The organism is Bradyrhizobium sp. WSM4874 (genome assembly GCF_055811835.1).
In genome coordinates this window covers 113,376-225,961 of the sequence record NZ_JBVVPR010000003.1, presented here as the reverse complement: position 1 = coordinate 225,961, position 112,586 = coordinate 113,376, and the positions used below count along the sequence as shown (strand labels likewise).

Sequence of the window (112,586 nt, the reverse complement as noted above, 5' to 3'; positions counted from 1 at the left end):
AGATGCCGAGGGAGAAGAAATGCGCCGTAAACAGCGCAGCGACGAACACCATGTTGACGACGAAACGCAGTGGCCATGGGCGTTCCGCGAGCGTCAGATAGATGGCGATGCCGCAGAGAGCGAGGCCCAGTCCGAACTCGAAATTCACAAAGCCCCAGCTGAACGGCAGACAGTAAAGGAAAGCGAGCGCCGCAAAGCCGGCGAGATGGACCCGTCCCTTCCGGGCCCATTCGAGCAAAAGCGCGCCCCCGACGATTAGCAATTGGCTCAGGAGCAGAAACAGCCGTGTGGCGCTCTCGACGCTGATCAGCCGTGCCATCTGCGGGACCAGCAGATCCATTCCAAGGTTGGGATAGAATGCCCAGGCCACTTCGTAATGCGGATTGGCGTTGGGGGTGCCGTTCTCGCTCAGAATATACATCCGGGCGAGGTGATTGGGATAGTCGACCATCGCGGGGATAGGCGTCAGCAGCACCGGAAGAAACGACACGGCCGCCAGCACGGCAAGAACGGTGATCGCCACCGACCGGTCCGAGCCAAGACGAGCCCGGATTGTCGAGGTCGGCTTGTCGGAAGGAATCATGTCATCGGGCCGCTGCAGTTTGAGCTTACGCTCTACGATGGCGCAGCCGCACGACACAACGCCATAATGCGAACTTCGCGAGAATCAAACAGGGGTCGCCGCCGCATCGGAAAGAGGAGCCCGTCACCCGGCGCGTTGCACGCGGACTCGTGCTGACGAGATTGCGGCCTGCCTATGCCGGCTACTTCACCGCCGCGCTGATCGAGTTGAATTTGCCGCTCAGGAGTGCGCTGCCCGTATTGTTCACGGCCGCGATGATCGCAAACGCGATCCCGGTGGCAATCAGACAATACTCGATGGCAGTGGCACCATTTTCATCGGCAAGAAATGACTTGAGCAAAGTCATCGTCAACTCCTGTTCATCCGTCCAACTTAGGCTGGTGCCGTTTTCGGAATGGTAAATTGATTCACTAATTTTCGTGGGCGCGTCAAAACGCAGGTGGATGGTCCTCACCTGCCGTTTGATATGGTGTCATCGATTGACTTAAGGTTTCGTCACCCAATTCGGACGCATTTGGCGATGTCGTCATCGCGTCTCAGGACGAGATCTGGCGTTCCGGCGCGGCCTTGCCGGGGCGTTTCAGCACTGCTGCCAGGCGTCCGACCAGATAGCTCATCGCCCACGGCTGCGCCCGCGCGGAGCGGCCGGCGGGGCTTTCTTCCTCGGCCGCGTCGTTGACGATGCCGATGTAGTTTTTTCTGGCGTCCTGCTGCTGCACGAGGCTGTGAATCCCGAGTCTAATCAGGGGCGAGCATGCTGCGCTGAGCGGGTACCGGCGGTTAATTTTGTCTTCCGTAGGATTACGTGCCGCCGCCGGCCGCAGGTGGACGCTGAAAGCGCGGGCTTGGCTTAACGGATTGTTGAGCCTGTTCTCGAGCGGGGCGCCGGGCTCACTTGCGCCGACCGTCCGCATTCAGCGCCCGTAACACCGCGATGCGGGCGAACATCATCCAGCCGCCGCCGGTCTCGGCTGCGTTGATCAGGGTTTCGATCGCGATCTGCCAGTGGCTCGCGTGCTGCGTATCCTCGGGCAGTCGCATGATGTGATCGGCAGCTTCTTGCAGCGTCCGCAGCTTGCGCCCGCCACTTAACGAAATGGGTTCGTCGAACGCGGTCGACCAGGGCATGTCAGGTCGGCCGATCGGCGAGGGGAGGCATCACGGCGTAGCCGCTGGTGCGATGCTGCTAGCCGGCCTTCTTCGCCCGCGCCTGCGCGCGCACCGGCTTGTCGGCCTTTTTGGGAGCGGCTTTCGCAGCAACGTCCTTGCCGCCCTTGCCGGCAATCGGCAGCAGCATCTCGCGCTGGCCTTCGACGCGCTTCTTCGCCTTCTTGCCCTTGACCGTGTCCTTGGTCGCATCCCTGGCCACCTTCGCCGCGGGGCCTGCGTCCTTCTCGTTCGCGATGCTCTTCTTCAGCGCGTCCATGAGGTTGATGACGTTGCCGCCGGTCTTGGGCGCGGCTTTCGCGGTGATGGGCGCGCCGCTGCGCTTCTTGTTGATGAGGTCGATCAGCGCGGTCTCGTAATGGTCCTCGAACAGCTCGGGCTCGAACGCGCCGGACTTCTTCTCGACGATGTGCTTTGCAAGGTCGAGCATGTCCTTGGTCAGCTTCACGTCCTGGATGTCGTCGAAATAGTCCTTCTCGCCGCGCACCTCATAGGGGTAGCGCAGCAGCGTCCCCATCAGGCCGCTCCCGAGCGACTCCAGCGCGATGATGTGCTCGCGGTTGGTCAGCACCACGCGGCCGATCGCGACCTTGTCCATGCTCCGGATCGTCTCGCGGATCACCGCAAAGGCGTCGTGGCCGACCTTGCCATCGGGCACGAGATAATAGGGGCGGATCAGATAGCGACTGTCGATGTCGGTCTTCGGTACGAACTCGTCGATCTCGATCGTGTGGGTGGACTCCAGCGCGATGTCGTCGAGCTCGTCCTTGGTGACCTCGATATAGGTGTCTGTGTCGACCTTGTAGCCCTTGACGATGTCCTCCGAGGTCACCTCGTCACCGGTCTCGGCGTCGACCTTGAGGTACTTGATCCGGTGCCCGGTCTTGCGGTTGATCTGGTTGAACGAGACCTTCTCGGTATCCGAAGTGGCCGGATAGAGCGCGACCGGGCAGGTCACGAGCGACAAACGCAGAAAACCCTTCCAATTGGCGCGGGGGGCCATGGGCTACTCCAAACGCAACGGGGACAGAACACGAAGATACCATCGGGGAACAACGAATCATAGCAAGGCGGTTCGCTGAATCTTGCAACTGCGTTAACCGGCCGCCCGGCGCGCGGTTGCAGCCTGATCCGGCCGCAAAGGCCGGAACATCATATCCCATCATGCGTTGCCACGGGACATTCCGCCGCGAGGAGTCGCGGCCATCCGACGCGACGCCCAGAAATTGAGGTCACCATGGCAACCACGCGAGACCAACGTCAGATCGTGGAAACTCCAACCGAGGCGCGCCAGGGCGAGCCCGGGCCGTCGGTGGCGGCGCTGCTCGCCATATCCACCGGGCTCGCGATCCTGATCCTCGCCGTCATCTGGTTCGTGTTCTTCCGGACCTGATCGGCAGATCGACCGGACGGTTCGCACCTTCCGACTCGCCGCGTAACGCGGCACATTGCGCCCGCCATGCCGCCGGTTCGTCCGATGGCCTGGCGGGCGCAGTGCGTTGACCGCGAACAGGTCGGATATGACCAAAAAGTAACGCGGCCGGTTCCCCGTGTTCATATTCAGTTCACGCCGGAATTGCTCATCTGTGCGGGTGTTCATGCGGCCTAATCCTGGAGAGAAGCGTGCGCCTGCTCGTCGTTGAGGACGACCCCGATCTCAATCGCCAGCTTACCAAGGCGCTGACCGACGCCGGATATGTCGTCGATCGCGCCTTCGACGGGGAGGAGGGGCATTATCTCGGTGACAACGAGCCCTACGACGCCGTGGTGCTCGACATCGGCCTGCCGAAGAAGGACGGCATCTCGGTGCTGGAAGCCTGGCGGCGCAACGGCCGCACCATGCCGGTGCTGATCCTCACCGCGCGCGACCGCTGGAGCGACAAGGTCCAGGGCTTCGATGCCGGCGCCGACGATTATGTCGCAAAGCCGTTCCACCTGGAGGAGGTGCTGGCGCGCATCCGCGCGCTGCTGCGCCGCTCCACCGGCCATGCCCAGAGCGAGCTGAGCTGCGGCCCCGTCACGCTCGACACCAGGACCGGACGGGTCAGCGTATCAGGCAATCCCATCAAGATGACCTCGCACGAATATCGGCTTCTCGCCTACCTGATGCACCATTCGGGCCGCGTCGTGTCCCGCACCGAGCTGGTCGAGCATCTCTACGACCAGGACTTCGATCGCGACTCCAACACCATCGAGGTCTTCGTCGGCCGCATCCGCAAGAAGCTCGACGTCGACATCATCCAGACCGTCCGTGGCCTCGGCTATCTCCTGACCCCGCCGGCCCCTGGCGCTTGAAGCGCGGTGTCTCGAACTATCTTGTCTGGACGTATCTTGGCTTGACGGGCGGCCCGGCAGAGGCCTTGTTCGGGTCATGAGTTCCGACGCCATGCCACCCCGCGCCTCCGGGATCATTCCGATGCCCGCCAGCTCGCTCGCGAACCGCCTGTTCCTGTCGGCGACCGCGTGGCTCGTGGTGATCCTGGCCATCACCGGCGTGGTGCTGTCGTCGGTCTACAAGAACGCCACCGAGCGCGCCTTCGACCGCCGGCTCAATCTCTATCTCCGCACGTTGATAGCGGAGGTCGCCACCCCCGACGAGCCGCCGGACCGCCAGTTCCAGTCGCTCGGCGAGCCTCTGTTCGAGCTGCCGTTGTCCGGCTGGTATTGGCAGATCACGCGGACCGACACCGAAAAGCCGGAGGTGCGGTCCTCGCGCTCGCTTTGGGACAAGAAGCTGCCGAAGCTGGAAGAGCAGGGCACCGAGCTCACCGCCGCCGGCATCCGGATCGCTTATGTCGACGGTCCCGAGGGACAGAACCTGCGGATGGTGGAGCGGCCGGTCGATCTTGGCGCGGACGGCAAATTTCTCGTCAGTGTCGCCGGCGACGATACCGAGATTTTCGACGAGACGCGCAGTTTCGATTACTACCTCGGCGGCACCTTCACCGCACTCGGCATCGTGCTGCTGCTGACCACCGTGTTCCAGGTCCGCTTCGGCCTCGCGCCGCTCAAGCGCATCTCCGAATCCATCGCCGACATCCGGTCCGGGCGGGCGGAGCGGCTCGAGGGCGAGTTCCCGGTCGAGATCGCGCCGCTGGCGCGCGAGACCAACGCGCTGATCGACGCCAATCGCGAGATCGTCGAGCGCGCCCGCACCCATGTCGGAAATCTCGCCCACGCCATCAAGACGCCGCTCTCGGTCATCGTGAACGAGGCCGGCGCGCATGCCACCGATCCGTTCGCGGCAAAGGTGATGGAGCAGGCCGACGTGATGCGCGACCAGGTCGCCCATCATCTCGAGCGCGCGCGCATCGCGGCGCGGGTCTCGGTCGTCGCGACGGTGACGGAGGTTGCACCGGCCATCGAGGCACTGCGGCGGACCATGGAGAAGATCCACCGCGGCCGCGGCATCGTGGTCGAGGCCGAGGCCGATCCGTCGGCGAAATTTCGCGGCGAGCGGCAGGATCTGGAGGAGATGGTCGGCAATCTCGTCGACAACGCCTGCAAATGGGCGGCCTCGCGGGTCTTCATCGAAGTTCTAGTGGAAGCGCCCCATCAGACGAGCGCCGGTCCGCGGCTGCATATCGTCGTCGACGACGACGGCCGCGGCCTGTCGGAGGCCGAGCGCGCGCAGGTCTCACGGCGCGGCCAGCGGCTCGACGAGTCCAAGCCGGGATCTGGGCTTGGGCTGTCGATCGTGACCGAGCTCGCTGCGCTCTACGGCGGCAGCCTCTCACTTGGCCGCGCGCCGACCGGGGGGCTGCGGGCGGAGCTGGTCCTCCCCGGAATATAATGCCTTGTTCCGACATGACTATTTGGCCTGCGGCACGTCGATCCGGACGAAACCCGGGGTATTCGGAGCGACTTCCTAAACGGCTTCTTAAGTGGGCCCACCTATGATCGGGCAGGACGGATCCCACGTCCGCCATTTTACCGTTCATTACCCGGGCGCATGAGCCAGACATCGATCGAGCGGCTGAGGGAATATCTCGCGCAGCTCCCGCCGCAGGCGCAGGCGCTGCTGATGCGGGAGTTCGAGCGCGCGCTCGAGCGTGGCCAGGACACGGCCGTGGCAACGCTCGTGCTCGACCAACTGCGCAAGATCGTCCGCAAGACGGAAGCCGACGCGGCCCCACCGCCGCGTACGGACGATCTGTCGCGGCTACTGTTCCAGGTGCTGGAACCATTCCTGGTCGAAGCGGGCGCCCCGATCCGGGCCGGGCAGATCCGCCGCTCTTCGCTGGCTCCGATCTGGCAATGGCTCGGCCGCGACGGTGCTCCGGCCAAGCTGAGCGAATTCGAGGTGGCGCTAGCGCGCATGCCGGCCGACAGTGCAGGGCAGGTCGAAGCGCTGGCCTCGAAGCTCCAGGCGGTCGCCGCGGATGCCATCTTCGAGCTAACGGGGCCGGGCGGGGGTGACAAATCGCGTGCGCTCGCCCGCGTCGGTCCGCCCAACGTGATCGAGGATCTCTATTCGACCGGGGCGGTGCTCGCGGTCCGCGACGCCATCGCCGCCTTGAACGAGAAGCTGCCGCGCTCTTTGCGCGCCTTCAGCGATGCCCAGATCGCCTCAGTGACTGCCGCGCTCAACATTCCCGTCCTCCAGACGCCGCAGATGCTGCCCTTCGCGCTCTCCATCGTCACGCAGCGGATGACCGCGCCATGGCAGATCATCCGCCTCGCCATCAAGATTGCCGCGTCCGACGACGAGATCCGTGTCGCGGCAACGCCCTATGGCGTCGCCGTCACGATGGCGCTGCATGATCTGTCCTGCGTGGCCGCCATCCTGCGCATGGACATCAAGCGCGGCCATTTCGACAATGTCGCCGGCAATCTCAAGACGCTGCACGACGGCGTCCGAGGCCTGCGTACCGAGCTCGACCTGCGCAACGATTCCGCCTGGGGCAAGCAGTTGACCTCGATCCGGGCCGACATCTCCAACGCGCTGCAATCCGAGATCGACAGTGTGCCCGGCCGCGTCCGCCGCATCCTGCGCCAGCGCGCCGAGAAGGACATTCCGCCGGGCGCGCGGATCGACAGCACCGAGGTCGAGGAAGCCGTGGCACTGATCGATTTCGTCGCGACCTGTCGCAATTATGCGAGCGAGCTTGCGATCAACGAGGTGACGCTGCGCACCTATTCCGACCTCCAGCAATATGTCGAGCGTTCGACCGAGCAGCTGGTGCAGTCGCTGCGTGGCGCCGATCACAAGGTCCGCACCTATCGGCAGCAGCAGGTGCAGGCCGCGATCCGCTTCTGCCAGGTGCTGTTCGGCGATGATTATGCCTCGCTGATGAGCCGCGCCGCGGAGAACGCGGCCACGGGCGAGCGCAAATCGTCGCGCGCGAGCTGATCCAGGCACATATTTTGTGATCACAATTTCAGGTTGACGGTGTCGGTGGCCGGCCCTACGGTCGCCGTGCAAATTCTTGATATTTCTATCTGTGGGCGCATGAAATCCGTTATCAGTTCCATCGAAATCGAGAATCGCGTCGTCGTTGCCAAATATCAAAGGCTGATGGTCGGCGCGAAGGTGGTGCTGGTCGAGAAGGCAAGCGGTCGCCAGTTTCCTGAGACCGTCACCAGGGTAGCATCGCCCGTTCCCGTCGGGGCGTTGCGCATCAGATTGCCCGATGCAATCGAGCCGGGAACATACTTCCTGAAGGCCTTCAACGGGCATGGCGAGGACGCCGCTCAAAGTGCGGACTTCGAGATCGGCTAAGTCGTTGGATTTTCACCATTTCGGGACTGTGCGCGGTCGCGCCGAATTGACAATTGTCAATTGCCGCATCATCCGGCCGTGGTGTAAAGCCACCTGTGGGCGCGGCTTGCGCGCCGCCGGAAGCTTGCCAGATGACGCTATGGTTCGTGTTCGCGCTGATGACGGTCGCGGCGATCTTCGCCGTGCTTTTGCCGCTCGGCCGTAGCGGACGCGCGCAAAATCAGGGCAGCGAGGTCGCGGTCTACAAGGACCAACTCGCCGAGATCGAGCGTGATCTTGCCGCAGGGCTGATCGCAGCGCCCGAAGCCGAGGCCGCGCGCGTCGAGGTCAGCCGCAGGTTGCTCGCCGCGGCCGGCAGCGAGCAAGCAACGGCGCCGAAATCCAGCGTCAAATGGCGCCGAGCGGCGGCCGTGCTGGCGCTCGCCGGCCTGCCGCTGGTTGCGATTGGTGTCTATGTGCCGCTCGGCTCGCCCAGGCTTCAGGACTTTCCGCTGGCGCAGCGGGAGCGCGGATCCGGGTCCGGCATGGCGCAGTCGCTCGAGAATCTGGTCGTGCAGGTCGAGCAACATCTGGAAAAGAATCCGACCGACGGCCGCGGCTGGAACGTGATCGCGCCCGTGCTGGAACGGCTTGGTCGCTTCGACGACGCGGTGCGCGCCTATCGCAACTCGCTCACCTATAATGGCGAGAGCGCGGAGCGCCGGTCCGATCTCGGCGAAGCGATGTCGGCCGCCGCCGGCGGCGTCGTGACCGCCGAAGCCAAGGCCGAGTTCGAGCGCGCGCACGCGCTCAGCGCCGACGACCCCAAGGCGAATTATTTTCTCGGTCTCGCCGCCGAGCAGGACGGCCGCAAGGACGATGCCGCCAATATCTGGCGCGCGCTGCTGGCGAAAGCGCCGGCGGATGCGCCCTGGCGCCCTCTGGTGCAGACCTCGCTCGCGCGGGTCGGCGGCGGTGGCGCTACGATGCCGGCGCTGTCGGATGAGACGCTCGCAGCTTCCAAGGACATGAAAGAGGGCGATCGCAACGCGATGGTTCGCGGCATGGTCGAACGGCTCGCCACGCGCCTCAAGCAGAACGGCGACGACGTCGAGGGTTGGCTGCGCCTGGTGCGCGCCTATCTCGTGATGGGTGATCGCGACAAGGCGGTGGGGGCATCGACCGATGCCCGCCAGGCGGTTGCCAATGATGCAGCGCGGTTGCGCCAGCTCGATGAAGGCCTCAAGACACTCGGGCTCGACGGATGACGACGTCAGGACGAGACGGGCAGGGAATGGATACGCCATGACGCGCAAGCAGCGACGTATGACCATCATCGGCGGCTCGCTTGCCGTGCTCGCGCTCGCGGCCGCGCTGGTGCTCAACGCCCTGCGCGACTCCATCGTGTTTTTCTCGACGCCGACCATGGTCGCCGAGAAGCACGTCGCGCCCGGCAAGCGGTTTCGCCTCGGCGGCCTGGTGCAGCCCGGCTCGCTCCAGCGCGGCGCCAATCTCGTAGTGACCTTCGAAGTCGCCGACGGCGGCGCAAAGCTTCCAGTCGCCTTCAAGGGCATTTTGCCTGATCTGTTCCGGGAAGGGCAGGGCGTCGTCGCCGAGGGCGCGCTCGACGCCGATGGCGTGTTCAAGGCCGACACCGTGCTCGCCAAGCACGACGAAACCTACATGCCCAAGGACGTCGCGGATGCCCTGAAGAAGCAGGGGCACTGGAAGGATGACTACGGCGCCAAGGCTTCAGATGGCGTCAAGCCCGCGGCTACGACCGCACAGGGCAATCCGCAGGGAGCAGTTCGGTGATCGCGGAATCGGGACATTATGCGCTGGTGCTGGCGCTCGGACTGGCATTGATTCAGTCCATCGTGCCCCTGATCGGGGCGCGGCTGCGCGATGACGCGCTGATGAATGTGGCGCGCTCCACTGCGCTGGCGCAGCTCCTGTTCGTCGGTGCGTCGTTCATCGCGCTAGTGATGCTGCACGTAGCTTCGGATTTCTCGGTTGCCAACGTCTACGAGAATTCCCATTCCACGAAGCCGCTGCTCTACAAGATCACCGGCGTGTGGGGAAACCATGAAGGCTCGATGCTCTTGTGGGTGTCGATCCTCGCGCTGTTCGGCGGATTGGTCGCGGCCTTCGGCAACAATCTGCCGCTGTCGCTGCGCGCGCATGTGCTGGCCGTACAGGCGTGGATCGCCAGCGCCTTCTATCTCTTCATCCTGGTGACCTCCAACCCGTTCCTGCGCATCGCAAACCCGCCGATCGAGGGACGCGATCTCAATCCGGTGCTTCAGGACATCGGTCTCGCCGTGCATCCGCCAATGCTTTATCTCGGCTATGTCGGCTTCTCGATCTCGTTCTCCTTCGCGATCGCGGCGCTGCTGGAGGGGCGGATCGACGCCGCCTGGGCGCGCTGGGTGCGGCCGTGGACGCTGGTCGCCTGGATCTTCCTGACCCTCGGTATCGCCATGGGCTCGTACTGGGCCTATTACGAACTGGGTTGGGGTGGCTGGTGGTTCTGGGACCCGGTCGAGAACGCCTCGCTGATGCCGTGGCTTGCCGGCACCGCGCTGCTGCATTCGGCTCTGGTGATGGAGAAGCGCAACGCGCTGAAGGTCTGGACCATCCTCTTGTCGATCCTGACCTTCTCGCTATCGCTGCTCGGCACCTTCCTGGTGCGCTCGGGGGTCATCACCTCGGTGCATGCCTTCGCGACCGATCCAACCCGCGGCGTGTTCATTCTCCTGATTCTTTGCCTGTTCATCGGGGGCAGCCTGTCACTGTTCGCGGGCCGCGCGACGTCGTTGAAGCAGGGCGGCCTGTTTGCGCCGATCTCGCGCGAGGGTGCGCTGGTGCTGAACAATTTGCTGCTCACGGTCGCCTGCGCGGTGGTGCTGTTCGGCACGCTCTATCCGCTGGCGATGGAGATGCTCGCCGATTTCAAGATGTCGGTCGGCGCGCCGTTCTACAACCTCACCTTCGCTCCGCTGTTCACGCTGTTGCTGCTCGCCGTACCGTTCGGGCCGATGCTGGCATGGAAACGCGGCGATCTGCTCGGCGTCACCCAGCGTCTGCTCGCGGCAGGCGTTGCCGGGCTTGTCGCCGCCGCCATGGTCTGGGGCTGGGTGCTCGGTGGGAGCGCGCTGGCGCCGCTCGCGATCGGGCTTGGCGTCTTCGTCATCGCCGGTGCCGTCACTGATATCGTCGAGCGGACCGGCCTCGTGCGGTTACCTTTCGCAACGGCACTGCACCGCGCCCGCGGCCTGCCGCGCTCGGCCTGGGGCTCCGCTTTTGCGCATGCCGGCCTCGGCGTCGCGCTGATCGGAATCGTCTGCGAGACCACCTGGAACAGCGAATATATCGCGACCATGAAACAAAACGACGTCGCCCATGTCGCCGGTTACGACGTGAAGCTCGAGGGCTTGTTCCAGCGTCAAGGGCCGAACTTCCACGAAATGATCGCCGAATTCAACGTCAGCAGTGACGGCGAGAAGCTCAGCGTGATGACGCCGTCAAAGCGTAGCTTCACCACCCGGGGCTCCTCGACCACGGAGGCCGCGCTGCTGACGCGCGGCGCCAGCCAGCTCTACATCTCACTCGGCGACGCCACTGCCGAGGGCGCCATTGCCGTGCGCATCTATCACAAGCCGCTGGTGCTGCTGATCTGGTGGGGACCTGTGCTGATGGCGTTCGGCGGCGTGCTGTCGCTGTCGGATCGGCGCCTGCGGGTGGGTGCGCCGAAGCCGGCGCGGGCCAAGCAGCGCCTGCAGCCGGCGGAGTGAACCGATGCGCCGGATGATGGCCGCGTTCGTCGCGCTGATGCTGCTGGCCTTGCCTGCGGCGCATGCCGTGCAGCCTGACGAGATCATGTCGGACCCTGCGAAGGAGTCGCGTGCACGCGACTTGTCGCGCGAGCTGCGCTGCATGGTCTGCCAGAACCAGTCGATCGACGATTCCGATGCGCCGCTCGCGCGCGATTTGCGGCTCCTGGTGCGCGAGCGTATCGCGGCCGGCGACAGCAATTCGCAAGTGCTCGATTTCCTGGTCGCGCGCTACGGCGAGTTCGTGCTGCTCAAGCCGCGCTTCGAGCGCCAGAACGTGCTGCTGTGGCTGCTCGCGCCGCTGCTGCTGATTGGCGGTGGCTTGGCGCTGTGGCTGCAAATCCGCCGGCGCTCGCGAAATGGTGCAGATGTCCCAGCTCCGCCGCTCACGCCCGAGGAAGAGGCGCGTCTCGCCGCATTGATGTCGGACGAGGCCACATCGCGTTAGCTACGTCGCTGCATCAAAGCTGGCGCTGCGCGGGCATCCCTGGAACTTCGTTAAGTTCCTGCAGGTTCGCGATTTTCGGCCGCGATAAACTGCCGCAGCCGCACACGCGTTCATTACAAAAGTTTAACCCCGCCGCCAGCGCACGGTAAGGCGGCAGCCCCCATCTTCAGGTCCGTAAGGTGCCGCCGTCAGGTACCAAATGGATTTCAAGGCCCTGGAGATCTCTGCATGACCGACCGTTCCGACCTCTCGAACCTTCCGTCCTACCGGCAGCCCCGCCGGTCCGTTTTCTCGGCCCGCAAGATCGCGCTGATGGCCTCGGTCGTCGCCGGCCTCGGCGCCGCCGTCTACGGCTTCGGCACGTCGACCTCGCCGGCCGACCTGTTCTCGAGCCCGGCGCATGCACAGGTCAACAACGAGGTCCGCAAGGTCGAACGTCCCGTCGGTTTCGCCGATGTGGTCGAGCGCGTGAAGCCCTCGGTGATTTCGGTGAAGGTCAACATGAAGGAGAAGACCGCGAGCAACGATGACGGCGATGACGCGCAGTCGCCGTTCCAGCCGGGCTCGCCGATGGAGCGGTTCTTCCGCCGTTTCGGCGGTCCGGATGGCATGCCGGGCCTGAAGGGTGGTGGCGGTCGTGGCCGCGTCGTGCAGGGCCAGGGCTCCGGCTTCTTCATCTCGGCTGATGGCTTTGCCGTGACCAACAACCACGTGGTCGACGGCGCCGACAAGGTCGAAGTCACCACCGACGACGGCAAGACCTACACCGCCAAGGTGATCGGCACCGACCAGCGCACCGACCTCGCCCTGATCAAGGTCGAGGGCAGCTCGAACTTCCCGTTCGCGAAGCTTGCCGACGGCAAGCCGCGGATCGGCGACTGGGTGCTCGCGGTCGGCAACCCGTTCGGCCTCGGCGGCACCGTGACTGCCGGCATCGTTTCGGCCAGCGGCCGCGACATCGGCAACGGCCCCTATGACGATTTCATCCAGATCGACGCGCCCGTGAACAAGGGCAATTCCGGCGGTCCCGCTTTCGACACCAACGGTGAGGTGATGGGCGTCAACACCGCGATCTACTCGCCTTCCGGCGGCAGCGTCGGCATCGCGTTCTCGATTCCCGCGAGCACCGTGAAGAGCGTGGTGGCGCAGCTCAAGGACAAGGGCTCGGTCAGCCGCGGCTGGATCGGCGTGCAGATTCAGCCGGTGACATCCGACATCGCCGACAGCCTCGGCATGAAGAAGGCCGAAGGTGCGCTGGTTGCAGAGCCGCAGGCGAATGGTCCGGCGGCCAAGGCCGGCATCGAGTCCGGTGACGTGATCACGTCGGTCAACGGCGAACCGGTCAAGGACGCACGCGAGCTCGCCCGTACCATTGGCGGCCTGGCGCCCGGCGCGACCGTGAAGCTCAACGTGCTGCACAAGGGCCAGGACAAGGTCGTGAACCTTACTCTCGGCCAGCTGCCGAACACGATCGAGGCCAAGGCCGACATCGACAAGGACAGCGGCAAGGGTGCGAGCCGCGGCACCGACGTGCCCAAGCTCGGCATGACCGTCGCGCCCGCCGATTCCGTGGCCGGCGCCGGCAAGGAAGGCGTCGTGATCACCGAAGTCGATCCGAAGAGCGCGGCTGCCGAACGCGGCTTCAAGGAAGGTGACGTGATTCTCGAAGTCGGCGGCAAGAGCGTAAGCACCGCCGGCGAAGTCCGCGACGCCATCAACACGGCGCGGACCGACAACAAGAACAGCGTCCTGATGCGGGTGAAGAGCGGCGGCCAGTCGCGCTTCGTCGCCGTGCCCATCGCAAAGGGTTAACCAAGGGCTGACCCAAGGGCTCGGCCTCAGGAGGCCTCCGAGATGAAGGGTGTCGCCGGCATCAGTCGCCCCCGCCGACGGCGCCCTTCGGGGGAGCAGCGCAACGTTTGCTTCCCCTGTCTACCTTCCGGTGGAATACGCCCCCCTCCGTCGGAAGGCCTAGGGCGGTGAAGTCCCCCCAGCTTCACCGCCCGCCTTTTTCTCGATGCCAGAGTCTCTCACTCGGCTTGCATGCGATTGCCGCTCGCGCCATGTTTAGAGAAGGTTCACTCCCTTGACCGTTGCCGAACGCACGATGCGCCTCCTCATCATCGAAGACGACCGCGAATCCGCCGACTACCTCGTGAAGGCGTTTCGCGAGGTCGGGCACATTGCCGACCACGCCGCGGACGGTGAGGAAGGCCTCGCCATGGCCGAGAACGGCGATTACGACGTGCTGGTGGTCGACCGCATGCTGCCCAAGCGCGACGGCCTGTCGGTGATCGGCGCGCTCCGCGACAAGGACGATTCGACGCCGGTGCTAATTCTCTCCGCGCTCGGCCAGGTCGACGACCGCATCAAGGGCCTGCGCGCCGGCGGCGACGACTATCTGCCAAAACCCTATTCCTTCGCCGAGCTGTTGGCCCGGGTCGAAGTGCTGTCGCGCCGTCGCGGCGGTCCGGCCGAGGACACGCTGTACCGCGTCGGCGATCTCGAACTCGACCGGCTCTCCCACCGCGTTGCGCGCGGCAAGGACGAGTTGACGCTGCAGCCGCGCGAATTCCGCCTGCTCGAATATTTGATGAAGCATGCGGGCCAGGTGGTGACCCGGACCATGCTGCTGGAGAACGTCTGGGACTATCATTTCGATCCGCAGACCAACGTGATCGACGTGCACATTTCGCGGCTGCGCTCCAAGATCGACAAGGGTTTTGAGCGGCCGCTGCTGCACACCATTCGCGGCGCGGGATATATGATCCGTGACGGCATTCGGTAAACTCGTCCGCACCACGGCATTCCGGCTGACGCTGGTCTATCTGCTGTTGTTCGCGATGTTCGCGGCCTCGCTGCTGGCCTATTTCGCCTGGAATACGCGGCGGCTGATCACCGAGGAAATCACGCAGACGGTCAATGCCGAGACGTCGGAGATCAACGAGATCTACGGCCGCCGCGGCTTGCGTGCTCTCGTGCTCGCGATCGAGTACCGGGCGTTGCGGCCGGGCGCCAACCTCTATCTGGTGACGACGCCGACGGGCCAGTCGATCGCCGGCAATGTCGGCTCGCTGGCGCCCGGCGTGATGGCGACGCGCGGCTGGTCCGAGACCGCCTACCGGCGGATCGAGGATGCCGATGATCGAGACCATCTTGCGCTCGTTCGCGTCACCGAATTGGAAAACGGCTTCCGGCTTCTGATCGGACGCGATCTGGCCGAGCGGCGACGGCTGTTCGGCATCGTGGCGAAGGCCGCGCAATGGTCGATCCTGATCGTCGTGGTGCTCGGCCTGGGCGGCGGCATCTTCGTGGCGCGCAGGGTGCTCAGGCGCATCGATGCGATGAGTGGCACGGCCCATCGCATCATGACCGGCGATCTCAGCGAACGCCTGCCGGTGGGGCGTAGCGGCGACGAGCTCGACCGCCTCGCCGAAAATCTCAACGCCATGCTGGAGCGTATCGAAGCGTTGATGGCGGGATTGAAGGAGGTCTCCGACAATATCGCCCATGACCTCAAGACGCCGCTGACGCGCTTGCGTAACCGCGCCGAGGAGGCGCTGGCGAAATCGGGCGGCGAGGGAGATTACCGCGCCGCGCTGGAACGGACCATCGAGGAATCCGACGGGCTGATCCGCACCTTCAACGCGCTTCTGATGATCGCGCGCGCCGAGTCAGGGCAGGCGCGCGGCAACATGGATGATTTCGACGCCGCCGACGTCGCCAACGGTATTCACGAGCTCTACGAGCCGCTGGCTGAAGACGACGGCATGACCTTGAAGGTCAGGTGCGAGCCGACGCCGGTTCACGCCAACCGCGAATTGATCAGCCAGGCTCTCGCCAATCTTGTCGAGAATGCGATCAAATACGGCAAGCCGGCCGCGCAGCCGGCGGGAACTGTGGTCAGCATGGAGGGCAGGCAGATCACGATCGAATCGAGGCGCGAGGGCGAGCAGGTGCTTCTCAGCGTCACCGATCGCGGTCCCGGCATCCCCGAAGCCGACCGCAAGCATGTGGTGGAACGATTTGTGCGGCTGGAAGCCAGCCGCACGCTGCCTGGATCCGGCCTCGGCCTCAGTCTCGCCTCCGCGGTCGCGACATTGCACGGCGGCGAGTTGAGGCTGGGTGACGCCCAGCCCGGGCTTGTCGCCACGCTGGTGCTGCCGGCGCGCGCGGGGGCCGGCGACAGGGTTGCTCCGCCAATGCAGGATGTGCCACAGAAGGTGGCATGAACCATTCCGCGCCGGGAAACGCGGACAAGCATGGTGAGAGACTTGCCGCACGGTTCGCGGAGGCTCCCCATATTGCCGCTTCCGTCACCGACCAAGGACGTTTTGAAAGCTGGCTGGCCGAGCTCGAGCCCGCGCAATTCACCCGTCTTGAAGCGCTGTTGGCTCATCCCTTCGCGCGGGACATCCTGGCCGGCATCGCGGAATTCTCGCCTTATCTGTTCGAACTGGTGCGCGCTGATCCACAGCGCCTGATCCGGCTGCTGGAATCCGATCCGGATGCGCATCTCGCCGCGCTGGTCGCGGAGGCGAACGGCGCCGTGCTCGCGGCATCCGATGAAGCCGAGGTGATGCGGCTGCTTCGCCGCATGAAGGCGGAGGCCGCGCTCCTGATCGCACTGTGCGACATCGGCGGGGTCTGGCCGGTGATGCGGGTGACCGCAGCGCTCACCGATGTCGCGGTGTCCTCGGTGCGGGCGGCGCTTCAATACCTCCTGCGGCAGGAAGCCGCACGTGGCAAGCTCTTGCCGTCCAATCCCGAGGCGCCGGAGGAGGGCTGCGGGCTGATCGTGCTTGCGATGGGCAAGATGGGCGCAGGCGAGCTGAACTATTCCAGCGACATCGATCTCATCGTGTTCTTCGATCCCGACCATACGACGCTGGCCGCGGATATCGAACCCCAGCCATTCTTCGTGAGGGTGACGCAGGGGATGGCACGCATTCTCCAGCAGCGCACCTATGACGGCTACGTCTTCCGCGTCGATCTGCGCCTGCGTCCCGATCCGTCCTCGACGCAGGTGGCGATTTCGCGCGACGCCGCGCTGAACTATTATGAGCGGGAAGGGCGTACCTGGGAGCGCGCCGCGATGATCAAGGCGCGAGCCTGCGCCGGCGATCCCAAGGCGGGTAAAGCGCTGCTCGCGGAGATCGCGCCCTTCGTCTGGCGCAAGCATCTCGACTTCGCCGCGCTTGCCGACGTTCACGACATGAAGCGACAGATGCAGACCTATCGCGGCCAGAGCGAGGTTGCGGTCGAAGGGCATAACGTGAAGGTCGGGCGCGGCGGAATCCGCGAGATCGAGTTCTTCGCCCAGACCCAGCAATTGATCGCCGGGGGGCGACATCCCGAGTTGCGCGTGCGGCCGACGCTCGCCGCGCTTGGCGTGCTCGCTTCCAGCAACTGGATCACATTTGCGGCGCGTGACGAACTGACCACGGCGTACCAATTCCTGCGCCGGGTCGAGCATCGCCTCCAGATGATCGCCGACGAGCAGACCCACACGCTGCCCGAGGATAAGGAGGCGGTCGAGCGTTTCGCCTGGTTCTTCGGCTATCCGGATCGCGAGGCCTTTGCCCGCGACCTTTTACGCCAGCTCGAGATCGTCCAGGGCCACTACGAAAAACTTTTCGAGGGCGACGATCCGACCGGCACGGCCAAGCTTCCGGCGCTCGACTACAGTGCGGGTCCCGACGATCCGCGGCTGCTTCAGCATCTGGCGACGCTAGGCTTCAAGAAGCCTGCCGCCGTCGCGCAGACCGTGCGCGACTGGATCACTGGCGAGTACCGCGTCTTCCGCGTCGAGGCGACGCGCAACGCATTCGTCGAGTTCGTGCCGGCCCTGATCGACGGTCTCGCTCATGCCGAGGAGCCGGATCGGGCCGTCGTGGCGTTCGACCATTTCCTTGGGGCGCTCCAGCGCGGCGGCCGGCTGATCACGCTGCTCGGTCAGAACCGCGATCTCGTCGCGCTCGTGGCCCTGGTGCTGGGCGCGGCGCCCCGGCTCGGCGAGATGCTGGCGCGGCAGCCGCAGCTCATGGACGGCCTGATCGATCCGCGCTTCTTCGGCGCCATGCCCGACCGGCAGGAATTGTCGGGGCGGCTCGCGAGTACAGTGCAGGACGCCGGCTCTTACGAAGAGTTTCTCGACCGCCTGCGCCTCTTCGGGCAGGAGAGCCTGTTCCTGATCGGTACGCGAATTCTCTCGGGCACGGTCTCGGCGCAGCAGGCGAGCACCGCATTTGCCGACGTCGCCGAGGGCATCGTGCATACCGTGCATGGTCTCGTCGCCGACCGCTTCGCCGCCCAGCACGGCCGGATCAGGGGCCAGGAGACCGCGATCATCGCGATGGGCCGGCTCGGTAGCCGCGAGATGACCGCGTCGTCCGATCTCGACCTGATCCTGCTTTACGATTTCGACAGCGACAATCCGGACTCCGACGGTGCGAAGTCATTGCAAGGTGCTCACTATTTCGCGCGCTTCACCCAGCGCCTGATCAGCGCGTTCACGACGCGCACCAATTACGGGGTGCTCTACGAGATCGACATGCGGCTGCGCCCCTCGGGACGTGCCGGCCCCGTGGCCTCGAGCCTCGTCTCGTTCGCGGACTACCAGGCAAACGAGGCCTGGACCTGGGAGCACATGGCGCTGACGCGCGCGCGCGTCGTGTCGGGTTCGCCCGAATTCCGGCAACGGATCGAGCGCGTCATCCGCGATGTCCTGACCCGCCGCCGCGACGCCGGAATCACCGCCAACGATGTTGCCGATATGCGGCGTGCGATCGCCCAGGAGAAGGGCGAAGCTGATTGCTGGGACCTCAAATATGCGGCCGGCGGCATGGTCGACATCGACTTCATCGCGCAATATCTCCAGCTCGTGCATGCTCACGAGAAACCGGAGATTCTCGACGTCGCCACGACGCAGGTGCTGGAAAATGCATGCAGGCTCGGCGTGCTCGCACAATCGGAGACCGAGATATTGCGTGCCGCAGCGCGGCTCTATCACGATTTGACGCAGATCCTGCGGCTCTGCGTCAACGATCGGTTCAAGCCGGAAACCGCGGGCACCGACCTCCTGCGCGTGATGGCACGCGCGGGCGATGCGCCGCATTTCTCCTCGCTGGAGGCGCGCGTGAAGGAGACGCAGAGCGAGGTGCGCCGCGTCTTCAGGGCGCTGCTGGAAGGGACGTCGTCGGCTTCAGCGAAGTGAGTGCCTCAAGCACGTTCGGCTCGAGGCCCGCGCCGCCGGCGTCGAGATGGGCGAAGATCGCGCGCTTCATCCGCGGATCCCAGAACTTCTTGATGTGGTCGGCGATCCCCGGCACGGCCTTGTCGTGACCCTGACTCCGGAAGAACGTGCCGATCTGGTTGGCCATGTAGATCAGGCGGTCAGGCGACATCGGCAACCTCCGTGGCATGACGGGCGACAACCCGGCCGCCATGCGAAAATACTTCGAACCCGTCCTGGCGGGCAATGGCAATCAGCGTGATGCCGGCGGCCTCCGCGGTGCGCACCGCAAGTGCGGTCGGCGCGGAGACGGCGACCATCACCGGCGCGCCGATGGCGGCGGTCTTCTGCACCATCTCGACCGAGACACGACTTGTCAGCAGGACCATGCCGGCGCTTGCGTCCGTCCGGCTCCGCGCCAGAGAGCCGGCAAGCTTATCGAGCGCGTTGTGGCGGCCGACGTCCTCGCGGAGCGCCACAATGCCATGCGATGGCGACCAGAACGCCGCGGCGTGAACCGCGCGCGTCTGCATGTTGATCGATTGCAGCGGGGCGATGGCCTGCATCGCAGTCATGATCTGTTGCGGCGTGAAGCTGTGCCCGTGCGGCACGACAGCGGCAGGGCGCACGGCCTCCGCGATCGAGTCGATGCCGCAAATGCCGCAGCCGGTCGGGCCGGCGATGTGGCGGCGACGCTCGCTGATGCGCGCGGCATCTTCCGACGCAAGCCACATGCGCAGCTCGATGCCCTCGTCTAGGCGGACCACCTCGAGTGACTTGATGTCATCGACCGATTTGATGATGCCTTCATCCAGGCTGAAGCCAACCGCAAAATCCTCGAGGTTCTGCGGCGTTCCCATCATGACGGCGTAGGTGCCGCCATTGTAGGTCAGCGCCAGCGGCGTCTCCTCCGGGATCAGCCGCGCTCCTTCGGACGCGACACCGTCGCGCCAGATCTCACGGTCGATAGCCTGGACCGGCACGTGCATGCCGCTACTCCGCGGCCTCGGCCGGCGCGATGCGGCGGGAATGCCGCGCCTGCGCGTCGTAGGCCTTCTGCCAGTCAGACGGGCCGTTCGACGGCGAAATCTGCACCGCCGTGACCTTGTATTCGGGGCAGTTGGTCGCCCAGTCCGAATAGTCCGTCGTGATGACGTTGGCCTGCGTGTCCGGATGATGGAACGTGGTGTAGACGACGCCTGGGGCGACGCGATCGGTGATCTCCGCACGCAGCGTGGTCTCGCCGGCGCGGCTCTTCAGCCGCACCCAGTCCCCGTCGCGCACGCCACGCTGTTCGGCATCGTGCGGATGGATCTCCACCCGATCCTCGGCATGCCTGACCACGTTTTCGGTGCGCCGGGTCTGCGCGCCGACATTGTACTGGCTGAGAATGCGGCCCGTGGTGAGCAGCAGCGGATAGCGCGGGCCGGTGCGTTCGTCGGTCGCGACATATTCGGTGACGACGAACTTACCCTTGCCACGGACGAAGCCGTCGATATGCATCACCGGCGTGCCCTCAGGCGCCTTTTCGTTGCAGGGCCACTGCACCGAGCCGAGCTCGTCGAGCTTGGCATAGGAGACGCCGGCGAAGGTCGGGGTCAGCGCCGCGATCTCGTCCATGATCTCGGAAGGATGGCTGTAGGTCATCTCGAAGCCCATGGCCTTGGCAAGGCCGATGGTGACCTCCCAGTCGGCGAGGCCGTTCTTCGGCGTCATCACCTTGCGGACGCGCTGGATGCGGCGCTCGGCGTTGGTAAAGGTGCCGTCCTTCTCGAGGAAGCTGGAGCCCGGCAGGAACACATGGGCGTAGTTCGCGGTCTCGTTCAGGAAGAGGTCGTGGACGATAACGCATTCCATCGCCGACAGTGCCGCCACCACATGCTTGGTGTTGGGATCAGATTGCAGGATGTCCTCGCCCTGCACGTAGATCCCCATGAACGTGCCTTCGACCGCGGCGTCGAACATGTTGGGAATGCGCAGGCCGGGCTCGGGGTTAAGCTTGACGTTCCACAGCGCCTCAAACTGGTCACGCACGGCATCGCCCGAGATGTGGCGATAGCCGGGGAGCTCGTGCGGGAACGAGCCCATGTCGCAGGAGCCCTGCACGTTGTTCTGGCCGCGCAGCGGGTTCACGCCGACGCCGGGACGACCGATATTGCCTGTGGCCATCGCGAGGTTCGCGATCGCGATCACGGTGGTCGAGCCCTGGCTGTGCTCGGTGACACCAAGACCGTAATAGATCGCGCCATTGCCGCCGGTGGCGTAGACGCGCGCTGCTTGGCGCAGATCGTTCGGATCGACGCCGGTGAGGATGGCGGTGGCTTCCGGGCTGTTGTTCGGCTGGCCGACGAACGCCGCCCATTCCTCGAACTCGTTCCAGTCGCAGCGCTCGCGCACGAAGGCTTCGTTGGCGAGGCCTTCGGTGACGATCACATGCGCCAGCGCCGTCATCACCGCGACGTTGGTGCCGGGCATCAGCGGCAGGTGCAGCGCCTTCACATGCGGCGATTCGACCATCTCGGTGCGGCGCGGATCGATCACGATCAGCTTGGCGCCCTGGCGCAGTCGCTTCTTCAGGCGGGAGGCGAACACCGGATGGGCCGAAGCGGGGTTGGCACCAATGACGACGACAACGTCGGTGTCCTCGACCGAGTCAAAATCCTGCGTGCCGGCGGAGGTACCGAACGTGGTCGAGAGGCCATAGCCGGTCGGGGAGTGGCAGACGCGAGCGCAGGTGTCGACATTGTTGTTGCCGAAGCCGGCGCGGATCAGCTTCTGCACCAGATAGGTTTCTTCATTGGTGCAGCGGGACGAGGTGATGCCGCCGATGGCGTCGCGGCCGTATCTCTTCTGGATGCCGCGCATTCTGTCGGCGGCAAACGAGAATGCCTCGTCCCACGACACTTCGCGCCAGGGATCCTCGATCCGCTCGCGGATCATCGGGTTGAGGATGCGCTCCTTGTGGTTGGTGTAGCCCCAGGCGAAGCGGCCCTTGACGCAGGAATGGCCGCGATTGGCCTTGCCGTCCTTGTACGGCACCATGCGGACGACTTCCTCGCCGCGCATCTCGGCCTTGAAGGCGCAGCCGACGCCGCAATAGGCGCAGGTGGTGACGACCGAGTGTTCGGGCTGGCCGATCTCGATCACGGATTTCTCGGTCAGCGTCGCGGTCGGGCAGGCCTGCACGCAGGCGCCGCAGGAGACGCATTCGGAGCCGAGGAAGCTCTCGCTCATGCCGGGCGAGACGCGGCTGTCGAAGCCGCGGCCGGAGATCGTGAGCGCGAAGGTGCCTTGCACCTCCTCGCAGGCGCGGACGCAGCGCGAGCAGACGATGCACTTGGAGGGATCGTAGGTGAAGTACGGGTTGGATTCGTCCTTCGGCATCCAGGCGGCGTTGATCTCGCCATTGGACTTGCCAGGTGTCTTGGCGAAGACGTGGTTCTCGCCCTCATAGCCGTAACGCACGTCGCGCAGGCCCACGGCGCCGGCCATGTCCTGCAACTCGCAATCACCGTTGGCACCGCAGGTGAGGCAGTCGAGCGGATGGTCGGAGATGTAGAGCTCCATCACGCCCTTGCGCAGCTTCTTGAGCCGCTCGCTCTGGGTGTGCACGATCAGGCCGGACATGACAGGCGTGGTACACGAGGCCGGCGTTCCGGCGCGGCCCTCGATCTCGACGACGCAAAGGCGACACGAGCCGAACGCATCGACCATGTCGGTCGCGCAGAGTTTCGGGATCTGATGGCCAGCGTCCATCGCCGCTCGCATGATCGAGGTGCCCTCGGGCACCGTGACCTGGTTGCCGTCGATTGTGAGCGTGACCATTGTTTCTGATTTCGAGCGCGGCGTACCGAAGTCGATTTCTTCGATCAGAGACATTGTCGTTCTCCTATTCCGCGGCCTGAAGCGTGGTCGGGGCCGGGACGAAATCCTCCCGGAAGTGCTTCAATGCGCTGAGCACGGGGTAGGGCGTAAAGCCGCCGAGCGCGCAGAGCGAGCCGAATTTCATGGTGTTGCAGAGATCTTCGACGAGTGCGAGGTTTTCGCTCACGCGTTCGCCGTTGATGATCTTCTCGATGGTCTCAAAGCCGCGGGTCGAGCCGATCCGGCACGGCGTGCACTTGCCGCAGGATTCGATGGCGCAGAACTCCATGGCAAAACGCGCCTGCTTGCGCATGTCGACACGATCGTCGAACACGACGACACCGCCATGGCCGATCAGGCCGTCGCGTGCGGCGAAGGCCTCGTAGTCAAACGGTGTGTCGAACAGCGCGCGCGGGAAGTAGGCGCCCAAGGGACCGCCGACCTGCACCGCGCGGACAGGGCGGCCCGTGAACGTGCCGCCGCCGATGTCGTCGACGAGCTCGCCGAGCGTCACGCCGAACGCCGTCTCGAACAGCCCGCCGTGGCGGATGTTGCCGGCGAGCTGGATCGGCATCGTGCCGCGCGAGCGGCCCATACCGAAATCAGCATAGGCCTTGGCGCCTTCGGCCAGGATGAAGGGGATGGCGGCGAACGACAGCACGTTGTTGATGACGGTCGGCTTGCCGAACAGGCCGTGATGCGCGGGCAGCGGCGGCTTTGCGCGTACGAGGCCGCGGCGGCCTTCGAGGCTTTCCAGCAGCGAGGTCTCTTCGCCGCAAACGTAAGCACCGGCACCGACCCGCACTTCGAGATCGAAGCTGTGCTTGGAGCCACCGATGTTCACGCCGAGATAGCCGCCGCGCTTCGCAGCCTGGATGGCCGCATTCATCGCCTCGACGGCGTGCGGATATTCGCTGCGGATGTAGATGTAGCCCTTGGTCGCGCCGACCGTGATCCCTGCGGTCGTCATGCCCTCGATGACGAGAAAGGGATCGCCTTCCATGATCATGCGGTCGGCGAAGGTGCCGCTGTCGCCTTCGTCGGCGTTGCACACGATGAACTTGCGATCCGCTTTCGTCTGCGCGACCGTCTTCCACTTGATGCCGGTCGGGAAGCCTGCGCCGCCGCGGCCGCGCAGGCCGGACGCGGTCACTTCATTGAGGATCGCATCCGAGCCGAGCGAGAGCGCACGCTCCAGGCCCTTGTAGCCGCCATGGGCGCGGTAGTCGTCGAGCGATCGCGGGTCGATCACCCCGCAGCGCGCGAAGGTCAGGCGGGTCTGGCGCTTGAGCCAGGGAATCTCGTCGGTAGCCCCAAGCCGGAGCAGATGCGGCGTATTGCTCGCGAGCGCGTCGAGCAGGGAGGGCACATCGGTCTCGGTCACAGGGCCGAAGGCGATCCGGCCCTGCGGCGTCGCGACCTCGACCAGCGGTTCGAGCCAGTACAGGCCGCGCGAGCCGGTCCTGACGATCTCGATGGCAATGCCACGCTTGGCTGCAGCCTGCTCCAGCGCCAGCGTGACTTCGTCGGCGCCGACCGCAACCGCACCCGCATCGCGTGAGACATATAGACAGATGCTCATCGCTGCGCCTCCGCAACGAGAGAATCGATACGCTTTTCATCGAGTCGGCCGATGAGCCGGCCGTCGAGCATCGCGGACGGCGCGGTCGCACACAGTCCGAGGCAGTAGATCGGCTCCAGCGTGACGCGGTCATCGGCCGTGGTGTGGCCGAGCGAGACGCCAAGCTTCGCCTCCGCACGCGCAGCCAGCGCGTCACCGCCCGCCGCCTGACAGGCCTCCGCGCGGCAAAGTTTCAGCACATGGCGACCGGCCGGCTTGTGGCGGAAATCATGATAGAACGTGAACACGCCATGCACTTCGGCGCGGGACAGGTTGAGCGCCTGCGCCACCATGGGAATGGCTGCCGCCGGCACGTAGCCGAACGCCTCCTGGAGCGCGTGCAGGATCACCAGCGTCGCGCCTTCCTGCTTGCTGTGTTCGGCGATGATCTCGGCGCCGCGCGTTTCGTCCCAAGGCTCAAAAACCGCTGTCATTCTTCGTTCTCAACCGGAGCGTCTGCTCAGGGCAAACTATTTGGAATCGTTCGAAGATCAATAAAGCTGTCTCATGCTGCGATTGCGGATTCCGATCGATTTGCGATGGCAATCATTCGATTTGGAATTGCGATTGGAGCCGTCCGCCGGGCGGTTTTTGCGTGTTGGGAGGGGGAGGGCATGCTAGCTTGCATGCCGCCACACGATCCGGGGGACGAACGGTTGCTCGACAAGCTTGAACTGCTGCTGGCGCTGGCGAAGGAACGGCATTTCGGCCGGGCCGCCGAAATGTGCGGCGTGACGCAACCGACGATGTCGACCGGGCTGAAGCAGCTCGAGGAGATCCTCGGCGTGATGCTGGTCCAGCGCGGCTCCCGTTTCCAGGGTTTTACGCCGGAAGGCGAGCGGGCGCTGGATTGGGCGCGGCGGATCGTCGGCGATGCCCGCGCGATGCGTGATGAGATCAACGGGCTGAAGCATCAGCTCTCCGGCGAGATCCGTATTGCCGCAATCCCTACCGTGCTGGGCATGGTCGCCGCGCTGACGACGCCGTTCCGTGCCAGGCATCCCGAGGTGCGTTTCCGCATCCAGTCCACCACCTCATCCGAGGTGCTGGGGTTGCTCGAGAATCTCGAGGTGGATGCGGGGCTGACCTACATCGAGAACGAGCCGATCGGCAAGGTGCGCACCATCCCGCTCTACAGCGAGAGCTATCGTCTGCTCACCGCGCCGGATGGAATGTTCGGCGATCGCGAGACGGTGACGTGGAAGGAGGTCGGGCAGGTGCCGCTGTGCCTGCTGACACCCGACATGCAGAACCGCCGCATCATCGACCGCGCGTTACGTTCGGTCGGCGCCGAGGCGACGCCGACCTTGACCTCGAATTCGCTGCTGGTGCTGTTCACGCATGTGAAGACGGGGCGCTGGGCCAGCGTGATGCCGGCCAAGCTCGCCGAGACGCTCGGCCTTTCCGATACGGTGCGCTCGATCCCGATCACCGATCCCGATGTCAATTACAGCATCGGCATGGTGATCCCACAGCGTGATCCGATGACGCCGCTGATCGCGGCGCTAGTCAACGTCGCGCGGGAAGTCGCGCCGTCGCTGCAATCGTAGCAATCAGGCCGCGGCCGATATTCCGGACGCCGACTTGATCGCGTCGCGGGGCAGGGTGACGCGCACGACCGTGCCGACCTCGAGTTTGGAGCGCAGCCGCATCGAGCCGCCATGGAGCTGCGCCAGCGAGCGAGCAATCGCCAGCCCCAGTCCCGAGCCGTGATAGGTCTTGGTGAGCTGGCTCTCGACCTGCTCGAACGGGCGGCCGAGCCGCGCCAGTGAATGCGGCGCGATGCCGATGCCGGTGTCGGCGATCATCAGTACGATCCTGTCTTCGAGCTGTCGGCTGCGCACCACGATGCGTCCGCCGTCGGGCGTGAACTTCACGGCGTTGGAGAGCAAATTGACGATGATCTGCTTGGTGGCGCGGCGGTCGGCGACGACCGAGATGGACTTTGCGATGTCGGCGTCGAGCGTCAGGTGCTTGTCCTGCGCGCGGCCAGTGACGACTCGCAGGGATTCCGCCAGCGTCTGCGCCAGGTCGAGCTCTTCCATGTCGAGCTTCATGCGGCCGGCTTCGATCTTGGACATGTCGAGGATGTCGTTGATGACTTCGAGCAGATAATGCCCGCTGGTCAGGATGTCGTGGCAGTATTCCTGGTACTTCTCCGAGCCGAGCTCGCCGAACATGCCCGAGCCCATGATCTCGGAGAAGCCGATGATCGCGTTCAGCGGCGTGCGCAACTCGTGGCTCATATTGGCGAGGAATTTCGACTTGGTCTGGTTGGCTTCCTCGGCGCGGGTCTTCTCACGCTGGTATTTCTCGGCGAGATCTGCGAGTTCGCCGGCCTGGCGTTCCAGGGCTGCCTGCGAGCGCTTGAGGTCGATGACGGTGGCGCGCAGGCGCAGATCGTTGTCGACCAGCTTCTGCTCGTGCTCCTTGATGCGGGTGATGTCGGTGCCGACCGAGACGTAGCCGCCGTCCTTGGTGCGGCGCTCGCTGATGTGCAGCCAGCTGCCGTCGTCGAGCTGCGCCTCGAAGGTGCGCGCGCCGGGACCTTGGCTCGCGGTCTCGTTGTGCCGGGTGCGGACCTCGGGCATGCGGCCGACCTCGAGCACGGTCTCGTAGGAGGTGCCTGGGATGACGGCGCTGTCGGGCAGCTTGTGCAGGCGCTGGAAGTGCGAATTGCAGAGCACCAGGCGGTCGCTCGCGTCCCACAGCACGAAGGCTTCGGGAATGGTCTCGATCGCGTCGCGCAGGCGCAAATCGGCTTCCACGGTCCGCTCGGCGAGGCTCTTCTGCTCGGTGATGTCGACGGCGATTCCGATCAGGTGAACGCTGGAGTCGGTCGCGCCGCTGGTCTTTTCGCAGCGGACGCGCAGCCAGATCCAGTGGCCGTCGACATGCTGCATGCGGAAGGTCTGGTCGATGTGGTCGATCTTCTCGGAGATGAGCTGGTCGGCGATCTCGAACAGGTCGATGTCGTCGGACTTCACCAGCGCGTTGACCTCGCCGAAGGTGAGGAGCTCGTTGCGGCCGTCGAGACCGAGCATGGAAAACATCGACTGCGACCAGAAGATGCGGCCGCGTGACAGGTCCCAGTCCCACAGTCCGCAGCGGCCGCGGTTGAGCGCGGTGTCGATCCGGCCGCGCACGGCGTCGTTGATCAGGTCGCCCTCGCGGGCACGGGTGGACTGCCAGTGGAAGGCGAAGCCGAGGATCAGGACCACGAAGCCGGTGGTGGCCGACAGCGTCACCGACAGCGCGGCGTCGGAGCCCCAGATCGGCTCGTTGCGCTCCTGGATCACGGTCACGAAGCCGGGCAGCGACTTGATCTGCCGCGAAGTCGCCATCGCGGCGTTGCCGTTCGGCAGCGTCATGTCGGAGATGTTGCCGTCGCGCGGCGGCGTCGCCAGCAGTTGCGCCGTTGTGATCGCGTCGAGCAGGCGGTCGTTGCCCGAGGGATCGCTGTCGACCGGGATGCGGGCGAGGATGCGGCGATCGAGTCCGGCCGAGGTGACGATGACGTGGCGGCCCGAGGCGGTGCCCCAGGACGGAATGAGATCGGGCAGCAGCGCCGGCAGGCTCTCGATGTTCTTCAGCCGCTCCTGTCGCGCGGAGGTGAGGCGGTCGATCCGCTCGGCGAGCAGGTCGGCGAGCGCCGAGATGTCGTGGCGGATCACCAGTCGCTTCTGGCGCGTCTGGTCGACGACCTGCACGAACGCGCCGAGGCAGATCGTGATCAGGAACGCGATGATGAGCGTCGGCACGGCACGGCGCAGCGCTGGCTCCGCGATCAGGAGCCGATGATAGGCAGGTTTCGCGATCGATTGCGCCAATCCTTTGATCGAATCGGATTGGACGCACGCGTTCGCGGCGTCTGCACGCGACATGCCTAAAGCCCCCTGGAAACCTGCTTGCAACTGGACTTCGGAAGCAGCCCCACATCGCTTCCGAATCATGGTCGATTTGAATCCAGATTTCGCGGGCTGTCGAGAGTCAACGAATCGTTAACGCGAATTTATTCTTATCCAACGCGCAGTTTGCGCGTTGCGCGTCCGCAAACTTACGTGCGCGGCGAGTCCGAAACGAGAACGTGTGACTCCTCGCACATTCTCCGTCACGCGCGCGGCGGTTCGGCGTGACTGATGACGCGCTTCACGCTGGGGAACGCGCGCCGCAACGCGCGCTCGATCGCGTCGACATGCTCGTGCACCCTGATCACGCTCATCGACGGCTCGGCGCGGCAGTGGAAGTTGACGATCTCGCCGGCATCGGTGTTGCGGACGCGGACATTGTGGATGTCGTGGATCTCGCCGCCGGCGGCATATTCCGTCAGGGCGGCGGCGATGGCCCGCACGCGTTCCGGTTCGGCGTCGACCCCAAACGGCAGTTCCGGTTCCAGCGGCTCGATATGGACGTCGACTTCGACGTCCGCGCCGAACTCTTCCTGGATGTTGCGTTCCAGCGTGTTGGCGACGTCATGGGCGGCGTCGAGCTGCATCCCGGCGTCGACCTCGAGGTCGATGCTGACGATCAGCTTGGCGCCGAGGTCGTGCACGGTGACGTGGTGGATGGCGAGGCCCGAATTGTGTGCGATGACCGTGATGCGGTCGCGCACGGTCTCGTTGTCGCGCGCCACGGGGACTGCGGTGAAGGTGAGGTCGGTATCGCCGAAGGCCTTCTCGACGGCTGCTTGCGCGTTGCGCTTGATGTCCTCGACCCGGTCGATGGGATAAGTCCGCGGCACCTTTGCGATCGTGTCGATAAACGTGGTTGCGCCGACCATGCGCACGCGGAGCCGCTCGACGTCGATCACGCCCGGCACGCTGCGGATCGCGGCCGTGGCCGTCTCATGCGCGCCTTCCGGAGCGCGGTCGACCAGCGTCTGCACGGTCGAGCCGGCCATGCGCAGGCCGAGCAGGGCGATCATCACGGCCACCGCGGCGGCGGCAGCCGCGTCGCCCCACCAGAACCCGAGGCCGGCGAGGATCAGGCCCACGATCACGGCGAACGAGCCCATCACGTCGGAGGCGAAATGCAGCGCATCGGCGGCGAGCGCCTGGCTCCTGGTCTCCCGCGCAGCGCGGTGCAGGGCACGGGCGCGCCAGAGATTGACGACGATGTCGATCACCAGCACCACGAACGGCACGGCCGAAATGGTCGGCGGCGCGGTTCCCTCGCGCAGCCGGCTGTAGGACTCCACCAGGATGCCGCCGGCGAGCACATAGAGCAGGGCGGTGACGCCCAGCGCCGAGACGCTTTCGAGCTTGCCGTGGCCGTAATGATGCTCCTCGTCCGCCGGCTTGTCGGACACCCGCACCACGGCCCAGGTGATGATGGTCGCGACCAGGTCGATCGAGGAATGCAGCGCCTCAGAAATCAGCGCCAGCGAGCCGATCGCGATGCCGACCGCGAACTTGGCCGCCGCCATGCCGCCACTGGCGAAGATCGAGATCGCTGCGACCGAGGTCTTGTCGTGTTGGGAGCTCATGGCGGGGATTTAGCAGCCCAGGGGCGAACATCAAGCGACGATCCACAGGCGTACACGCTAGTGAGTTGCAGGAGCGGGCGCCTCCACCTCCGTCATGCCCGGGCTTGTCCCGGGCATCCACGATCTTTCTAAATCGCGGGAAAGACGTGGATGGCCGGGACAAGCCCGGCCACGACGAGCTGAGAGAGCGCGCCATATGGCCTCTCGCCGCTGCCCGCGGTCACTAGAGCGTCACCACGATCTTCCCCAGGTGCTTGTTGGCCTCCATATGCTCGAACGCCTTGTCGATGTCGTCGAAGGCAAACACCTTGTCGATCGGCAGCTGGAGCTTGCGCGACTCGACCGCGCCCCAGATGTCCTTCTTGACCTCGTCGAAGATCTCACGGACTTCCGCGATGGTGCGGGTGCGGAAGGTAACGCCGACATAGTCGATGCGGCGCGCCGCATGCAGGTCGAAGTTGAAATCGGCATGGGTGCCGCCGAGCCGGCCGACATTGACGATGCGACCCTTGACCCTGGTCGCCGCAAGGTTCTGGTTGGCGACTTGGCCCGAGACCTGGTCCACGATGAGGTCGACACCTTCGCCGTTCGTCGCCTTCAGCACCTCGTCGACCCATGTGGGGTCGGAGGAATCGACCGCGAGGTCGGCGCCATACTCCTTCAGCCGGCCGCGACGAGTGGCATCGGTCGAGGAGCCGATCACGAGCCGGGCGCCCTTGAGCTTCGCAATCTGCATTGCCATCAGGCCGACGCCGGAGCTTGCGCCCTGGATCAGCACGGCCTGCCCGGGCTGCACGCCGCCGATGGTGACGACGGCGTTGTGCATGGTCGCGAGTGCGACGGGCAGGGTGGCGGCTTCCTCGAAGTTCATGTTCGAGGGCGCGCGGAACAGCCGGCCGTGATCGGCGAGCGTGTATTCGGCAAACGCTGCGCCGCCCGAGCCCATGATGCGGTCGCCGACATTGACGCCCTTGGCATCCGGTCCGAGCGCGGCGACCTCGCCGGCCCATTCCATGCCGAGCACGGTGCCGGCGCCGCCGGCGGCGCCATGGGCGTGGCCCTTGCGCATGCCGGTGTCGGCGCGATTGAGGCCACAGGCGCGGACCCGGACCAGCACCTGCGTGCCTTCAGGCTTTGGTTGAGCGACGTCGGAAATTGTAGCGCCACCAGGGCCGTAGACATAAGCCTTCATGTATTGCTCTCGCTTCTTGCAGTGATTATTCCGCAGCCTGCGCTGTCGGATGAACGATCATGCCTTCGAGCCGGCTGCGGATGATGGCCTCCGCTTCGCGCACGATGCGGGAGATCAGTTCGGCGCAGGTCGGGATGTCCTGGATCAGACCCTGGACCTGGCCCGCCGACCAGATGCCTTCGTCCGAGTTACCGGTCGCGTAGACCATCTTGCCGCGGGCGCCCGCGACGAGCTCGCGGATGTCCTCGAACTTGGCGCCTTCCTTCTCCATTGCGACGACCTTGGTCGAGATCTCGTTCCTGGCGACGCGGGAAGTGTTGCGCATGGTGCGGAAGATCAGCTCGGTCTCGCGCTCGTCATTGGCGACGATCTTCTCCTTGATGAGCTGATGAATGGGGCTCTCTTTGGTCGCCATGAAGCGGGTGCCCATGTTGATGCCTTCGGCGCCGAGCGCCAGCGCGGCGACGAGGCCGCGGGCGTCGGCAAACCCGCCGGAGGCGATCATCGGGATCTTGATCTTGTTGGCGGCGGCCGGGATCAAAATCAGGCCGGGGGTGTCGTCCTCGCCGGGGTGGCCTGCGCATTCGAACCCGTCGATCGAGATGGCGTCGACGCCCATGCGCTCGGCCGAGAGCCCGTGGCGGACGCTGGTGCATTTGTGCACGACCTTGACGCCGTGCTTCCTGAACTCGTCGACATGCTCCTGCGGCTTGTTGCCGGCGGTTTCGACCACCTTGATGCCGCTCTCGATGATGGCGGCGCGATATTCGGCATAAGGCGGCGGCTTGATCGCGGGCAGGATGGTGAGGTTGACGCCAAACGGCTTGTCGGTGAGATCGCGACAGCGGGCGATCTCCTTCCGGAGGTCCTCCGGCGTCGGCTGGGTCAGCGCCGTGATGAAGCCAAGCGCGCCGGCATTGGCGACGGCGGCGACCAGCTCGGCGCGCCCGACCCATTGCATGCCGCCCTGGACGATCGGGTGCTCGACACCGACGAGCTTGGTGAACCGTGTCTGCAGCATGATCTGTTTCCTCCGCCTGTGTGGCGCTCTGTTATCGTTTGATGGCGGCAGGATGCCGCCCAGGTGGCGAAAAGTCTATTGGGAGGGCGTGCGGTGGAGGCGGGTCGATCATGCCGGGAGTGGGGGGATTCCGTGGGGCGGATAATTGAGGTGGGTAGCACCGGTGGCGCGAGGGTTTTGTGCGCCGCTGCTTCAACATCGTCATTGCGAGCGCAGCGAAGCAATCCCGGCTGTCCCCGTGGAGGGATTCTGGATTGCTTCGCTGCGCTCGCAATTGACGGAGGATGAGGAGCTTTCGGAGACCATCAACTTGCATTTCCGTCGCAAGACACGCCTTCGCATCCTCGCGGCGTATCCGCCCGAGCTTTGCCTGGTCGCATCACCCTCGCGGTAACAAGGGCGCAGGGAAGGCCGGGCGCCGGCTGGCACCCGCAAGTCCGTGCGCCAAAGGAATGCACACGGGGTGGACCACAGGTCAGCCAATCAACCGGCCTTCCCTGCGCGATGGTTTACGGCGTACTTCGTGCTCTCCCCGGGGAGCGATGCACTATTGCCCCCGTCGCCCCGCAGATCGCTGATGCGCGCGCCCGGTCGGGCAGCACGCATCACCACAGGACTTGACGCACAGACCCCGGGCGTCAGGACCACACGACTTGACCGTCCGCGCACGTCCTCGCTGGGCCTTCGGGAGCTGGCGTGTGCTCGCACCCGAAGCCATGCGAAGACGCTGTCGGCGCCGTGTCGTAGGCACGAAAGCCTGTGCTCACGGTTTCCCGCCCTGCAAGGCTCGCCGCGCCCGACGCCGTCGCGTCCATCGCTGCCCAACCCGCGGTTCGTGACGATCGCGATCCGCCCCTTGTCCCGGGTCAGGGTATCGCGTACGTACGACAAATCCGAATTTCGGTAAAGTGGAATATTTTCGCGGGCAGGGATTGACAGGCGGGGTGGGAAATTTGCGCGGGTGTTTTGCCCGACGGGCAAGAAGGCTTCAGCTACTCCGTCGACAGCCGCACCATCTGGCGGCCGCCGTTCATTTCCTTGAGGCTGTTGACGAAGTTTTCCGGGCGCTGCCAGCGGTTGGGGACCTTCAATCCCATGTACTCGGCGATGTCGCCGATGAACCCGGTGCAATTGGTGGTCTCGGCGTTCCAGACCGGCGAGTTCGCTTGCAATTTCTTGATATAGGCAAACACGCGCTTGGCGTCGGCTTCGTTGAGATAGACGCGGTAGTTCGCGGTCAGATAGTCTGGGTCGAGATCGCCGTAACTCGCGCCGGTCTCCGCCGGCACCCAGGTGAGGTGACCGAGCACATAGGCCCAGGTGTCGCCGGCGGGCGTGAGCCCTGCCACCTCGACGGCGCGCTCGCTGGTCTTGCCGTACCAGACGAAGGCGTGGCCCCAGCTCGCGGCCGTGCGGGCGCGGAAATCGACGTAGTACGGACCTTTCTCCGCGCGCGCGACCGCGCGCCGCGTCGTTTGCGGCGCCGGCCGTGATACGGTGTCGGTCGTGGCAAGCGCGTTTGCATCGGCAACGCGCTTGTTCGCTTCGTGGGCCGAGGCCGAGGGTGTCGTACACGCGAGCATGGCAGCGAGCGCGAATCCCGCAAGGATGCAGGGTCCCGATCGATCAGGTTTGTTCGTCACGCTATGCCCCTCGACTGTCGGCCACTCACGCAGAGTGCCTCTTCTGCGCGTATTCGCTAAGGCGTCAGTAGCGCGCCGCGACCGGGCCGGGCGCCTTGCCGATCGGGGCCTTTCCAACCGGGCTCTTGCCAATCGGCATCTTGCCGATCGGCGCCTGCTCTGAATAGACGGGAACGGGCTGGCGGCGCGGCAGATCCGCAGCGTTCGCAGCCGTCACCAGAGCAAACGTAGCACCCACGACAAATACAATCTTCTTCACAGTCATACCCCTAGAAGGTTTGGTCCAAACACGGCACCGCCGTGCCCCCAGACACGCTCACAGAAGGGCGGCCGAATGCGTCCACAGTGCGGCGCGCCGGCGACATGTTGGCGGCATATGCCGGGCGCGCGGAGATGTGATGTGTCTGAAAGTTTCGGAGCCCGCGGCTGCTAGCAACCATTAAGAACGGTTGCTACGAGGCTCACCCGATCCGGTTCAGGCTGTTCCGGATCGTCGAGAAGATGCCGCCGATGTCTTTTCGCAAGCCGTCGAGCGCGTTGAAATTGTCGAAGATGCGGGCGAGGCGGTCTTCGACCTCGCGCTTGCTCCTGGTCAGTGCGTCGACGCGCGAGGCGAGGGTGACGTCGCCGCTCGCCTCGATCTCGCCGACGGTTTTGGCGAGGAGATCGCGCGTGGTGCCGACGTCCGCGATCAGGGCCTCGATGCCGAACACGGGGGCCTTCAGCGGGACGAGGTCGGCCTGCGACTTCGACAGCTCCGTCTTGAAGGCGTTCAGCGTCGCCAGCGTCTCCTGTAACGCGCCGAGGCGCTGGCGCGACTGGAGAACAAAATCGTTCAGCGCATTCTGGCGGTCGGCAAGCGTCTTGCCGTCGGCGTCGGTCTCGACACCGGCGAGCGAGCGTTCGAGCTGGGCCTGGCGCTGGCCGAGCTCTTCGAAGTCGAGTCCGATGCCTTTCAGGATGTGGAAGCTGTCGTCGATGCGGGCCAGGCGCTGCTCGATCTCGATCTTGTTCTTCGACAGGGTCTCGACGCGGGCGCCGAGAGGGGCTTCGCCGCCGGACTCGAGCTCGTCGATGCTCTTGGCGAGGCGCTCATGACCGAGGCTCAGCTCGCCGATCAAGGCATTGAGGCCGGCGTCCGACGCGCGCAGCGGCACCAGCTCGGCGTGGGACTTCGCCAGATCTTCCTTGTACCGGTTCAGGGTCGCAAAGGTGTCCTGGACCGTACCGACCCGCGACAGCAGCGTCGATACGTCGCGCGCGATGTCCTTGAGCCGGTCGGCGAGGTTGTTCTTGCGGTCGTCGGTCTCGAGGTCGTGCAGCGAGCGTTCGAGCTGGTTCTGGCGGTCGCGGATCTCGGTGAAAACCGGCTCCACCGCGCGGCGCTGCTCGGCGGCCTTGCCGACCATGTCGCGCAGTTCCTGCTGGCGGCGGCGGATTTCGGCGAGCTGGTCGTGCATGTCGGTGGATTCGTTGCGGCCGCGCTGGAGCAGTGCCCGCTGCTCGGTCTCGCCCAGCTTGTCGTGCAGGGCGGAGACGGCCTCCCGGGGATCGCTCTCGATCAGGTGCTGGACGGTGGCGTCGATGTGGTTCTGCAGGGCGTGGGCGACGACGACGTCCTCGCGGGTCTTCTTGAGGCGGTCGCGCAATGTGTCGAGGCGCCGGTCCTGGCGCGAGAGCCGCCAGGCGGAGGCGGCGATCAGTGCCAGCGCCAGGGCCAGGATTGCGCCGGTGGCAATACGCTGCGGGACGGGCAGGCCTCCGAACCAGGCAGGCAGGTGGCCGACATCGTAACCGAGCGCCTGCTGGGCGAAGATCGCGATGGCGGCGAGCAGAACAAACCACGCAACCAGGAAAAACAGCCACATCGTGACTTCCTCACGCCGGCACATTATCGCCATAGTTGCTATTGGAGAGCGGAACCGAGATCAAGGGCCGCGGGGCTTGCCGGAGGTTTCCGGTAGCGCGATCCACGGCCTGCCGCGTCAGCCGATCGATGGAGGGGCGGCGCGGGTTGCCGGGGTTTCCCGACGCGGGGTGGGGCGCTGGCGTCCTCCGCCGTCATTCCGGGGCGCGCGCGGCGCGAGCTCGGAATCCATTGATCTGCAGTCTCTGCCGCCCGATGGATTCCGGGCTCGGCGCTGCGCGCCGCCCCGGAATGACAGAGTGCGCTACAGCCGAAACTCGTTGGTCAACTCGCCGATGCCGTCGATCGCGACGGTTACCGTGTTCACGGGCTCTTTCATCACGCCGACGCCGACCGAGGTGCCGACGGCAATGAGGTCGCCGGGAAGCAGGGTCATGTCGTGGGAGATCCGGCTGACCAGCTCCTGCGCGGTGAAGATCATGTCCGATATCGGATAGTTCTGCCGCTCCGCGCCGTTGAGGATGGTACGGACCACCAGCTTGGCCGGATCGAGACCGGTGGCGATGACCGGGCCGAACGGGCCGTAATCGTCGATGCCCTTGGCCCGCGCCCATTGCGGGAAGGTCGGGTCGCTGGTCAGGATGTCGTTGGCGGTGATGTCGTTGACGCAGGTGTAGCCGAAGATGAAGCTGTCCGCTTCCGCCGGCGACACCCGGGCACAGGTCTTGCCGATGACGATGCCGAGCTCGCCTTCATAGGTGGTCTTGCCGTCGTAATGAGAGGGGCGGCGGATCACGGCGCCGGGTGTCGTGATGCTGGTGGTGGCCTTCAGGAGGTAGAGCGGCTCCGGCGGCTCGGGCTGGTTGAGCTTGGCCGCGAGCGCGTGAAAATTATTCCAGAGCGCGACGATCTTGCTGGGCGCGCAGGGCGCGAGCAGTTCGACCTCCGACAGCGCCAGCGTCCTGCCGGTGGCTGCATGGCGGCCGAACATCTCGCCCTCATGCACGCTGATGCCCGACGAATTCAGCGTGCCGAAGCCGGTCGCACCGCTCTTGCGGAAGCGGAGCCATTGTTTGACCTCGCCAGCCATCACGCCACCGCCAATGCGCGCGGATCTGATGGCGTCGAGATGCCATCGTAGAGACCGGCGATGCGGGCGCGCTGGGTCACCATCGCCAGCACTGAATCGAGGGCGGGGGTAGCGACGCCGGTGAGGCGGCCCATCTCCTGAACGACGGTGACGAGCGGGTCGATCTCCATCGGGCGGCCGCGCTCGAGATCCTGGAGCATCGAGGTCTTGTGCGCGCCGACCTTGCGGGCACCTTCGATGCGGCGCTCGACGTCGACGCGGAATTTGACGCCGAACGTTTCGGCGATGCCTTGCGTCTCCATCATGATCGCGCGCGACAGTGCGCGGGTGGCCGGATCGGTGCAGATCACGTCGAGCGTTGCATGGGTGAGTGCGCTGATCGGGTTGAAGCAGACATTGCCCCACAGCTTGAGCCAGATCTCGTCGCGGATGCGGTCGAGCACCGGCGCTTTCAGCCCGGCTGCGACGAAGAGATCGGCGAGGCGCTGCACGTCTGGGGTGATCTCGCCGGAGGGCTCGCCGAGCGGAAAGTTGTTGCCGTAGACGTGACGGATCACGCCGGGCGCCTCGATCTCGGTGGCGGGATAGACGATGCAGCCGATGGCGCGCGCGGCGCCGATTTCGCGCCACTGCCGTCCGCCGGGGTCGATGCTCTCCAGCGTCGCGTTCTCGTATTGGCCGCCATGCTTGTAGAAGTACCAGTAGGGGATGCCGTTGACGGCGGTGACGATGCGGGTGTGGGGCCCGAGCAGTGGCTGCATCGTCTCGATCACGCCGGTGATCGAGTGCGCCTTCAACGTGATGATGATGTAGTCCTGCACGCCGAGCTCGGCGGGATCGTCGGTGCAGCGCGGATGCACGGTGTGCTTCTCCTCGCCCGCGAGCAGCGTCAGGCCGCGCTGGCGCATCGCGGCAAGGTGCGCGCCGCGTGCGACCAGGCTGACGTCGGCGCCCGCGCGCGCGAGCTGAACCCCGAGATATCCGCCGATTGCGCCGGCGCCGTAGATGCAGATCTTCATGGAATCCTCGCGAAGCAGCGGAAGCCGGATTTCGGGACGAAAGATCCGGTCCGGCTCGGAAGGGTCCGAGCCGGGTCCGGTAGTCGCAGGGGAAGTGAGGCGCTTTAAGCTGCTTGCGGCGTGCCGTTGATCGCTTCGTCGATGAAGGATGCGATGTCGCGCATGCTGATGACGGAGACGAGGCTGTAATCGTCGATGACGGGGAGGTGCCGGATGTGATTCCGGTTCATCAGATGGCGGACGTGCTCGATCGTGTCGCTCGACGTGCAGGACACGAGCTGTTGCACCGAGACGAGCTGCGAGACCTTGACGTTGACGGCATTGGCACCGTGCTCGGCAACGGCGCGCACGACGTCGCGCTCGGTGAACATGCCGACCGCGGTGTTACCCTCGGAGCGGACCACGTCCTTCACGACTAGTGCGCTGATATTGTTGGCGCGCATCAGCTTGGCGGCGATACCCACCGTTTCGTTCATTCGCACCGTGACAACGCGCGGTGTCTTCTTGCGCAGAATGTCTCCGACCAGCATTGCAACCTCCTGGGTGAATGATGAGCCGAGTGTGGTATACATAATGCCAATCGTCAAGCTTTCGATTTGGCTATCCGAAAAATCTTGCGGCAGTCATGCTGACGTTTGCCGTGAGCCAAAAAGAGAGGGGCGCATCGCTGCGCCCCTCTCTCACCCGTGCAAGGTGCGTGTTCGTTATGCCGTCTCGGTCTTGGCGTTCCCGGTCGCGGCGTTGGCGCTCTCGGCTTCCTTGCCGAGGATGAAGGAGCGGCGCATCGGCTTGATCACGAACAGCGCCGTCAGCGCCGCCGTCGCGTTCAGCGCCACCGCGACCACGAATACGGCCTTCCAGCCATAGGTGGCCGAGATCACGCTTGCGAGCGGAACGAGCAGGGATGCCGTCCCCTTCGCGGTGTAGAGCATACCGTTGTTGGTGGTTGCGAACTTCGAGCCGAAGGTGTCGCCGCAGGTCGCCGGGAACAGCGAGTAGATCTCGCCGAACACGCCGAAATAGACCGCGGTGGCGAGCACGAAGACGACGGGCACGTGGCCATAGGCCGACAGCGTCAGCAGCATCAGCGCGGCGGTGCCGAAGGCGATGAACATGGTGTGCTCACGGCCGATCGTGTCGGAGACGAAGCCGAAGAAGGGACGTCCGAAACCGTCGAAGATGCGGTCGAGCGAGATCGCGAACGTCAGTGCCGCCATTTGGAAGCCGGCGAGCGTGACCGGCGTGTCGGCGATCTTGAAGTCGTGCGCGATCGGGGCGATCTGCGCCGCAGTCATCAGGCCTCCGGAGGCGACCATGACGAAAACGAGATACATCACCCAGAAAATAGGGGTGCGCAGCACCTGCGGCGGGGTGAAGTCGATCTTGGTCTGCGGCAGATTGAGCTGCTTCTTCTTCGGCGGGATCGAGATCCGCGGCGGCTGGATGAAGAAGGCGAGCACGAAAACGATTACACCCTGGCCGATGCCGAAGGTGAGGAACGCGTGCTGATAGCCGCTCGTTGCGATCATGGTCGCGATCGGCACGACGGTGAGCGCAGCGCCTGCGCCGAAGCCGGCGGCAGTCGCACCGGCGGCAAGGCCCCGACGATCGGGAAACCATTTCAGCGCGTTGCCGACGCAGGTGCCGTACACCGCGCCCGCGCCCATGCCGCCGATGATCGCGGCCGCGTAGAGCAAAGTGAGGCTATCGGCATAGGAGTTGAGAATCCACGACAGCGCGATCATGACGCCGCCGAACATGATGACGATGCGCGGGCCGTACTTGTCGACGAACCAGGCCTCGATCGGCACCAGCCAGGTTTCGGTGACGACGAAGATGGTGAAAGCGAGCTGGATCGCGGCGCGTCCCCAATGGTGCGCGTGGTCGATCGGATCGACGAACAGCGTCCAGCCGTATTGCAGGTTGGCGATCATCGCCATGCAGACGATGCCCATGACCAGCTGGAGCCAACGGAAACCTGTGCGGAGAGGCGCGGCCGTGACAGCGCCATCGGTGCTGGAAATCATCAAGAACCTCCCAAGCGCCTGTCTGGTTCGACACCGATCGCAAGATGACCTGATGTCGCAATATTGTGGCTTATCGTCGCAAGCGCGGTGGCGACCTTGGTATACCATATTCCAGATTGCAAGCCCTATGTTGGCAAGCCGCTGACAAAATACGCGGAGTTCCGTCGGGGAATGGCGGGTTCATGAAAACGTCGCGCACACGAAAACGCCCGGCCGCGAGGCCGGGCGTTTTGCGCGAGAAGGCGCTTTTGCAGCGCGTCAGACGGCCGATTGCGCGACCACGACCTTGCGCCAGGGCTTGAGCACCGCGATCGCCAGCGCCGAAGCCAGGATGTTGGCGCCGGCCGCGATGATGAACACGTTGTCCCAACTGCCCGACGACTGCTGCATGTAGTTGCCGATCGGGACCAGCAGCGCGGCGGTACCCTTGGCGGTGTAGAGCAGACCGGCATTGGTGGTCGCGAACTTGGCGCCGAACGTGTCGGTGCAGGTCGAGGGGAACAGCGAGTAGATCTCACCCCAGGCGAAGAACACGAAGCCCGAGAGCAGCACGAACCACAGCGGATCGTGGCCCCAGAGGTAGAGCATCCAGATGCCGATACCTTCCATGCCGAAGGCGATGAACATCGTGTTCTCGCGGCCGATCATGTCGGAGATCCAGCCGAAGAACGGACGCGTCAGGCCGTTGAGCACGCGGTCGATCGTTGCCGCGAAGGTCACCGCGGTCATCGTCACCGCCATCAGCGTGACGGGCACGTTGTCGATCTTCCAGTCGGCCGCGATCGGCTTCAAATTGGCCGTCACCATCAGGCCGCCGGCGCCGACGATCACGAACATGAAGTACATCAGCCAGAAGATCGGCTGACGCAGCACCTCCGTCGGCTGATAGTTGCGGCGGGTCTGCTGCAGATTGGCGTTCGCCACCACGCTGGGCACCTGACCTGCCTTCGGCGCCAACAGGAAGAAGGCGAGAATGCAGATAATGATGCCTTGTCCGAGGCCGAAATAGAGGAAGGTGGTCTGGAAACCGCTGTCCTTGATCATGGCCTGGATCGGCGCGACGGTCAGCGCAGAGCCTGCACCGAAGCCCGCGGCCGTGATGCCTGCGGCAAGACCGCGCTTGTCCGGAAACCACTTCAGCGCGTTACCGACGCAGGTGCCGTAGACGCCGCCGGCGCCGATGCCCGCGACGATCATGCCGAGATAGTAGCCGTTGAGCGTGGTCGCCTGCGCGTTGATGGCCCAGCCGATGGCGCAGAGCACGCCGCCGACCAGCACGACGAGGCGCGGACCGTATTTGTCGACGAACCATCCTTCAATCGGCACGAGCCAGGTCTCGAACAGCACGAACAGCGTAAAGGCCCATTGGATCGACGCGCGATCCCAGCCGAACTTCTTCTGGATGTCGGGGACGAAGAACGTCCAGCCGTATTGATAGTTGGCGATCATCACCATCGCCGCGACACCGACCGCCAATTGCGCCCAGCGATACGTATCGCTAACGCGCGCGGCGGTTGGGGCCGTTGCCTGCACCATGTCCGTCATAAAGCCTCCCGTGGCGCCTCTAATTTTTCTGCGAGCGCTGGAGGGGCATTCTTGTATGCATTATGCCAAGCTTCAAGCGCTGGTCCGGCCACCGTGCGCAAATGTCGCAGGACATCACCCGGCTGCGGCTGTGACTCAGGACAGCACAAGTAGAAATGGCCCCGTCATCCGGGGCCATTCATCAAAAGTCGTATGCAAACCGATATAAAACCGTCCCGCAGCGCGGCGGCGGTGGAGGCTGCTTGGCTTACAGGCCGAAGCGCGGCAGGTCGCCGTTGTGATTCGAGATCTTGGCGCTCGCCATCAGGAGGCGGTCGATCGTAGCCATCAGGCGGGCGAACAGCGAGGAGGAGGGGGCGAGAGCGACGGAAGCGGTCTTGGACATCGGAAATCCCTTTCTTGAGACGGTCAGCAGTGCTGTCTCATTTCGAAGGGCAATCTATGTATACCAGATGCCAAAGTCTATGCATGCCATTGCATAGCAGCATTTAGCTCTTCGCATTGCAGCATAACGATCCGTTAAATCGGCCGATTTGAGCGCGGTATGCCCAAATCCCGCCAAAACTGAACCATTTGACCGCCGATGTCCAAAAACGGAGCCTTGGCAGCGGCGCACGAAGCCGCTAGTGGTCTCCCCCTTCCAATCATCTGTCAGAGTGGTTCATGTCGAGCGCCTCGTCCGCCGTCTCGATCGGCATCGATTTTGGGACCAGCAACACGGTCGTGGCCCTTGCGGCGGACGACCGCCGGGTGGAGGCCATCCGCTTCGATCATGGCGGACAGCGCCACAGTGTCTTCGTATCGGCGCTGTGCTTCTGGGAGGACCGGCCGGGAGCCGGCGCCCAAGCCGAAGGCGGTCCGTGGGCGATCGAGACGTTCCTCGAGGGACGGCATGTCTACCGCTTCCTCCAGTCGTTCAAGACCTTCGCCGCGAGCTCCAGCTTCAACACTACCCAGGTGTTCCGGCAGCGCTACAAGTTCGAGGATATTCTGGCGGCGTTCCTGCGGACCCTGGCGCGCCATGGCGGCGATAAATTCGGCTTCGAGACGTCCACCATCACGGTCGGCCGCCCCGTCCGCTTCGCCGGCGGCAATCCCGACGAGGCGCTGGCGATGCAACGCTACCGGGCCGCGTTCGAGCGCCTCGGCGCCGGCCACGCGCGCTATGTCTACGAACCCGTGGGCGCAGCGTTCTCCTTCGCCCGCCGGCTGGAGCGCGATGCGACCGTGCTGGTCGCGGATTTCGGCGGCGGTACCAGCGATTTCTCGGTGATGCGGTTCTCGCGTGCCGGCGGCGCATTGCGCGCCGAACCGCTCGGCCATGCCGGCATCGGGATTGCGGGCGACACCTTCGATTACCGCATCGTCGATCACGTCGTCTCGCCGCGGCTGGGCAAGGGCTCGAGCTTCCGCTCGTTCGACAAGGTGCTGCCGATTCCCACCGGCCACTACACCAACCTCGCGCGCTGGCATCAACTCGCGATGATGAAGAGCAACGGCGACCTGCGCGAACTCCGGGAGCTTGCGCGCACCGCGGTGAAGCCGGCTCTGCTCGAGGATTTCATCACCATCGTCGATCTCGACCTCGGCTTTTCGCTGTACCGCGCGGTGTCCGACGCCAAGGTCGCGCTGTCGGCGCAGGATCAGGTGGAGTTCCGTTTCAAAGGCGGCGGGGTCGACATCGGTTCGACCATCACGCGGAAGAATTTCGAAGCCTGGGTTGCCGACGATATTGCAAGGCTCGGGGCCACCGTCGACAAGGTGCTTGGCGAAGCCGGCATCACCGCGCGCGAGATCGAAAAGGTGTTTCTGACCGGTGGCACGTCCTTCGTGCCAGCCGTTCGAAAACTGTTCGCCGAGCGGTTCGGCAACGAACGACTGATGTCGGGCGACCAGTTCGAGTCGATCGCCTACGGCCTTGCTTTGATCGGACACAGCCCGGACCCCGACCGCTGGACCGCAAGCGGCGGGATTGCGCCGCGGGCAGGGGCGTAGTGCATTTCGCGATTGTGTGCGCGCCTCGTCCTTCCAGACGCTATTACTTGATCTCAGGCTCGACGAGCCTCGCCAGATTGCGCAGCGATTCCTGCCATCCGAGATAGCACGCCTCCGGCGGGATGGCGTCGGGGATGCCGGCCTGCGTGATATCCACCTCGGTGCCGACGGATACTTTCTTCAGGATCACGGTGACCTGGATCTCGCCCGGCAGATTGGGGTCGTCGAACCTGTCGGTGTAGCGCAGACGTTCGGCGGGGACGAGTTCGAGATATTCGCCGCCGAAAGCGTGGCTGTTGCCCGTCGTGAAGTTGCGGAACGACATCTTGAACGTGCCCCCGACCTTCGGCTCGAAATGATGGACGGTGCAGGTGAAGCCGTTCGGCGGAAGCCATTTCGCCAGCGCATCAGCCTCCAGGAAGGCGCGATAGACTTTCTCCGGGCTGGTCGTGAGAACGCGGTGCAGGCGGACAGTGCTGGGCATGATCATCTTCCTCATGAATCGCCGGGCTCGACGTCAGCGTCTATTGCCCTTTCATGTCTAGATGACGGACGAGATACCCCCGATCCGACAGGGCGTTTCGATTTTTTGATGGATGGCCGGCAAACTGCCGCCACGTCCTGCGGCGTCATGGTGAATGCGAGATTGTAGCCGGGGATCGTCGGAATGTTCCGCCCGCCTGCTGCGTGAGGCGCCGACGGCGGAAGCTGGCCGGCGATCACGCGCTCGAGTGCATCGGTTGCAGTTATTGATCGAGTCGAATCTGCGCGGTTTTGACAATGTCCTGCCAGCGCGCGATCTCTTCGGTCATCCGCCGCTTGAGCGGTTCGGGGCCTCGCTGGTCCGGCGGTGGCAGGATCAAGCCTACCAGTTCGAGCCGTTTCCGCACGCCGTCATCGTCGAGCGCTGAGCGAAGCGCATCCGAGAACCGGTCGCGAATGGCGTCGGGAGCGCCTTTCGGCAGGTAGAACGCGAACCAGCTCGATGCGACAAACTGTGGAAGCCCTGCTTCCCGGGACGTCGGTGTGTCCGGCAATTGCGGAACACGTGCGGCGGCCGAAACGGTCAGAAAGCGCAGATTGTTGTCACCCAGGAAGGGAAGAACGTCGCCCAACAGTCCACAACTGAAGTCGCTGCGGCCCGCGACCAGGTCAGTCATCGCCAGCGCTGATCCGCGATATGGCACCTCCACCGGCTTGAATCCGATCACGGAGGTGAACAGCAGACAGCTGATGTGGCTGATCGAACCGACACCCGCATGGCCCAAGGTGAGGTCCGGGCCACGCGCCTTGGCGATCGCAATGAACGACGCCATGCTATCTGCGGCGAGGTCGCGGCGAACGACGACGAGGATCGGCGTTTCCGCAACCAGGCCAATCGGCGTGAAATCAACCAGCGGGTCATAACGGAGGTTTGGATACAGCGCGACTGATGCCGCATGCGTCCCGACGTGACCGCTGACGAGGGTATAACCGTCGGGCGCGCTTTTCGCGACGCGCGTTGAGCCGGTCGTGCCGCCCGCCCCGGCGACGTTCTCGACAATGATCGGCTGCCCGAGTTTTCGCGCCATGTGTTCGGACACGATCCGGCTCATCACGTCATTCGGGCCGCCAGCCGCGAACGGGACGACCAACGTGATCGGCCGTGACGGGAACGGCGACTCGGCCTGTGCCGCATTCAATAGTGTCAGCACCGCAACTGCGACGAGGGCCGTGTGCTCGCGTTTCAGAATCATATGGCCTCACTCCGCATCAATGGCATCGCCTTGCACCGCATTGGCCGGTCGATCGGCACAGGCGGCGAGGACACGATCGACCTCACGGCCGGACAGGCCGATGTATCGGGCCGGGTCCGCGGCCGCCTCGATCTCATGCACGGCGATGTGGGCCGTCACGGCCGGATCTCGCGAAAGGCTCTGGGCTAGTGTCAGGCCTGAAGCGATGGCGTGCGTGCATGCCGCACCCACCATCTCGTGCGCATGATGGCGCCCGACGTGCGGAGCCAGCACCATCATGACGGCCTCGGCGGCGATGAGCCCCTGTGTCCGCCCAAGATTGGCCTGCATCGCATCGGGTCTGACGACCAGTCCGCTGCAGAGGCGAACAGCGTTGTCCATGGCCCGAGAGACCAGCACGAACGCTTCCGGCAGCAACAACCATTCGGCTTGCCACGGTCCCGTCGCCCGTTCGTGGTCGTGGACCGAAGCGTCGAGCATGGCGCTTGCCAGCCGGCGCAGCGATGGTCCGGTACTGAGAATTTGCTCGCAGATGATCGGGTTTCGTTTGTGCGGCATGGTGCTGGAGGCGCCATGGCCCTGGCCGCCTGGCTCCAGCAGTTCGCCGACCTCGGTCTGCGCCATCAACACGACATCGGTCGCGATCTTGCTCAGGGTCGCCGAGATCAGGCCAAGCAGGCAAACCGTCTCGGCCAACCCATCGCGCGCGGCGTGCCATGCCACCAGGGGCTCGCCGAGTCCGAGTTCGCTGGCCAGTGCAGCGCGGACGCTGTCGCCATCATCCCCGAGCGATGCGAACGTGCCGACCGCACCGCCGAACTGGACCTGCAGGACCCTTGGTTTGAGTTCGGCGAGCCGTTGCCTGTGGCGCAGCAGGCCCGACAGCCAGACGGAAACCTTGAACCCGAAGGTGATCGGGATCGCGTGTTGAAGCTTGGTCCTGCCGACCATGGGCGTATCGCGATGGGTACGCGCCAGATCCGCAAGCGTCGATATCAGGCGCTCCAGATCGCGGTGGATGAGCTCGAGCGCGTCGCGTATCTGCATCACGAGCGCGGTGTCCATGATGTCCTGGCTCGTGGCGCCCCAATGGACGAATTCGCCATGGGGTTCGCCGGTGAGCCGGATCAACTGCTCGACCAGGTTCACGACCGGCAAGCCGGCGCGCAAAGTGCCCGCGGCCAATTCATTGAGATCGAGTAGTTCAGTACGTGCAGCGGAGGCGATCGCAGCAGCAGCATCGGCAGGAATCACGCCGAGCTGCCCTTGAACCTTCGCCAGCGCGACCTCGACCAGAAGCATGGACTCAAGTGAATTGCGCTCACTGAAAATAGCGCGCATCGGGGCGGTGCTGAAGATATCGGCGAGGTGACGGCTGCTGAAGACCGTTCCGGGCTCGAAACTCAGCATGGCCGTGTCGCGATCATGGACGACCGAACGCGCGCGCGTTCAAACCAGCCGGCAAGCCTTGGTCTCTCGGAACGCCATGACAGATGCCCCGCGCGAAAATCGATATAGTCAAGTGCACAGGCGAGCCCGATGTCGCCGAGGTCGAAGCGCCGGTCATCGAGGTCGAATCGAGCTTCAATCGATGACAGCGTCCGCGCAATCGCTCGCTCCTGACGCGCAACCCAATCCGCCCAGCGCATCTCCGATGGCCTGCGCCCTTCGATAGCGCAGATGAAGGTTGCATCGATCAGGCCCTGATACAGCGCAGCGCGTCCAAGACAGAGGTGTCGTGCAGGCTGCTCGTTCGGGATCAGTCGCGAGTCGATGGTCAGACCGTGCAGGGCCTGTCCGATCGTGTCGCTCTCGGTCACAAGCGTTCCGTCGGCGAGAACGAGTGCCGGCACTTTGGAAAGCGGGTTGATGTCGGTGAAGTGATGTAGCTCGAGCCAGGGGTCGACTTCGATAAACTGAATCGCGTCGTTCAATCCGAGCTCATGAATGGCGACTCTTACCTTGCGGGTGTAGGGCGACGTCTGATTCAAAAATAGCCGCATCGATCGGTATCGATCCCTCCGTCGTCGCGCCTCATTGCGCAGCCGTACGGCTTGACTTCGATCAAGCCTAGGTCACCCCCTCGTTTTGTAAAAATGCATTATTGCGATGCATGCGTTCTGAATTGGAGAACGCCGTCGAGCGCATGTGGCGCTCGGCAGCCCTCCCAGAGCAGCTGGCGGCGAATGATGAGTGTGCTCGGTGGCGGCGTCCTGGACCTACCGCCGGGCTCCCGAGGCGTTAAATTCGGTCAAGCCTTGCAAATGGCGAGGATGAGGTATACGTTGAGGCTGTTCGTTCAGCCGCTGTGCCTTGTTGAATGCGCCCGCGGGCTCCTTTTCCATAGACATCGACGAATAGAATTTGTTCTGCGTGACGATCACGCGGAACCTGCGCGTATGCGCTTTGGAGAAGAAAATGACGACAGGTACTGTGAAGTGGTTTAACGGCCAGAAGGGCTTTGGATTCATTCAGCCGAACGACGGCGGCAACGATGTGTTCGTTCACATCAGCGCGGTCGAGCGGGCTGGTCTTGCAGGTCTCGCTGAAGGCCAAAAGGTCAACTTCGAGCTCAAGACCGACAAGATGCGGGGCAAGGTCAGCGCTGAGAATCTCTCGCTGGCCTAAAGCCTTGGTGCCGTTTCACGGATGTACTGAAACGGCCATGCCACCCGCTCGATCCCAGGATTGAGCGGGTTTTTGTCCGTTGCAAAGCAGGGTGAATAATGAGCGCCAAGAGACCGGCCGAACCGTCACCCGAAAGCATCGCGCGTTCTAACCGTCAGCGTTTGGCCGCTGAGGAAGGCGCCCGGGCGATGGTTGATGTTGGCAAGCAAGCCGTCGATGTTCGCAAGAACATGGCGCGGCTTCGAGAGCTGCGCGAAGCCAAGGAAGCGGCAGACGCCGCCCTTCAGGCATCGTTGCCAGCGGTCACGCCAACGAAGCGCAAGAAGAAGGTGACGCCATAGCTGCCTTCCATTGCGCCGACGACAACTCGGAGAGGACCGACCACATGCCCAAGAGTGCGGGTCGTGCCTAGAATCAAGTCGGATGGCGGTGGTACCATCACCTTCTTTCTCGCGCTTGGCGCGGGCCGACAGATGTGCCGTCTTGCGACGACGTTCCTGACGCAGAAACAGGCTTTCAGCTATCTTCGCAAGAACCGGACGGAGCTCGAGCGGGTGGCGCGGGCGCAGCTCGCTTCTGGTGCCGTCGAAGACGGAATCGTCGTGCTATCGATGCTGTAGATCAGGCGGATTTCGGCGCCCCGCCTTCAGCGGAATCCGCGGTCGGAGCCTGGGACCGACGCTCTTATTCAGAGCCGCTTCCCGGCTTCGCCTCCCGGGCCAATCGCTCCGCTTTCAGCCGTTCGCGATTCTCGTTGAAGGAATTCTGGTCCTTCGCATAGTCGTTCATCGGCTTCTGCGTTGTCGCCGGCTTGAACGCCTTGTTGGCTTCACGCTTGGCGCGATCAGAGGATTGATCTTTCGACATTTAAGCCCTCAATTTAATCAACGAGCGTGGTCCTGGCGAGTGCCGGACGCGCCGCCGCCGTGCCTGAACTGAAAGGCCGACTTGCCACCCTCGCAAACGAAGGAGACCAGTTCTTCAGCGTGAGGCAGATCTTTGCGAGGCGTGCTGCACTCGCTGTGGAGATGACATGCTGGCATTTCCGGGCGTGCTCGCATTCCCGGGAGCACGGCGGACGAGGGAGTAACGGCCGGCCACCGCATCAGTTCCTCGCGGACCAATCTTTAATCCAGCCTTCGCGGCGCGGCAAGCGTGCCGATCGTGCGATGCAGCTCTTCCGCATCAACAAAAAGGCCGCCGAAGCCGGCGGCCTTTCGCGTCGTGAGATAAGCCCGCTTACTCCGCGGCCTGCTTCTGCGGCGGATCAAGCGCGCCGGACTTGTGGATATCGGCGACCTGATGGTCCGAGAAGCCGAGCACGGTGCGCAGGATCTCGTCGGTGTGCTCGCCGAGCAGCGGGGAGCGCTCCACATCGCTCGGGGAGTCCGACAGCTTGATCGGGTTGCCGACCGAGATGTACTTGCCTCGGGTGGGGTGGTCGACCTCGACCACGGTGCCGGTCGCGCGCAGCGACTGGTCCTCGGCGATCTCCTTCATCGACAGGATCGGTCCGCAGGGGATGTCGTCCTTGTTGAGGATTTCCATCGCCTCGAACTTCGTCTTCGTCATCGTCCACTGTTCGATGCGGCCGAAGATCTCGTTGAGGCGCGGCAGGCGGACGGCCGGCTTGGCGTAGTTCGGATCGGTCTTCCAGGAGGGCTCACCGATCACGTCGCAGATCTTCTCCCAGACCGGGGCCTGGGTGATGAAGTAGATGTAGGCGTTCGGATCGGTCTCCCAACCCTTGCACTTCAGGATGCGGCCGGGCTGGCCGCCGCCGGAATCGTTGCCGGCACGCGGCACGGCATCGCCGAACGGAATGCCTTCGCCGAACTGGCTGTATTCCTTGAGTGGACCATGGGCGAGGCGCTGCTGGTCGCGCAGCTTGACGCGCGCGAGGTTGAGCACGCCGTCCTGCATCGCAGCCGTCACCTTCTGGCCCTTGCCGGAATGGGTGCGCTGATAGAGTGCGGTGACGATGCCGAGCGCCAGATGCAGGCCGGTGCCGCTGTCGCCGATCTGCGCGCCGGTCACCAGCGGCAGGCCGTCGCGGAAGCCGGTGGTGGAGGCGGCGCCGCCGGTGCACTGCGCGACGTTCTCATAGACCTTGCAGTCTTCGTACGGTCCGGGACCAAAGCCCTTGATCGAGGCGACGATCATCTTCGGGTTGATGGCCTGGATCTTCTCCCAAGGGAAGCCCATGCGGTCGAGCACGCCGGGGCCGAAGTTCTCGACCAGCACGTCGCACTTCTTGATGAGCTCGGTGAGAACTTCCTTGCCCTTGGGGTTCTTGGTGTCGAGCGTGATCGAGCGCTTGTTGTGGTTGAGCATGGTGAAATACAGGCTGTCTACGTTCGGGATGTCCTGCAGCTGGCCGCGGGTGATGTCACCCACACCCGGACGTTCCACCTTGATCACGTCGGCGCCGAACCATGCGAGCAACTGCGTGCAGGTCGGCCCGGACTGGACGTGGGTGAAGTCGAGAATGCGAACGCCCTCGAGCGCTTTTGTCATCGTGTTGCTCCTGTTACTCTTCTGTTTCCGTCATGCCCGCGAAGGCGGGCATCCAGTATTCGCTGAAGGTTCAGTTGGGCCTCAGTGCTCGCCTCAGGGATGATCTGGCGATCACTGGATCCCCGCTTGCGCGGGGAATGACCCGGCGGCTGGTTACTTCTTCTTCTGCAGAACGCTCTGCGGATTGAGGTTGCCGATGCGGCCGCTCTCGGAACCGGCGGCCGGATCGATCACGGCGTTGATGAGCGTCGGCTTGCCCGAAGCCATCGCTTCGTTGACCGCGCGCTTGAGCTCGTCCGGCGAGGTCGCGTTCACGCCGACGCCGCCGAAGGCTTCCATCATCTTGTCGTAGCGGGCGCCCTTGACGAACACCGTCGTCGCCGGATCGGCATTGGCGCCGTTGACGTCGGTGCCGCGATAGATGCCGTCATTGTTGAAGATGACGACGCAGATCGGCAAATTGTAGCGGCAGATGGTCTCGACCTCCATGCCGGAGAAGCCGAAGGCCGAGTCGCCTTCGACCGCGAGCACGGGGTGGCCGGTCTCGAGAGTCGCCGCGATCGCCTGGCCCATGCCGATGCCCATCACGCCCCAGGTGCCGACGTCGAGACGCTTGCGCGGCTTGTACATGTCGATGACGCCGCGGGCGAGGTCGAGCGTGTTGGCGCCCTCGTTGACGAGGATCGCCTCGGGATGATCCTTGATGACGTTCTTCAGCACGCCGAGCGCGCCGTGATAGTCCATCGGCGATTTGTTGTTCATGAGCTTCGGCGCCATCTTGGCGACGTTCTCTTCACGCTTGGTCGAAATCGCCTTGGTCCATTCGGCCGGCGGGGCGGTCCAGCCCGAAGCCATCGCCTGGTTGAAGGCGGAGACGACCGAGCCGATGTCGCCGACGACCGGCGCGACGATCTCGACATTGGAGTCCATTTCCCTGGGCTCGATGTCCACCTGGATGAATTTCTTGGGCGCTTCGCCCCAGTTCTTGCCCTTGCCGTGCGAGAGCAGCCAGTTCAGCCGGGCGCCGATCAGCAGCACGACATCGGATTCCTTCAGCACCGTCGAGCGGGCCGCGCCTGCGCACTGCGGATGCGTGTCGGAGAGGAGGCCCTTGGCCATGCTCATCGGCAGGAAGGGGACGCCGCTTTTCTCGACGAAGGTTTTGATCTCTTCGTCGGCCTGCGCATAGGCTGCGCCCTTGCCGAGGATGATGAGCGGACGCTTTGAGCTCTTCAAAACATCGAGCGCGCGCTTGATCGAAGCGGGCGAGGGGATCTGCGCGGGAGCCGCGTCGATCACCTTGACCAGCGACTTCCGGCCGGCATCGGCGTTCATCACCTGGCCGAACAGTTTTGCCGGCAGGTCGAGATAGACGCCGCCCGGACGGCCGGAGACGGCGGCACGGATGGCGCGGGCAAGACCGATGCCGATGTCCTGGGCGTGCAGCACGCGATAGGCTGCCTTGCACAGCGGCTTGGCGATCGCGAGCTGGTCCATCTCTTCGTAGTCGCCCTGCTGGAGGTCGACGATCTCGCGCTCGGAAGAGCCCGAGATCAGGATCATCGGGTAGCAGTTGGTGGTGGCGTGCGCGAGCGCGGTGAGACCGTTGAGGAAGCCGGGCGCGGAAACGGTGAGGCAGATGCCGGGCTTCTTGGTGAGGTAGCCGGCGATGCCCGCCGCATAACCGGCGTTCTGCTCGTGGCGGAAAGAAATCATGCGAATACCGGCCGCCTGCGCCATGCGGCCCAAATCCGTGATCGGGATGCCCGGCACATTATAGATGGTGTTGATGCCGTTCAGCTTGAGCGCGTCGATGACGAGATGAAAACCATCCGTCAATTCCTGCTCGGTGCCCGGTGCTTCGGACTTGGTCGCGGTATTCAGCATGGGCCTTGTCTCCCTGGTCTCAAGATGCCGTTTCAGGCTTTTGGGGGCGATGCCTCGCCCTTCTGGTGAACGTTGCTTGCTAGAAGAGTTCCTGACCATGCGCTTCGACGTAAGCGGCAAGGCCAAGGGTGTGATCGCGGGCGCGCTTCTCGGCCAGCTCGGTATCGCGCGCCTCCAGGGCTTCGATCATGCCGAGATGCTCGGGTAGCGACGTCGCGGTGCGGTCCTTGCGTCCGATCGTCAGCTGCCGATAGCCACGCACGTGCAGCAGCAGGTCGTTGGTGAGATCGACCAGCACCGGCGATTCCGACAGCGAGATCAGCGCCTGGTGGAAGGCGATGTTGGCGCGCGAATATTCCTCGACGTGATCCTGAGGGAGGCGGTCCTTGCCAAAATCCTTGAAGTAGTCGCGCAGCGCCGTGATGTCTTTCTTGCGCGCCGTGGCGGTGATGAGGCGCGCGGCCATGCTCTCCAGCGCCGCCCAGGCGCGGATCATGTCCACGATCTCGCTCTTGGTCCTTCGCACCACCATGATGCCGCGGCGCGGAACCGTCTTCACGAAACCGTCTTGCTCGAGCATGGCGATGGCTTCGCGGATCGGCGTGCGGCTCACACCCAGGCGCTCGGACAACGCGCGCTCGTCGAGCATCACCGGCTCGGGCGTCGAGTAGATGTCCATCTTGAGGATGGCTTCTTTCAAGGCGTCATACGCCTTGTTCTTGAAGCTCGACTCCGGGGCAATACGAACGATTGCGATATCTGCCTCGGCCATGTTCGGCAACGCCTTGGTTGGTTTCCGCAGTGACACGACGAATCTCCTCCAGTGGGAGTCGTCTTTTACAGGATTATTAACGGGAAAGTTTTTGGCATACCAAATACCAAGATGTCAAGCTGCCTATTTTTTGCAGCGTTCTAAGGTGCGCGGCAGCTTGACAAGTTGGCTTCTGGCATACCAAATGCCATCGCCAGCCATTTTTGATCCAAGCCGGCGGAGTAACCTCGGCTTTATGCCACTCCGTTCCGCGACATGGAACAGAGCGCGGCGAATGGAAAGCATCACGGGCAGCCGCAACACGCGCGCGCTTTGAGAACGCAAGAACCAAGGTCAAGGGAGAGCCACATGTCCAATTCCAAAGATGCCGTCCGCAAGGTGCTTGACCAAGTCAAAGCGGACAAGCGCACCAGCCTGACCGCGCCGGAAGGCAAGCTGGTCTGCGACGCCTACGGCATTGCGGTGCCGAAGGAGGGTGTGGCGAAGTCGGCCGGCGAGGCCGGCAAAATGGCCGCCTCGATGGGCTTTCCGGTGGTGATGAAGATCGTCTCGCCGGACATTCTCCACAAGACCGAAGCCGGCGGCGTCATCGTCGGCCTCAAGACGGCCGAGGACGCCGAGAAGGCCTACGAGACGATCCTCTCGAACGCCAGGAAGTACAAGTCCGATGCCAAGATCGAGGGTGTCCAGGTGCAGCAGATGCTGGCCGGCGGCACCGAAGTGATCGTCGGGTCGATCACCGACGCCTCGTTCGGCAAGCTGGTTGCCTTCGGCCTCGGCGGTGTGCTGGTCGAAGTCCTGAAGGACATTACCTTCCGCCTCGCGCCCGCCACCAAGCAAGACGCGCTGTCGATGCTCGACGGCATCCAGGCGCATGAGATTCTGAAGGGCGTTCGCGGCGGCGAGCCGGTGAACCGCACCGCGCTTGCGGATGTCATCGTCAAGGTCTCCCAGCTCGTCACGGATTTCCCCGAGATCGTCGAGCTCGATCTCAACCCGGTGTTCGCGACGGCCAAGGACGCGATCGCGGCCGACGTGCGCATCGTCGTCGACTTCGCTTACGTGCCCAAGCCGAAGCCGCGCCCGACCGAAGAGATCGTCGCAGCCATGAGCCGCATCATGCAGCCGAAGGCGGTTGCCGTGGTCGGCGCTTCGGCCGAAGACGGCAAGATCGGCAATTCCGTGATGAAGAACCTCATCAACGGCGGCTACAAGGGCGACATCTACCCGATCCATCCCAAGGCCGCCGAGATCCTCGGCTACAAGGCGTATAAGAGCGTCAAGGACGTGCCCGGCGTAATCGACACCGCGGTGTTCGCAATTCCTGCGAAGTTCGTGGCCGCGGCGCTCACCGAATGCGGCGAGAAGAAAATTCCCGGCGCGGTTCTGATCCCGTCGGGCTTCGCGGAAGCCGGCGCGCCTGAGCTTCAGGCCGAGATCGTCGAAGTCGGCAAGAAGTACGACATCCGCCTGATGGGACCGAACATCTACGGCTTCTATTATACGCCTGCCAATCTCTGCGCGACCTTCTGCACCGCCTACGACGTCAAGGGTCACGCGGCGCTGTCCTCGCAGTCGGGCGGCATCGGTATGGCCATCATCGGCTTCTCCCGTTCGGCCAAGATGGGCGTGTCGGCGATCGTTGGTCTCGGCAACAAGTCCGATATCGACGAGGACGATCTGCTCGCCTTCTTCGAGCAGGATCCGAACACGAATCTGATCGCGCAGCACTGCGAAGACCTCAAGGACGGCCGCGCCTTTGCGGAAGCGGCAAAGCGCGTCTCCAAGAAAAAGCCGGTCATCGTGCTCAAGGCCGGCCGCACCTCGGCCGGTGCGAAGGCGGCCTCGTCGCACACCGGCGCGCTCGCCGGCAACGACAAGATCTACGAGGACGTCCTGGCGCAGTCCGGCGTGATCCGCGCCCGTTCGCTGCGGCAGTTGCTCGAGTTCGCGCGCGGCGTTCCGGTGCTGCCGACGCCAAAGGGCGAGAACGTGCTGATCATCACCGGTGCCGGCGGCTCGGGCGTGCTGCTGTCGGACTCCTGCGTCGACAACGGCCTCTCGCTGATGGCGATGCCGGCGGATCTGGATGCGGCCTTCCGCAAGTTCATCCCCCCGTTTGGCGCGGCCGGAAATCCCGTGGACATCACCGGCGGTGAGCCGCCGATCACCTACGTCAACACCGTGAAGCTCGGCCTGACGGACGAGCGCATCCATTCGCTGATCCTCGGCTACTGGCACACCATCGTCACGCCGCCGATGGTGTTCGCCCGCAACATGGTCGAGGTGAAGAAGGAGATGGAGGCCAAGGGCTTCGTGAAGCCGATCGTCGCCTCGCTCGCCGGCGACGTCGAGGTCGAGGAAGCCGCCGAATATCTCTACCAGAACGGCATCCCGGCCTATGCCTATTCGACCGAATTGCCGGTCGAGGTTCTCGGCGCCAAGTACAAATGGGCGCGCGGGGCAGGGCTGCTCTGAGCTACTACTTCACCTCTCCCCGCGCTTGCCCGCCGAACGCTTGGCGAAGGCGGATGCGGGGAGAGGTGAGAACAGTCAGGTCGCGATGGGCAGGAACGTGATCCGGCGCAAATCGATCGAGCCTCGATCGTCATCGGAGGCCGACCACGACGCGCGAGACGGCGGCGTGCAATCCGTCGACCGCGCGCTGTCGATCCTCGAAACATTGTCCGAGGATGACGAGGGCTATCGCCTCAGCGATCTCGCTGTCCGCACCGGGCTCTCCGCCTCGACCGTGCACCGCCTGCTGGCGACGCTGGAAAGCCGCCGCTTCGTGCAATTCGACCGCGCCGAATCCAAATGGCATGTCGGCGTGCGCAGCTTCACCGTCGGCGCGAGCTTTGCCCGGCGGCGCAATTTCAGCGCCCAGGCTATTCCCTATTTGCGCAAGCTGCGTGATCTCACCCGCGAGACGGCCAATCTTGCCATGGTCGACGACGAGTTCATCATCGTGCTGACCCGCATGGAGAGCCGCGAAATCATGCGCTCGCTGACCCAGGTCGGCGGCCGCGTTCCCATGGTGACGTCGGGCGTCGGCAAGGCGGTGCTCGCAACCTATTCCGACGAGGACGTCGGCGCCGTCATCCGCCATCACGGCATGCCACGCCTGACCGAGAAGTCGATCGTGCGGCCGAGCGACCTGTTCAAGGAACTCGAAAAGATCCGCAAGCAAGGCTACGCGCTGGATGATGAAGAGGCCTGCATGGGCCTGCGCTGCGTTGCCGCGGTGGTCTACAACGACTGCGCCGAGCCGCTCGCGGCGATTTCGGTCTCCGGCATGACCAGCCGGCTGACCGATCAGAGGTTACCGGACATCGGGCAAGTCGTCCGGGATGTTGCAGCCGAACTGACGGCCGCGCTCGGCGGGGTAGTTCCGACGCCCCGCTAATCAGAAACCAGAGGTATGTCACTGGACAGTGTCGGCCGTTTTGGCTGATATGCGACCAAACGACACGATGCGGCAAATGTCCGCATGAGCCCGGAGACGTCCCATGTTTCAACTTCCCGCGCGCCTCGTCGGCGCAGCCGTCGCGCTGACCCTTGCGGCAGCCACGCCGGCCCTTGCCCAGCAGCTCGAGCTCAAGCTGATGGCACCGGCGGCGCCGGGCGGTGGCTGGGACCAGACCGCGCGCTCGATGCAGCAGGCGCTGGTCGCCGCCGGCGTCGCACGCAGCGTGCAGGTCACGAACGTTCCCGGCGCCGGCGGTAGCGTCGGCATCGCGCAGTTCGTCAACGGCGCCAAGGGTGACGGCAACCAGCTGATGGTCAACGGCTTCGTCATGGTGGGCGCGCTCGCCATGAACAAATCACCCGTCACGCTCGAACAGGTGACGCCGATCGCGCGCCTCACCGAGGAAATCCAGGTGATCGTGGTGCCGGCGAATTCGCCGATCAAGAACGCGCAGGATCTGGCCGCAGCGGTGAAGGCCGACATCGCCAAGGTGACCTTCGCCGGCGGCTCGGCCGGCGGCGTCGATCATGTGATGGCGGCATTGTTCGCCGGCGCCGTTGGCGCCGACGCGAAGAAGATCAATTACATCCCGTTCTCGGGTGGCGGCGAGTCGCTCGCCGCCATTCTCGGCGCGAAGGTCACCGCCGGCATTTCGGGCCTCAGCGAATATGATGGGCAGATCAAGTCCGGCAAGCTGCGCGCGATCGGCGTGACCTCGGAGAAGCGCATCCTAGGGAGCGACATCCCGACGTTCAAGGAGCAGGGCATCGACCTCGTGATCGCCAACTGGCGCTCGGTGGTCGCGCCTCCCGGAATCACGCCGGAGCAGCGCAAGACGCTGAGCGACGCGGTCGAGAAGATGGTGAAGTCGGACGCCTGGAAGGACATCCTCAAGCAGAAGGGCTGGGAAGATGCCTATCTCGGCGGCGACGCCTTCGCCGAGTTCCTGAAGAAGGAAACGGTACGTGTGACGGACGTGCTGAGATCAGTCGGCCTGATCAAGTCATGACCACAGGCGATCCCGTCCAGCCGCCGCGGCGCGTCGATCGCGCCGGCATCGTGATTGCGGCGTTGCTCGCAGGTCTTGCCGGGGTGCTGGTCTGGGACGCGCGCGGGCTGCAATCGACCGCGATGTACGGGATGGGGCCGGAAGCCATGCCGATCGTGATCGCCTCCGGCCTCGCGCTGCTTGCGATCGGCAATCTCGTTGACGCGTTGCGCGGCAGTCTGCCGGCACGCGAGAGCGCCGATCCCGTGCCTGTGGTCTTGATCCTCGCCGGCCTTGCGCTGCTGATCGGCATCATCGGCTTCGGCGGCGGGTTCATCCTGGCGACATCGGCGCTGTTCGTCACGACCTCGGCAGCATTTGGGCGCCGCGCCGTGCTCGTCGATTCCGCCATCGCCCTCGTGATGTCGACCCTCATTTACCTCGCGTTCGACCGGCTGTTGACGTTGAGCCTTCCGGCCGGCCCCCTGGAGCGACTGCTGTGATGGACACCTTTGCCGCGCTGGCCCACGGCATGGCGGTCGCCGTCCAGCCGATGAATCTCCTCTACGCCCTGATCGGCGTGTTCCTCGGCACCGCCGTGGGCGTGCTGCCCGGCATCGGCCCAGCGTTGACGGTCGCGCTGCTGCTGCCGGTGACGTACAAGCTCGATCCCGGCGGTTCGCTGATCATGTTTGCCGGCATTTATTACGGCGGCATGTATGGCGGATCGACCACGGCCATCTTGATCAACACGCCCGGCGAGAGCGCCTCAATGGCGACGGCGCTCGAAGGCAACAAGATGGCCAAGGCCGGCCGCGGCGGGCCGGCGCTCGCGACCTCCGCGATCGGCTCCTTCGTCGCCGGCACCATCGCCACCATCGGGCTTGCATTTCTCGCGCCGTGGTTGGTCGATTTCGCGGTGCGCTTTGGCCCGGAGGACTATTTCGCGCTGATGTGCGTCGCTTTCGTCACGGTGTCGGCGACCTTCGGCGATTCCCCGATCCGCGGCCTGACCAGCCTGTTCATTGGTCTGACGTTGGGCCTCGTCGGCATCGACAAGCTGACCGGCCAGGCGCGGCTTGCGTTCGGCGTGCCCGAGCTGCTCGACGGCGTCGAGGTGACGACGCTCGCGGTCGGCCTGTTCGCGGTGGGCGAGGCGCTCTACGTCGCATCGCGCCGCCACCACACCGAGGAGAAGCTCGAGCCGGTGCGCGGCTCGCTGTGGATGACCAAGGAAGACTGGAAGCGATCGTGGAAGCCGTGGCTGCGCGGCACCATGTTCGGCTTCCCGATCGGTGCGCTGCCTGCCGGCGGAGCGGAGATCCCGACCTTCCTGTCCTATTCTTGCGAGAAGCGGCTGACCAAATACCCCGAAGAATTCGGCAAGGGCGCGATCGAAGGTGTCGCAGGACCGGAGGCCGCCAACAACGCTTCGGCTGCGGGCACGCTGGTCCCACTCCTGACGCTGGGATTGCCGACCTCGGCGACCGCCGCGATGATGCTGGCGGGCTTCCAGCAATACGGCCTCAACCCGGGGCCGCTGCTGTTCGCCGAGCGGCCCGACCTCGTGTGGGGCCTGATCGCGAGCCTGTTCATCGCCAATTGCATGCTGCTGGTACTCAATCTGCCGCTGGTAGGCCTGTGGGTGCGGCTGCTGGCGATCCCGCAGCCGTGGCTCTATGCCGGCATCCTCGTGTTCGCGACCATGGGCACCATCGCCGCAAAGCCGTCGGTGGTTGAACTGTCGATGCTGGCCGGCTTCGGCGTGCTCGGCTTTCTGATGCGGCGGTTCGACTTTCCGATCGCGCCCGTCGTGGTCGGCCTGATCCTCGGCCCGATCGCCGAGAGCCAGCTGCGTCGCGCGCTCGCGATCAGTCTGGGCGATCCCATGACGCTGCTCCAGAGCCCGATCTCGGCGACGCTGCTTGCGCTGGCGTTGATCGCGCTGCTGGCACCCTTCGTGCTGAAAGGGATGGGACGCTTCAAGGCGAACGAGGACTAGCCATCCCGACGCGAGCGTCTTCTCGTGCTAAGTCCATCTCGTGAGGGAAAGTCATGCCGTCAGAGCTCCGTTCGCCCCGTCTCGCCGTCCTGATCGATGCCGACAATGCTTCGGCGAAGATCGCGGATGGACTGTTCGAGGAGATTGCCAAGATCGGGGAGGCCAGCGTCCGGCGCATCTACGGCGACTTCTCCAATGCCAGGTCGAGGGGCTGGGCCGACATCCTGTCGAAGCACGCCATCATCCCGCAGCAGCAGTTCGCCTACACGACGGGAAAGAACGCCTCGGACATCACCCTGGTCATCGACGCGATGGACCTGCTTCACAGCGGCCGGTTCGACGGCTTTTGCCTGGTTTCGTCGGACAGCGATTTCACCCGTCTCGCCGCCCGGATCCGGGAGCAGGGCATCGATGTCTTTGGGTTCGGCGAACAGAAGACGCCGGAGAGCTTCCGGCAGGCCTGCCGAAGGTTCGTCTACACGGAGAACCTGCTTCCCGCCCCGGCGAACACCCAGGACGCCGCCTCGCGATCGACCTCGCTTCAGCCACCTGATGCCGCAACGCCCATCATCAAGAAGGTCATCACCCAGATGGAGAGCGAGGACGGCTGGGTGACGCTTGGGGAAGTCGGCCGTCAGCTCGCCAATCTCGCGTCCGATTTCGATCCGAGAACGTTCGGCTTCCGCAAACTGAGTGACCTCGTGCGCAAGACGAATGCGTTCGAGATCGACGAGCAGAACGGGAGGTCGATGCGGATTCGGGTCAAGCCCGCTGCCGCAGCGGCCCCGAGACGACGGAACTCGCGCAGACCCGCGAGGTCAGGGACGGCAGGCACTTCGCCGCCTAAGGCGTAAGCAGGGCGTGCCGTTATATTTGCGCTTGCCCGGTCCGGCGCAGGGCGTAACCATCCCAGGGTCATAACGCCACGCGAGGGTCCTGATGACCAGACTTACCCGCTTCGCCGTCGCACCGCTGCATTCGATGACCCGCCGTCTTGCCGATGTGGCCTCGGCGCGTGTCGCGCCGGATCTCGTCGTCACCGGCGCGCGGGTGCTCTCGACCTATTCGGAGCGCATCCACGCGAGCCGCGAAATCTGGATCACCGGCGGCCGCGTTGCTGCGGTGAAGCCGACGGGTGCCGCGAAGAAAGTCTTCGGCAACGTGCCGGTTTACGACGCGGCCGGCGGCATCGTCGCGCCGGGGCTGGTCGACCCGCACATCCACATCGAATCCTCGATGGTGACGGCCTGCGCCTATGCCGAAGCGGCTCTGCTCAACGGCACCACCACGATCTTCTGCGACAGCCACGAGATCGGCAACGTGATGGACGTCGCCGGCGTCGAAGCGATGCTGGAGGACGCGCGCGAGGCGCCGCTGTCGATCTTCCTGACGGTGCCCTCCACGGTTCCTGCGACTTCGGCCGCACTGGAGACTGCGGGCGGCGACCTCACGCCGGACAAGATCGCCGGCCTGTTCGACCGCTGGCCGGAAGCCGTCGGGCTCGGCGAGAAGATGGATTTTGTGCCCGTGACCATGGGAGACGAGCGCAGCCATGCGATCCTCGCCGCTGCCTTGAAACGCGGACGGCCGGTGTCCGGTCACGTCTACGGCCGCGAATTCGTTGCGGCCTATGCGGCGAGCGGCGTCACCGACACCCATGAGGCGATCGACCGCGACATCGCCGACGATTTGCTCGATGCCGGCGTCTGGGTGTTCCTGCGCGGGGGACCGCCGACCACGCCCTGGCACTCGCTGCCGCAGGCGATCCGGACCATCACCGAGCTCGGGGCCTCGCACAAGCGCACCGCCGTGTGCACCGACGATCGCGATGCCGACGATCTCCTGCTGTTTGGGCTCGATTGGGTGGTGCGCGAAGCCGTGAAGGCAGGGATGTCGCCGGAGCAGGCCTGGTCGATGGGCTCGCTGCATGGCGCGACGCGCTTCGGCATGGACAGCGATATCGGCGGGCTCGGCGGCGGCCGCCGCGCCGATCTCGTGCTGATGGACGATAATCTGAAGCCGCAATGCACCTGGTATGGCGGCGAGCTCGTGGTCGAGAACCGCAAGATCACGCCGAAGCTCGATCAGGCGCTGTCGCAGCGCTATCAATACCCGAAGGCGGCCTATGCGACCGTGAAACTGCCCGAGAAGGTCAAGCTGACGCCGGAGCTTCCGGCGAAAGCCTGTACCGTCAACGCGATCAAGACGGCGTTGCCCGGCATCACGCTGATTCATGAGAAGATCGCGACCGAGCCCGCAAAGGACTGGCCCTCACTGTTCGCCCGCTACGGCCTGTGCTTCGTCACGGTGGTCGAGCGTCACGGCAAATCGGCCGGCAATGTCGCTTATGGCCTGTTGAAGGACTTCGGCCTGAAGCGCGGCGCGGTCGCCTCCAGCGTCGGGCACGACAGCCACAACATCATCGTTGCCGGCACCAACGAGGCCGACATGCAGGTCGCGGTCGCCGCCATCAAGGAGCAACAGGGCGCCGTCTGCCTCGTCGCTGAGGGCAAGGTGAGGGCGCTAGTGCCGCTGCCGATCGCCGGCCTCCTGTCCGACAAGCGCGTCACAGAGGTGGCCGAAGAGGTCAAGGTGCTGAAGAAGGAATGGGCGGAAGCCGGCTGCACCATTCCCTACATGGGCTTCAATCTGATTCCGCTATCGGTCATTCCGGAAATTCGTATCACCGACAAGGGACTCGTGCTGGTGCCGCAGATGCAGCTGGCGCCGCTGTTCGAGTGACCGCTTTCACGCGTGTCTCGACTTAACTGACTGAAGCTGCCGCGATTTTTCCGCGGTTGCCGCATCGTGGAAAATAAAATCGATCTCGTTGAGTGCAGCACCCGCGCGCCCGATGATCTCGCTCGAGCCAACATAACCGAGCGAGGTCCGATATGGCGAAGATGCGAGCCATCGATGCTGCCGTGCGAATTCTGGAGAAGGAAGGCATCTCGACCGCCTTCGGCGTTCCCGGGGCCGCGATCAATCCGCTCTACTCGGCGCTGAAGAAGCGCGGCTCAATCCGCCACATCCTGGCGCGCCATGTCGAGGGCGCCTCGCACATGGCCGAGGGCTACACGCGGGCCAAGGCGGGCAATATCGGCGTCTGCATCGGAACTTCGGGGCCGGCGGGCACCGACATGATCACCGGGCTTTATTCGGCGATCGCCGACTCGATCCCGATCCTGTGCATCACCGGCCAGGCGCCGCGGGCGCGGCTCTACAAGGAAGATTTCCAAGCCGTCGACATCGAATCGATCGCAAAGCCCGTGACCAAATGGGCGGTGACGGTGCGCGAGCCGGCGCTTGTGCCACGCGTGTTCAGCCAGGCTTTTCACGTGATGCGCTCGGGAAGGCCCGGCCCCGTGCTGATCGATATGCCGCTCGACGTGCAGCTCGCCGAGATCGAGTTCGACGACGAGACCTATGAGCCGCTGCCGGTCTACAAGCCAACCGCGACCCGCAAGCAGGTCGAGAAGGCGCTGGAGATGCTCAATGCGGCCGAACGGCCGCTGATCGTCGCGGGCGGCGGCGTGATCAATGCTGACGCCTCGGAATTGCTGGTGGAGTTCGCCGAGATCGCCAACGTGCCGGTCGTGCCGACGCTGATGGGGTGGGGAGCCATCCCGGACGACCACGTGCTGATGGCCGGCATGGTCGGTCTTCAAACCAGCCATCGTTACGGCAATGCCACCATGCTCGAATCCGATTTCGTGCTCGGCATCGGCAATCGCTGGGCAAACCGCCACACCGGCTCGGTCGAGACCTACACCAAGGGTCGCACCTTCGTGCATGTCGACATCGAGCCGACCCAGATCGGGCGCGTGTTCAATCCCGATCTCGGCATCGTCTCGGACGCGAAGGCGGCACTCGAACTGTTCGTCGTCGTCTCCAGGGAGTGGCGCCGGTCAGGCAGGCTGCGCGAGCGCCAGGCGTGGCCTGCTTCCTGCCGCGACCGGAAGAAGACGATGCTGCGCAAGAGCCATTTCGACAACGTCCCGATCAAGCCGCAGCGCGTCTACGAGGAGATGACCAAGGCCTTTGGCCGTGACACCTGCTACGTCTCCGTGATCGGCCTGTCGCAGATCGCCGGCGCGCAGTTTCTGGGTGTTTACAAGCCGCGCAACTGGATCAATGCCGGGCAGGCGGGACCGCTCGGCTGGACGCTACCCGCGGCGCTCGGCGTGCGCGCGGCGTGTCCGGATCGGGACATCGTCGCGCTCTCCGGTGACTACGACTTCCAGTTCCTGATTGAAGAGCTCGCGGTCGGGGCGCAATTCAATCTGCCCTACATCCACGTCGTCGTGAACAATTCCTATCTCGGCTTGATCCGCCAGGCCCAGCGCGGCTTCGACATGGACTATCACGTCCAGCTCTCGTTCGAGAACATCAACGCGCCCGAACTCGGCGGCTACGGCGTCGATCACGTCGCCGTCGCCGAAGGGCTCGGCTGCAAGGCGATCCGCGTCACCGATCCCAAGGACGCGCAGGCCGCGTTCGCCACTGCGCGCGAATGGATGGCGAAGCACCGCGTGCCCGTGATGGTCGAGTTCATTCTCGAACGCGTCACCAACATCGCGATGGGCACGGAAATCGACAACATCGTCGAATTCGAGGAGGTGCTGGATTTGCCGCTCGACGAGGTCACGACCGCGCAGTCCGGCGTGCTGCAGCCGGCCGAATAGGGACCAGCATCATGCCGAAATTCGCTGCCAATCTCACCATGCTCTTCAACGAAATGCCGTTCGTGGACCGCTTCGCCGCGGCCAAAGCGGCGGGCTTTTCCGGGGTCGAGTACCTCTTCCCGTATGATTTCGACAAAGCGCAGCTGCGCGAGCAACTCGACAGTCATGGGCTGACGCAGGTGCTGCACAATCTGCCGGCCGGCAATTGGGCGGCAGGCGAGCGCGGCATAGCGATCCTGCCGGATCGTGTCAGCGAGTTCAGGGACGGCGTGTTTCGCGCCATCGACTATGCCAAGGCGCTCGATTGCGAGCAGCTCAACTGTCTCGTCGGCATCGCGCCTGTCGATGCCGATCCGCGCGAACTCAACGAAACCCTGGTCGCAAATCTGCGCTTCGCAGCTTCGACGCTGGCGCGGGAGAACATCAAGCTTCTGGTCGAGCCGATCAACACGCTCGACATTCCTGGCTTCTTCCTCAACGGCACCGAGCAGGCGGTGCAGCTGATCTCCGAAGTCCGCTCGAACAATCTGTTTATCCAGTACGATATCTATCACATGCAGATCATGGAGGGCGATCTCGCCCGTACCATGCAAGAATATCTCCCGCAGATCGCGCACATCCAGCTCGCCGACAATCCCGGCCGTCACGAGCCCGGCACCGGCGAGATCAACTATCCCTTCCTGTTCCGCCATCTCGACGCGATCGGCTATCGCGGCTGGATCGGTTGCGAATACAAGCCGCGCACCACGACGCTGGAAGGCCTGTCCTGGCACGCCGCGCAAACGTTTGAGACCTGAGGAAACTTTGACATGATCGACATCGGCTTTATCGGACTTGGCACCATGGGACGGCCGATGGCCGGCCATCTTCTGGCCGCAGGCCATCGCGTTCTCCTGCACGATGTCGGGCCGGTCGCACCCGAGTTGATTGCTGCCGGCGGCGTTGCCTGCAAGTCAAGCAAGGAGGTCGCGGAGGACGCGGATGCGATCATCATCATGGTGCCGGATACGCCGCATGTGGAGGCCGTGCTGTTCGGCAAGGACGGTGTCGCGGGCGGCATTTCCAAGGGCAAGATCGTGGTCGACATGAGCTCGATCTCGCCGCTGGCGACCAAGGAGTTTGCGAAGAAGATCGAGGCGCTCGGCGCGGATTATCTCGACGCACCGGTGTCAGGCGGGGAGGTCGGTGCCAAGGCGGCAAGCCTCACCATCATGGTCGGTGGCCCCGAGCGCGCCTTCAACACCATGAAGCCGATCTTCGACCGGATGGGAAGGAATGTCACCCGGGTCGGCGCCAATGGCGACGGCCAGACGACGAAGGTCGCCAACCAGATCATCGTCGCGTTGACGATCGAGGCGGTCAGCGAAGCGCTGCTGTTCGCGTCGAAAGCCGGTGCGGATCCGGCGCTGGTGCGGCAGGCCCTGATGGGCGGCTTTGCGTCGTCGCGGATTCTCGAAGTGCATGGCGAGCGCATGGTGAAGCGCAATTTCGATCCCGGCTTCCGCATCGAGCTGCACCAGAAGGATCTCAACCTCGCGCTTGAAGGCGCCCGCGTCCTCGGCCTGTCGCTGCCGAGCACGGCAGTGGCGCAGCAATTGTTCTCGTCTTGCGCCGCGCATGGCGGCAAGGGTTGGGATCACTCGGCAATGGTGCGCGCGCTGGAACTGATGGCGGGGCACGAGATCGCCGCGACCTGAACTGTTACCGGGTAACAGTCTCCACTTGTAGTTCTGCCTAGATCGGGCGGGGAACCGGAACAATGATCCGGCCCCGCGGTTGAAGGCGCACAACAATCACTGGAGACATAAGCACATGAAAACCCGTCTTGCGATTTCGTTGGCTGCCGCGTCGCTGCTGGCGTCGAGTGCGGCCTTTGCTCAGTCGACGACCGAAGAAGGCGCCAGGAACGGCGCACGCGCGGGCGGCGACATTGGCGGCCCGGTCGGAGCGATGGTCGGTGGTACCGTCGGCGCCGCTGTCGGCGCCGGTCTGGAAATTCCGAATGCCATTCTGGGCGGCATCCCGCGTAGTGAATCCGTAGTCGTCGAGGATCGCGTCGTGGTCGGCGAGCCACTGCCGCCGACCGTGGTGCTGCGACCCGTGCCGAACTACACCGAATACCGCTATGCGGTCGTGAACGATCGCCGCGTGATCGTGGAGCCGCGCACGCGCCGCGTCGTCAAGATCATCGACTGATCGATCGAGCGTGAGCTTTGAAGAGACGGGCCCTGCGGAGCATCACTCCGCGGGGCCTTGGCTCGTCAGGGCCGAATTCGCGCGAAACCGCGTCATGCCCCAATCGGCGATGGCCGCGAGCGCGAAGCCGATGCAGGTGGTGCCGGCATCGACCAGAAAGTCCTCCAGCCGCGCATGCCGTCCCGGTGCCCAGAATTGCATCAGTTCGAGCAGGCCGATCAGCACCACGGCGATGGCTGTGGCCGACAGGCGGCGGCGCGGATAGGCGAGACCGAAGGCTAGTCCCACCAGCACGAAGGCGAGGGCATGTTCGCCGTCCTGGCCAAGGTCGGAATGGGGCCGCAGGCCGGGCGGGCCGAGGGTGGCAAAGGCGACGGCGGCGGCAAGCAGCCAGGCAGAGGAGCGAACCAAAAAGGACATCCGCACCGCTTAGCACGGATTGCAGCAGCCTGCCGAGGCGCTAGGATCAGATCGCCGTGTAGTTAATGACGAAATGTTAAAGCGGCTCCCGCACGCTAAGGCCGTGCATGAAGCGCTCCCGGATCTGTACGGGATCGCGTCGGGTGGCGCCGACGCCCGGCTTGTCATCGATACGAACGGCGATCAGGCTGGGCTCGCCGGCCGACATGGCTTCCTCGACCAGACGCTCGAAATCCTCCTCGTCCGCGGCCCAGGCGCTGTTGGCAAGCCCGGAGCCGGTCGCGATGGCGACGATGTCAGCCACGTTCGCGGCCGGCGTCGGCTGCGCGCCGGTGATCTGATAGATGCCGTTGTCCATCACGATCATGATGAGGTTCTTCGGCTTCAACGCTGCGATCGTCGAGAGCGCGCCGAGCTGCATCAGGAGCGAGCCGTCGCCTTCGAGCGCAAAGACGCGCCGGTCCGGCTGCGCCAGTGCCACGCCCAGCGCGATCGGGAAGGCGAGCCCCATGCTGCCGAGCATGTAGAAATTCTGCGGACGGTGGCCGGCGGCCCAGAGGTCGAAATTGGTGTTGCCGATGCCGCCAATCACGGCTTCCTCGTGCTGGAGTTTCGCGACCAAGCGCGAGGTGACGTCGAAGCGGTTCATCACTTTGGTGTTGCGCGCGTCTGTATTCATTTGGGCCGGCTTCACTTGTTGAACACCTTGCCGCCGGTGAGCAGCGGGTTGAGGATCAGTGCCACCGGCGCCTGCGTCGTCACGGCCTGCTTGATCGAACGGTCGGCAATGAATTCGAGTTCGTCGAGCCGGGTGATGGTGTGATGCTCCAGTGCCAACGAATCCAGCACCGGACGCATGGTGCGGCAGACCAGTGACTGGCCGTAGTTGAACTCGCCGAGGGTGCCGCGCTCGGACACGAACATGATGAGCGGAATCTGGTAGGGCACCGCGAGCGAGGCCAGCACGTTGGCGAGCGTCGCAAAGCCCGAGGTCTGCATCAACACCGCGCCTCGTCGTCCGCCCATCCAGGCGCCCGAGACGATCCCGACGGCCTCCTCCTCGCGGGCGGTGGCAAGGTGGTGAAGAACGGATCGGCGTGCAGGTTCTTGATCAGCGGCGTCAGCACGCGGTCAGGCACGTAAGGGACGAGGCTGATCTCGTTCCGCTTCAGGGTTTGCAGGACGATGCCGTGCCAGCTCGTGTCACTGGAGGTCTGCGCCGCCTCGGACGAGGTTTGTTGCTCCGCAATCGGCATTGCGTTCTCCCTTCGGCCGCGCATGCTTCTTGGTCTTTGCCATTGCCTTAGGCTCGTGTCGGCCGTCGCGGCGGTCTGCCGAACTTGACGCAGGCAGCGGGATTGTCAACATGTCCGGGCTGCACCGTGATCTGCGCCAGACGGCCTGCCGCGGCCGCTGGCGCCGTGTCATAAGCGGCAATAACAAGAGAACGGAGGAACGCATGAAAGGAGCGCGCGCCGCGCTGGCCCTGCGGATCTCCAGGAGAGAGCCGGAAAGGTCCTTATGTCCGTCAACAGCAAGCGCGTCTTCTACGTCAAATATCTGGCCAATCCGATCTATATCGACATTCTGAAGGCGCGGCCCGACGTCCGGCTCGATCGCATCGAGAACGAGAGTCCCGAAGACTTCTACGCGCCGATCATCGGTGCCGCTCATGTCTACCAGATCGGCGCCGCCCGGGACGAACTCGCCCCGCATTTCCACGTCGATGCCGCCTTCCTGAAACGCACGCCGAACCTGTTGCTGGTCTCGAGCAATGGTGCAGGCTTCGATCCCGTCGACGTCGAGGCGTGCACCGATGCGGGCGTGCTGGTCGTCAACCAGTCCGGCGGCAATGCCCATTCCGTCGCCGAGCATGCGCTGGCGATGATGCTGACGCTGTCCAAGCGCATCATCCAGTCCGACCGCAAGCTTCGCAGGGAGGCCAACGTCAACCGCAACGAACTCGTCGGCAACGAGATCGAGCACAAGACCGTCGGCATCATCGGCCTCGGCAATGTCGGCCGCCGCATCGCCGCGCTGTGCAAGGGCCTGTTCGGCATGAAGGTGCTGGCCTATGATCCCTACCTCACGGCCGAGGTGATGGCCGAACGGGGCGGGGAGAAGGTGGAGCTCGACGAGCTGCTGCGCCGCGCCGATTTTATCTCGATCTCCTGCCCGCTCAACAAGGGCAGCCGCAACATGATCAGCGTGCGCGAGTTCGCGCTGATGCAGCCGCATGCGTACTTTATCACCACTGCGCGCGGCTTCATCCACGATGAGGATGCGCTGCTCCAGGCGTTGCGCGACAAGCGCATTGCAGGCGCCGGTCTCGACGTCTGGTCCAAGGAGCCGCCGCCGCCGGAGCATCCGCTGCTCCAGCTCGACAACGTGCTGGCGAGCCCGCATACGGCCGGCGTCACGATCGAAGCGCGGCAGAACATGGGCCGCATCGCCGCCGAGCAGGTGCTGGATACGCTCGACGGCAAGCGCCCGCCGCGCATCATCAATCCGGAGGTCTGGCCACGCTATGCCGAGCGATTCAAGCAGGCGTTTGGTGTGACGCCGGCGTAGTCGGCAGTCGCTTTGTCGTTCCGGGGTGCGACGCTCCTGCTGCCCATTTCCGGGTTAGCGCTACGCGCCACGGAATGATTGGCGGGCGGAACCGCGCCCGACTTTGATCCGCGTCAAAATCTCCCTCCCGCAATCCGGCTAAATGGGATTAAAGTGAGCGCCGCCGGGGCAGGCAGGAGGTCCCATGTCAACTTATGTGGTCAGGTTCATGAAGGACGTGCTCGGCCAGTACGGCCGGCAGATCGAGGTGTGCCAGGGCACGCTTGAGATCGACGCCTCCGACGAGGACGAAGCCAGAGAGCGGGCGAAGGCGAGGTTTTGCGAGGATCAGGCGCTGCACCACTGGTCGTTGCATGCCGACCGCATCCAGGTCAGACCGGCTGACTTTCCGTCGTGAGGCCTGGCGGCCGGGCCCCGTGAGGTGACGCTGGTGCCGAGCGGACCGCTGCGCCGTCTCAGTCGAGCAGCTTGTCCAACGTGATTGGGAAGCGGCGGATGCGCTTGCCGGTGGCGTGATAGACGGCGTTTGCGATCGCCGCCGGGACGCCGACGATGCCGATCTCGCCCAGTCCCTTGATGCCGAGCTTGTTGATACGATTGTCCGGCTCGTCGACGAAGATCACGTCGATATCGTGAACATCCGCATTCACCGGGATGTGGTACTCGGCGATGTTCGCGTTCATGATCCGGCCGAAGCGATGATCCATCACCGTCTCCTCGTGCAGGGCCATCCCGATCCCCCAGACCACGCTGCCCATGATCTGGCTGCGGCCGGTCTTGGTGTTGAGAATCCGCCCGGCCGCGACGGCGCTGACCACGCGCGTGACGCGAATGACGCCCAGCTCTTCGTCGACTTTGACCTCGGCAAAGACGGCTGAATGGGTATTGCGCGCGTGCTTCTTGTCCTCGTCGAACTGGTTGAGCTTTTCCTTCTCGATGCGTTCGACGCCGCCATGGCGCATCGCGTCGGCGATCGAGACCGCGCGTCTGGTGTCGCTGGCCCCGGCAATGCTGCCGTCGATCAGGACCGTATCGGCCAACTCGGCGCCGGCGAGCGGCGAGCCAGGGATTTTCCCGGCCAGACCTAACAGCTCCTTGCGCACTTCCTCGGCGGCTGCGAGCACCGCATGTGCGCTCGAGGCAGCCATCCAGGAGCCGCCCTCGACGGGCGCCTGGGGCAGACTGGAATCTGCGAGCCTGACGCTGATGTTCTCGATCGGCAGGCCGAGTGCGTCGGCTGCGACCTGAGCCACAATGGTGTAGGTGCCGGTGCCGATGTCGGATGCGGCGCATGACACTTCGGCATGTCCGTTCGACGTCAGCACGATACGGACGGCGACCGGCATCTGCAGTGCTTCCCACACGCCCGTCGCCATGCCCCAGCCGACCAGATCCTTGCCGTCGCGCATCGAGCGAGGCGCAGGATTGCGTCTGCTCCAGCCGAAGGCGTCCGCGCCGCGCGCGTAGCATTCGCGCAACTGCTTGCTGGTGTAGGGCAGGTTTTCGCTCTGGTCGCGGTCCGAGTAGCACTTCAACCGCAGTTCGACCGGGTCGAGCTTGAGCGCGACGGCGAGCTCGTCCATGGCGCATTCAAGCGCGCAGACGCCCGACGCCGCGCCCGGTGCGCGCATGTCGCAGGGCGTGGAGACGTCAAGGTGGACGAGCTTGTGGGAGGAGCGGCTGTTCGGGCTCTTGTAGAGCTGTTCGGCCCAGCCGGTATCGTTGCGTGCAAAATCCTCGTAGCGCGAGGTGACGGCAATGGCCTCGTGCGTGACCGCGTCGAGCGTACCATCGGATTTCGCGCCGAGCGCGACACGCTCGATGGTCATCGGCCGGTAGCCGAGCCCGTACATCTGCTGCCGTGTCAGCACGACGCGCACGGATCGCTTCAGCGCGAGCGCGCCAAGCGTTGCCAACACCACCTGATATTGCGGCCGCAAGCCGGAGCCGAAGGCGCCGCCGACGTATGGCGAGACCACGCGAATATCATCCGGCTTCTTGTCGAACACGCCGCATAGAAATTTGTGGACGTTCTGAACGCCTTGCGTCTTGTCGTAGATCGTGAGCTTGCCACTGCTGTCCCAGACCGCCGTGGTCGCATAGAGCTCCATCGGGTTGTGATGCTCGGTCGGTATCACGTAGTCCGCCTCGTGGCGCACATCAGCCCCCGCAAGGGCGGCTGCGGCGTCGCCCCGCGGCTTGTGCGGCTTGTCCTTCTCGGCAGCGTTGCTGCGCTCGCCTTCGAGGTCGGTCGCAAAACTATGCTGTTCATATTCGATCCGCACCAGGGTTGCGGCGAATTTCGCGGTTTCCCAGTCCTCCGCCACGACCAGCGCGATCGGTTGGCCGTTGAACTTGATCGTGTCATCGTAAAGCGGACGGAAGGGCGACCCATCCGGCGCTACCTCGTCCTTCCACGCCTCGTCCTTGTCCGCCAGCGGCGGACGGTTCGCATGCGTGAGCACGTCGAGCACGCCCTCGACCTGCTGTGCCGCGCCGGTGTCGAGGCGGACAATGCGCCCGCATGGAATGGTGGCCTCGACGACGAAGCCATGGAGGAGCTTGTCGGCCGGGAATTCGCCGGCGTATTTGGCGGCCCCCGTGACCTTGGCCCGTCCGTCGACACGCGACGTTGGCGTTCCGACATAAGCGTTCATGGGGTCCTCACGTGATCTTCTTGTGAGCCTGGGATTGCGGCGTGGCATTCGCCGCCTGTGTCAGTGTGCGCACGATGGCGCGGCGTGCGAGCTCGACCTTGAAGCCGTTATGCGAGCGGGTCGTTGCTCCCTGAAGCAAGAGATCCGCGGCGTGTGAGAAGTGATCGGGCGTCGCGGCCTGGCCGCGCAACGCAGCTTCCGCCTCGAGGCTGCGCCAGGGCTTGTGAGCCACGCCGCCGAGCGCCACGCGTGCCCCGCTGATCGCGTTGCCCTCCAATTCGAGCGCGGCGGCAACCGAGACCAGAGCAAAAGCATAGGACATCCGGTCGCGAACTTTGAGGTAGCTGTAGTTTTGAGCAAAGCCGTGCCGCGGCAGCTCGATCGCCGTGATGATCTCGCCGGTGCCGAGATGGGTATCGACATGAGGCTTGTCGCCGGGCAGCCGATGGAAATCGGTCAGCGCGATGGTGCGTTCGCCGGAGGGACCCGCGATGTGCACGAACGCATCGAGCGCGGCAAGAGCCACGCTCATATCGGATGGATTAGTCGCGATGCAGGCGGCGCTCGTACCCAGGATCGCATGGTTGCGGTTGAGGCCGTCCATCGCCGAGCAGCCGCTGCCGGGATGTCGCTTGTTGCAGGGCGTGGCCGTGTCATAGAAATAGGCGCAGCGCGTTCGCTGCATCAGATTGCCGCCGACCGACGCCATGTTGCGCAATTGCGCCGAGGCGCCGGCCAGAATGGCGCTGGCGAGCAGGGGATAGCGCTGCTCGATCAATGGATGGTAGGCGAGGTCCGAGTTCGGCACCAGGGCGCCGATGCGCAAGGACCCGTCGGACGTCTCCTCGACCTTGCGGAGCGGCAGGCGGGAAATGTCGATCAGCCGGGTGGGGCGCTCGACATTCTCCTTCATCAGGTCGATCAGATTGGTGCCCCCGGCAATCAGTTTGGCGCCGGGATCGGCGGCGAGCAGGCGGATCGCGTCGGCGACATCAGTGGCTCGGGCGTACTGAAAGTTGTTCATGGCTGGCCCATTGCCTGCTGGATGGCGGCGACGATGTTCGGATAGGCGCCGCAGCGGCAGAGGTTTCCGCTCATCAGCTCCCGGATCTCGTCGGCATCGTGGGCATGGCCTTCGACGAGCAGTCCGGCCGCCGAGCATATTTGTCCCGGCGTGCAATAGCCGCACTGGAAGGCGTCATGGTCGATGAAAGCCTCTTGGAGGGGATGCAGCGCGCCGTCTTTGGCAAGACCTTCGACGGTCGTGATCTCGGCGCCGTCCTTCATGACGGCGAGCGTGAGGCAGGAATTGACGCGCCGGCCATCCACCAGCACCGTGCAGGCGCCGCACTGACCATGGTCGCAACCCTTCTTGGTGCCGCTCAGCGCAAGATGGTCCCGCAAGGCGTCGAGCAGCGTGGTCCATGGCACGAGATCGAGCGTGTGACTGACGCCGTTGACGACAAGATGGATCGGGATTCGTTCGGAAATCTGATGCGTGACATCGCCCATGTCCTGCTCCCTGCGACGGCGACCGTGCCGGACGTCAGCCGTGTTGACGCGGGGGCACGCCTCCGCCGGCCAATAGCGCCCAACGGACCACCGGCCGGTTGGTTCCTTTTGAGTCCCCTTGCCGGCAGTTCGCCTTTCCGAGAGGTTGCGATCAGCGCTTCGCTTCGCCGAACACCACATTCGGCACGGCGCGGTTGACGACCTCGCGCAGCGCGAAGCTCGATTGTACCCGCGCAACGCGCGGCAGGCGCGACAGCTCCATGCGGTGGACGCGCTCGAAATCCTGGATGTCGCGGGCGAGCACGATCAGGATGTAGTCGTCGGTCCCCGACATCAGGAAGCAGCGCACGACGGACGGGCATTTCACCACCTCCGCCTCGAACGCCTTCAACGCCTCGTCGCTTTGGCTTTCCAGCGCGATACGGACCAGCACCGTGGTAGTGAGGCCGAATTGCGCGAGGTCGAGCGTAGCCTGATAGCCCTGGATGTAGCCGTCGTCTTCCAGCGCCTTCTGCCGCCGCCCGAGCGCGGTGCTGGACAGGCCAACCTTGTTGGCGAGCTCGGTGTGGCTGGCCCGCGCATTGGTCGTGAGTTCCGCGAGGATGGCGAGATCTTTCCGGTCGAGGGCCAAAGTTTCGTTTCCAGCGTGAAAGGGCGTTTGCGCGCCGGAAGCCGGCGCAGGGAGGCCAAAGCTAGCGGATATTTGCACGAAACCAAACCGGGCACCCCGCTACAATCATGAGGTGAATCAAAAGGAGCCCAGGATGCTCGTCGGTGTGCCCAAGGAGATCAAAGTGCAGGAATATCGCGTCGGGCTCACCCCCGGTGCGGTCCGCGAATATGTCGCGGCTGGGCACGAGGTAACGGTTGAGACCGGTGCGGGCGGCGGCATCGGCGCCTCCGACGAAGTCTACCGGCGGGCAGGGGCCATCATAGCCGAAAACGCTCGCGACATCTTCGCGAAGTCCGACATGATCGTGAAGGTGAAGGAGCCCCAGAAAAGCGAGTGGGCCCAGCTCCGCGAAAACCAGATCCTGTTCACTTATCTCCATCTCGCGCCGGATCCCGAACAGGCCCGGGGTTTGCTTGCCTCCGGCTGCACTGCGATCGCCTATGAAACCGTCACCGACGCGGCCGGTCACCTCCCCCTGCTTGCGCCGATGAGCGAAGTCGCCGGCCGCCTTGCCATCGAGGCTGCCGGCGCCGCGCTCAAGCGCTCGGCTGGCGGCCGCGGGCTGCTGCTGGGCGGCGTTCCCGGCGTGCAGCCGGCGCGGGTCGTCGTGCTCGGCGGCGGCGTGGTGGGAACGCAAGCCGCCCGCATGGCCGCGGGCCTTGGCGCCGAAGTCACCGTGATCGACCGTTCGATTCCTCGATTGCGGGAGCTTGACGATCTCTTTGCCGGGCGCGTGCGCACCCGCTTCTCCACCATCGAGTCGGTCGAGGAGGAGGTGTTCGCTGCCGACGTCGTGATCGGCGCTGTGCTGGTGCCGGGCGCGAGTGCGCCCAAGCTCGTCACGCGCGCGATGTTGACATCGATGCGACCGGGCGCCGTGCTGGTCGACGTCGCGATCGATCAGGGCGGCTGCTTCGAGACCTCGCACCCGACCACGCATGCCGATCCGACCTATCTGGTTGACGGCATCGTGCATTATTGCGTGGCTAACATGCCCGGCGCGGTGCCGGTGACGTCGAGTCAGGCGCTGAACAACGCGACGCTGCCGTTCGGCTTGATGCTCGCGAACAAGGGTTTTGCCGCGGTGTTGGAAAATCCACATCTGCGCAACGGGCTGAATGTGTATCGCGGCCGCATCGCCAACAAGGCGGTGGCCGAAAGCCTCGAGCTGGAGTTTGCTCCGGTCGAGAGTGGGCTGGCGGCGTAGTGTTGCTGCTCACACCGGCTTGCGATGGCGGCTGCCGAGCGCGGCCTCGATCGTCTCGGGATGTTTGATGCGTTCGATCAGCATGTCGATGCGGTCGCCACCCCAGAACAGCTCGCCGTTGAACACCATGCTCGGGACGCCGAACACGCCGAGCGCTTCGGCATCGTCGATGATGCGGTCGTGTTCGGCGCGGGCAGGGCCGTGGACGTAGACTTCGAACTCACCGGCTGAGCCACCGCAGGACGTGATGACGTCGGTGATTGCGGCGAGATCGTCGATCTCGAGCTCATGGCTCCAGAACCGACGAAACACCGTGTCGTGATAAGGCCGGAAGAAGCCGTGCTGTTGGGCGAACAGCATGCCGACGCTGGAATAGAACGCGTTGTAGATCCGCCGGGGCCCTTTCATGACGAGCCCTTGCGCATTGGCATAGCGCCGGGCGTCCATATAGGCGTAGCGGACCTTGCGCCAGAAATGCGGCGTGCGCTCTTCCACGGTCCCCATGAATTCGGCAACGCGCAGCGTATAGGGCAGCCATTCGAGCTCGACGCCGTGCGTTTCCTCGAGTTCGAACAGACGCTTATTGGCGACGAATGCGTAGGGGCTCTTGTAGTCAGTGTAGATGCGCACGTGGGGCTTCGGCATGACAGCTCCCTCCCTAGCTCAAGCCTTCGTCAGCTTGTACTGCCGCAGATCCGGATCATGCGTCATGCGCCAGTAATCCACGAATCGCCAGGGCATCGCGGAAAACACGCGGCCGCTCGAATTGCGATAGTACGTGCTCATGCCGGGATGAGTCCAGATCATTGCCTCGTGCTCGGCATCGACCTTCTGGACGTAGTCGTCCAGTACTTCCTTGCGGAGATCGATCGCGGCGACGTCGTGCTCGATCATGGCGGCGAGGCAGGCGGAGATGTAGCGGCTTTGGCATTCCGACTGGAAGATGACGCTGCCCCCATGCGCGGGACCGGAATTGGGGCCGAGCATGCAGAAGAAATTGGGAAAACCGGGGACGGTAAGGCCAAGAAACGCGGTCGGATTGTCGTTGCCCCAGGCCTCGCGCAAATCCTTGCCGTCGCGGCCGCTGATGTTGAGGCGCGCGGCCATCTCCGTGACCTTGAAGCCGGTGGCGACCACGATGGTGTCGCCGGAGCGATGCCTGCCGTCCGCGGTGACGATGCCGCTCTGTTCAAAATGATCGATCGCGTCGGTGACGAGCTCGACGTTCGGGCGCGTCAGGGTTTTGAACCAGTTGTTGTCGAGCAAAATGCGCTTGCCGTAGGGTGGATAGGTCGGGACGCATTTTTCGATCAGGTCCGGCCGGTCCTTCAATTCCGATCGAATGAAATCGGTCAGTTCCTGACGATGCCGGTCGTTGCCCTTGTTGACGGCGCGTTCCGGATGCGGCCAGGCCGGGTCCTTGCGCAGGAAGGGCAATAGCCCGTCGCCATAGCGCCAGAACATGTTGAAGCGATACCACTGCACATAGAAGGGCAGATGTGCGAGCAGCCAGCGCGCGCTGTCGCTGATCGGGTCGGCATACCCTTTCACCGGCCGCGCCCATTGCGCGCTGCGCTGATAGATCGTGACCGAGGCGACGCGGTCGGCAATCGCCGGCACGAGCTGCATCGATGTCGCGCCGGTGCCGATCACGGCGACATGCTTGCCGTCGAGTTTGATGTCATCGGACCACAGCGCGGAGTGCAGGATCGTTCCCTTGAAGTCTTCCTCGCCCCTGAAGCGGGCACGAGAGGGATCGTTGAGCTGGCCGATCGCCGAGACCAGCGCGGCGGATTCGAACGTTTCCTCGCCATTCTCGGTCCTGAGCGTCGAGATCCAGCGCCGCTTGCCTTCGTCCCAATGCGACGAGGTCAGCTCGGTGTTGACGCGCAGATGCTTGCGGATGCCGTATTCGTTGGCGACCTTGACCAGATATCCATGCAACTCCTCGCGCTGACAGAAGTAGCGGGTCCATGCATTGCCCGGGCCGAAGGAGTAGGAATAGGAGTGGTTTGGGGTGTCGACGCCGCAACCTGGATAGCGGTTGATCCACCAGGTGCCGCCGAGCTCCTGATTCTTCTCGACGATGGTGTAGGGAATGCCGAGATGGCCGAGTGCGACGGCGAGCGCGATGGCACAGACGCCGGCACCCACGATCAGCACATGCTGCTCGGCGAGTTGTTGGTCTGAAGGGCGCTTGGTCCAGCGCGTTTCGCGCGGCACGAAGCCCATCTCCTCGCGCATCAGGGGCGCATATTCCGGCGAGACATTCTCGCCGAGACAGGCGCGCATCATCTTCAGCAACAGCTCGTCGCCGGGATCGGTGATCACGGGCTTAGGCGTGCCGTCGGCAAAGAGCTTGACCACCGCGGCGCGGATCTCATCCTGGATCTCCCGGGGCACGCCGGCCTCGGGATCGGGAATGAGGCGGATGTCGCGCTTGGGCAGATAGGGCGGCTCCAGCCACCGCTCGTCGCCGGTCATGTGCACCAGCACCATCAGCAGGCAGCGGATGTCGCCTTCCGCAATCGCCGAGGTGAGGTCGAGCGCCTTGTGCGGAGATTCGATGTTCATGGCGTGTCCTGATCTCCGGATGCAGTGAAGAGGCCGCGCGTCATCAGCTTGCGATAGGCGGAGATGACGTGGTCGGGAACAGCGGTGACACCATCGGCGGAATAGGAGTAGCGGCGGCTGAGATAGCCGCGCGAACCCATCAGCATGTGGACGATGGCCTCGAACTCCTCGTCGCTGTAATTTTCGATCTCGCCTGAACGTCGCGCGCGACGCAAAATGCGGACATAGGCGACCGAGATGTTGTCGAGATGCTTCTGGTAACCGTGGGGTGCGAAGAATTCGGCCTCGTTGAGGATGCGCAGAAATTCCGGGACCTCGCGGATGAAGTCGAAGAAGGCGGAGAAACGCTCGATCTCCTGCCGTGCTGCATCGGCCGTGCCGGTGCGGGCGCGGATGAACTCGACCATGTCGAGGCCGATCTTCGGCAGCAGCTGGTCGAGCAGCTCCTGACGGTTCTCGAAATGATTGTAGAAGGTACCTTGCGCGACGCCAGCCTCCTCGGTGATGCGCGCAACGGAGGCCTCGGCATAGCCGTGCTTGCCGACGATTTTCGTGGCGGCCTCGAAGATCTTCTGCTTGGTCCAGGCGTTGCGCTCGACGCGGTTGAGCTTTGTGACTTTCTCGGTGGCGGGGCCTCGCGTCATGCCACGGTCTCCAGTTCAGCGCGCAGCACGCGCTTGAGAATTTTTCCGGACGGATTGCGCGGCAGGCTGGCGCGGATGATGAGCTGTTTCGGTACCTTGAAGCTCGCCAGCCGTAACTGGCAATGCTCGATGAGGGCCGCGAGCTCGAGGCTCGCGCCTTCGGCCAGCACGACGATCGCGATCGGCCGCTCACCCCAGCGCGGATCGCGCAGACCGATCACCGCGACCTCGCGCACCTCGGGCAAATCGTAGATGACACGCTCGACCTCGGAGGATGCGATGTTCTCGCCGCCGGAGATGATCATGTCCTTCTTGCGGTCGGTCAAATACAGGAAGCCGTCGTCGTCGAGATAGCCGACGTCGCCGCTGCGAAACCACTCGCCGAAGAAGGCTGACGCAGTCTTCTCCGGATCCTTCCAATAGCCGCGCATGATCTTCGGTCCGCGCAGGCAGATCTCGCCATTGACGTTTGGCGGCAGCTTGTTGCCGTCCTCATCGCGGATCTCGATCTCGACGTGAGCAATGGCGCGCCCGGTGGACCCGATCTTCTCGATTTCGCGGCCGGCGTCCATGAAGGTGTCGCCGCCGACGGTCTCGGTTAGGCCGTAGGCGTCGATGTAGCGCGCATTTCGAAAATAATCGGAGAAGGCGCTGATACGCAGTTCAGGCGTCTTCTCGCCGCCGCCGATCGCCCATTTCAGGCTCGACACGTCGTAGCGGTTACGCGTCGTGCAGGTGAGCATCGCCGTGGTCATGACAGGCGCGAACCATGCGGCATTGAGCTTGTCTTCCGCGATTGCCGCAAGCGCGCTCTCCGGTTCGAAAGAGCGCTCGATATGGATGAAGCCGCCATGCCAGAGCACGGCGATGCCGGGCAAATCGAGCGCGCCGACGTGATAGAGCGGGCCGACGACGAGAAGGCGCGTCTCCGCGCTCAAGCCCAGTGCGATCGTCTGGTCCGCCGACTTCCAGTAGAAATTATCGTAACTGAGCATCACCCCCTTAGGGCGGTCGGTAGTGCCCGAGGTGTACATCAGACGCATCAGGTCGGACGGCTGGCGGACGTTCATCGGCGCGGCCGCAGAGTCGCCGGCGAGGCACGTCACGCTCTGCTGTGCTGCCTCGTCGAGTATGACAACTCGCGCTCCAGCGGCATTCACAGCCAATTCTTCATCGGCAATTAACAGGCGAGCACCGGCATCGCCAGTGATGTAGCCGACCTCATCGCGCGAGAGGCGGAAGTTGATCGGTAAAAACACCGCGCCGAGATGGCTTGTGGCAAAGACGAGTTCCAGGAAGGCTGCACTGTTCTTCATCAGCACGGCTACGACGTCGCCGGCCTCGATGCCTTGTGCCGCGAGCCAGCCGGCCACCTTCCGCACGCGCGCGTCGAAGACCGCATAGGAGATCTCCTCGCCGCGATATTTCAGCGCAGGCCGGTCGGGCGTGCGCCGGGCATGAAAGGCAACGAAGCTCGACAGGTTGATCATTTGCGGGGTTTGGGCCGATGGCCGGCGCCGTTTCCTGTATAATGAATTCTGACTCATAATTCATGTTCGGCTTGACGTCACCCCCTGCCTCTGAAATCCTTGGGAACACGGAGACGAGAGATCTCCGGCTGGGATCAGGACACGCCGACCCGACAGAGGGAGGGAAAAATGACGAGAACCCGCACGCCGGGCATCAGCCGCCGTTCAACATTGGCGCTGATGGGCGCCGGTGCGATGAGTGTTGCCGCGCCGTGGGTGGCGCGCGCGCAAGCCAAGACCATCAAGATCGGCATGCCGACGATCTTGTCGGGCCGGGTCGCGCAGCTCGGCACGTCGTCCCGCAACGCGGTGATGCTCGAGGTCGACAAGGTCAACGCAGCCGGCGGGCTCGCTGGGCGGCAGATCGAAATGGTGATCCGCGACTCCAAGGGCCAGCCGCAGGAAGCTGCCCGCGTCGCGCGCGAACTCGTCAACACTGACGGCTGCGAGTGGCTGATCGACGGCGAGGCTTCGTCCGGATCGTTCGCGGTGCACGAGGTGGCGCGCGATCTCGGCGTGCTCTGTGTCCACACCTGCTCGGAAGCGTCGTCGCTGACGGCCGATCCGAAGCAGCACGTTCCAAACGCGTTCCGCTGCGTGCGCCAGGGCATTCACGATTCCATCGTCGGCGGCAGCTATGCGGCTGCGATCTCGAAAGCCAAGGGCCTGAAAAAATGGGCGACCTGCTCGCCCGATTATGCCTATGGCCGCGACACCACCGGCGAGTTCACGCTGTATCTGAAGCGCTTCGCGCCGGATGTCGAGATCATCAGCGAGTCCTGGCCCAAACTGTTTCAGCCCGACTATACCGAAGTGGTGACCAAGATTTTGCAGGCCAAGCCGCAGGCGCTGTACTCCTGCTTATGGGGCGGCGATCTGACCTCCTATATCGACCAGGCTAACATCTACGCGATGTTCGGCCAGATGGAGGTGTTTGCCGTCAATATGGCCGACTACACCGCGCTCACCGTGGTGAAGAACCTACCCAAGGGCATCCATTCCGGCAATCGCTACATCAAGTCGTTCCCGACCACGCCGGAAAATGCGGCCTGGGGCGATGCCTACAAGGCCAAGTACAACGAATATCCGACCAACTGGTCGTGGCAGAACGCGACCGCGGTGATGTTCCTCGCCGAAGCCGCGAAGAAGGCCAATTCAACCGATGGCAAGAAGATCGCCGAGGTCTTGAAGGGCCTCACCATCAAGTGCCCGTTCGGCGCCGACGGCACCGTGACCATGCGCGGCGACGACCACACCCTTGTTGGCTACGCCATCGGCTGGGGCACCACGATCCCGCAGGAGCCCTATGTCCCCGAGGTCAAGGCCGGCGACTGGAAGACCATCTTCGAGCTCGAGGCCGAGTGGAAGAAGAGCAAGGGCTACACCTGATCGCCCGCGCGACGGAGGCGAGCGATCGCCTCCGTCTTCGTTTAGCTCTCCGCGCCGGGATCGGCGCACGACAATGAAAGTGCCCCCGTGGATCTCGACGCGCTTGCCGGCTGCCTCTCCAGCTCCGCTTGCCTGGTGACGCAAACCACCAGCGGCCTCATCATCGGCATGCTGCTGTTCCTGGTCGCGGTTGGGCTGACACTAATTTTTGGCGTGCTCAAGATCGTCAATTTCAGCCACGGCGCCTTCTACATGTTCGGCGCTTATTTCGCGATGACGGCCTATCAGCTCACGGGCAGCTTTGCACTCGCGATGCTTGCCGGTGCAGCTGGTACCGCGGTCCTTGGGTTGATCTTCGAGCGCGTCTTCATGAGCCGCGTCTATGGTGCCGATGTGCTGATGCAGCTGCTCGTCTGCTACGCCTTCGTGCTGATCTTCGATGATGTGGTGCGGCTGATCTGGGGGCCGGAATTCAGGTCGATGGGCATGCCCGCGGCGTTCCAGGTGATGCCGTTGTTCATCGCGGGTGGCGTCGTGCCGCCTTATTATCTGCTGCTGATCGGCGTGGCGCTGGTCGCGGCGATCGTGCTCGGTATTGGGCTCTCACGCAGCCGCATCGGCAAGGTGATCCGTGCCGCCGCGCACAATCCCGGCATGGTATCCGCGCTCGGAATCAACACCGGTCTGATCTACGGCGGCGTGTTCGCGCTCGGCGGGATGCTGGCCGGCCTCGCCGGCGCGCTCGCCGCACCAGTGCGTTCGCTGACCCCGGGCATGGGATTCTCGGTGCTGATCGAATCCTTCATCGTCACCGTGATCGGCGGCATGGGCTCGATTGTGGGCGCGCTGGTTGGCGCGTTGCTGCTCGGCCTGATCCGTTCGTTCGGCTCGCTCGGCTTTCCCCTGTTCACGGAAGGCCTGATGTATCTGTTCATGGTGATCGTGCTGGTCTCAAAGCCCACCGGCCTGTTCGGCAAGGAGGCGGCATGACCGAGCTGGAGGCCGGGCGCACCGACAGGCTGGCGCCGGTGCGCAGCGTCTCCGCGCTTCAACGCTATCGCGATGTCCTGATCGCGCTGATCGCCTTCGCCGTGCTGGCCACTTTGCCGCTGTTGACTGACAGCAAGGCGCTGCTCGATTTCGTCATTCGCTGCTCCGCCTATGGCCTGTTCGCGACCTCGCTCAACCTGCTGGTCGGCTACACCGGGCTGACCTCGTTCGGTCACGGCATGTTCTTCGGCCTCGGCGCCTACAGTTTTGGCCTGATCATGCAGAAGCTCGGCGTACCCATTCCGGTCGCGTTCGTCGCGACGCTGGCGATCACTGCGCTCGTCGCAGCTGTTATCGGCGCGATCTGCGTCCGGCTGAAGGAGATCTACTTCGCCTTCGTCACGCTGGCGTTCCAGATGCTGATCCACTCGACCATCCTGTCCTGGGCCTCCTTCACCGGCGGCGACCAGGGCCTGCGCGGCGGCATTCCGCGTCCCGCTTTCCTCGGCATCAATCTCGCCAATCATGTCCATCTCTATGTCGCGAGCTGTGCGCTCCTTGTCCTCGGCCTGCTGGCAATGCGCCAGATCGCGCAATCCCCCTTCGGCTACACGTTGCGCATGATCCGGGACAACGCTGCGCGCGCGAGCTTCCTCGGCATCGACGTCTGGCGCGCAAAGCTCACCGTGTTCGTGCTGGCGGCGCTGTTTGCCTCGATGGGCGGCATGGTGATGGCGCTGTTCGTCTCCGGCGCCTATCCCGAATTCGCCTATTGGACCATCTCGGGCGAGGGCATTTTCATCAACATGCTCGGCGGCGTCTCGACCTTCCTCGGGCCGATGGTCGGGACCGTACTGCTGCTGCTGCTCAACGACACAGTCACGCGATTCACCGAATACCACGGCATCGTGCTCGGCGTCGTCATCCTGTTCTTCGCGCTGGGCCTGCGCAAAGGCCTGCTGGATTTCGTCGCCGAATGGTACACGCACCGGCGCGATGCGGGCGAGGGGCGCTAGCCATGCTTGAAATCCGCAACCTCGCAAAATCCTTTGGCGGTGTGAAAGCGACCAACGACGTCTCTCTCGACTTTCCCGACGGCTCGCTCACGGCCGTGATCGGCCCGAACGGCGCGGGCAAGAGCACCTTCTTCAATTTGATCACCGGGGCGCTGAAGCCGGATTCCGGAGAGATGCTGCTCGACGGCGTTGATCTCGCCGGCCGCTCGCCGCCGGAGATCGTCCGCCATGGCATCGGCCGGGCGTTTCAGGTCGCCAGCATTTTCAAATCGCTGACGGTGCAGGAGACCATGCTCGCCGCGGTCAGCGCCGACCAGCGCACCTCCGCGGTGCTGCACAAGCGCTTTCCGTTGCCCGAGACGCGCGATCGCACCGAGCACGTGATGGAGCTGCTGGGTCTCGCCGGCAAACGCAATCGCACCGCTGCGACCCTGTCGCATGGCGACCAGAAGCTGCTCGACATCGCGCTGGCGCTGGTGCTCGAACCGAAAGTGCTACTGCTGGACGAGCCGACCGCCGGCATGGGTCCGGAAGAGCGCTGGCGCATGATTGACAAGGTGCGTGAGCTCTGGGAGACGCAAAAGATCACCGTGGCCTTCATCGAGCACGACATGGACATCGTGTTCAAGATCGCACCGAAAATCGTGGTGCTCTGCTACGGCCGCATTCTCGCGAACGGTACGCCCGACGAGATCCGCAATGACAGTGCCGTGATCGAGGCCTATCTCGGCACCGAGCATGCGGGAGCCGCCGCATGAGCGCTGTGATCGAAGTCGCCGATCTCGATGTCTACTACGGCACGAGCCAGATCCTGTTCGGCGTCGCGCTCGCGGTGCGGCAGGGCGAGACCATGGCACTACTCGGCCGCAACGGCGCAGGCAAGTCGACGACCATGAAGGCGATCATGGGCTTGGCGCCACCGCGACGGGGTCAAATCAGCCTGCGCGGCGCGGTGATCTCCGGCCGCAAGCCGCACCATATCGCGCGCGCCGGCCTCGGCTTCGTGCCGGAGGACCGCCAGATCTTTCCGGAGCATACGGTTGAGGACAACCTCGTCATCGGCCGGAAGCGCGGACCGGAGGGCCAGGACGAATGGCCCATCAAGCGCATCTACGAAGTCTTCCCGTTGCTGGAGCCGCTGCGCCACCGCATCGCCGGGCGCCTGTCAGGCGGCGAGCAGCAGATGCTCGCGATCGCGCGTACGCTGATGGGCAATCCTGCGCTGCTGCTGCTGGACGAGCCGAGCGAGGGTCTCGCGCCGATCATCGTGCAGCGGATCGGCGAGTTGTTGCGGCAGCTCCGTCAGCTCGGATCGACCGTGCTGATCGCCGAGCAGAACATGCATTTCTGCCTGGGGCTGGCGAGCCATGCCACTGTCATCGACAAGGGCCAGATCGTCTATGCCGCCGGGATCGACGAGCTGAAGGCCAACGAGACGATCCGGCGACGTTATCTGGCCCTCTAGGCGCAGCGCAGCGTCCAAATAGGCCGGAAGAAGAAAACTATTGCCGCGGGTCAGTCCGGCGGAAGGAGTTTCCCCTCCGGGAGGCAAAAAAGCCAATCGCTTCCATTGCTGTTTGGGGCCGAAACGACGACATTTCCATCAGAAATTGATGGATTGACTGCTATGGAACGCACCAGGTTTGAGCCTTTCGGCGAGCAATTGGTGTCCGCAACGGACACGCAGCCGCGCTCGCGCGGGTCGAAGCTGCTGTTGCGGCTCGGCACCGGCCTGTTCTGGTCGCTGGTCGCCGGTATCGTGCTGGCGCGCGCGGCCTTCTTCGAGCCCGGCGTCTATGACGGCTTCAGCCGCGTCGCGTCACTGGCCAAGAGCTTGATTTTCTAAGGCGCGCCTGATCTTCTAAAGGGCGCCTGACCTTCCGAGCCGGATTATTCCGGGCTGAGGATAGAACTTCCCTCGGCTCTGATATGTCGAAAACTTATTTCCCAATCGGCTGGCGCTGCGTATAAATCCTTCTCCTCTGGGAGAGATTTGTGTCGCAGAATCAAGCATCCAGCCCGGCCGACGCTAAGCCGACCACGGCCACCAGCCGCATCGTCGCGCTGATTCCCGGCATCCTCCTCTGCATCGCCGTGGCCGGCGTTTCGGCCCTGCTTGAACGGGCGGAATTGGGCGTCTTCGAACATCCCTATGTCGAGGCGCTGGTGATGGCTATCTTGCTTGGCATGGCCGTGCGCAGCTTCTGGAAACCCGCGCCGCGCTGGCAGTCCGGCATCGCCTTCAGCGCCAAGCAACTGCTCGAAGTCGCCGTCATGCTGCTGGGGGCCTCGATCAGCTTTGCCGCGATCGCGGCGTCGGGCGTCGCGCTGTTGGCCTCGATCGCAGCGGTCGTCGTGATCGCGCTCAGCGTCTCCTTCGGCATCAGCCGCCTGCTTGGTCTGTCGACGCGGCTCTCGATCCTGATCGCCTGCGGCAACTCGATCTGCGGCAATTCGGCAATTGCGGCGGTGGCGCCGATCATCGGCGCCAACAATGACGAGATCGCATCCTCGATCTCCTTCACCGCGATCCTCGGCGTGATGATGGTGCTCGGCCTGCCGCTGCTGATTCCGTTGCTGCAGCTATCGGCCACGCAATACGGCATCCTCGCAGGCCTCACCGTCTATGCCGTGCCTCAGGTGCTGGCCGCGACGGTGCCGGCTGGGCTCGTCTCGACGCAGATCGGCACGCTGGTCAAGCTGATGCGCGTGCTGATGCTCGGGCCGGTGGTCGTCGGCCTCTCGCTGACGGCCTCGCGCTGGCACAGCGAAGCCAAGAAGACCAATGTCGGCTTCTTTCGCCTGGTCCCGTGGTTTATCCTCGGCTTCCTTGCGCTGGCGACTCTGCGCTCGCTCGAGATCGTGCCGTCCACGGTGGTTGCCCCGATCACGCGGATCACGGGTTTTCTCACAGTGGTGTCGATGGCCGCGCTTGGCCTCGGCGTCGATGTGAAGGTGCTTGCCAATGTCGGCGGACGGGTGACGGCGGCCGTGACGCTGTCGCTGCTGCTGCTGCTCGGCATCAGCATCGCACTGGTGCACTGGTTCAAGTGATCGAAGCTAGGTGCCGTAGGGTGGGCAAAGGCGAGAAGCGCCGTGCCCACCATCTCGTCGCGCGTACAAAAGTGGTGGGCACGCTTCGCTTTGCCCACCCTACGAGACCGTCATCCCGTAAGCGGGAGCGATGAAATCAAATCACATCCGCGAGCGAATGCCCGTGCAGTTCGATGTTCAGGCCCTGCATGCCCATGTCGTTGAGCTCGCCGCCCATCGCCTTGATGCTTTCCTCGCGGATCAGCGACATCAGTCCCCGGCGCAACCCCAGGAACTCCGACGACATCATCATCGACTGCTGCCGCGGCCGCTCCAGCGGGATCGGAATCTCCGCCTTGATCGAGCCGGGGCGTGCGGTCATGCAGTAGACGCGGTCGGAGAGGAAGATCGCCTCGTCGATGTCGTGGGTGACGAACAGCACCGAGATCTTCAGCCGCTGCCACATGTTGGTGAGGATCTGCTGCATGATGACCCGGGTCTGCGCATCGAGCGCGCCGAAGGGCTCGTCCAGCAACAACACTTTGGGTCCCGTCGCGAGCGCACGCACGATGCCCACGCGCTGCTTCATGCCACCTGAGAGTTTCTCGGGATAATGCTTTTCGAAGGCTTCGAGGCCCGCGAGTCCCAGCAGCGTGCGCGCGGCGCGCTCGCGCTGCGAGCGCGGCATGCCGCGCATCTTCAGGCCGAACTCGACGTTCTCCCGCACCGTCTTCCAGGGAAACAGCGAATATTGCTGGAACACCATGCCGCGCTCGGCGCTGGGGCCGTTCACCTTCTCGCCGTCGACGGTGACGATGCCCGTCGTCGGCTTGAGGAAGCCGGCGACCGCGTTGAGCAGCGTCGACTTTCCGCACCCGGAGGGACCGACGATCGAGACGAACTCGCCAGGCTTCACATGTATCTGCGTATCGGTGACGGCTTCGACCGGCCCCTCGATGCTGTCGTAGCTGAGGGAGAAGTTTTTGACCTCGATATGGCCCTGCGGTGCCTTGACAACGACCTCGCTCATTTCAGCCTCCACGGCATCACCAATTGTCCGGCCCCCCGGATCAGCATGCTGGATCCGAGGCCGAGCACGCCGATCGCGATCATGCCGAGCGCGATGTCGGCATACTGAACCAGCGAATAGGCCTCCCAGGTGAAATAGCCAATGCCGTACTGCCCCGAGATCATCTCGGCGGCGATCAGCGACACCCAGGCCACGCCCATGCCGACGGTGAGGCCGGTGAAGATGTGCGGGAGCGAGGCCGGAAAATACACATCGCGGAAAATCGAGCGCTCCCGCGCGCCGAGACATTGCGCGGCGCGCACCAGCACGGGATCGACCAGCGACATGCCGTGCAGCGTGTTGACCAGGATCGGGAAGAACGAGCCGAGGAACGTGATGTAGACGATGCTCTGCTCGTTGGTCGGCCACAGCATGATGGCCATTGGCACCCAGGCGATCGCCGGGATCGGCCGCAGCACCTCCGCCACGGGGAAGATGATCTCGTGGACGAGCTTGAAGCGGCCCATGATCAGGCCGAGCGGCACGGCGACGATCGCCGCGAGCGAGAAGCCGAAGAAGATGCGCCGGCAGCTCAGGAGGACGTGCAGCAGGAATTTCGGATCGTGGATCGCCTTGGTGAAGCTCGCATAGACCGCGAGCGGCGAGGGCACGTTGGTGAAGCGCACGAAGAACACGACGCGATAGGTCGTTAGCAGGTGCCAGACCAGCAGGAAGGCGAGCAGCGAGATAATGCCGATCGCGGTCGCACGCAGTCCGCCCCGGTTGAGCCGGTACCAGCGCAGTGCCAGCGTGCCGAAGGAGGGCGGTGATGCGGGTGAAGTGGAGGCGGGCATGGCGCTGGCCTCCGCGATTGCGCTTGCCGGCATGCTGTCCTCGGAATGTCTGAGGAGGGCGGGACTGCTCACGTCTTGCCCCCGCCGACCGCCGCCTTCACCGCGTCGTCGAAGCCGAGCACCTTGCCGCTGATCTTGGCGGCATAGGCTTCAGCGTCCTTCTTCAACAGGAACGGCGCAACCTCGCCATTGCCGACCGCGAAGAAGGCCTGGTCGGCGAACAGCTTGATGCCGCGCGTGGTATCGAACACGTAGGTGACGGTGATCTTCTTGCCCTTGGCCTTGTAGTCGGCATAGGCGCCGAGCGTGCAGCTCGCCGACGAGAAGGGCATGATGCCTGCCTGGTCGACCCAGACCTCGCCGGCCTTGCGCGGATCTGCGATCGGCTTCTTGCAGAATGAATCTTCGCCGGAGATCTCGTAGTTGCTGGCGCTAGCGAGCCGCGCGTCATAGTCGAGCTTCATCTCGGCATAGGCCTTGCGGATGTAGCTGTCGTCGACCCATTTCGTGGGATCGAACTCCTTCATCCGGCCGAGGTTCTGCAGCACCTTGACGTCGGCCGTGGCGGCGTCGATCAATGCCGGCTTGATCGAGGGATCGGTGGTCATGTTGCCGCTGGGGCCAAGGAAGATGTAGACGACCTCCTTGTTGATGCCGGTCCATTCCTGGATCTTCTCGGCGGCGAGCTTGGGATCGTCGCGCAGCCACTGATTGGCGGCGATCAGCGCCTTGAAGTAGGCGACGACGACTTCGGGGTATTTCTCGGCGAAATCGGTGCGCACGACGATGCCGTGGAAAGTCGGGAGATTGGTCTCGACACCGTCAAAGATCTTTCGTGCAAAGCCGCGGAACGGCAGCAGCTCGGCGAACGGGACGAAGTCGGCATGCGCGTCGATCTTCTTCTCCTGGAGATTGGTCGACCCGACCTCCGGGCTCTGGCTGACCAGCTGGAAGAAATCCGACGCGTAGCCGCGGTCCTGCATCGCCTTCAGCACCATGCCGTGCGCGGCAGAGCCGAACGGCACGCTCACGAGCTTGCCCTTGAGATCGGCGAGATCGTAGTAGGGCGAATCCTTGTGCACGACGATGCCGTTGCCGGAGCCCGACAGGCTGTAGGCGGCGATGCCGATCAGCCGGCTCTTGCTCTCCGGATTGCTGTCGAAAGTGAAGCCGTTCACGATCAGCGGATAGTCGCCCATCATGCCGATCTGCAGCTTGTTCGCCATCATCGCATTGGTGACGGGCGGACCGGATGTGAAGTTCTGCCACTCCAGCTCGAACTTGATGTTGGCGTATTTGCCCTCCTTCGGCAGATATTTTTCGAGGAGATGGAGCTGGCGGATGACGACGCCGGCGGTCACCGTGTTGGTCGTGGTGTCCTGCGTTCCGATGCCGAGCGTAACGGTTTCCGCCGCGGCCGGCTGGGCGAGGAGAAGCGCCAGCGACGTCACGGACATCGCGATCGAGAGCGTGGGAAGATGGCGGACCATTCTCATCCTCATTCGGTTGGATGTGCTGTGGTTGCCATGATTGGGTGAGGGCGTGGGCAGGGCAAATCCGGAATGAGCGCCACAGTCGATTAGTTGCCGGGAAAAGTTGATTGCATAGTCCTTGGGCAGTCCTGCAATATAAAGCCGCTTGCGTGGGCACCAGCCCTAGTCAGACGCTTGCCCTCGCATTTCTTCCAGCACGTCGGGCCGGCAGACCACGATCTGGGAGCGCTTGGTCAGCACGATTCCCTTCTCCTGCATGCGCTTCAGGCTGATCGTGACCCATTGCCTGGTGGCGCCGACCATGTGGGCAATATCGGCATGGGTGAAGGCGGCCGCGATCACCCGGCCGTCGGCGTCATCGACGCCATAGAGGTCGACGAGATGCAGCAACAGATGCGCAAGGCGCTGCGTGATTGAGCGCGTCCCCAACATCTGGGCCAGCGCCGAATAGCACTTGCCCTTAAAGGTCAGGCCTTCGATCAGGCCGATCGCGAGGTTCGGAATCTCGACGGCAAGGGATCGCAGTTCCTTTCCGGGCAGATGCACCACGCTGCAATTGCTGGATGCAACGCCGGACCATTGATGCACGGTGCCTTCGAACACTTCCGGCCCGCCGACGAAATTGCCGACATGCCAATAGGCCAGCGTGATCTCGCGGCCGAGCGGGGAGGTGTAGAACACCCGGATACGGCCGCTCTCGATCAGCCAGATACCGTCATGCTTGCCGCCCTGGCTGAACAGCGTCTGGCCACGGTTGAGCACTTTTCGGCGGCCCTGCTTCAGCACCAGCTCCCGCTCGCGCTGGCTGAGCTTGTCCATCAACGCCGGCGGTCCGCCGATCCATTGCTGGTTCTCGGTCAGCAGCAGCGAGGAACCGCCAGCAGGCCGGACCGTTGCGGGGCCGGTCCCGCGAACCACATTGGCCGCCTGCAACATCATCTGCCTCCGGAACGTTCAAACCGTTCTAAAGAGGAGCAATGTCCGTGCCAATCACTCACCTGTCGTCGCCCTGCGAAGACCGGGCGATCCAGTATTCCAGGGAAAGCAATGGGATACGGAGGGGCCGCGGCGTACTGGATTTCCCGCCTGCGCGGGGAATGACAGCGGAACGCGGGAAGGAATCCTGTCCCTAGCGCCCGGCCAGGCTCAGCAAATACGGCTTCGGGTAAATCCCCCGGTTGTGCCCATCCGAAAACGAGATGTTCAGCCCGTAACCGAGATCGCCGATCTCGGTGATCGCGATGCCTGGAAACCGCTCGGGGAAGCGGCCGTCGAAGCGGGCACGGGTGCAGTGGGCGCATTTGCAGGAGAGGCGAAGCGTTTCCGCCGGCAAGTCCAGCGTGTCATCCTGAGCGGTGCGGACGCGGAGCGTCGCGAGGTCGGCGCTTGCTTCGTAATCTGCCACGGTCGGGGCCACCAAGGTCATGACGTGTCTCCGACCCTTCTCTACGTTGCCGCAGCGCTGCCGCGATAGCAACTAATTGCCAGGCGCAGGTGCGAGGCGCTGATCTTTGCTGCCTGCTCCTCGATCATCGCCCACGAAATGTGAAACTAATCGACCGGGAATTTCAGTTCGGCGTTGCCGGATTCCTGTCTCTCCGAAACCTTGTGCGGAATCGAGGTCAGGAGAGACAATGAGCGCATTTCAGAAGGAAACGGTCCTGTCGGTCAGGCACTGGACCGATAGCCTGTTCAGCTTCACCGCGACGCGCGATCCGGGCTTCCGCTTCCAGAACGGCCAGTTCGCGATGATCGGGCTGGAAGTCGAGGGCAAGCCGTTGCTGCGGGCCTACAGCATGGCGAGCGCCAATCACGAGGAGGCGCTCGAGTTCTTCTCGATCAAGGTGCAGGATGGTCCGCTGACCTCGCGCCTTCAGAAGATCAGGGAGGGGGACGTCATCCTGGTCGGCCGCAAGGCCACGGGCACGCTGATCACGGGCAATCTCATTCCCGGCAAACGCCTGTTGCTGCTCTCGACCGGAACGGGGCTCGCGCCGTTCGCCAGCCTGATCAAGGACCCCGACGTCTACGAGAATTACGAGACCATCGTGCTCGCCCATGGCTGCCGCCAGGTCTCCGAGCTCTCCTATGGCGAGCACCTCGTCGAAGGCCTGCGCGATCACGAGTTCTTCGGGCCGCTGATCCGCGACAAGCTCGTCTACTACCCGACCGTTACCCGCGAGCCGTTCAGGAATCGCGGTCGTATCTCCGACCTGATCGCGTCGAACCAGCTGTTCGACGATATCGGGCAGTCGGGACTCGATATCGAGACCGACCGCATCATGCTGTGCGGCAGCCCTGCGATGCTGGAGGAACTTCCCGCGATGCTTTCCGCGCGTGGCTTTGTCGAGGGCAATCACAGCCGCCCCGGCCATTTCGTGATCGAAAAGGCCTTTGTCGAGCGCTGAGGCGCAAATCGCACCTCGGCGACAACTAATTGCTATCGCCGGGACGCCTGCTGAACAAATCTGATGCAAAGGCGCCGGACCTGCCGGCGAACCAGGAGCAAACGATGTCACTAGATCAGATCGTCGACGGACTTTCGGAGGTTTCCTGCGACGTGCTCGTCATCGGCGGCGGCACTGCCGGCCCGATGGCGGCGTTGAAGGCGAAGCTGAAGAATCCGAAGGCCAACGTCGTCCTGCTCGAAAAGGCCAACGTCAAGCGCTCCGGAGCGATCTCGATGGGCATGGACGGCTTGAACAACGCCGTCATTCCCGGCTACGCGACGCCGGAGCAGTACACCAAGGAAATCACCATCGCCAATGACGGCATCGTCGATCAGAAGGCGGTCTACAAATACGCGCAAAATTGCTATTCGATCATCGAGGAACTCGACAGTTTCGGCATCCGCTTTCTGAAGAACGAGAACGGCGACTACGCCGTCAAGAAGGTGCACCACATCGGCACCTATGTGCTGCCTATGCCGAACGGCGAGACCGTGAAGAAGGCCCTGTATCGCCAGCTCCGGCGTGCCCGCATCCTGATCTCCAACCGCTACATGGCGACGCGGCTGCTCAAATCTGCCGACGGACGCATTGCCGGTGCGATCAGCGTTAATACCCGGACCGCCGAGATGCTGGTGATCAAGGCCAAGGCCGTCATCCTGTGCATGGGCGCCGCCGGCCGTCTCGGCCTGCCGACCTCCGGCTACATGTTCGGCACCTACGAGAACGCGGCCAATTCCGGTGACGGCTATTCCATGGCCTATCATGCCGGTGCGGCACTGGCGAACCTCGAATGTTACCAGATCAATCCGCTGATCAAGGACTACAACGGCCCGGCCTGCGCCTACGTCGCCGGTCCCTTCGGCGCCTTCACCGCCAACAACGAGGGATCGCGCTTCATCGAATGCGATTACTGGTCCGGCCAGATGATGCTGGAATTCTACAACGAGCTGCTGTCCGGCAAGGGCCCGGTGTTTCTCCAGCTCAAGCATCTTCACCCCGACACGATCTCGGAAATCGAATCGACGCTGCACAAGGTCGAACGTCCCACGCGCGGCCTGTTCCAGCAGGGGCGCGGGGTCGACTACCGCAGCGAGTCGATTGAGATGCATATTTCCGAGATCGGCTTCTGCTCGGGTCACAGCGCTTCCGGCGTGTTCGTCGACGACAATGCCCGCACCACCGTGCCAGGCCTCTATGCCGCCGGCGACATGGCGAGCGTGCCGCACAATTACATGCTCGGCGCCTTCACCAACGGTTCGGTCGCCGGCGTCGACGCGATGGAATTCGCGGACAATCACGATTTCGCGGAATTCGACGCGGCCGATGTCGCCAGGGAGCGTGACCGCGTGATGGCGCCGACCAAACGCGAGGACGGGATTCCACCGAACCAGATCGAGTACAAGACCCGGCGTCTCGTCAATGACTATCTGCAGCCGCCGAAAGTCACGCGCAAATACGAGCTCGGCATGCGTCGGCTCGCCGAAGCGAGGGAAGACATGCAGGAGCGGATGATCGCGCGCAATGCGCACGAACTGCTCCGCGCGCTCGAAGTACAGTCGATCATGGACTGCGCGGACATGGCGGTGCATGCCTCGCTCTACCGCGAGGAAAGCCGCTGGGGCCTCTATCACTGGCGGACGGATTTCCCGGAGAAGGACAACGAGAATTGGTTCTGCCACACGCTGCTCAGCAAGCAGGACGGCAAGATGACCAGCGAGAAGCGTGCCGTGGAGCCCTATATCGTGCCGATCGCCGACGACGAGAAGGATCTCTACGACAAGCAGCGCATCCGCGCGACAGCCTGACCCGCCGCACAAATAACAGGAGACATACGATGCCTCTCGCTTCCTATCAGACATCGGTTCCGGTGGTCGTCGACGACGCCAAATGCATCGCGGACAAGGGCTGCACCGTGTGCGTTGACGTCTGTCCGCTCGACGTACTGCGTATCAGCGATATGACCAACAAGGCCTACATGGCCTATGACGAATGCTGGTACTGCATGCCCTGCGAGGCGGATTGCCCGACCGGCGCCGTCACCGTCAACATTCCCTATCTGCTGAGGTAGCCATGTCGAGCCCGTTCGAATCCTACGACGATCTCGAAGATGCCGACGAGCGGCTCCAGGCCGCCGATCCAGGGGAGCGCCGCGTCGCGATCATCGCGCTCGGCCATTCCGGCGATCCCGCAGCGGTCGGCCATCTCGCCAAAATGGTCGCCGATCCCGATGCCGGCGTGCGCCAGCAGGTCGCGATGGCGCTCGGCGAGTTCGACGGGCCGGAGGCCGCCAGCGCGCTGGTGAAGCTGCTGGTCGATCCCGAGAGAATCGTTGCGGCCGCCGCGGCCGATAGCATGGCGGAGTTCAAGGATCCAGCCTGCGCCGAAATCATCCTGCCGCTGGTCAAGCATGCCCACGCCTTCGTCCGCATGGGCGCGTTGCGTGCGCTCAAGGAACTGCGTTGCAAGGACACCTTGAAACCCGCGCTGGAAGCGCTCCAGGATTCCGATGCCGCCGTGCGGGTGCAGGCGATCGGCGTGATCGGGTTCCTCAAGCTGGAGGAATCAATTCCGGCGCTGACCGCGCTGATCAACGATCCGGACGCGCATGTGCGCCGTGCCGCCGTCAGCGCGCTCGCCTTCTCGCAGATGAAGCCCGCGGCCGAGATGATCACGCGCGCGTTGAAGGATTCGGACTGGATGGTGCGGGAGATGGCCGCGGAAACGCTGGGCCTCAACGTCAACGGCTCGATCGCCGCCGACCAGCTCATCGCTTCGCTCGGTGACGAGTTCTGGCAGGTGCGGCTGAAGGCAATCCGCAGCCTTGGCCGGATGACGATCGAGCGCGCGGTGCGCCCGATCGGCAATTGCGTCAACCATGAGCAGGCGAATTTGCGGAAGGAAGCCGCTGCTGCGCTCGGCGAGATCGCCCACCACGACGGCGAAGCGTTCCTTGCCGTCATCGCCGACGATCCCGATCCCGAGGTGCGCAAGAACGCGCGCTGGGCGCTTCAGCAGATCGCGGCCCGAAAAGCGCGGGCGGGGGCATAGAAGCGCAGCCGCCTGCCGCGCTGGACTTCCCGTCCCAGACGTTTATTGGTCTTCGCCAATGTGATAGGCCTCCGCGAGCGGAGGTCGATCCGAAAAGAGCGAGGATGCGCCCATGACGACATTGACGGTTAAGGACCTTCTCCCCGAGGACGGCACGCGGGGAACGCTTGTCGGCCGCGTCTGGCTGCCGCAGGCGAATGGCCCGGCCGTGGTCGCCGTGCGCGGCGATGGTGTGTTCGACGTCACCGCAAAATTCCCGACCGTCAGCACGCTCTGCGAGGAAGACGATCCGGCCAAGGCGCTTGCCGCGACCAAGGGCGAGCGCATCGGCGATCTCGAGGCTATCGTTGCCAACACGCCGCCCGATCAGCGCGATGCCAAGAAGCCGTGGTTGCTTGCACCCGTCGATCTCCAGACGCTGAAGGCCGCCGGGGTGACCTTCGCCATCTCGATGCTGGAGCGCGTGATCGAGGAGCGGGCGAAAGGCAATCCGGCCTCGGCCGAAGCGATCCGGAAAGAGGTGACGCGGCTGATCGGCGACGATCTGTCGAAGCTCAAGCCCGGTTCGGACCAGGCGATGCACCTGAAGCAGGTGCTGATCGACCAGAACGCCTGGAGCCAGTATCTGGAGGTCGGCATTGGCCCCGATGCCGAGGTCTTCACCAAGGCGCCGACCTTGTCGTCGGTCGGCACCGGCATGGATGCGGGGCTGCATCCGAAGTCGACCTGGAACAACCCCGAGCCGGAGCTGGTGCTGTTCGTCTCGAGCCGCGGCAAGATCGTCGGCGGCGCGCTCGGCAACGACGTCAATCTGCGCGACTTCGAGGGCCGTTCGGCACTGCTGTTGTCGAAGGCCAAGGACAACAACGCCTCGTGCTCGATCGGTCCGCTGCTGCGTTTGTTCGACGACAGCTTTACCCTCGACGACGCCCGCAAGCTCGACATCAGCCTGAACGTGAGGGGGCAGGACGGTTTCGTCCTCGACGGCCATTCCTCGATCAGCATGATCAGCCGCGATCCGACCGATCTGGTCGAGCAGACCATCGGCAAGGTGCATCAATATCCCGACGGCTTCGTGCTGTTCCTTGGCACGATGTTCGCGCCGGTCAAGGATCGCGACGCGCCGGGGCAGGGGTTCACCCACAAGCGCGACGACATCGTCACCATTGCGGCGCCCCAGCTCGGTAAACTCGTCAACCGCATGCGGACCAGCGACGAGTGCGAGCCCTGGACGTTCGGCATCGGTGCGCTGATGAAGAATCTGGCGCAGCGGAAGCTGATCTAGCGGCCAGCATGTTGCCCCGCCGACAGCGGGCGATTGCACATCGAAATCAGGAGAAGGTCGTCATGCCCGGGCTTGTCCCGGGCATCGACGTTCTTGGTCCTGCATGGCAAAGCCGTGGATGGCCGGGACAAGCCCGGCCATGACGATGTGGCGCTGGCGAAGCCACATCATTTCGTTCATCTTCCCGTTGCATCTGCGGAACAAAATCGCGCTTGGCGTGTCATACGATTACCGCCCTGCCAACTGCGATGTCCCGAGCGAATAGTCAGATAATATGACTAGTCGGAACCAAACTTCCGTGAAATAGTCCCTCCCGCCGCTCAAAGGTCGGCGTGCGGGTGCGATGCTACCAACTGGCGCCCCGGATAACATTTTGGGAGATACGCCTGATGATCCTCAAAGCCCTCTTTGCGGCCAGCGCCACGGCCGCGTTGCTGCTCGCGCTGCCGGCGAACGCCGCCGAGCTCACCATCGGCTTCTCGCAGATCGGATCGGAATCCGGCTGGCGCGCGGCCGAGACCTCGGTCTCCAAGCAGGAGGCCACCAAGCGCAAGGTCAATCTCAAGATCGCCGACGCGCAGCAGAAGCAGGAGAACCAGATCAAGGCGATCCGCTCCTTCATTGCGCAGAATGTCGATGCGATCTTCCTCGCGCCCGTCGTCTCGACCGGCTGGGACTCGGTGCTGAAGGAAGCCAAGGAGGCCAAGATACCGGTCGTGCTGCTCGACCGCGACATCGATCCCTCCGGCAAAGAGCTCTATCTGACCGCCGTGACCTCCGACAGCGTGCACGAAGGCGAGGTCGCCGGCGACTGGCTGGCGAAGACCGTCGGGGCCAAGGCCTGCAACATCGTCGAGTTGCAGGGAACGGTCGGCGCGAGCGTCGCCGCCAATCGCAAGAAGGGTTTTGACACCGCCATCGCCAAGCATGCGAACCTGAAGGTGGTGCGCAGCCAGACCGGCGACTTCACCCGCGCCAAGGGCAAGGAAGTGATGGAAAGCTTCATCAAGGCCGAAGGCGGCGGCAAGTCGATCTGCGCGGTCTATGCGCACAACGACGACATGATGGTCGGCGCGATCCAGGCGATGAAGGAAGCCGGCCTCAAGCCGGGCAAGGAGATCCTCACCGTCTCGATCGACGCGGTCCCCGACATCTTCAAGGCGATGGTGGCCGGCGAAGCCAATGCCACGGTCGAGCTGACTCCGAACATGGCGGGTCCCGCGCTCGATGCCATCGCGGCCTTCAAGGGCAAGGGCACTGTTCCGCCGAAATGGATCCAGACGGAATCCAAGCTCTACACCGCCACCGATGATCCGCAGAAGATCTACGACAGCAAGAAGGGCCTCGGTTACTGAGGCGAGGACGTCGCCGGGCCGCCGGGTTTCGGCAGTCCGGCGATCCCCTTCGAAACTGCTGCGAACGAACAGGTTCCGTGTCCGCATCGACAGCGGGCGCCGCTGGGAGTGAATTTGTCATGGAGAACAGCCCGGATTCCGCTGCTTCCCTGCTGGAGGTGCGCGGGATCAGCAAGAGCTTTGGTGCTGTGCGTGCGTTGCAGGAGGTCGACTTCACGCTTCGCGCCGGCGAGATCCATGCGCTGCTCGGTGAGAACGGCGCCGGCAAGTCCACGCTGATCAAGGTCGTCACGGGCGTATTTCCGCGCGATGCCGGCATCGTCAGGCTGGGCGGCGAAGAGGTCGCGCCGCGCTCGGCCAAGGCGGCGCTCCAGGCCGGCATCGCCACTGTCTACCAGGAGGTCAATCTGCTGCCGAACCTCTCGGTGGCGCAGAACCTGTTCCTCGACCGGCAGCCGATGCGCTTCGGCATCGTGCGCGAAGGCGAGATGCGACGCCGCGCCAAGGCGCTGCTCGCGGATTTCGGCCTCGACATCGACGTATCAGCGCCGCTTGGCAATTATTCGGTGGCGATCCAGCACGTCACCGCCATTGCGCGCGCCGTCGATCTCTCGGCGCGCGTGCTGATCCTGGACGAGCCGACCGCGAGCCTCGATCGCCATGAGGTCGAGATCCTCTTCGGTATCATGCGCCAGCTCGCCAAGCGCGGCATTGGCATCGTCTTCGTCAGCCATTTCCTCGACCAGGTCTACGAGATATCCGATCGCATCACCGTTTTGCGAAATGGTCGCCTGGTCGGCGAGCGCGAGACCGCGTCGCTGTCGCGGCTCGAGCTGATCCGGATGATGCTCGGCCGCGAGTTGGCCGAGACCACCAGCGCGCGGGCATCGGCAGGTGCACAGATGGCGCGTGAAGTCTGTGCGAGCTTCGAGGGTTACGGCAAGGCCGGCTATGTCGCGCCGTTCAATCTCGAGCTGCGCCATGGCGAGGTCGTCGGTCTCGCCGGCTTGCTCGGCTCGGGCCGGACCGAGACGGCGCGGCTGGTGTTCGGCGCCGAGCGCGCCGATCGCGGACAGGCGAGGGTGGAAGGCGCGCCTGTCCGGCTTCAGTCGCCGCGCGACGGCGTGCGCCACGGCTTTGGCTATTGCCCGGAGGAGCGCAAGACCGACGGCATCGTCGCCGAGCTCACCGTGCGCGAAAACATCGTGCTGGCGCTCCAGGCCAAGCGCGGTCTGCATCGGCCGCTGTCGCGACGCGAGCAGGACGAGATCGCAAGCCGTTACGTCAAGATGCTCGACATTCGCCCGCCCGATCCGGAGCGTCCTGTCGGCCTGCTGTCCGGCGGCAATCAGCAGAAGGTGCTGCTGGCACGGTGGCTTGCGACCTCGCCGCGGCTCCTCGTGCTGGACGAGCCGACCCGTGGCATCGACGTCGGCGCGCACGCCGAGATCATCCGCCTGATACGCGAGCTCTGCGACGACGGACTTGCGCTGCTCGTGATCTCCTCCGAACTCGACGAGATCGTGACGTATTCCGATCGTGTGGTGGTGCTGCGTGATCGCGCTCATGTCGAGGAGCTCGCCGGCGAGGCCATCGACGTCGGCAGCATTCTCGCCGCCATCGCCGCCGATGGCGCCAGTGTCGCGCATGAGGGCCGTGCATGACCGCGCTGTTGCCGCGCCGCGGCCTTGCCCAGATCCTCGCGTTGATCGTCATCCTGGCGGTCGATCGCGTGGTGTCGCCGCAATTCTTCGATCTGCGCCTCCAGGACGGCCGGCTGTTCGGCAGCCTGATCGACGTGCTCAACCGCGGCACGCCGGTGGCGCTGCTCTCGCTCGGCATGGTGCTGGTGATCGCGACGCGTGGCATCGATCTGTCGGTCGGTGCGGTCATGGCGATCTCAGGCGCGATCGCGGCGAGCCTCGCCGACAGCCACAGTCTGGCCGTGGTGCTGGCGGCTGCGCTCGGCGCGGGCCTGATCTGCGGATTATGGAATGGATTTCTGGTCGCGGTGCTCGGCATGCAGCCGATCGTGGCGACCCTGATCCTGATGGTGGCGGGGCGCGGCATCGCCCAGCTCATTACCGAAGGCCGCATCGTGACCTTCTCCTCGCCCGATCTGGTCTGGTTCGGCAATGGCTCTATTCTCGGCCTGCCGGTGCCGGTCGCGATTGCGCTGGGCATGTTGATCCTCACCGGCGCGGTGGTGCGCGGCTCGGCACTCGGATTGCTGATCGAGGCAACCGGCGGCAATGCGCGGGCGAGCGAACTTGCCGGCGTCGGTACGCGCGCGATGATCTTGGCGGTCTATGTCTGGTGCGGCGTTTGCGCTGCGCTCGCCGGCGTGATCGCGGCGGCCGACATCATGGGCGCGGATGCCAACAATGCCGGCCTCTGGCTCGAGCTCGACGCCATCCTCGCGGTGGTGATCGGCGGCACCTCGCTGTTCGGCGGCCGCTTCAGCCTCGTGCTGGCCGTACTCGGCGCGCTGATTATCCAGACCATGAACACCGGCATTCTGCTGTCGGGCTATCCGCCGGAGTTCAATTTGCTGGTCAAGGCGGTGGTGGTGCTCGCCGTGCTGCTGCTGCAATCGCCGAAGCTGTCCGGCTTTGCCAACGTGGTGACGCGGCTGCGGAGGACCAAGGCATGAAAGGTCTGCCGCCCGTCCTCATCACGGCGATCGTGCTCGTCGCGGGGTTCGCGCTCTGCGCGATGCAGTTTCCCAACATCGCGTCCACCCGCGTGGTCGGCAATCTCCTCACCGACAACGCCTTCCTCGGCATCGTCGCGACCGGCATGACCTTCGTCATCATTTCCGGCGGCATCGATCTCTCGGTCGGCTCGGTGATCGGCTTCACCACGGTGTTCGTCGCGCTGGCGATCGAGCGCTGGGGAATGCCGCCCCCGGTCGCCTTCGTCGCCATTCTCGCGCTCTCGGCAGCCTTCGGCACGGCGATGGGCGCGGTGATCCATGTCTTCGATCTGCCGCCTTTCATCGTGACGCTCGCCGGCATGTTCCTGGCCCGGGGTGCAAGCTTCCTGCTCTCGACGGAATCGGTGCCGATCACGGCACCGGTCTATTCCACCGTATCGGACTTCGCACTGCGATTGCCCGGCGGTGGACGGCTGACGGCGGTCGCGATCATCATGCTTGCGATCGTGATCGGCGGTGCATTGCTGCTGCAGCTCACCCGGTTCGGCGCCAATGTCTATGCGCTCGGCGGCAGCCGGGCGACCGCGAGCCTGATGGGCGTAGCCGTCGGCAGGATGACGGTGAAAATCTACATGCTGTCGAGCCTGCTCGCTGGCATCGCCGGCATCGTCTTCTCCTTCTACACCAGCGCCGGCTACTCGCTCTCCGCCGTCGGCGTCGAGCTCGACACCATCGCGGCCGTCGTGATCGGCGGCACGCTGCTCACGGGCGGGCAGGGCTCGGTGATCGGCACCTTCCTCGGCGTGCTGATCCAGGGCATGATTCAGACCTACATCAATTTCGACGGGACGCTGTCGAGCTGGTGGACCAAGATCGCGACCGGCGTGCTGCTGTTCGCCTTCATCGCCTTGCAACAGGGGTTGGTCGCGCTCGCGCGCCGGCCCGTGGCAAAGCGCGCGGGAGCAGTCTCATGACCACCTCGCGCATCCTCGTCATCCCGACGCGCCGGGCGCACTCCAATCACGCGGAGGTGGCCCGATCGATCGGCGTCGACATCATCGCCGGCCGTTACGCGGAGGGGACGCGGCTGCCCGGCGATGCCGAGATGATCGCGATGTTCGGCGTGTCGCGGCCGGTGCTGCGCGAGAGCGTGAAGACACTGGTGGCCAAGGGCCTGCTCACCACCAAGGCGCGGGTCGGCACCGTGGTGCGCGAGCGCGCCGCCTGGAACATGTTCGACGCTGACGTGCTGGCCTGGCACCTGGACGCCGGGATCGACAAGCGCTTCCTCAACGACCTCGCCGAGATCCGCCTCGCGGTCGAGCCGCGCGCGGCGATGCTGGCGGCGGCGCAGCGGTCGGAGCAGGACGTCGTCGAGTTGCACCGCTGCATGGAGCGGATGCGACTTGAAGCTTCCGACTCCGTCGGCTTTGCCGATGCCGACCTAGCGCTTCATGTCGGTGTAGCGCGGGCGTCCGGAAATCTGTTCATGCGCTCGATCGGGCACGTCATCGAGGCTGCGTTGCGCGCCTCGTTCCTGCTCAGCGCACCGGTCGAACCGGAGGACCGCGACACCGTTCTGCTCTGGCATCAGAAGATCGTCGATGCCATCGCCGCCGGTGATGCCGCGACTGCGTCGGAGGCGATGGTCTACGTCATTCACAACGGCATGCGCCGCCATGAGGGTACGGTGATCGAGACTGTACCGGCCGAAGCGCTGCCGTCCGCGGAAGCTGGAGAAAGATCGTGACTGAACTTCGCATCGCCATCGTCGGCTTCGGCAAGATCGCGCGGGACCAGCATGTCGGCGCCATCGCAGCAGTTCCCGGCGCGACGCTGGCCTCCGTCGCCAGCCGCAATGCCTCGCTGCCCGATCTGCCGCATTTCGCGACCATCGAAGAGCTGCTGGAAAAAGGTCCGCCGATCGACGCGGTGTCGCTCTGCACGCCGCCTCAAGTGCGCCGCGCCCAGGCCGTCGCAGCCCTCAGGGCCGGCAAGCACGTCATGTTGGAGAAGCCGCCCGGCGCCGGCGTTGCCGAGCTCGATCCGCTGATCGCGATGGCGAGGGAGGCCAAGCGGACGTTGTTCGCGACCTGGCATTCGCGCCATGCACCGGCGGTCGAGCCGGCGCGCGAGTGGCTTGCCGCGCGGCGGATCACCTCCGTCCACATCAATTGGAAGGAGGACGTGCGCGTCTGGCATCCCGGGCAGGCGTGGATATGGGAGCCGGGCGGGCTCGGGGTGTTCGATCCCGGCATCAATGCGCTGTCGATTTTGACCAGGATCTTGCCGAAGCCCGTGTTCGTCACCGCGGCCGAGCTCGCTTTCCCCGCCAATTGCCAGGCGCCGATCGCCGCGAAGCTGACGCTGACCGACCTTGGCGGCCTGCCTGTGACCGCCGAGTTCGATTTCCGCCAGACCGGGCCGCAGAGCTGGGATATCCTCGTCGAAACCGACCAGGGCCGGATGACGCTATCCCGCGGCGGCCGGATCATGGCGATCGACGGCAGGACCGTTGCCGAGGCGCCCGATGAGGAATATCGGGAGCTCTACCGGCGCTTTGTCACGCTCGCCGCGACAGGCGCGAGCGACGTCGATCTGGCGCCGCTTCGTCTCGTTGCGGACGCCTTCCTGGTCGGCAGGCGCACGATCGTCGAACCGTTTGTGGATTGATCATGGCTGGAACGAAAACAGAAAAAGACATCTTCGGAACGCTGCCGGACGGCCGCAAGGTGGAGCGCATCGTGCTGCGCGGAGAGGGCGGGTTCGAGGCGCGCATCATCACCCACGGTGCAGTCTTGCAGGCCTTGATCGCGCCGGATGCGAAGGGGGGCTACGAGGACATCGTGCTCGGCCATGACACATTCGCCGGCTATCTCGCCGAGCGAAAGTTCTTCGGTGCCACCGTCGGCCGCTACGCCAATCGCATCGCCAACGGACAATTTTCGCTCGATGGCGAGACAGTGCAGCTTCCCGTCAACAACGGTCCGAATGCGCTGCATGGCGGCCTCGACGGATTCGACCGCAAGCTCTGGGACATTGCGGAGATCGAAGATGGCGCCGAGCCCGCGGTTACGCTGACCTACACGAGCCCGCATGGCGAGGAAAACTATCCCGGTCGGCTCGATGTGCGCCTGACCTATCGCGTTACCGGCCCGGCCGAGCTATCCCTCACCATGGAGGCGCGGACCGACCGGCCGACCATCGTCAACCTGACCAACCACAGCTTCTTCAATCTGGAAGGCGCGACATCCGGCACGCCCATTCTCGATCACAAGCTGACGGTCGCCACCGGACATTTCCTCCCGATCGATCCCACCGCCATTCCGTTGCCCGAGGCGCCGCGCAGGGTTGCGGGCACGCCGTTCGACTTCCGCGAGCCGCGGCCCGTCGGCGAGCGCATCCGCGAGAGCGACCAGCAATTGCGCAACGGCAGGGGCTACGATCACACCTATTGTCTCGCGCGTGACGGCAAGCTTGCGCTCGCGGCGCGGCTGGAGGCGCCGCGCTCGGGGCGCATCATGGAGCTGTTCACCGATCAGCCCGGTCTGCAGGTCTATTCGGGTAATTATCTCGACGGCACGATTTCGGGCAAGGGCGGCAAGCTCTACCGGCAGTCGGACGCCATGTGCCTGGAGCCGCATATGTGGCCGGATGCACCGAACCGGCCGGATTTCCCGAGCCCACGCCTCGATCGTGGCCAGGTCTACCGCCATCACACCGTCTATCGCTTTGCGGTGAGGAGGTCATGATGGAGCAGGTGCCGATCTCGGTTCTTTCAGACGATCCTTGTCATCTCGGCGAGGGGCCGACCTATGACGTGAGCACGGACACGGCCTGGTGGTTCGATATCCGTGAGGGGCGATTGTTCGAGGCGCAGCTCGGCACCGGCAGCATTCGCGTTCATGCGCTGGGCCGGATGGCCAGCGCACTTGGGCGGATCGACGCCGAACGGCAGTTGATCGTCGCGGAAGACGGCCTCTATATCCGCATAATCGCCGACGGCGCGATGACGCTGTTCTGTCCGCTCGAAGCCGACAATCACGCGACCCGCTCCAACGATGCCCGCGTGCATCCCTCCGGCACGTTCTGGATCGGCACCATGGGCCGAAAGGCGGAAGCAGGGGCAGGGGCGATCTACGCGTTCCATCACGGCGAGATATCGATGCTGTTTCCGCGCATCAGCATTCCCAACTCGATCTGCTTCTCGCCCGATGGCGCCACCGGCTACTTCGCCGACACCGCGCGCGCGGTGCTCTACGCGGTGCCGCTCAATCCCACGACCGGCCTGCCGCGCGGCGAGCCGGAAGTGCTGCTGCGCCACACCGGTAGCGGCGGCCTCGATGGTTCGGTGTGCGACGCCGACGGGAACATCTGGAACGCCTGCTGGGGCGCGAGCCGTATCGACGTCTACTCTCCGCAAGGCGAGCGCCTGCGCTCGATGAGCGTGCCGGCAAAGCAGGCGAGCTGCCCCGCTTTTGTCGGCCCCGATCTGTCGCGTCTTCTCGTCACCTCGGCCTGGCAGGACATGGATGCGGCGGCACGTGCCGCCGATCCGCAAGCAGGCCACACCTTCCTGTTGGAGGCCTCCGCGCGCGGTCGCGCGGAGCCTGACGTCAAGCTCGCATAGGAGGCTCGAAGCCACACACCGCCAATTTCTCGACGACACGAAAAAACAGTCTGACATCCAAGGGAGCGAAACATGTTGAAACTGAAGACGACATTCCTCGCGCTGGCGCTGGCCGGCGCTGCGACGATGGCCGCGGGCGTCACCGCCTCAGCCCAGGATAAAGCAACAGTCGGCATCGCCATGCCGACCAAATCGTCGGCGCGCTGGATCGACGACGGCAACAACATGGTCAAGGTGCTGAAGGAGCGCGGCTACAATACCGACCTGCAATATGCCGAGGACGACATTCCGAACCAGCTCTCGCAGGTCGAGAACATGGTGACCAAGGGCGCGAAAGCGCTGGTGATCGCCGCGATCGACGGCACCACGCTCTCCGACGTGCTCAAGCAGGCGAAAGCAAAGGGCATCACCGTGATCGCCTATGACCGCCTGATCCGCGGCACGCCCAACGTGGACTATTACGCGACCTTCGACAATTTCCAGGTCGGCGTGCTCCAGGCCGAGTCGATCGTGCAGGGCCTCGGCCTCAAGGATGGCAAGGGTCCGTTCAACATCGAGCTGTTCGGCGGCTCGCCCGACGACAACAATGCCTACTTCTTCTACAACGGCGCGATGAGCGTGCTGAAGCCGTACATCGACAGCGGCAAGCTCGTCGTCGTCTCCGGCCAGATGGGCATGGACAAGGTCGCGACCTTACGCTGGGACGGCGCCACCGCGCAGGCCCGCATGGACAATCTGCTCAGCGCCTACTACGGCAACAAGAAGGTCAACGCAGTGCTGTCGCCCTATGACGGCCTGTCGATCGGCATCATCTCCTCGCTGAAAGGCGTCGGTTATGGCAGCGCCGGCCAGCCGATGCCTGTCATCTCGGGCCAGGATGCCGAGGTGCCCTCGATCAAGGCGATGCTGCGCGGCGATCAGTATTCGACCATCTTCAAGGACACCCGCGATCTCGCCAAGGTGACCGCCGACATGGTCGACGCTGCGCTTGCCGGCAAGCAGGTCACCGTCAACGACACCAAGACCTACGAGAACGGCGCTAAGACCGTGCCGTCCTATCTGCTCAAGCCGGTCGTGGTCTACAAGGACAATTGGGAGAAGGTCCTGGTCGACAGCGGCTACTACAAGAAGTCGCAGTTCCAGTAAGAGGTCTACTCCCTCTCCCAACCTGCGGAGAGGGAGTTCTTTAGGGTTAGGGCGAAGCGCATGTTTATGAACTCGTCATGCCCGGGCTTGTCCCGGGCATCCACGTCCCTCTTCGCAAGCGGCTGCACGTGGATGGCCGGGACAAGCCCGGCCATGACGATTGTGGAGGCACCCGGGAGAATGATCCGATGACCGCAATGCTGGAGATGCGCAACGTCAGCAAGAGCTTTTCCGGCGTGCAGGCGCTGCGCGACGTCAACTTCTCGGTTGAAGCCGGGCAGATCCACGCCCTCGTCGGCGAGAACGGTGCCGGCAAGTCCACGCTGATGAAGGTGCTCAGCGGCGTCTATCCCGCCGGTAGCTATGAGGGCACCATCATCTTCGATGGCGAGGAGCGCCGCTTCCGCGATATCAACGATTCCGAGGCGCTCGGTATCATCATCATCCATCAGGAGCTGGCGCTGATCCCGCTGATGTCGATTGCCGAGAACATCTTCCTGTCGCATCCGCCGTCCAGGCTCGGCGTGATCGATCGCGACGAGGTTTATCGGCGCACGCGGGAACTCCTGGCGCAGGTCGGCCTCAAGGAATCGCCGGATACGCTGATCACCGATCTCGGCGTCGGCAAGCAACAGCTGGTCGAGATCGCCAAGGCGCTGTCCAAGCGGGTGCGGATGCTGATCCTGGACGAGCCGACCGCCAGCCTCAACGAGGCCGACAGTGCCGCGCTGCTCGAGCGCCTCATGGCCTTCCGCGCGCAGGGCATCGGCTCGATCCTGATCTCGCACAAGCTCAACGAGGTCGCCAAGGTCGCCGACCACATCACCGTGCTGCGCGACGGCCGCACCGTGGACAGCATTGATTGCCACGCCGAGCCGATCCAGGAAGACCGCATCATCCGCAGCATGGTCAACCGCGATCTCGCCCATCGCTTTCCGGAGCGCAGCGCAAAGATCGGCGAGCCCGTCCTCACCGTCGAGAACTGGTCGGTCTACCATCCCATCCATCCCGAGCGGCAGGTGATCAAGAACGTTGATTTCAGCGTGAAACGCGGCGAGGTCGTCGGCATTGCCGGATTGATGGGCGCTGGCCGCACCGAATTCGCCATGAGCCTGTTCGGCCGTTCCTGGGGCACCACGATCAGCGGCCGCATCCGGCTCGAGGGCCATGAGGTCGTGCTGCCGAACGTCGCGGCCGCGATCGACGCCGGCCTTGCCTATGTCACCGAGGACCGCAAGCAGCTCGGACTTATCCTCGCCGACGACGTCCGCAAGAACGTCACGCTCGCAAGCCTCGACCAGGTCGCGCCGAACCGCGTCATCGACGACATCGCCGAGCTGAAGGTCGCCAGCGACTACCGCAACCGGATGCGCATCCGCTGCTCCGACGTCTATCAGGAGACCGGCCAGCTCTCCGGCGGCAACCAGCAAAAGGTCGTGCTGTCGAAATGGCTGATGACCGACCCCAAGGTCTTGATCCTGGACGAGCCGACCCGGGGCATCGACGTCGGTGCCAAATACGAGATCTACTGTATCATCAACGAGCTTGCGGAAGCCGGCCGCGGCGTGGTGGTGATCTCCTCGGAGATGCCCGAGCTGCTCGGCATCTGCGACCGCATCTGTGTCATGAACGACGGCGCCTTCGTCGGCGAGTTCCCCGGCACCGAAGCGACGCAGGAAAAGATCATGCGCGCCATCATGCGCAACGACAGAAATTATGGAAGCCGCGCCCTGGCGGGTGCCGAGATGGGAGGATCGCAGCCATGACCGACAAGACGGTTTCGCTGCCCGAGGAGCGCCGGAACGGCAGCTTCATCAAGAACAATCTACGCAACTACGGCATGCTAATGTCGCTGATCGCGATCATGCTGTTCTTCCAGGTCATGACCGGTGGCACACTGCTGCAGCCGCTCAACCTGACCAATCTGGTGCTCCAGAACAGCTATATCGTCATCATGGCGCTTGGCATGCTGCTTGTCATCGTCACCGGCCATATCGACCTCTCGGTCGGCTCGGTCGCGGGCTTCGTCGGCGCGGTGGCCGCCGTGCTGATGGTGACATACAAGGTCGACTACACGCTCGCCTTCATCGCCTGTCTGCTGCTGGGCGCGGCGATCGGCGCCGCGCAGGGCTATTGGGTGGCCTATTTCAAGATTCCGTCCTTCATCGTGACGCTGGCCGGCATGCTGGTGTTCAAGGGCCTCGCACTCGCGGTATTGCAGGGCCAGTCGCTCGGGCCGTTCCCGGTGACCTTCCAGAAACTGTCCTCCGGCTTCATTCCCGAGCTCTTGCCGGAGACCGGCACCCTGCATCCGACATCCATGCTGATCGGTGCGGTGCTCGCGCTTGGCCTCGTATACGCCAGCGCCAGGGGAAGGTCGCGCGAGCAGTTGCACGGCATCGAGGTCGAACCCTACGCGTTCTTCCTCGGCAAGAGCATCCTGCTCGCCTGCGCCGTGCTCTATTTCACCTATCTGATCGCCTCGCATCGCGGCCTGCCGAACGTGCTGGTGATCATGGGTGCGTTGATCGCACTCTACGGCTTCGTCACCCGCCGCACCGTGATCGGCCGGCAAATCTATGCGGTCGGCGGCAACGCCAAGGCCGCAAGCCTGTCGGGCATCAAGACGGAACGGTTGACCTTCCTCACCTTCGTGAATATGGGCGTGCTCGCTGCGCTCGCCGGCCTCGTCTTCGCTGCGCGCCTCAACACCGCAACGCCGAAGGCGGGTCTCGGCTTCGAGCTCGACGTCATCGCCGCCTGCTTCATCGGCGGCGCCTCAGCCTATGGCGGTGTCGGCCGCGTCGGCGGCGCCGTGGTCGGCGCCATGATCATGGGTGTGATGAACAACGGCATGTCCATCCTCGGCATCGGCATCGACTATCAGCAGGTCATCAAGGGCCTGGTCCTGCTCGGGGCGGTGTGCATCGACGTGTATAATCAGCGGAGATGAGGCTGCGTAGCGAAGCGCAATCCGGGGCCACTTACCCGCATTCCGCTCCGCTCCATGCGGCTACGGCAGCCGTTACTGCGTCGTGAAGAGCACCGCCGCTATCGCGACGGAGAGGCTCACCGCCGAGACGGTTGCCACGGTCGATAGCACGCCCATTCGCCGGAGTGCGACGGCGAAGACAATGATGATGGGCGTCGCGGTCATCAGCCCGATTTGTGCGTCGCTCATGTCAGCGCTCGCAGCTCCATGGAACCTTGGAGTGCTCGTACCGCGACCCGGCCGGCCGGACGTTGCGACGGCGCAAACAAATTGATCGGCATTCCCCAAGTTTGTCCGGCAACAAACTCGGATCGGCGCGGCTGAGCTAAGTCTGGCCGGTGTCCTGATCCGGAAGAGCAGATGTCGGCAGCCGATTGCGAACCACAGGGAGCTGGCTGGGGAATTCTGGACGATCTTCCCGGCGATCCCATGATCTGGGTGTTGATCTTCAGCGAGCTCGCCGCCTTCGGTCTGTTTCTCGGTGCCTTCACGGTCGCCCGCGCGATCCATCCCGCCGTGTTCGCCGCGGGGCAGGCGGCACTTGATCCGGGTCTGGCAGGACTGAACACTGTCGTGCTGGTGACGAGCGGTTGGGCCGCAGCCCGGGCTACGAAGGCCGCGCGGGCCAGCGAGAGGCGGGCGACACGATACTGGCTCCTCACAGCCATGGGGCTTGGCGGCCTGTTCGTGGCGATCAAGCTCGGCGAATATGCCGAAGAGATCGGACGCGGCATCGGACTCGAGACCAGTCCGTTCTTTACACTCTACTTCCTCCTGACCGGCTTCCATCTCCTGCATGTCTGCCTCGGTATCATCATCCTAGCCGTGGTCTGCCGCCGCGCGGAGGCGTTCAGCGTCGAGACGGGAACGGCCTTCTGGCACATGGTCGATCTGGTCTGGATCGTGATGTTCCCGATTCTTTATCTGGTGCGGTGACGATGCCGGATCGCCTGGACTTCACCTGGCTCGCGCTGATCGGCCTCGCACTCGCGACCGTCCTGGTGCCGCCGCTGGTGCCGCGGCCGCTGCTCGGCAACGCCCTGCTGCTGGCCCTCGCCGCAGTCAAGGGGCGCCGGATAGCGCTCGATTTCCTCGATCTTCGCGCAGTGCCCGCGCTCTGGCGCGGCCTCGTCAGCGCCTGGATCCTCGTCGTGGTGCTGTTTGCCTGGCTCACATCCGCAGTCATCGCCCTGATCTGACTCACTCCTTGCGCCCTGACAAAGAACGGGCCGGGCCAATCGGCAATAAATCGCATCACCGATTTACGCGACAGGACTCAATTGAAAGGATTGGCAATGGCTGAACGCCTGACCAAGTCGGCCGCTCGAAATATCTTCTACGGCGGCTCGGCCTTTTTCTTCGCCATCTTCATCGGGCTGACGGCGCACAGCCACTACTACATGGCCACAACCTCGACGGACGCGGCGACGCTGACGTCGTCGGTCGCCCGCGGCAAGCATGTCTGGGAGAAGAACTCCTGCATCAACTGCCACACGTTGCTCGGCGAAGGCGCCTATTTCGCGCCCGAAGTCGGCAACGTCTGGGATCGATGGGGCGGCAAGGAGGATCCGGCCGGCGCGCGAGAGACACTGAAGGCCTGGATGCAGTCGCAGCCCTCGGGCGCGGAGGGCCGGCGGCAGATGCCGCAGTTCAACCTCACCGACCAAGAGCTCAATGATCTCGCCGATTTCCTGCAATGGGTGAGCACGATCAAGCGCCAGGATTGGCCGCCAAACAAGGCCGGCTGAGCCCGCCGCTTTCCTCTTTCCAGACAGAGAGAATCCGAGATGAAATATCAAACCCAGAAAGTCGCGATGCTATATTTCTACGGCGCGCTGACCCTGTTCCTGGCTCAGGTCCTGTTCGGTCTCCTCGCCGGGACAATCTACGTTCTGCCCAACACGCTGTCGGTGCTGCTGCCGTTCAATATCGTCAGGATGATCCACACCAATGCGCTGATCGTGTGGTCGTTGATCGGCTTCATGGGCGCGACCTACTTCCTGCTGCCTGAGGAAACCGAGACCGAGCTGTACAGCCCGCTGCTCGCAAAGATCCAGTTCTGGATGTTCTTCGGCGCAGCTGGCGTAGCGGTGGTCGGCTATCTCTTCCACTACCACGAGGGTCGCGAGTTCCTCGAGCAGCCCTTCATCATCAAGGTCGGCATCGTCGTCGTCTGCCTGATGTTCCTGTTCAACGTGACCATGACCGCGCTCAAAGGGCGCAAGACCACGGTCACCAACATCCTGCTGTTTGGCCTGTGGGGCGTTGCGATCTTCTTCCTGTTCGCTTTCTACAATCCGGCAAACCTCGCCGTCGACAAGATGTACTGGTGGTACGTCGTCCATCTCTGGGTCGAGGGCGTCTGGGAGCTGATTATGGCCTCCGTGCTCGCCTATCTCATGATCAAGCTCAATGGGATCGATCGCGAGGTGGTCGAGAAGTGGCTCTACGTCATCATCGGCCTTGCGCTATTCTCGGGAATTCTCGGCACCGGCCATCATTTCTACTGGATCGGCGCGCCCGGCTACTGGCAGTGGATCGGCTCGCTGTTCTCGACGCTCGAGGTCGCGCCGTTCTTCACGATGGTGATCTTCACGGTGCAGCTGACCTGGAAGGCCGGCCGCAAGCATCCGAACCGCGCCGCGCTGCTGTGGTCGGTCGGCTGTTCGGTGATGGCGTTCCTGGGCGCCGGCGTCTGGGGTTTCCTGCACACGCTTTCCTCGGTGAACTACTACACCCACGGCACCCAGGTCACCGCTGCGCACGGCCATCTCGCCTTCTTCGGCGCCTATGTGATGCTCAATCTTGCCGTGATGGCTTACGCCATCCCGCAGATCAAGGGACGCGCGCCCTATAACCAGTGGCTCAGTATGACGAGCTTCTGGATCATGTGCACGGCCATGATGACCATGACGTTCGCGCTAACCTTTGCCGGCGTGGTCCAGGTCCATCTCCAGCGCGTGCTCGGCCAGAGCTACATGGACGTGCAGGACCAGCTCGCCTTCTTCTACTGGGTGCGGCTCGGCTCCGGCGTGTTCGTCGCCATCTCGGCGCTGATGTTCGTCTGGGCGGTGCTGGTGCCCGGCCGCGAAAAGCAGGCGCCCATTCCCGCCGCGCTGCAGCCGGCCGAGTAAGCGTGACGGGGGGGGGCGGGGGTAGCGGCCCCCCCGGGAAACAATTTATGTGAGAGAAAAATAAAATTAGAAATAAACCCAATGGCCCGCCCGCCCCCCCCCAA

General features: G+C 64.2%; 106 protein-coding genes and 1 pseudogene (1 of these 107 only partly in view). 59 read left to right on the top strand and 48 right to left on the bottom strand.

Annotated features, from left to right (window positions below):
* The 5 genes from AC0L3P_RS04870 to ku all read right to left on the bottom strand — a co-directional run.
* Positions 1-583, bottom strand: partial view of a hypothetical protein gene (locus AC0L3P_RS04870; RefSeq protein ID WP_473301137.1) — the 5' portion only. The gene continues 980 nt to the left of window position 1, outside the view; only the first 583 of its 1,563 coding nucleotides appear in the window; the start codon lies at positions 581-583; its stop codon lies off the left edge, out of view.
* A gap of 181 nt (positions 584-764) precedes the next feature.
* On the bottom strand, positions 765-929 hold the full coding sequence (locus AC0L3P_RS04865; RefSeq protein WP_275167744.1) for a Flp family type IVb pilin: 165 nt from the start codon (positions 927-929) through the stop codon (positions 765-767).
* A gap of 190 nt (positions 930-1,119) precedes the next feature.
* Positions 1,120-1,302, bottom strand: coding sequence for a hypothetical protein (locus tag AC0L3P_RS04860; protein ID WP_354206769.1), 183 nt, complete (start codon positions 1,300-1,302; stop codon positions 1,120-1,122).
* A gap of 172 nt (positions 1,303-1,474) precedes the next feature.
* Complete coding sequence (locus AC0L3P_RS04855; protein WP_354206767.1) at positions 1,475-1,711, bottom strand: hypothetical protein; 237 nt, start codon at positions 1,709-1,711, stop codon at positions 1,475-1,477.
* A 58-nt stretch (positions 1,712-1,769) separates the two neighbouring features.
* On the bottom strand, positions 1,770-2,753 hold the full coding sequence (gene ku, locus AC0L3P_RS04850) for a non-homologous end joining protein Ku (RefSeq protein WP_473301136.1): 984 nt from the start codon (positions 2,751-2,753) through the stop codon (positions 1,770-1,772).
* Positions 2,754-2,987: 234 nt separating this feature from the next.
* Between ku and AC0L3P_RS04845 the strand changes: the two genes are divergently transcribed.
* The 13 genes from AC0L3P_RS04845 (at position 2,988) to AC0L3P_RS04785 (ending at position 18,948) form a co-directional block, all read left to right on the top strand.
* Positions 2,988-3,143, top strand: coding sequence for a hypothetical protein (locus AC0L3P_RS04845; RefSeq protein WP_007593402.1), 156 nt, complete (start codon positions 2,988-2,990; stop codon positions 3,141-3,143).
* 230 nt (positions 3,144-3,373) lie between these two features.
* Positions 3,374-4,045: a response regulator transcription factor gene (locus tag AC0L3P_RS04840; protein ID WP_247349962.1), complete on the top strand. Its 672-nt coding sequence runs from the start codon at positions 3,374-3,376 to the stop codon at positions 4,043-4,045.
* 121 nt (positions 4,046-4,166) lie between these two features.
* Positions 4,167-5,543 (top strand): ATP-binding protein, encoded by a 1,377-nt coding sequence (locus AC0L3P_RS04835; protein ID WP_473301135.1) that lies wholly within the window; start codon positions 4,167-4,169, stop codon positions 5,541-5,543.
* 159 nt (positions 5,544-5,702) lie between these two features.
* Entirely contained in the window at positions 5,703-7,103 is a 1,401-nt protein-coding gene (locus tag AC0L3P_RS04830) for a hypothetical protein (protein WP_473301134.1), read from the top strand.
* 99 nt (positions 7,104-7,202) lie between these two features.
* Entirely contained in the window at positions 7,203-7,472 is a 270-nt protein-coding gene (locus AC0L3P_RS04825) for a hypothetical protein (RefSeq protein WP_354057503.1), read from the top strand.
* 131 nt (positions 7,473-7,603) lie between these two features.
* Complete coding sequence (gene ccmI, locus AC0L3P_RS04820) at positions 7,604-8,719, top strand: c-type cytochrome biogenesis protein CcmI (RefSeq protein ID WP_354056159.1); 1,116 nt, start codon at positions 7,604-7,606, stop codon at positions 8,717-8,719.
* Between the two features lie 37 nt (positions 8,720-8,756).
* A complete protein-coding gene (gene ccmE / locus AC0L3P_RS04815) occupies positions 8,757-9,266 on the top strand; it encodes a cytochrome c maturation protein CcmE (RefSeq protein WP_473301133.1) in 510 nt (169 codons plus the stop codon).
* Positions 9,263-11,245, top strand: a complete 1,983-nt coding sequence (locus tag AC0L3P_RS04810; protein ID WP_473301132.1) for a heme lyase CcmF/NrfE family subunit — start codon at positions 9,263-9,265, stop codon at positions 11,243-11,245. The genes ccmE and AC0L3P_RS04810 overlap by 4 nt, the downstream gene beginning before the upstream one ends.
* Positions 11,246-11,249: 4 nt before the next feature.
* A complete protein-coding gene (locus AC0L3P_RS04805; protein WP_275167736.1) occupies positions 11,250-11,732 on the top strand; it encodes a cytochrome c-type biogenesis protein in 483 nt (160 codons plus the stop codon).
* A gap of 228 nt (positions 11,733-11,960) precedes the next feature.
* On the top strand, positions 11,961-13,544 hold the full coding sequence (locus AC0L3P_RS04800) for a Do family serine endopeptidase (protein WP_473301131.1): 1,584 nt from the start codon (positions 11,961-11,963) through the stop codon (positions 13,542-13,544).
* Positions 13,545-13,839: 295 nt separating this feature from the next.
* Positions 13,840-14,520, top strand: coding sequence for a response regulator transcription factor (locus AC0L3P_RS04795; RefSeq protein WP_035969420.1), 681 nt, complete (start codon positions 13,840-13,842; stop codon positions 14,518-14,520).
* Positions 14,504-15,964: a sensor histidine kinase gene (locus tag AC0L3P_RS04790; RefSeq protein WP_473301130.1), complete on the top strand. Its 1,461-nt coding sequence runs from the start codon at positions 14,504-14,506 to the stop codon at positions 15,962-15,964. Before AC0L3P_RS04795 ends, AC0L3P_RS04790 begins: the two co-directional genes overlap by 17 nt.
* The gene (locus AC0L3P_RS04785) at positions 15,961-18,948 is read left to right on the top strand and encodes a bifunctional [glutamine synthetase] adenylyltransferase/[glutamine synthetase]-adenylyl-L-tyrosine phosphorylase (protein WP_473301129.1); all 2,988 of its coding nucleotides are present in this window, start codon (positions 15,961-15,963) and stop codon (positions 18,946-18,948) included. Before AC0L3P_RS04790 ends, AC0L3P_RS04785 begins: the two co-directional genes overlap by 4 nt.
* Here AC0L3P_RS04785 and AC0L3P_RS04780 read toward each other — a convergent pair.
* Genes AC0L3P_RS04780 through AC0L3P_RS04760 form a run of 5 tightly spaced genes read right to left on the bottom strand, consistent with a single transcriptional unit; the run spans position 18,905 to position 24,885 of the window.
* Positions 18,905-19,138: a formate dehydrogenase subunit delta gene (locus AC0L3P_RS04780; RefSeq protein WP_275167731.1), complete on the bottom strand. Its 234-nt coding sequence runs from the start codon at positions 19,136-19,138 to the stop codon at positions 18,905-18,907. The genes AC0L3P_RS04785 and AC0L3P_RS04780 overlap by 44 nt on opposite strands.
* The gene (gene fdhD, locus AC0L3P_RS04775; protein WP_354056146.1) at positions 19,128-19,955 is read right to left on the bottom strand and encodes a formate dehydrogenase accessory sulfurtransferase FdhD; all 828 of its coding nucleotides are present in this window, start codon (positions 19,953-19,955) and stop codon (positions 19,128-19,130) included. The genes AC0L3P_RS04780 and fdhD overlap by 11 nt, the downstream gene beginning before the upstream one ends.
* A gap of 4 nt (positions 19,956-19,959) precedes the next feature.
* Positions 19,960-22,845, bottom strand: a complete 2,886-nt coding sequence (gene fdhF, locus AC0L3P_RS04770) for a formate dehydrogenase subunit alpha (RefSeq protein WP_473301128.1) — start codon at positions 22,843-22,845, stop codon at positions 19,960-19,962.
* A gap of 10 nt (positions 22,846-22,855) precedes the next feature.
* Positions 22,856-24,412, bottom strand: coding sequence for a formate dehydrogenase beta subunit (locus AC0L3P_RS04765; protein ID WP_473301127.1), 1,557 nt, complete (start codon positions 24,410-24,412; stop codon positions 22,856-22,858).
* Positions 24,409-24,885, bottom strand: coding sequence for a formate dehydrogenase subunit gamma (locus AC0L3P_RS04760; protein WP_473301126.1), 477 nt, complete (start codon positions 24,883-24,885; stop codon positions 24,409-24,411). Before AC0L3P_RS04760 ends, AC0L3P_RS04765 begins: the two co-directional genes overlap by 4 nt.
* A 222-nt stretch (positions 24,886-25,107) precedes the next feature.
* Here AC0L3P_RS04760 and AC0L3P_RS04755 point away from each other — a divergent pair, with 222 nt between their 5' ends.
* Positions 25,108-26,001 (top strand): LysR family transcriptional regulator, encoded by an 894-nt coding sequence (locus AC0L3P_RS04755; protein WP_275167726.1) that lies wholly within the window; start codon positions 25,108-25,110, stop codon positions 25,999-26,001.
* A 3-nt stretch (positions 26,002-26,004) separates the two neighbouring features.
* Here the strand turns inward: AC0L3P_RS04755 and AC0L3P_RS04750 are convergent, their stop codons facing one another.
* The 13 genes from AC0L3P_RS04750 to AC0L3P_RS04690 form a co-directional block, all read right to left on the bottom strand.
* Complete coding sequence (locus tag AC0L3P_RS04750; RefSeq protein ID WP_473301125.1) at positions 26,005-28,335, bottom strand: PAS domain-containing sensor histidine kinase; 2,331 nt, start codon at positions 28,333-28,335, stop codon at positions 26,005-26,007.
* 227 nt (positions 28,336-28,562) lie between these two features.
* Positions 28,563-29,936 carry a cation diffusion facilitator family transporter gene (locus tag AC0L3P_RS04745; protein ID WP_473301124.1) on the bottom strand — a complete coding sequence of 458 codons (1,374 nt, stop codon included), beginning with the start codon at positions 29,934-29,936 and terminating at the stop codon, positions 28,563-28,565.
* A 223-nt stretch (positions 29,937-30,159) separates the two neighbouring features.
* Positions 30,160-31,128: a quinone oxidoreductase family protein gene (locus AC0L3P_RS04740; protein WP_473301122.1), complete on the bottom strand. Its 969-nt coding sequence runs from the start codon at positions 31,126-31,128 to the stop codon at positions 30,160-30,162.
* A 25-nt stretch (positions 31,129-31,153) separates the two neighbouring features.
* Positions 31,154-32,149: an NAD(P)H-dependent flavin oxidoreductase gene (locus AC0L3P_RS04735; RefSeq protein WP_007593350.1), complete on the bottom strand. Its 996-nt coding sequence runs from the start codon at positions 32,147-32,149 to the stop codon at positions 31,154-31,156.
* 992 nt (positions 32,150-33,141) lie between these two features.
* On the bottom strand, positions 33,142-33,792 hold the full coding sequence (locus AC0L3P_RS04730; protein ID WP_275167720.1) for a hypothetical protein: 651 nt from the start codon (positions 33,790-33,792) through the stop codon (positions 33,142-33,144).
* 64 nt (positions 33,793-33,856) lie between these two features.
* Positions 33,857-34,057, bottom strand: a complete 201-nt coding sequence (locus AC0L3P_RS04725; protein ID WP_275167719.1) for a hypothetical protein — start codon at positions 34,055-34,057, stop codon at positions 33,857-33,859.
* Between the two features lie 196 nt (positions 34,058-34,253).
* Positions 34,254-35,660, bottom strand: coding sequence for a hypothetical protein (locus AC0L3P_RS04720; protein WP_275167718.1), 1,407 nt, complete (start codon positions 35,658-35,660; stop codon positions 34,254-34,256).
* A 303-nt stretch (positions 35,661-35,963) separates the two neighbouring features.
* Positions 35,964-36,749, bottom strand: coding sequence for a fumarylacetoacetate hydrolase family protein (locus AC0L3P_RS04715; protein WP_275167717.1), 786 nt, complete (start codon positions 36,747-36,749; stop codon positions 35,964-35,966).
* The gene (locus tag AC0L3P_RS04710; RefSeq protein ID WP_275167716.1) at positions 36,749-37,768 is read right to left on the bottom strand and encodes a 2-dehydropantoate 2-reductase; all 1,020 of its coding nucleotides are present in this window, start codon (positions 37,766-37,768) and stop codon (positions 36,749-36,751) included. Before AC0L3P_RS04710 ends, AC0L3P_RS04715 begins: the two co-directional genes overlap by 1 nt.
* A 104-nt stretch (positions 37,769-37,872) precedes the next feature.
* Positions 37,873-38,298, bottom strand: coding sequence for a CBS domain-containing protein (locus tag AC0L3P_RS04705; RefSeq protein WP_354056124.1), 426 nt, complete (start codon positions 38,296-38,298; stop codon positions 37,873-37,875).
* Positions 38,299-38,472: 174 nt separating this feature from the next.
* Positions 38,473-39,795 (bottom strand): oxalate/formate MFS antiporter, encoded by a 1,323-nt coding sequence (gene oxlT, locus AC0L3P_RS04700; protein WP_275167714.1) that lies wholly within the window; start codon positions 39,793-39,795, stop codon positions 38,473-38,475.
* A 258-nt stretch (positions 39,796-40,053) separates the two neighbouring features.
* Positions 40,054-41,340 carry an oxalate/formate MFS antiporter gene (oxlT, locus tag AC0L3P_RS04695; RefSeq protein WP_473301121.1) on the bottom strand — a complete coding sequence of 429 codons (1,287 nt, stop codon included), beginning with the start codon at positions 41,338-41,340 and terminating at the stop codon, positions 40,054-40,056.
* Positions 41,341-41,587: 247 nt separating this feature from the next.
* On the bottom strand, positions 41,588-41,725 hold the full coding sequence (locus AC0L3P_RS04690) for a hypothetical protein (protein WP_007608347.1): 138 nt from the start codon (positions 41,723-41,725) through the stop codon (positions 41,588-41,590).
* Positions 41,726-42,003: 278 nt separating this feature from the next.
* On the opposite strand from AC0L3P_RS04690, the gene AC0L3P_RS04685 reads away from it, so the two are divergent.
* A complete protein-coding gene (locus tag AC0L3P_RS04685) occupies positions 42,004-43,335 on the top strand; it encodes an Hsp70 family protein (RefSeq protein ID WP_473301120.1) in 1,332 nt (443 codons plus the stop codon).
* Between the two features lie 43 nt (positions 43,336-43,378).
* On the opposite strand, the gene AC0L3P_RS04680 is transcribed toward AC0L3P_RS04685, so the two are convergent.
* From AC0L3P_RS04680 to AC0L3P_RS04665, 4 genes are all read right to left on the bottom strand, one after another.
* Positions 43,379-43,819: an SRPBCC family protein gene (locus AC0L3P_RS04680; protein WP_473301119.1), complete on the bottom strand. Its 441-nt coding sequence runs from the start codon at positions 43,817-43,819 to the stop codon at positions 43,379-43,381.
* 262 nt (positions 43,820-44,081) lie between these two features.
* On the bottom strand, positions 44,082-45,071 hold the full coding sequence (locus AC0L3P_RS04675) for a tripartite tricarboxylate transporter substrate-binding protein (RefSeq protein WP_473301118.1): 990 nt from the start codon (positions 45,069-45,071) through the stop codon (positions 44,082-44,084).
* Between the two features lie 6 nt (positions 45,072-45,077).
* Complete coding sequence (gene pcaB, locus AC0L3P_RS04670) at positions 45,078-46,481, bottom strand: 3-carboxy-cis,cis-muconate cycloisomerase (protein WP_473301117.1); 1,404 nt, start codon at positions 46,479-46,481, stop codon at positions 45,078-45,080.
* Positions 46,475-47,074 carry a glutathione S-transferase family protein gene (locus tag AC0L3P_RS04665; protein ID WP_473301116.1) on the bottom strand — a complete coding sequence of 200 codons (600 nt, stop codon included), beginning with the start codon at positions 47,072-47,074 and terminating at the stop codon, positions 46,475-46,477. Before AC0L3P_RS04665 ends, pcaB begins: the two co-directional genes overlap by 7 nt.
* Before the next feature lie 415 nt (positions 47,075-47,489).
* Between AC0L3P_RS04665 and AC0L3P_RS04660 the strand changes: the two genes are divergently transcribed.
* From AC0L3P_RS04660 to AC0L3P_RS04650, 3 genes are all read left to right on the top strand, one after another.
* Positions 47,490-47,699, top strand: a complete 210-nt coding sequence (locus AC0L3P_RS04660) for a cold-shock protein (RefSeq protein ID WP_007593324.1) — start codon at positions 47,490-47,492, stop codon at positions 47,697-47,699.
* Between the two features lie 98 nt (positions 47,700-47,797).
* Positions 47,798-48,040: a transcriptional regulator gene (locus tag AC0L3P_RS04655; protein WP_275167707.1), complete on the top strand. Its 243-nt coding sequence runs from the start codon at positions 47,798-47,800 to the stop codon at positions 48,038-48,040.
* 54 nt (positions 48,041-48,094) lie between these two features.
* The gene (locus AC0L3P_RS04650; RefSeq protein ID WP_275167706.1) at positions 48,095-48,319 is read left to right on the top strand and encodes a hypothetical protein; all 225 of its coding nucleotides are present in this window, start codon (positions 48,095-48,097) and stop codon (positions 48,317-48,319) included.
* Between the two features lie 64 nt (positions 48,320-48,383).
* Here the strand turns inward: AC0L3P_RS04650 and AC0L3P_RS04645 are convergent, their stop codons facing one another.
* From AC0L3P_RS04645 to AC0L3P_RS04630, 4 genes are all read right to left on the bottom strand, one after another.
* Positions 48,384-48,566 carry a hypothetical protein gene (locus AC0L3P_RS04645; RefSeq protein ID WP_275167705.1) on the bottom strand — a complete coding sequence of 61 codons (183 nt, stop codon included), beginning with the start codon at positions 48,564-48,566 and terminating at the stop codon, positions 48,384-48,386.
* 372 nt (positions 48,567-48,938) lie between these two features.
* Positions 48,939-50,216 (bottom strand): formyl-CoA transferase, encoded by a 1,278-nt coding sequence (gene frc / locus AC0L3P_RS04640; protein WP_275167704.1) that lies wholly within the window; start codon positions 50,214-50,216, stop codon positions 48,939-48,941.
* Between the two features lie 153 nt (positions 50,217-50,369).
* Entirely contained in the window at positions 50,370-52,103 is a 1,734-nt protein-coding gene (gene oxc, locus AC0L3P_RS04635; protein ID WP_473301115.1) for an oxalyl-CoA decarboxylase, read from the bottom strand.
* Between the two features lie 79 nt (positions 52,104-52,182).
* Entirely contained in the window at positions 52,183-52,875 is a 693-nt protein-coding gene (locus tag AC0L3P_RS04630) for a GntR family transcriptional regulator (protein ID WP_275167814.1), read from the bottom strand.
* A 348-nt stretch (positions 52,876-53,223) separates the two neighbouring features.
* Between AC0L3P_RS04630 and AC0L3P_RS04625 the strand changes: the two genes are divergently transcribed.
* The 11 genes from AC0L3P_RS04625 (at position 53,224) to AC0L3P_RS04575 (ending at position 66,215) form a co-directional block, all read left to right on the top strand.
* Positions 53,224-55,353, top strand: coding sequence for an acetate--CoA ligase family protein (locus AC0L3P_RS04625; protein ID WP_473301114.1), 2,130 nt, complete (start codon positions 53,224-53,226; stop codon positions 55,351-55,353).
* An 85-nt stretch (positions 55,354-55,438) separates the two neighbouring features.
* Positions 55,439-56,281, top strand: coding sequence for an IclR family transcriptional regulator (locus tag AC0L3P_RS04620; RefSeq protein ID WP_354056106.1), 843 nt, complete (start codon positions 55,439-55,441; stop codon positions 56,279-56,281).
* A gap of 103 nt (positions 56,282-56,384) precedes the next feature.
* Positions 56,385-57,353 (top strand): tripartite tricarboxylate transporter substrate binding protein, encoded by a 969-nt coding sequence (locus tag AC0L3P_RS04615; RefSeq protein ID WP_354206711.1) that lies wholly within the window; start codon positions 56,385-56,387, stop codon positions 57,351-57,353.
* Entirely contained in the window at positions 57,350-57,835 is a 486-nt protein-coding gene (locus AC0L3P_RS04610) for a tripartite tricarboxylate transporter TctB family protein (RefSeq protein WP_354206709.1), read from the top strand. Before AC0L3P_RS04615 ends, AC0L3P_RS04610 begins: the two co-directional genes overlap by 4 nt.
* Positions 57,835-59,334 carry a tripartite tricarboxylate transporter permease gene (locus AC0L3P_RS04605; protein WP_027517005.1) on the top strand — a complete coding sequence of 500 codons (1,500 nt, stop codon included), beginning with the start codon at positions 57,835-57,837 and terminating at the stop codon, positions 59,332-59,334. Before AC0L3P_RS04610 ends, AC0L3P_RS04605 begins: the two co-directional genes overlap by 1 nt.
* 53 nt (positions 59,335-59,387) lie before the next feature.
* A complete protein-coding gene (locus tag AC0L3P_RS04600; RefSeq protein WP_275167697.1) occupies positions 59,388-60,188 on the top strand; it encodes an NYN domain-containing protein in 801 nt (266 codons plus the stop codon).
* An 85-nt stretch (positions 60,189-60,273) separates the two neighbouring features.
* Entirely contained in the window at positions 60,274-62,076 is a 1,803-nt protein-coding gene (locus tag AC0L3P_RS04595) for an adenine deaminase (RefSeq protein ID WP_354213869.1), read from the top strand.
* A gap of 152 nt (positions 62,077-62,228) precedes the next feature.
* Complete coding sequence (gcl, locus tag AC0L3P_RS04590) at positions 62,229-64,019, top strand: glyoxylate carboligase (RefSeq protein ID WP_354206704.1); 1,791 nt, start codon at positions 62,229-62,231, stop codon at positions 64,017-64,019.
* Positions 64,020-64,030: 11 nt separating this feature from the next.
* On the top strand, positions 64,031-64,816 hold the full coding sequence (hyi, locus tag AC0L3P_RS04585) for a hydroxypyruvate isomerase (protein WP_354206702.1): 786 nt from the start codon (positions 64,031-64,033) through the stop codon (positions 64,814-64,816).
* 12 nt (positions 64,817-64,828) lie between these two features.
* Positions 64,829-65,716: a 2-hydroxy-3-oxopropionate reductase gene (locus AC0L3P_RS04580; RefSeq protein ID WP_354206700.1), complete on the top strand. Its 888-nt coding sequence runs from the start codon at positions 64,829-64,831 to the stop codon at positions 65,714-65,716.
* Between the two features lie 115 nt (positions 65,717-65,831).
* Positions 65,832-66,215: a DUF1236 domain-containing protein gene (locus AC0L3P_RS04575; RefSeq protein ID WP_275167690.1), complete on the top strand. Its 384-nt coding sequence runs from the start codon at positions 65,832-65,834 to the stop codon at positions 66,213-66,215.
* Positions 66,216-66,257: 42 nt separating this feature from the next.
* Here AC0L3P_RS04575 and AC0L3P_RS04570 read toward each other — a convergent pair whose 3' ends face one another.
* From AC0L3P_RS04570 to AC0L3P_RS04560, 3 genes and pseudogenes are all read right to left on the bottom strand, one after another.
* Positions 66,258-66,635 carry a VanZ family protein gene (locus tag AC0L3P_RS04570; protein ID WP_354056089.1) on the bottom strand — a complete coding sequence of 126 codons (378 nt, stop codon included), beginning with the start codon at positions 66,633-66,635 and terminating at the stop codon, positions 66,258-66,260.
* Between the two features lie 76 nt (positions 66,636-66,711).
* Positions 66,712-67,314 carry a thiamine pyrophosphate-dependent enzyme gene (locus AC0L3P_RS04565; protein ID WP_473301112.1) on the bottom strand — a complete coding sequence of 201 codons (603 nt, stop codon included), beginning with the start codon at positions 67,312-67,314 and terminating at the stop codon, positions 66,712-66,714.
* 11 nt (positions 67,315-67,325) lie between these two features.
* Positions 67,326-67,891 (bottom strand): annotated as a pseudogene (locus tag AC0L3P_RS04560) (thiamine pyrophosphate-binding protein).
* A 265-nt stretch (positions 67,892-68,156) separates the two neighbouring features.
* Here AC0L3P_RS04560 and AC0L3P_RS04555 point away from each other — a divergent pair.
* Positions 68,157-69,206, top strand: a complete 1,050-nt coding sequence (locus AC0L3P_RS04555; RefSeq protein WP_275167686.1) for a hydroxyacid dehydrogenase — start codon at positions 68,157-68,159, stop codon at positions 69,204-69,206.
* 184 nt (positions 69,207-69,390) lie between these two features.
* Positions 69,391-69,603, top strand: coding sequence for a hypothetical protein (locus AC0L3P_RS04550; protein WP_007608382.1), 213 nt, complete (start codon positions 69,391-69,393; stop codon positions 69,601-69,603).
* A 58-nt stretch (positions 69,604-69,661) separates the two neighbouring features.
* Here AC0L3P_RS04550 and AC0L3P_RS04545 read toward each other — a convergent pair whose 3' ends face one another.
* From AC0L3P_RS04545 to AC0L3P_RS04530, 4 genes are all read right to left on the bottom strand, one after another.
* Entirely contained in the window at positions 69,662-71,863 is a 2,202-nt protein-coding gene (locus AC0L3P_RS04545) for a xanthine dehydrogenase family protein molybdopterin-binding subunit (protein WP_473301111.1), read from the bottom strand.
* Positions 71,864-71,870: 7 nt separating this feature from the next.
* The gene (locus AC0L3P_RS04540) at positions 71,871-72,887 is read right to left on the bottom strand and encodes an FAD binding domain-containing protein (RefSeq protein WP_473301110.1); all 1,017 of its coding nucleotides are present in this window, start codon (positions 72,885-72,887) and stop codon (positions 71,871-71,873) included.
* Positions 72,884-73,375 carry a (2Fe-2S)-binding protein gene (locus AC0L3P_RS04535; protein ID WP_473301109.1) on the bottom strand — a complete coding sequence of 164 codons (492 nt, stop codon included), beginning with the start codon at positions 73,373-73,375 and terminating at the stop codon, positions 72,884-72,886. Before AC0L3P_RS04535 ends, AC0L3P_RS04540 begins: the two co-directional genes overlap by 4 nt.
* A gap of 151 nt (positions 73,376-73,526) precedes the next feature.
* On the bottom strand, positions 73,527-74,006 hold the full coding sequence (locus AC0L3P_RS04530) for an Lrp/AsnC family transcriptional regulator (RefSeq protein WP_473301108.1): 480 nt from the start codon (positions 74,004-74,006) through the stop codon (positions 73,527-73,529).
* 133 nt (positions 74,007-74,139) lie between these two features.
* Here AC0L3P_RS04530 and ald point away from each other — a divergent pair, with 133 nt between their 5' ends.
* Complete coding sequence (gene ald, locus AC0L3P_RS04525; RefSeq protein WP_473301107.1) at positions 74,140-75,255, top strand: alanine dehydrogenase; 1,116 nt, start codon at positions 74,140-74,142, stop codon at positions 75,253-75,255.
* A 9-nt stretch (positions 75,256-75,264) separates the two neighbouring features.
* On the opposite strand, the gene AC0L3P_RS04520 is transcribed toward ald, so the two are convergent.
* From AC0L3P_RS04520 to AC0L3P_RS04505, 4 genes are read right to left on the bottom strand one after another with little or no spacing between them, the layout of a single operon-like run.
* Positions 75,265-75,900 carry a DsbA family protein gene (locus AC0L3P_RS04520; protein ID WP_473301106.1) on the bottom strand — a complete coding sequence of 212 codons (636 nt, stop codon included), beginning with the start codon at positions 75,898-75,900 and terminating at the stop codon, positions 75,265-75,267.
* Between the two features lie 18 nt (positions 75,901-75,918).
* Complete coding sequence (locus AC0L3P_RS04515) at positions 75,919-77,829, bottom strand: flavin-containing monooxygenase (RefSeq protein WP_473301105.1); 1,911 nt, start codon at positions 77,827-77,829, stop codon at positions 75,919-75,921.
* Positions 77,826-78,473: a TetR/AcrR family transcriptional regulator gene (locus tag AC0L3P_RS04510; protein WP_473301104.1), complete on the bottom strand. Its 648-nt coding sequence runs from the start codon at positions 78,471-78,473 to the stop codon at positions 77,826-77,828. The genes AC0L3P_RS04515 and AC0L3P_RS04510 overlap by 4 nt, the downstream gene beginning before the upstream one ends.
* Complete coding sequence (locus AC0L3P_RS04505; RefSeq protein ID WP_473301103.1) at positions 78,470-79,963, bottom strand: AMP-binding protein; 1,494 nt, start codon at positions 79,961-79,963, stop codon at positions 78,470-78,472. Before AC0L3P_RS04505 ends, AC0L3P_RS04510 begins: the two co-directional genes overlap by 4 nt.
* Before the next feature lie 168 nt (positions 79,964-80,131).
* Here AC0L3P_RS04505 and AC0L3P_RS04500 point away from each other — a divergent pair, with 168 nt between their 5' ends.
* The 7 genes from AC0L3P_RS04500 to AC0L3P_RS04470 all read left to right on the top strand — a co-directional run bounded on the left by AC0L3P_RS04500 (position 80,132) and on the right by AC0L3P_RS04470 (position 86,451).
* Complete coding sequence (locus AC0L3P_RS04500; RefSeq protein ID WP_275167676.1) at positions 80,132-81,391, top strand: ABC transporter substrate-binding protein; 1,260 nt, start codon at positions 80,132-80,134, stop codon at positions 81,389-81,391.
* Between the two features lie 87 nt (positions 81,392-81,478).
* On the top strand, positions 81,479-82,381 hold the full coding sequence (locus tag AC0L3P_RS04495) for a branched-chain amino acid ABC transporter permease (RefSeq protein WP_275167675.1): 903 nt from the start codon (positions 81,479-81,481) through the stop codon (positions 82,379-82,381).
* Positions 82,378-83,397, top strand: coding sequence for a branched-chain amino acid ABC transporter permease (locus AC0L3P_RS04490; RefSeq protein WP_473301102.1), 1,020 nt, complete (start codon positions 82,378-82,380; stop codon positions 83,395-83,397). The genes AC0L3P_RS04495 and AC0L3P_RS04490 overlap by 4 nt, the downstream gene beginning before the upstream one ends.
* A gap of 2 nt (positions 83,398-83,399) precedes the next feature.
* A complete protein-coding gene (locus tag AC0L3P_RS04485) occupies positions 83,400-84,155 on the top strand; it encodes an ABC transporter ATP-binding protein (protein WP_473301101.1) in 756 nt (251 codons plus the stop codon).
* The gene (locus tag AC0L3P_RS04480) at positions 84,152-84,862 is read left to right on the top strand and encodes an ABC transporter ATP-binding protein (protein WP_473301100.1); all 711 of its coding nucleotides are present in this window, start codon (positions 84,152-84,154) and stop codon (positions 84,860-84,862) included. Before AC0L3P_RS04485 ends, AC0L3P_RS04480 begins: the two co-directional genes overlap by 4 nt.
* A 201-nt stretch (positions 84,863-85,063) precedes the next feature.
* Positions 85,064-85,243, top strand: a complete 180-nt coding sequence (locus AC0L3P_RS04475) for a hypothetical protein (RefSeq protein ID WP_275167671.1) — start codon at positions 85,064-85,066, stop codon at positions 85,241-85,243.
* A 149-nt stretch (positions 85,244-85,392) separates the two neighbouring features.
* A complete protein-coding gene (locus tag AC0L3P_RS04470) occupies positions 85,393-86,451 on the top strand; it encodes a YeiH family protein (RefSeq protein WP_275167670.1) in 1,059 nt (352 codons plus the stop codon).
* A gap of 136 nt (positions 86,452-86,587) precedes the next feature.
* Here AC0L3P_RS04470 and AC0L3P_RS04465 read toward each other — a convergent pair whose 3' ends face one another.
* From AC0L3P_RS04465 to AC0L3P_RS04445, 5 genes are all read right to left on the bottom strand, one after another.
* The gene (locus AC0L3P_RS04465; protein WP_275167669.1) at positions 86,588-87,460 is read right to left on the bottom strand and encodes an ABC transporter ATP-binding protein; all 873 of its coding nucleotides are present in this window, start codon (positions 87,458-87,460) and stop codon (positions 86,588-86,590) included.
* Entirely contained in the window at positions 87,457-88,365 is a 909-nt protein-coding gene (locus AC0L3P_RS04460; protein WP_473301099.1) for an ABC transporter permease, read from the bottom strand. The genes AC0L3P_RS04465 and AC0L3P_RS04460 overlap by 4 nt, the downstream gene beginning before the upstream one ends.
* Positions 88,362-89,783: an ABC transporter substrate-binding protein gene (locus tag AC0L3P_RS04455; RefSeq protein ID WP_473301098.1), complete on the bottom strand. Its 1,422-nt coding sequence runs from the start codon at positions 89,781-89,783 to the stop codon at positions 88,362-88,364. Before AC0L3P_RS04455 ends, AC0L3P_RS04460 begins: the two co-directional genes overlap by 4 nt.
* A 165-nt stretch (positions 89,784-89,948) precedes the next feature.
* Positions 89,949-90,725 (bottom strand): Crp/Fnr family transcriptional regulator, encoded by a 777-nt coding sequence (locus tag AC0L3P_RS04450; protein WP_354206665.1) that lies wholly within the window; start codon positions 90,723-90,725, stop codon positions 89,949-89,951.
* Positions 90,726-90,915: 190 nt separating this feature from the next.
* Positions 90,916-91,212, bottom strand: coding sequence for a gamma-butyrobetaine hydroxylase-like domain-containing protein (locus AC0L3P_RS04445; RefSeq protein ID WP_247288899.1), 297 nt, complete (start codon positions 91,210-91,212; stop codon positions 90,916-90,918).
* Between the two features lie 208 nt (positions 91,213-91,420).
* Here AC0L3P_RS04445 and AC0L3P_RS04440 point away from each other — a divergent pair, with 208 nt between their 5' ends.
* The 16 genes from AC0L3P_RS04440 to mmsB all read left to right on the top strand — a co-directional run bounded on the left by AC0L3P_RS04440 (position 91,421) and on the right by mmsB (position 109,309).
* On the top strand, positions 91,421-92,194 hold the full coding sequence (locus tag AC0L3P_RS04440; protein WP_473301096.1) for a ferredoxin--NADP reductase: 774 nt from the start codon (positions 91,421-91,423) through the stop codon (positions 92,192-92,194).
* Positions 92,195-92,298: 104 nt separating this feature from the next.
* Positions 92,299-94,041: a fumarate reductase/succinate dehydrogenase flavoprotein subunit gene (locus tag AC0L3P_RS04435; RefSeq protein WP_473301095.1), complete on the top strand. Its 1,743-nt coding sequence runs from the start codon at positions 92,299-92,301 to the stop codon at positions 94,039-94,041.
* Between the two features lie 29 nt (positions 94,042-94,070).
* Positions 94,071-94,304 carry a 4Fe-4S dicluster domain-containing protein gene (locus AC0L3P_RS04430; protein ID WP_007593252.1) on the top strand — a complete coding sequence of 78 codons (234 nt, stop codon included), beginning with the start codon at positions 94,071-94,073 and terminating at the stop codon, positions 94,302-94,304.
* Positions 94,305-94,306: 2 nt separating this feature from the next.
* Positions 94,307-95,284, top strand: a complete 978-nt coding sequence (locus AC0L3P_RS04425) for a HEAT repeat domain-containing protein (RefSeq protein WP_275167663.1) — start codon at positions 94,307-94,309, stop codon at positions 95,282-95,284.
* Between the two features lie 112 nt (positions 95,285-95,396).
* Positions 95,397-96,569 (top strand): fumarylacetoacetate hydrolase family protein, encoded by a 1,173-nt coding sequence (locus tag AC0L3P_RS04420; RefSeq protein ID WP_473301093.1) that lies wholly within the window; start codon positions 95,397-95,399, stop codon positions 96,567-96,569.
* Between the two features lie 389 nt (positions 96,570-96,958).
* Positions 96,959-97,924 (top strand): galactofuranose ABC transporter, galactofuranose-binding protein YtfQ, encoded by a 966-nt coding sequence (gene ytfQ / locus AC0L3P_RS04415; protein ID WP_473301092.1) that lies wholly within the window; start codon positions 96,959-96,961, stop codon positions 97,922-97,924.
* Between the two features lie 119 nt (positions 97,925-98,043).
* Positions 98,044-99,588 carry a sugar ABC transporter ATP-binding protein gene (locus tag AC0L3P_RS04410; protein ID WP_473301091.1) on the top strand — a complete coding sequence of 515 codons (1,545 nt, stop codon included), beginning with the start codon at positions 98,044-98,046 and terminating at the stop codon, positions 99,586-99,588.
* On the top strand, positions 99,585-100,577 hold the full coding sequence (locus AC0L3P_RS04405; protein ID WP_354206650.1) for an ABC transporter permease: 993 nt from the start codon (positions 99,585-99,587) through the stop codon (positions 100,575-100,577). The genes AC0L3P_RS04410 and AC0L3P_RS04405 overlap by 4 nt, the downstream gene beginning before the upstream one ends.
* Positions 100,574-101,554 carry a galactofuranose ABC transporter, permease protein YjfF gene (gene yjfF, locus AC0L3P_RS04400; protein WP_354206648.1) on the top strand — a complete coding sequence of 327 codons (981 nt, stop codon included), beginning with the start codon at positions 100,574-100,576 and terminating at the stop codon, positions 101,552-101,554. Before AC0L3P_RS04405 ends, yjfF begins: the two co-directional genes overlap by 4 nt.
* The gene (locus AC0L3P_RS04395; protein ID WP_473301090.1) at positions 101,551-102,330 is read left to right on the top strand and encodes a FadR/GntR family transcriptional regulator; all 780 of its coding nucleotides are present in this window, start codon (positions 101,551-101,553) and stop codon (positions 102,328-102,330) included. Before yjfF ends, AC0L3P_RS04395 begins: the two co-directional genes overlap by 4 nt.
* Positions 102,327-103,253, top strand: a complete 927-nt coding sequence (locus AC0L3P_RS04390) for a Gfo/Idh/MocA family protein (RefSeq protein WP_473301089.1) — start codon at positions 102,327-102,329, stop codon at positions 103,251-103,253. The genes AC0L3P_RS04395 and AC0L3P_RS04390 overlap by 4 nt, the downstream gene beginning before the upstream one ends.
* Positions 103,254-103,255: 2 nt before the next feature.
* Positions 103,256-104,332, top strand: a complete 1,077-nt coding sequence (locus tag AC0L3P_RS04385; RefSeq protein ID WP_473301088.1) for an aldose epimerase family protein — start codon at positions 103,256-103,258, stop codon at positions 104,330-104,332.
* Positions 104,332-105,210, top strand: a complete 879-nt coding sequence (locus AC0L3P_RS04380) for an SMP-30/gluconolactonase/LRE family protein (protein WP_473301176.1) — start codon at positions 104,332-104,334, stop codon at positions 105,208-105,210. Before AC0L3P_RS04385 ends, AC0L3P_RS04380 begins: the two co-directional genes overlap by 1 nt.
* A gap of 72 nt (positions 105,211-105,282) precedes the next feature.
* Entirely contained in the window at positions 105,283-106,356 is a 1,074-nt protein-coding gene (gene chvE / locus AC0L3P_RS04375) for a multiple monosaccharide ABC transporter substrate-binding protein (protein WP_247288919.1), read from the top strand.
* 188 nt (positions 106,357-106,544) lie between these two features.
* Positions 106,545-108,122, top strand: coding sequence for a multiple monosaccharide ABC transporter ATP-binding protein (mmsA, locus tag AC0L3P_RS04370; protein ID WP_473301087.1), 1,578 nt, complete (start codon positions 106,545-106,547; stop codon positions 108,120-108,122).
* Positions 108,119-109,309, top strand: a complete 1,191-nt coding sequence (gene mmsB, locus AC0L3P_RS04365) for a multiple monosaccharide ABC transporter permease (RefSeq protein WP_473301086.1) — start codon at positions 108,119-108,121, stop codon at positions 109,307-109,309. Before mmsA ends, mmsB begins: the two co-directional genes overlap by 4 nt.
* 72 nt (positions 109,310-109,381) lie before the next feature.
* Here the strand turns inward: mmsB and AC0L3P_RS04360 are convergent, their stop codons facing one another.
* Positions 109,382-109,537, bottom strand: a complete 156-nt coding sequence (locus AC0L3P_RS04360; protein WP_275167650.1) for a hypothetical protein — start codon at positions 109,535-109,537, stop codon at positions 109,382-109,384.
* Between the two features lie 171 nt (positions 109,538-109,708).
* On the opposite strand from AC0L3P_RS04360, the gene AC0L3P_RS04355 reads away from it, so the two are divergent.
* From AC0L3P_RS04355 to AC0L3P_RS04340, 4 genes are all read left to right on the top strand, one after another.
* Positions 109,709-110,284, top strand: coding sequence for a cytochrome c oxidase subunit 3 family protein (locus AC0L3P_RS04355; RefSeq protein ID WP_473301085.1), 576 nt, complete (start codon positions 109,709-109,711; stop codon positions 110,282-110,284).
* A gap of 2 nt (positions 110,285-110,286) precedes the next feature.
* Positions 110,287-110,547, top strand: a complete 261-nt coding sequence (locus AC0L3P_RS04350; RefSeq protein WP_354056019.1) for a cytochrome C oxidase subunit IV family protein — start codon at positions 110,287-110,289, stop codon at positions 110,545-110,547.
* Between the two features lie 96 nt (positions 110,548-110,643).
* Complete coding sequence (locus AC0L3P_RS04345) at positions 110,644-111,096, top strand: c-type cytochrome (protein WP_354206629.1); 453 nt, start codon at positions 110,644-110,646, stop codon at positions 111,094-111,096.
* Between the two features lie 39 nt (positions 111,097-111,135).
* Positions 111,136-112,482, top strand: a complete 1,347-nt coding sequence (locus AC0L3P_RS04340; protein ID WP_473301084.1) for a cbb3-type cytochrome c oxidase subunit I — start codon at positions 111,136-111,138, stop codon at positions 112,480-112,482.
* The last annotated feature ends 104 nt before the right edge of the window (positions 112,483-112,586 follow it).

Bases quoted from the DNA above. Each gene is read 5' to 3' on its own strand.
- AC0L3P_RS04780 (WP_275167731.1), bottom strand. From the start codon at position 19,138: ATGTCGCCTGACCGCCTGATCTACATGGCCAACCAGATCGGCACGTTC.
- AC0L3P_RS04680 (WP_473301119.1), bottom strand. From the start codon at position 43,819: ATGCCCAGCACTGTCCGCCTGCACCGCGTTCTCACGACCAGCCCGGAG.
- AC0L3P_RS04515 (WP_473301105.1), bottom strand. From the start codon at position 77,829: ATGAACATCGAATCTCCGCACAAGGCGCTCGACCTCACCTCGGCGATT.
- AC0L3P_RS04630 (WP_275167814.1), bottom strand. From the start codon at position 52,875: ATGGCCGAGGCAGATATCGCAATCGTTCGTATTGCCCCGGAGTCGAGC.
- AC0L3P_RS04420 (WP_473301093.1), top strand. From the start codon at position 95,397: ATGACGACATTGACGGTTAAGGACCTTCTCCCCGAGGACGGCACGCGG.
- AC0L3P_RS04835 (WP_473301135.1), top strand. From the start codon at position 4,167: ATGCCCGCCAGCTCGCTCGCGAACCGCCTGTTCCTGTCGGCGACCGCG.
- AC0L3P_RS04450 (WP_354206665.1), bottom strand. From the start codon at position 90,725: ATGATGTTGCAGGCGGCCAATGTGGTTCGCGGGACCGGCCCCGCAACG.
- pcaB (WP_473301117.1), bottom strand. From the start codon at position 46,481: ATGCTGAGTTTCGAGCCCGGAACGGTCTTCAGCAGCCGTCACCTCGCC.
- AC0L3P_RS04605 (WP_027517005.1), top strand. From the start codon at position 57,835: ATGGACACCTTTGCCGCGCTGGCCCACGGCATGGCGGTCGCCGTCCAG.
- AC0L3P_RS04805 (WP_275167736.1), top strand. From the start codon at position 11,250: ATGCGCCGGATGATGGCCGCGTTCGTCGCGCTGATGCTGCTGGCCTTG.
- fdhF (WP_473301128.1), bottom strand. From the start codon at position 22,845: ATGTCTCTGATCGAAGAAATCGACTTCGGTACGCCGCGCTCGAAATCA.
- AC0L3P_RS04350 (WP_354056019.1), top strand. From the start codon at position 110,287: ATGCCGGATCGCCTGGACTTCACCTGGCTCGCGCTGATCGGCCTCGCA.
- AC0L3P_RS04620 (WP_354056106.1), top strand. From the start codon at position 55,439: ATGGGCAGGAACGTGATCCGGCGCAAATCGATCGAGCCTCGATCGTCA.
- AC0L3P_RS04545 (WP_473301111.1), bottom strand. From the start codon at position 71,863: ATGAACGCTTATGTCGGAACGCCAACGTCGCGTGTCGACGGACGGGCC.
- AC0L3P_RS04660 (WP_007593324.1), top strand. From the start codon at position 47,490: ATGACGACAGGTACTGTGAAGTGGTTTAACGGCCAGAAGGGCTTTGGA.
- mmsA (WP_473301087.1), top strand. From the start codon at position 106,545: ATGACCGCAATGCTGGAGATGCGCAACGTCAGCAAGAGCTTTTCCGGC.
- ald (WP_473301107.1), top strand. From the start codon at position 74,140: ATGCTCGTCGGTGTGCCCAAGGAGATCAAAGTGCAGGAATATCGCGTC.
- chvE (WP_247288919.1), top strand. From the start codon at position 105,283: ATGTTGAAACTGAAGACGACATTCCTCGCGCTGGCGCTGGCCGGCGCT.
- AC0L3P_RS04410 (WP_473301091.1), top strand. From the start codon at position 98,044: ATGGAGAACAGCCCGGATTCCGCTGCTTCCCTGCTGGAGGTGCGCGGG.
- AC0L3P_RS04565 (WP_473301112.1), bottom strand. From the start codon at position 67,314: ATGAATACAGACGCGCGCAACACCAAAGTGATGAACCGCTTCGACGTC.
- AC0L3P_RS04655 (WP_275167707.1), top strand. From the start codon at position 47,798: ATGAGCGCCAAGAGACCGGCCGAACCGTCACCCGAAAGCATCGCGCGT.
- AC0L3P_RS04575 (WP_275167690.1), top strand. From the start codon at position 65,832: ATGAAAACCCGTCTTGCGATTTCGTTGGCTGCCGCGTCGCTGCTGGCG.
- ytfQ (WP_473301092.1), top strand. From the start codon at position 96,959: ATGATCCTCAAAGCCCTCTTTGCGGCCAGCGCCACGGCCGCGTTGCTG.
- AC0L3P_RS04555 (WP_275167686.1), top strand. From the start codon at position 68,157: ATGTCCGTCAACAGCAAGCGCGTCTTCTACGTCAAATATCTGGCCAAT.
- gcl (WP_354206704.1), top strand. From the start codon at position 62,229: ATGGCGAAGATGCGAGCCATCGATGCTGCCGTGCGAATTCTGGAGAAG.
- AC0L3P_RS04720 (WP_275167718.1), bottom strand. From the start codon at position 35,660: ATGTGGCTGTTTTTCCTGGTTGCGTGGTTTGTTCTGCTCGCCGCCATC.
- AC0L3P_RS04865 (WP_275167744.1), bottom strand. From the start codon at position 929: ATGACTTTGCTCAAGTCATTTCTTGCCGATGAAAATGGTGCCACTGCC.
- oxlT (WP_275167714.1), bottom strand. From the start codon at position 39,795: ATGATTTCCAGCACCGATGGCGCTGTCACGGCCGCGCCTCTCCGCACA.
- AC0L3P_RS04735 (WP_007593350.1), bottom strand. From the start codon at position 32,149: ATGCTGCAGACACGGTTCACCAAGCTCGTCGGTGTCGAGCACCCGATC.
- AC0L3P_RS04580 (WP_354206700.1), top strand. From the start codon at position 64,829: ATGATCGACATCGGCTTTATCGGACTTGGCACCATGGGACGGCCGATG.
- AC0L3P_RS04485 (WP_473301101.1), top strand. From the start codon at position 83,400: ATGCTTGAAATCCGCAACCTCGCAAAATCCTTTGGCGGTGTGAAAGCG.
- AC0L3P_RS04455 (WP_473301098.1), bottom strand. From the start codon at position 89,783: ATGGTCCGCCATCTTCCCACGCTCTCGATCGCGATGTCCGTGACGTCG.
- AC0L3P_RS04540 (WP_473301110.1), bottom strand. From the start codon at position 72,887: ATGAACAACTTTCAGTACGCCCGAGCCACTGATGTCGCCGACGCGATC.
- AC0L3P_RS04710 (WP_275167716.1), bottom strand. From the start codon at position 37,768: ATGAAGATCTGCATCTACGGCGCCGGCGCAATCGGCGGATATCTCGGG.
- AC0L3P_RS04340 (WP_473301084.1), top strand. From the start codon at position 111,136: ATGAAATATCAAACCCAGAAAGTCGCGATGCTATATTTCTACGGCGCG.
- frc (WP_275167704.1), bottom strand. From the start codon at position 50,216: ATGACAAAAGCGCTCGAGGGCGTTCGCATTCTCGACTTCACCCACGTC.
- AC0L3P_RS04480 (WP_473301100.1), top strand. From the start codon at position 84,152: ATGAGCGCTGTGATCGAAGTCGCCGATCTCGATGTCTACTACGGCACG.
- fdhD (WP_354056146.1), bottom strand. From the start codon at position 19,955: ATGCACGTGCCGGTCCAGGCTATCGACCGTGAGATCTGGCGCGACGGT.
- AC0L3P_RS04355 (WP_473301085.1), top strand. From the start codon at position 109,709: ATGTCGGCAGCCGATTGCGAACCACAGGGAGCTGGCTGGGGAATTCTG.
- AC0L3P_RS04855 (WP_354206767.1), bottom strand. From the start codon at position 1,711: ATGCCCTGGTCGACCGCGTTCGACGAACCCATTTCGTTAAGTGGCGGG.
- AC0L3P_RS04595 (WP_354213869.1), top strand. From the start codon at position 60,274: ATGACCAGACTTACCCGCTTCGCCGTCGCACCGCTGCATTCGATGACC.
- AC0L3P_RS04830 (WP_473301134.1), top strand. From the start codon at position 5,703: ATGAGCCAGACATCGATCGAGCGGCTGAGGGAATATCTCGCGCAGCTC.
- AC0L3P_RS04345 (WP_354206629.1), top strand. From the start codon at position 110,644: ATGGCTGAACGCCTGACCAAGTCGGCCGCTCGAAATATCTTCTACGGC.
- ccmE (WP_473301133.1), top strand. From the start codon at position 8,757: ATGACGCGCAAGCAGCGACGTATGACCATCATCGGCGGCTCGCTTGCC.
- AC0L3P_RS04380 (WP_473301176.1), top strand. From the start codon at position 104,332: ATGGAGCAGGTGCCGATCTCGGTTCTTTCAGACGATCCTTGTCATCTC.
- AC0L3P_RS04505 (WP_473301103.1), bottom strand. From the start codon at position 79,963: ATGATCAACCTGTCGAGCTTCGTTGCCTTTCATGCCCGGCGCACGCCC.
- AC0L3P_RS04395 (WP_473301090.1), top strand. From the start codon at position 101,551: ATGACCACCTCGCGCATCCTCGTCATCCCGACGCGCCGGGCGCACTCC.
- hyi (WP_354206702.1), top strand. From the start codon at position 64,031: ATGCCGAAATTCGCTGCCAATCTCACCATGCTCTTCAACGAAATGCCG.
- AC0L3P_RS04750 (WP_473301125.1), bottom strand. From the start codon at position 28,335: ATGTCGCGTGCAGACGCCGCGAACGCGTGCGTCCAATCCGATTCGATC.
- AC0L3P_RS04570 (WP_354056089.1), bottom strand. From the start codon at position 66,635: ATGTCCTTTTTGGTTCGCTCCTCTGCCTGGCTGCTTGCCGCCGCCGTC.
- AC0L3P_RS04610 (WP_354206709.1), top strand. From the start codon at position 57,350: ATGACCACAGGCGATCCCGTCCAGCCGCCGCGGCGCGTCGATCGCGCC.
- mmsB (WP_473301086.1), top strand. From the start codon at position 108,119: ATGACCGACAAGACGGTTTCGCTGCCCGAGGAGCGCCGGAACGGCAGC.
- AC0L3P_RS04690 (WP_007608347.1), bottom strand. From the start codon at position 41,725: ATGTCCAAGACCGCTTCCGTCGCTCTCGCCCCCTCCTCCTCGCTGTTC.
- ccmI (WP_354056159.1), top strand. From the start codon at position 7,604: ATGACGCTATGGTTCGTGTTCGCGCTGATGACGGTCGCGGCGATCTTC.
- AC0L3P_RS04675 (WP_473301118.1), bottom strand. From the start codon at position 45,071: ATGATTCTGAAACGCGAGCACACGGCCCTCGTCGCAGTTGCGGTGCTG.
- yjfF (WP_354206648.1), top strand. From the start codon at position 100,574: ATGAAAGGTCTGCCGCCCGTCCTCATCACGGCGATCGTGCTCGTCGCG.
- AC0L3P_RS04425 (WP_275167663.1), top strand. From the start codon at position 94,307: ATGTCGAGCCCGTTCGAATCCTACGACGATCTCGAAGATGCCGACGAG.
- AC0L3P_RS04445 (WP_247288899.1), bottom strand. From the start codon at position 91,212: ATGACCTTGGTGGCCCCGACCGTGGCAGATTACGAAGCAAGCGCCGAC.
- AC0L3P_RS04725 (WP_275167719.1), bottom strand. From the start codon at position 34,057: ATGACTGTGAAGAAGATTGTATTTGTCGTGGGTGCTACGTTTGCTCTG.
- AC0L3P_RS04405 (WP_354206650.1), top strand. From the start codon at position 99,585: ATGACCGCGCTGTTGCCGCGCCGCGGCCTTGCCCAGATCCTCGCGTTG.
- AC0L3P_RS04385 (WP_473301088.1), top strand. From the start codon at position 103,256: ATGGCTGGAACGAAAACAGAAAAAGACATCTTCGGAACGCTGCCGGAC.
- AC0L3P_RS04550 (WP_007608382.1), top strand. From the start codon at position 69,391: ATGTCAACTTATGTGGTCAGGTTCATGAAGGACGTGCTCGGCCAGTAC.
- AC0L3P_RS04520 (WP_473301106.1), bottom strand. From the start codon at position 75,900: ATGCCGAAGCCCCACGTGCGCATCTACACTGACTACAAGAGCCCCTAC.
- AC0L3P_RS04825 (WP_354057503.1), top strand. From the start codon at position 7,203: ATGAAATCCGTTATCAGTTCCATCGAAATCGAGAATCGCGTCGTCGTT.
- AC0L3P_RS04845 (WP_007593402.1), top strand. From the start codon at position 2,988: ATGGCAACCACGCGAGACCAACGTCAGATCGTGGAAACTCCAACCGAG.
- AC0L3P_RS04765 (WP_473301127.1), bottom strand. From the start codon at position 24,412: ATGAGCATCTGTCTATATGTCTCACGCGATGCGGGTGCGGTTGCGGTC.
- AC0L3P_RS04625 (WP_473301114.1), top strand. From the start codon at position 53,224: ATGTCCAATTCCAAAGATGCCGTCCGCAAGGTGCTTGACCAAGTCAAA.
- AC0L3P_RS04760 (WP_473301126.1), bottom strand. From the start codon at position 24,885: ATGACAGCGGTTTTTGAGCCTTGGGACGAAACGCGCGGCGCCGAGATC.
- oxc (WP_473301115.1), bottom strand. From the start codon at position 52,103: ATGCTGAATACCGCGACCAAGTCCGAAGCACCGGGCACCGAGCAGGAA.
- AC0L3P_RS04535 (WP_473301109.1), bottom strand. From the start codon at position 73,375: ATGGGCGATGTCACGCATCAGATTTCCGAACGAATCCCGATCCATCTT.
- AC0L3P_RS04600 (WP_275167697.1), top strand. From the start codon at position 59,388: ATGCCGTCAGAGCTCCGTTCGCCCCGTCTCGCCGTCCTGATCGATGCC.
- AC0L3P_RS04800 (WP_473301131.1), top strand. From the start codon at position 11,961: ATGACCGACCGTTCCGACCTCTCGAACCTTCCGTCCTACCGGCAGCCC.
- AC0L3P_RS04705 (WP_354056124.1), bottom strand. From the start codon at position 38,298: ATGCTGGTCGGAGACATTCTGCGCAAGAAGACACCGCGCGTTGTCACG.
- oxlT (WP_473301121.1), bottom strand. From the start codon at position 41,340: ATGACGGACATGGTGCAGGCAACGGCCCCAACCGCCGCGCGCGTTAGC.
- AC0L3P_RS04745 (WP_473301124.1), bottom strand. From the start codon at position 29,936: ATGAGCTCCCAACACGACAAGACCTCGGTCGCAGCGATCTCGATCTTC.
- AC0L3P_RS04500 (WP_275167676.1), top strand. From the start codon at position 80,132: ATGACGAGAACCCGCACGCCGGGCATCAGCCGCCGTTCAACATTGGCG.
- AC0L3P_RS04465 (WP_275167669.1), bottom strand. From the start codon at position 87,460: ATGAGCGAGGTCGTTGTCAAGGCACCGCAGGGCCATATCGAGGTCAAA.
- AC0L3P_RS04490 (WP_473301102.1), top strand. From the start codon at position 82,378: ATGACCGAGCTGGAGGCCGGGCGCACCGACAGGCTGGCGCCGGTGCGC.
- AC0L3P_RS04360 (WP_275167650.1), bottom strand. From the start codon at position 109,537: ATGAGCGACGCACAAATCGGGCTGATGACCGCGACGCCCATCATCATT.
- AC0L3P_RS04645 (WP_275167705.1), bottom strand. From the start codon at position 48,566: ATGTCGAAAGATCAATCCTCTGATCGCGCCAAGCGTGAAGCCAACAAG.
- AC0L3P_RS04430 (WP_007593252.1), top strand. From the start codon at position 94,071: ATGCCTCTCGCTTCCTATCAGACATCGGTTCCGGTGGTCGTCGACGAC.
- AC0L3P_RS04510 (WP_473301104.1), bottom strand. From the start codon at position 78,473: ATGACGCGAGGCCCCGCCACCGAGAAAGTCACAAAGCTCAACCGCGTC.
- AC0L3P_RS04785 (WP_473301129.1), top strand. From the start codon at position 15,961: ATGAACCATTCCGCGCCGGGAAACGCGGACAAGCATGGTGAGAGACTT.
- AC0L3P_RS04795 (WP_035969420.1), top strand. From the start codon at position 13,840: ATGCGCCTCCTCATCATCGAAGACGACCGCGAATCCGCCGACTACCTC.
- AC0L3P_RS04685 (WP_473301120.1), top strand. From the start codon at position 42,004: ATGTCGAGCGCCTCGTCCGCCGTCTCGATCGGCATCGATTTTGGGACC.
- AC0L3P_RS04715 (WP_275167717.1), bottom strand. From the start codon at position 36,749: ATGGCTGGCGAGGTCAAACAATGGCTCCGCTTCCGCAAGAGCGGTGCG.
- AC0L3P_RS04440 (WP_473301096.1), top strand. From the start codon at position 91,421: ATGAGCGCATTTCAGAAGGAAACGGTCCTGTCGGTCAGGCACTGGACC.
- AC0L3P_RS04615 (WP_354206711.1), top strand. From the start codon at position 56,385: ATGTTTCAACTTCCCGCGCGCCTCGTCGGCGCAGCCGTCGCGCTGACC.
- AC0L3P_RS04435 (WP_473301095.1), top strand. From the start codon at position 92,299: ATGTCACTAGATCAGATCGTCGACGGACTTTCGGAGGTTTCCTGCGAC.
- AC0L3P_RS04665 (WP_473301116.1), bottom strand. From the start codon at position 47,074: ATGCGGCTATTTTTGAATCAGACGTCGCCCTACACCCGCAAGGTAAGA.
- AC0L3P_RS04740 (WP_473301122.1), bottom strand. From the start codon at position 31,128: ATGAAGGCTTATGTCTACGGCCCTGGTGGCGCTACAATTTCCGACGTC.
- ku (WP_473301136.1), bottom strand. From the start codon at position 2,753: ATGGCCCCCCGCGCCAATTGGAAGGGTTTTCTGCGTTTGTCGCTCGTG.